Below are 115,343 nucleotides of genomic sequence, written 5' to 3'. Positions count from 1 at the left end.
ATAAACTCAATACCAAACAAGCAGCTTATAGTAAATACCGAGGGCAAGTCGAAACATTAAAAGACATTAGTGGAAAAGCGCAAATGGTTGGGGCGCAAGCATCAGCAGCAGGCGCGACCATCACAGCACCTCTTACAAAATCCGTAAGTGATTTTATGAACTTTGAAGATGCCATGGTGGGCGTGGCAAGACAAGTACAAGGATTAAAAGATAATGCCGGCAACTTCACGCCTGAATTTGACGAATGGAAAAATAAAATTCAAGCCCTATCCACGGAATTGCCACTCACTACCGTCGAAATCGCCAATATGATTGAATCGGCGGCTAGGATGGATATTCCAAAAGACGAATTGGAAGATTTCGTGCGATTAAACACGCAAATGGCAACCGCCTTTGATGCGGCAAACCCTGATGAACTTACTGAAAACTTTGGTAAGGTGAGTAAAAACTGGAATTTATCTATTCAAGCCTCAAAAGAATTGGCTGATTCGATTAACTATCTTGATGATAATGCTATTTCGAAAGGTGATGCCATTATTGGTTTTATGAATCGCCTAGGTGGCATTAGTGCGGTAGCAAAAATTACCGATAAAAATGTTGCCGCACTTGGTTCTACTCTTATGACGTTTGGTTCCGATGAAAGTTCAGCAGCAAATGCGGTCAGCTCTACATTTAGCCGGCTTTCTCGATCGACAACCATGAAGCCGGTAAAAAGAGGGTTAAAGGCATTAGGGCTAGATGCAAGCAAAATTCAAAAAGGTATGGTAAAAGACGCTCAAGGCACATTGATGACCATCATAGCGCGCATAAAAACTATTCCGGAGCATTTACGTTCTGCCGTCTTGACCGATATTGTAGGTGGAAACTATGGCGATGAAATTATAAAACTGGTGAATAAAACCGATGAATGGAAACGTCAAATTGCCTTAGCCAATGACGAATTAGCACAAGGTTCAATGAACCGTGAATTTCAAACACGGATGAAAGCACTTTCATCAACGTGGGGAATTTTTAAAAATCAAATTTTTAACCTGAACTCAACCATTGGCGGAACACTCGCACCAACACTCGATTCACTAATGAAAAAGATTGGCGGGCTGATTGATAAGGGCAATAAATGGATTCAGGCGCATCCGAAACTTGCTAAAAATATTTTATTAGTTGCAGGCGCAATCGGCGGATCGCTCACTGTGTTTGGTGCGCTTGCTTTCGCGTTAAGTTTTGTGCTTTATCCTATCGCACGCTTATTTCTTGGGGTAAGCAAACTCAACATCCTTTTACCGAAATTCGCAGGGCAAATTAGCGGGGTGGGCGGAACGATTGTAAGATGGCTACTTTCGCCACTTAAACTATTGCCTATGCTTCTTTCCCCGGTAGGCATCGCTTTTATGGCAACGGCATTGCTGATCTACAAATACTGGAACCAAGTCAAAGCTTTTTTTGGTGGCTTCTGGGAGGGATTAAAATCAGGTCTTGCTCCGGTAATTGAAAAATTCAAGCCACTAGGCGCATTATTCGGTGTCGTGGTGGAGTGGCTTGAAAAAGCTGTGAAATGGTTCACCGACTTAATTTCACCGGTGCAAAGTACACAGAAAGACCTAGATGCCGCCGCAAGCGCAGGCAAAAAATTTGGTGAATGGCTTGCCGCAGGCATTGATTTAGTCACCAAACCTTTACAATGGCTAATGGATAGCATCCAATGGGTGATAGACCACATGCCGAGTATCGAAAAATTTGCTAAAGAATATGGCAATCGAATGAGCGATACAGCGACTATGGCAGCAAATACAGGTTTTGCAAATGGTGGCTATGTGGGCAATGGCGGCAAATATGAACCAATGGGCATTGTGCACGGTGGTGAATATGTCATGACGAAAGAAACCACCTCCCGTCTTGGCGTGCCGTTGCTTAACGCCTTGAACTACGGTAAAAACGCCTTATTGGCGACAGGATTGAGCATGAGTGTGGCAACTGCTGCGCCAATTCAGGTAGATAACCGACCACCGCTTGCTGCACATCCTGTCGTGGCACAATCCGTTGCACAACCCATGGCGGTGAACATCACCATCAACGCCGCTCCGGGTCAAGATGAACGCACTATCGCCCGCATGGTTGCGCAAGAAATGCAACGCATCCAAAATCAACAACAGGCAAGACAGCGCAGCAGTTTGCGCGACAGAAACTAACAAAAGGGCGAAAGCCCTTTTTTGTTGCACCCAATTCCACACATTTTCATACTCGCACTTTCTCTCCGCATCGCCAAAAATACGGATTATTTAACCCGTAAGGCTACCTATGTCCGCAGAAATTAACCGCCGAATTGATAACCTCATTCGCTTTGGCTTAATTGCCGAAGTGGACCATGCTAATGCCAAAGCGCGGGTAAAGTGCGGTCAAATTCTCACAAGTTTTTTGCCCTTTATTACGTTGCGTGCCGGTACAACAAAAACATGGTCACCACCTACAGTTGGCGAACAATGTGTCATCTTGGCTTCAAGTGGTGAGCTCACCACTGCCTGCATTTTAGTGGGGCTATACACCCAAAACAGCCCAAGTAATTCGCCGGATGTGCATGTCATCGAATTTGCCGATGGCGCGAAAATTGAATACAAACAATCCACCGGTGCCTTGGTTGTTGCAGGCATTAAAACCGCCGCCATTACCGCTGTAAACCAAATTGATATTGATTGCCCAACGGTGAACATCAAAGGCAATGTCAACATCATGGGCGCACTTACCACCGCAGACAACGGCGGTACTAAAGGCAACATCAGCATCAGTGGCAATGTGGAAGTGAAAGGCACTGTCACTGCAAAAGGCGATGTGAAAGCGGGTTTAATCAGCTTGCAGAACCATACTCACCAAGAACAAGGCGACGGTAAATTAACATCGAAGGCAAAATAATGAATAGATTCACCGGTGAAAAAATCACAGACGAAACCGCACATATCAAACAATCCATTGCGGACATACTGCTCACGCCCATCGGCTCGCGCATCCAACGCCGAGACTATGGCAGCCGCATTCCGGAACTGATAGACCGCCCCATGAACCATGCTTTGTTGTTACAACTTGCTGCCGCCTCTGTCATGGCATTAACCAAGTGGGAACCCCGCATTCAAATCAGTAAGTTTCAGCCGCGCATCAGCGAAAACGGCATTGTCTGCACCATCGTGGCTCGTAAGCGAAATAACAATCAAAACGTGAATTTTGATGATTTATTCTTAGGAATTGGTGGAAAACAATGAGTGAATTAATTGATTTAAAAAAACTGCCTGCGCCAAAGGTCGTGCAAGAACTCAGTTATGAAACTTTACTTGCTCAGCGAAAAGCAAAATTTCTGTCATTACAAGAAAATGATGATATACGTCAACATTGGCAGGCTAGATTAGAATTAGAAAGCGAGCCGGTGGTGAAATTGTTAGAAGAAAATGCTTATTTAGAATTATTACTCAGAACACATATTAACGAATCCGCTAAAGCCGTGATGCTTGCTTACGCCACAGGATCAGACTTAGACCAATTAGGGGCATTATTCGGAATTAAGCGATTAATGATTCAAGCAGGAGGTTTAAACGCTCACCCGTCTATTCCCACCCAATATGAAGATGATGAACGTTTTCGCACACGTATTCAAATGTCATTAGAAGGTTTAACTACGGCCGGTAGTCGTGCAAGCTATAAATTTCATGCACTTTCCACCTCTGCAAAAGTAAAAGACATTGATGTAACAAGCCCAACTGCAGGCACGGTGAAAGTCGCTATATTGTCAACAGAAGGGCAAGGAACAGCAGACGGAGATTTAATTAAAGCGGTAAAAGAACAGCTTAATGCCGAGCATATTCGCCCACTGACTGATACAGTGTTAGTCGAGAGTGCAGTGATTTTAACTTATGAAATTCAGGCAACCATTACTCTTTATCCATCGGTACTAGAAAGTGCTGTTATGGATAATGTCAACCAAGCCATTGCAAATTATGTAAATAAACAACACTCACTTGGCATTGATATTACTCGCTCAGGCATTTACGCAGCCTTGCATCAAGAGGGCGTACAGAATGTAAAACTGAATCAACCGCTTGCAGATTTAATCGTTGAATCTCATCAAGCAGCATATTGCACGAAAATTAAAGTCAGTGTAGGCAGCCGAGATGAATAACTATCTACTGCCCACAGGGTCAAGCAAGTTAGAGAAACAATTATCGAATACGTTTTCAGCAATTTCGGAAATTCCTGTACCCATTCGCCTTTTATGGAGCGCTGAACATTGCCCCGTGAATTTATTGGCGTGGCTTGCTTGGTCACTCTCAATTGAAGAATGGGACGACGACTGGAATGAAGAGAATAAACGGCAAGCCATTTTAAATAGCATCCACGTTCATAAGCACAAAGGAACTATTTCAGCAATTCGCCGAGTGATGAAGTCAGTGGGTTATGGCGAAGTGGATATTATCGAAAACCAATCACTTAAAACATGGAATGGTGAACTAAGTTTTGATGGTTCAGACACCTTTGAGCATGAAGAAATGCGCTGGGCAGAATACAAAATTGTTCTGCATCAGCCAATTACCATTGAAGAATCAAAACAAGTGAGACGGATTTTAAATGAAAATGCCCCTGCACGTTGTCATTTGGTCGCATTTAATTTTACAAGGGCTGGTCATCGTTGGGATGGCAACATCAATTTTGACGGAAACTTTACTTTTGGAGAAGTATAAATGGGGAAAATTACTGAGCAACAACAATGGGAAGAAGATATTTATCTCATTGAAAAACAAGATAAGGTGCTAGGCGGAGAGCTCGGCGTAATTAACGTACAAGCTAAACAACTCGCCAACCGAACCAAATATTTAAAAGGTCAAGTGGACACCATCAACCTAGACCGCACAGGCTACGCTCCAAAAGCCAGCCCTGCATTCACTGGCGTCCCTACCGCTCCTACAGCTGTATTGGGCACGAACAACACACAAATCGCCACAACCGCATTTGTAAAAACTGCAATTGCTGCATTGGTGGGTTCTGCGCCAGCAGCATTAGACACATTGGAAGAATTGGCACGAGCATTAGCAGGCGATGCAAACTTAAAAGCGACGTTGCTTGAGGAAATCGGCAAAAAAGCCAATGCCAGCCACACGCACACAATGGCGCAAATTACCGATTTTGCCACTAATCAACTCAATACGGAGGATCTAGATACCGTTGTGAAAACAGGTATTTATGGTCAGGGGGCAAATCGTAATGCGACATTGGCACGCCATTACCCAGAAGAGGGGAAATCAGGCATGCTGATTACCCATAAAGAATCTGGCAATAGCACTCATCAAATTTTTACTGTGTTTGACACAGGGCATCAATATTCCCGCGGGAAAAATGCACAACAACAATGGCTCCCTTGGGTCCGTATTGATGGCATAGATAAAGCCAACGCCATTGATTTTAATGCCTTACATGATTTATTTATTGGTATCCCAATCCCTTATCCGCTCTCTAGCGTCCCAACAGGTTGCTTAGCGATGAACGGACAACGGTTTGATACTCGTCGTTATCCAAAATTAGCACAGAAATATCCGTCAGGGCAGTTGCCTGACTTGCGCGGTGAATTTATTCGTGGCTGGGATAATGGACGTGGTGTGGATGTAGGGCGGGCGTTGTTGTCGGCTCAAGGGGATGCAATTCGGAATATTACAGGTGAAGTGAACACCGATAATGGCTGGTTCTTTAATACGCTTGTAGGCGCATTTTATGATTCGAAAGAGGCATACACCAACCAACAGAAACAAAGAACACGAGCACAAGTAATACCTGCGAATGATACACCTGACCTTAAGAAAGGTTATTTTGGCTTTAATGCTTCTCGTGTTGTGCCAACTGCCAATGAAAACCGCCCACGCAATATCGCCTTCCATTATATTTGCCTTGCTGCTTAGGAGAACACAATGACAGTTATTTTTAACACAGACGGCTTTGCTGAAAATTCAGGCGAAATCACCGTGTATTGCACTGACAACCAAGGTATTTACAGCCACAGCGCAACCGAATATGTGAGCGAAGGCGGTAGCCTTTCCGCAGGCAGTTATTTAGATGCGCCGCCACAACCGAAACAAGGATTTGTCATTGTGCGAGCAGATAACAGTTGGCAATATCAAGCCGACCATCGAGGAACCTATTACAGCAAGGACACAGGCGAAAAAGTAGAACATACCGTACTAGGTGAATTGCCCGAAAATTTAACCGCACTTGCACCACTTGCCGAACCATGCAAATGGAACGGTACAGCATGGGTAAAAGATGAAGCGAAAATTGCTGATAATTTTACAACAACCCAAACTCGTCTTATCGGCAACATCGATGAGCACGCGGCAAAAATCTACAGCACCTGGACTCGATTTGAATTGGAGTACCGTGAGCGCCAAGCAGCGGCGGAAGCCTACAAATCCGCAAATTACGAAGGTGAGTGCAGCCGTTATATCACGGACTTTGCTCAACGTGCCGGGCTAGATAATAAGGCCGCGACAAATCTTATCTTAATGCAAGCTGCGGGGCTTGAGAAACTACTGGTTGAGCTGGCTAACCAGCGCATGCGTAAGTATGAGCTCAAAGCCCCTAATCTTACTCTTGAGCAACTGCAATCAATCCATGATGACATTATCAAGCAAATGGATAACTTGATGGAGGCATATCAAAATGGCTAAGGTTTATTTAGCGATGTACAAACACAAACGTGACTGGTGCAAAGAGCCAGTCAAAGCGATAGCCGACCGCATTACTCGATTTTTCACCAAAGGCAAATATTCTCACTGCGAGATTGCCATTGAGCGCATTGAGTTTGGTAATGGGCATCATTATGAGCATGCGACAGTATATGACTGCTACTCCTCATCGGTGCAAGATGGCGGCGTGCGTTGCAAACAAATTGATGTATCTGATAACACCAAATGGGATTTAATCCCCCTTAATGATATCACCGAAACGCAAATCAAAGCCTATTTTAACCGCACTTTTGGGGGGAAATATGACTGGTGGGGTGCGTTAGGTATCGTGCTTGGCATCAAACAAAAACGCTCAAAATATTTTTGTAGTGAGTGGTGCTTTAATGCGATTTGCGGTAGCGAGAATGGTTGGCGGTTTAGTCCGAATCAGTTGGTTGCAATCTTTCAAAGATAGACGGCGGGTAATTCCGCCGTTTTTATCCGTCCGACTCTACCAAACCGCCCTTTGTTAGTTTAAATACCACAACGCCAAGCGCTACCACTCGTTTTTAAATCCTTACAAAATAGCCCTATCTTTTCAAACCATAGGGCGAAAATATGTCTGAAGAATTCTTGCATGGTGTCAAGGTAACGGAGATTTCCCAAGCCTTACGCACGCTAACCACCTCATCCACGGCTGTCATCGGCTTGGTTGCTACTGCACCTGATGCCGACAATGCTGTGTTCCCGTTAAATAAACCTACCTTACTCACCGGCATCACCTCTGCTGTCATTGCCAAAGCAGGTAAAAAAGGCACGTTATCTCGTGCATTAGATGGCATTGCGGACATTGTGAATTGTAAAGTCGTTGTTATTCGCGTGGAAGAAAGCGAAGACGAAAGCCAAATGAAAGCCAATGTTATCGGCTCCGTGGATAGCGAAGGCAACTACACCGGCTTGAAAGCCTTTTTGGTGTCTGCGTCTGTGTGCGGTGTTAAACCACGCATTTTCTGTGTGCCGAAGTATGATTCACAAGATGTCACCACAGAATTGGTGAGTGTGGCACAAAAACTCAACGGCTTTGTGTATGCCTCTTGCTATGGTTGCAATACCAAAGAACAAGCCGTCACCTATGGTCGCAACTTTTCCCAACGGGAACTCATGCTGATCTTAGGTGATTTCCAATCTTTCAACCCAATCACTAAACAAACCGAAGTGGATTATGCTGTGGTACGCGCCGCTGCAATGCGTGCTTACCAAGACAAAGAATATGGTTGGCATACCTCCATTTCAAACAAAGGGCTAAACGGTGTCACCGGTGTAACGAAGCCACTTTCTTTTGACATTAACGATTCCGCAACGGATGTGAATTATCTCAATGAAAATGGCATCACCTGTTGCGTCAATCACAACGGCTTTAAGTTCTGGGGACTTCGCACCCGTTCCGCTGACAAACTGTACCTCTACGAAAACTACACCCGCACGGCGCAAGTTCTCAAAGATACGATTGCACAATCCTTTGACTGGGCGGTCGATAAAGACATTTCCGTGTTGTTGGTGAAAGAAATCGTGGCGGCAATTAATGCTAAATGGCGCGAATTCACCGCAAAAGGTTATTTAATTGGCGGCAAAGCCTTTGTTAATTCGGAACTGAACACGGCAGCGACATTAAAAGATGCCAAACTGCTCATCTCTTATGATTACTGCCCGGTTCCGCCGCTTGAACAACTTGGATTCAACCAATACATCAGCGATGAATACTTGGTTGACTTCGCCCGCGAAATCGCAAAAGTAGGAGCATAATCCCATGGCTTTACCAAGAAAATTAAAACTCATGAACTTCCTCGGCAACGGCAATTCCTACCGTGGACAAATCAATGAAATCACTCAGCCTAAACTTGCCATGAAACTGGAAGAATACCGTGCAGGCGGTATGTTTGGCCCGGTAAAAGTAAATTTAGGCTTAGAAGGGTTAGAAGTGCAGTTCAAAATGGGCGGCTACATGACCGAATTGGTCAAAGAATTTGGCGGTTCCATTGACGGCACGGCATTACGTTTCGCCGGTTCATATCAACAGGACGACACCGAAGAAGTCACTTCCATCGAATTGGAAATGCGTGGTCGTTTTGGCGAAATCGACAATGGCACCAACAAATCAGGTGACGACACTGAACAAAGCTACACCGTGCCGTTGACCTATTACAAAATCATCGAAAACGGCAAAGACATCATCGAAATTGACTTGCTCAACTCCATCTTTGTTGTCAACGGCGTTGACCGCTTAGCGGAACACCGTAGCGCCATCGGCATTTAATTCACACACCACCGCCCCGTCACAGGGGCATTTTTAAAATCTTCACTTAGCCCCTCTTTATGAAAGAGGGAAATTTTAAAAGGATAAAACGATGAAAAATGAAACCTCAACTATCATCACATTAAGCCAACCCATTAAACGCGGCGACAAAGAAATCACCGAAATCACCGTCAATAAACCCACCGTGCCGGCATTAAAAGGGCTAAAACTCATGGACGTGTTTAGCACCGATGTGGATGCACTGCGTATTTTATTGCCACGAGTCACCCAACCGGTCTTACACCGTGCCGATTTTGACACCATGGAAGTGGCGGATTTCGTGGAACTGGCAGGGGCTGCCGTCGGTTTTTTAGGGAAGAACTCGGAAACGACCGAAGCGGAAGTGACCGAGTAATTCTGATTTCGGCAACCGTGGAAGATGCCATGGCAGACATTGCCATGATTTTCCACTGGCAACCGCAAGCCTTTGAAAATATGACCATAACCGAACTCATGCAATGGCGTGAAAAAGCGAGAGAACGTAGTGAAACAGAAACTGATTGATTACCTATTTAATTTACCACGATACATTGTATGGCGAGGGATAATCATCATCTCGATTATTGTTTGGCTGCTTGTCGTTTTCGGCATTGCTTTTTTATTTTGCTAATTCACCAAGTGCGGTCAGAAATAAACAAATTTTTTGACCGCACTTTTCTTTGAGATACCCAATGAAAGCGACTTTAATTTTCTTTTTTTATTTTTTCGCCATCGTTGCCGTGGCAGGTTTTGCGACGTTTTTAATGTTCCATCATATTGAGGGATGGGGCTGGTTGGTATTTATTGATGCATTACTGATTGCCACAACTGTCAAAGTCAGTGATAAGGATTAGCCTATGTTCCAAAACTTCGCCCTTGCCGCCTTGGGCATGTTTATCTTTGCCCGCCAAACCGTTCCGTTTCAAACCTTAGATCGCCAATCCTCATGGCGACACCCAACCAACTCCGTGGTGGGGGCTATGCCGAAAGCGCAGTTCACCGGCAAAGAAAGCGAAACCGTGACAATTAACGGCAAACTGATCCCTGAAATCACCGGGGGAAGATTTTCCATTAAAGCCCTCGAACTTATGGCGGACAGTGGCGGTGCATTTCCGCTGATTGACGGTGGCACTTTTGAAATCATCGGCTTCTTCGTCATCGAATCGTTGCAAGAAACTCGCTCGGAATTATTCGGCGATGGTGCGCCACGCGCCATTGATTTCACACTTAATCTCAAACGCACCGATGACCCTATGCTAATTGAAATTGCCGACTCGATAGCGGGGATGTTCTAATGTTGGATTTTGAACGCAAAAATCACCGCACACCTGCTTTTAAAGTGGTGATCACCACCAAAGACAAAAAACAGCAAGACATCACGCAAGTGGTATCAAGCCGATTAATCACGTTGTCTTTGACAGATAATCGCGGCTTAGAAGCGGACACACTTGATTTAGAACTCTCCGACCATGACGGCAAACTGGCTTTGCCGCCACGCAATGCCATAATCAGCCTTGCATTGGGGTGGAAAGGAAAACCACTGATTGACAAAGGGCAATATTCAGTGGATGAAGTACAGTTTTCAGGTGGCGCAGGTTCGGCAGATAGATTAACCATCAGAGCAAGAGCGGCGGATTTAAAAGGCTCATTTTCCGAACAAAAAGAACGCTCATTTGATAAGAAAACCTTAGGCGAAATAATTGACACCATCGCCAAAGAAAATCAACTCAAAAGCCAAGTGGAAAAAGAGCTTACAAATCGATTCATCGACCACATCGACCAAACCAATGAGAGCGACATCAATTTACTGATACGCCTTGCGGAAGAACATGGTGCCATGTGTACGGTGAAAAATGGCACGTTGTTATTTATGCCATTAGGCAAAGGCAAAACCGTCACAGGGAAAGATATTCCACTGCGCAAAATTACCCGCAAGAATGGCGACAACTACAATTTTTCTATTGCCGAAAGTGAAAACTACAAAGCCGTGCGAGTGTATTGGCATGATACGACCACGGGCAAACGTGGCGAAATTATCATAGATAAAAATACTAAGATTGTGAAAAAACAGCGTATGACAAAAGGCAGAACGCTAGCAGATGGTACAGTAAAAGGCAGACGATTAACTAAAATAAAATATAACACCATTGAGCAAAAAGCCCCTGTGGAAAGTGACAATGATAAAATTAAAAGCCTTCGTGTTACTTATCCTTCAGAAGCTAGAGCTATCACTGTCGCCAAGTCTGCTTTTGATAGGTTAAAACGTGGCGTGGCAACCTTTAACCTGAATCTTGCCTTTGGCGAACCTGATTTAATACCGGAAACACCCCTAGAACTTTCAGGCTTCAAATCTGAAATTGATGCAACGAATTGGCTCATTACAAGAGTGACACACAATCTTTCAGATGGCGGCTTTACCAGTCAAATTGAATGCGAACTGAAAGTGGAAGATGATGAGGTGGACGTGAAGAAAGTGAAAAAATAAAGCGGTCGATTGACCGCTATTTTTACCAAGATTCCATCTTGAATAATCGCCCAGAATTATCTTTTGCATCATTCAATTCTAAGATAATTTCGTCAGGTTGAACACCTTCATCTGCTAATGTCACAACTTCATCTGATAATAACGTAATAAAGTGTTGAATGCCAAATTGGGAGTATTCGCGGATAACATTTAATAGGTTTCTTTTCGGATTATTATCTAAAGATTCTAAAATACCATCATGATAAATAAATAAAGAATATCCTTGCTCTGCATAATAACGAGCAATAGCCATATCAAATGCAATACACAATAACTTTTTGAACGATGTTCCTTTATCTTTATGATTTTTTATACCTTGATTCTCGAAATAAGCATCAAAATCAATATATCCTTTTGTATTTTGCTCAACCTTAATAATTGCCTGCTCTCCAACGACATCCATAATAATTGAAACAAAATAATCCCGAATTTTGATGAACTGACTATTTGAATCATTTCGCACTTTATATGTTAGGTCTTGTTCAATAGATTGAACCAAATCACCACGTTTCTGTTTTTCTTCAGTTAAAATAGCATTTGCATTAGAGAGATCTTCAATAACGCTTTTTTGCTGTTCTAAAAGAATGAGCTCAGCTCTATTTTTATCTAAGAACGCAGATGTTTGTTTATATTTTTCAAAAATTTCCTTTTCATTAAGAAATGATAATTTTTCACTTCTTTCTTGATTTAGTTCCATCAAGCGAGATTGAATACTTCCTATTCTAGAATTTGTTTTTTCCAAATCATTAGATAAGTATTCATTTCTCTCTTGGTTAATAGCCTGATTAAACCTAATTAGTTGATCAAAATCTTTTTTCAACTGATTAGAAAAAAACACGCCTGCTTCTTTAAAAAGAGAGTCAGCCTCTGTTGTATCAAAAAGAATTTTTGTTGGCTTTAAGGAGCTTTCAAGGCGTTGCTTTCGCCCTTCTAGTTGGTACAACTGAGCATTTAATGAAACAATATTATCATCAATATTATCGACCAATTTTCGGATACTTTCTTTATCTTCGCTTCCAAAATCAAGTTTTGACAATGCAATTTCAGCATTAGAAATTTGTGTTTTAATAAATGCAATTTGTGCCTCGATTTCTGAAAATCCTTTATGATCTATCCGATTAATTTTTTTTCTTAATTTAATTTCTTCATTTAATGCCTTGATTTCATCTTCTTTATTATACAGACGACTCAATAGCTCATCATCAAACCCCAACAAACGAGATAGAAAAGGTTTCCAATCCTTATCTTTTGAACGGCTATTACGACTTAATTTGAATACATCTGTAAAATCAGACTGCGTACGAAGCAAGTAAGCAAAAAATTTACGGTAAGAATACCCTCTTAGAAATTTAAATCCTAATAGACCTTCTAAATAGCTACGAGCCTCCCTAAAACTTAGTTGATAAGCTGACCACTCATCCGGCATTAATCCCTGAAAATCTTGATTGGGGGAAGTATGCTTCTTAAAACTTATTTTTGAAGGATTACGCACAGTTCTACAAATTGTTAAATACTGGGGGATTTCTTCCGTTTTTGAATCATTTAAGTATATTTCAAGGTAAAACTCAAAGTCATTAAGCTTATCTACGGATAATAAAATATGTTTTTGATGCTCGCAAATCAAACAAAAATCAATAATTTGGGCTAATGTAGATTTACCTAGATTATGGGAATGCTTTTTTCCATCATCTAAATATTTCTGTTTACTCATAACTGTTCCAACAACTGCATTGACACCGTTATTGAACATTAAGGTTTTAAAAATATTCTCTTTATTTGAGTAAAGCTTCATTAATCGCATTTTATTTTCCTATATATTCAAAGGAATCATTTGTTGAGTGATACTCAACCAAACCCAATAAATAAAGTAAATTTATTGCCGGCATAAATAAAACATAGTCGCAATCCGTTGCTTTTTTTACAACGGAAAGTAATTCATCAAAAGAGATGTATCTACCTGCCTTTAATGATTTCAACATTAAAGTTGCAGCATACATAACTGATTTGTCAGGATCCGTATATTTATCAGGTTGAATTTTTATCATATCCTACTCTTTGCGACCTATATCACAATTCCAATACATATAATAAACTAACACTCGAACCCTTCTCTCGAAATCTCTACTTCGAGTCTTTTCACTCTCAACAAAAAGAGAAATTAATCTTTCTAACCTCGCATTGATATAATTATCACTATACAGTGATTCAAGTTTTGCTTTAGTATCTAAAACGAGGTCTTTATAGTCTTCCTTTAGCGAGTTATTTTCGGGATTACGCAACACATCATCGATTTGCCTAATGTATGGGTCAAAGTAGTCCATCATTATTTCAGCAAAATCAGGTGAGGCATTGTTCTTCTCGTTCTTTGTAACTAAATCGCAACGTTCCAATAAACTATTATTGTCCTGATTTTGACAACTGGAAACGACTAATGACTTACATCTTTTTATTACATCTGCAATATGGCTGGTTGTCAATAACTCCGCATAAACTTCAATTAAGTGCTCAAGCCCTGCTTCCCTGATAATTTCTGGATAGCTACTAATTAAACGATCAAGATATTCTCTGCCTAATATTGCAATATTTTCATAAGGTAAACCTGTTTGTTGGTGAATAAGATTGATTAGCTCTGGATGAGATTTCCCCGTTTCTTTTCTATTTGTCATTAATAAATAGAAACCGATTTTCTCACTTTTCACCATTTGTTTTAACTTAGGAAGTTCCCCTTCAATAATATCTCTAAAATCTTTAAGTCCTGTCGTGAGGTTTAATTTCTGGGTGTGTTTTGCCTGAATAACAACTATCTTACTTCCTTCTGTTTTCCAAGGTTTGGCTGCACTTGGAAAATTATTTGCTGTTCCGGAAAAGGTGCCATCACGCCCACCATCAGGACCTTTAGAAAATCCAGTTACACCACGACCAAGAATTTTAGCACAACAGGTAACGACAAAAACTTCAAAATCGGCATCATTTGTAATAAGTGAAACAAAGTTCATGTTATCCATCCATTTTTATTAATAATCACATCTAAAATGAGCTAATTCTAAACCTCTACCCACAAATACTCTCACAAGGCACACCATCTCTATCCCTATCCAGTTTCTGCATGCCGCACTCCCTCAAATGGAATTTCGCGTCATCACAGCTATCCATATCTTTGCAGGTGCGTTTGCCGTCGTCACAACTAAACTGCTCCGCATTGGTTTTTTTGCTTTTGGCAAGGGTAGGGGCTGAAATCAAACAAAGTGCGGTTAAAATTAAGAATAGTTTTTTCATTGTTTTATCCTAATAAAAAGCCCACGTTCTCCACGGGGGCTTGTGTGATTATGCAATCACACATAATACGCCAATCATCGGTGACAGGTGGAAATTTTGAATGGTTATGTTTGCGGATTTTCAACCTGTAACTACGTGTTGTAACAAATATCATACAAAGTCGCCAAAGGGAATTTAATGTAATATTATTGCGCTTCTCTCTTACCGTCTTTTTTTAAATAATCTAATTGTACTTTTGTTATTCTCAATAAGTTATCAATCCATTCATTTACATATTTTTTATCGCCAATCACTCTCATAAAGTAATTCTCAAATATAACATTCTGATTTTCGTCCCACTTCTCAGTTGTTCTTCTTCTACTTTCAAAAAATTTTTCCATTTTTATATTCAAATCATTATAACTAAAATCCATTTTTTCTAACGCATCATATAACTCTTTTTGAAATGAGTGACTATAATCAGCTTTATGCATACTCAATTCATCTTTTAAAGCGCGAATACTAACTCTGATATTTTGAATAATTTTATATAACATTTCTATTTTGTATATTTTCTGTTCAGGTTTTGACTCTTCATGATATTCGTACCTATGGAGAGAGTTTTCTTGTATCATAAGTACATAATTTGGATTAGAAAAATAAATAAAGCTGTCATCAATAGCATAATGCCACTGCTCATTATTGAGGGTGATCATAGGTAGCTTATCAAGAGGGAGCTGTTTACCCTTTATCCATTGAACATAAAAGCCATAAGGAAGGTTATTAATCTCAGCAAACTCTTTTATAAGTAATAATTTATCATCAAATAAATTTATGATTTTCTGATAAAAATCAGCATCTTGTTCGGTAGCAATACATTCAGAAAGTGCATAAATATGTGTAGGTTCCGGCATATTAATATCTCCTCCAGCAACAAGATTATGATCACCATAAATTGTAGTTTGCATTTATTAATCCTTATAGGTTATTAAAAACGATAATTTCGCTAATTTAAAACTTTACCTGCTTGTTCTCTTTGCGCCTTTAATCCACAATAACAACTGTCTTACTAAGCCAGGCGGTTGTTGTTCAGCCAGTAAGTCGCGCAAGTGGCAGGCAAATTCGTGCATTGCTTGCAACTCGGTTTCTTTCATTTCTTTAAAATAGTGTGATCCATAACATTTATCGGCATGCGTATTGATCACAAATTCAAGGTGCGCAGAACAATTACGCACAGCAAGAATTTCAGCTACTAATCTGGTGCGCGGGAAAGGGGTATCTTCTTTATGATAGATATTCGTGATGTTAACATCCCGCCCGGCAACCGTATTGTTATCGCCGGTAATATGATTTGACATAGCTTTATCTTTTAACATCGCGCCCTGCGACAATGTTGTGATTGCCTTTTACTGATTGATTAATGATTTTTGAATTATTTTCTTTATTTAATTTAAGAAGTTCATTAATTCCACCTTTAAATGCACCTGAACGTAAACCATACATATACGCGAAAACGTCACTTTTTTGTTCATTATTTAAGCTATGGTAGAGTTCTAACATCATTGCTTGTTGTTCATTAAGGAAGCCAGCAGTTCTTTTCCCTGTAAATAGATATTGGACATCGCCGTTTATCTCGGAAAATTTTTGTAAAAACTTCGCATCGGGTTTCCTTTTACCCAATTCATAATTCGAATAAGTTGTTGGGGTTACGCCACATTTTTCTGCCATTTCAACTTGAGTAAGCATCAATTTGTTGCGTTCATTTTTTAAGCGTTCATTAATAGATTGCAAAAAATCAACATTCATTTATAAAAACCTCTTGAAATCTCAACAAACGTTGAGATATAATGTTTCTACGGTGTAAATCAATGATTGTTACCGATGATAACCAATTTAGGGAGCGTTGTATATGAGTGAAATTCAAGAAAATGCCGCTGAGAAGCGGGTGCGAAAAAAATTAGTGCAGGTGCAAGTAGGGCTTTCCGACGATATTCGCACCGTCTTGCAGGAAAAATGTGCCGAATTGAGACAAACCGAAGCTGCATTAGTGCGGATGTTGGTGATGAAAGGACTACGCGAAATGGGCGCGATTAGTTAATCACGGCGCAGTGGAATCCAAGGCAAGGTGCGATGTTAAAAGATAACGCTATATCAACCCATATTATCGGTGATAACAATACGGTTGCCGGGCGAGATGTGAATATTACGAATGTTGTAGTGAATGTGTCTATTTATCTTCAGCGTAGCATTCCTACAGAATCAACATTGGAAACCGAAGTCAAGCCTAATGATGGATTGTGCAGTGATTCGGAATAGTTAAACAATGGAAACAAACACGAAAGCTATGCTTTTTCAATGTAAACAATTTATTGCACGTTATGTGGCGTGGCTTGCGTTAAAAATGTTGTACCGAGTTTCTCTTGGAAAATCGCAAGCGCCCGCAGCATTTCTTGTGTTGCCTGCGGTGTATAGCGAAGAATCATCTTCGCCTGTGGCGCACCTGAAACAAACTGAAAACATTCCACCGTCATTTCTCCTGTCTCGGCATGGAAAGTGATGTTGAGCGGTGAATCAACTTCAATGGGAATAACCAGTGTTTCGTCAGTCATGGGGGTCTATTTTTTTACTTATGGAGCAATGAATAGCAATGTTATCTATTAAACCTAATCTCAACGACGAGTATCTGTCGTTATTGAATCGGTCAATCTCAGGGCTATTGACACAATATCTTGATGTACCGCAGGACTTAGGCTATTTGCCGTCGGTTGAATCCGAGCCGATAGACTTTGCGCGCTCACTAAGTGATATTTTTTCGCAACTTGAAAAAGTTCAGCTATGGGTTGCTGATAGAGTTTTTTGTTTGAATTCTCTAACAGCTCTAGACAAAGCGACAAAAGAACAAGCCTTGTGGGATTTACCTCCCTGTCCGCTTTCTCTTGTTGAGCTCGCTCAACTTCTTCAGCAAGTAAATGCGCCTGCGCTGGGTGATATTGGTCGATCATATATTCCTGCCTTATTACTTGGTGTAGCGAGTGTGTTGGGGAATTTATTACATAGTTCTATGTATTTAATCGCATTACATAACCGGGCGACAAACCAAACAAATCAACCTATGCCGACCGAAGTAGAAATTTGGCAAAGTTTAAAGGAAGTGATTGCCCGATTTAATAAGTCTTAATTTACGCAAAGTATAACAAAGTAAACAAAAACAACAAAGGAAAGGACATGGCAAAAATAGGAAAAAAACGTGAGCTGAAATCCGAAATTATTGCTTTTCGAGTAACGGCAAGTTTTAAAGCCGCATTGGAAACCGAAGCGGCAAAAAACAAACGCGAATTACAAGATTTTATCCGTTTGAAATTAGAAGAATGCGTCTCCGAATCAATGCCGATTGGGCAGTGATTCGGAATAGTTAAATAGGAAAGGTGGTGTGTATGGCGGTTGAAGTTTTATGTCCTAAGTGCAAAAGAAAAACAAGCACAAGAACATCAAATCAAATTTCACCAACATTAAAAAATGCGATTGTGTATTGTCCGCATTGCTTAAATATGGTGGGCAAAATAACAGTGAATTATGACGAAGTTTATGATTTACATAAATCACTTAACTTAGCCTCTCTGACATGGTCGGAGTTTCCCAATGAAACAAAAGCCAAGAATGTCGATGAACGGCAGATTGATATTTTCGCCGATTGGGATGATTGGCCCAGCGATAAATAAACATCTCTAACTTTTAAATCCAAACCTAATTTTTACCACTTGTCGTTTGATGAAAATCTCACGACAGGATTTTTTCACCCAAAATTTAATGAGTTGAACAATGATTAAACAAAAATACAGCCGCAAAGTGGTAGCACAAAACAAAAGACGTACTTCATTTTTTCAGTTTATGAATGACGTGAAAAAACAATTCGGCTTGCAAACCCGCATTAATGCAAAACAAGTGCAACTGAATACCAACCAAATCATCACCAATGAAGAAATCTTGGCGCGTTTAGACAATTTGGAACGCATTGTGTTGCCTTCGCAAAATCCGCTGCAAAAACAAAACGTGTTCCGCCGTTTTTGGAATTGGACATTGGGTAAATAAACCCTAAGGAGCGTGCGTGATGTATGTATCAGCCACTGAATCCGTTGCCGAGCAATACTGTAAAGCAAATCAAATTGACGTGCCGAATGTAAAAAATTGGGATGACGGTCAGCATTTTTTAGGCAATAGCAAATTCCGTGTAGAACGCGCTTTTGATAATTGCCCGAAATGGTTGAAAACAGAATTGCTTGCTTTGGCAAGGGTTGATACTGCTGATTTGGTCAACGGTCATCATTCCGGCTTAAAACTACATCATTACACCGAGGAAGGGCAAACCAAAATTGCCCGTGCATTTCGCAAAGTGCGATTACTTTCAAGCTTGTTTCCGCAAAACATCCGAGAACGGGAATTCACCCAAATAGACACCAAACCAACCAATACAACCGAGGAAGATTAACCATGCCACACCTTATTGAACTTTCAAAAACCTATCAGCTTGGCGTTACAGATACAGGCTATGTGGTTTATCAGTTGGAACTCGACAGTGACATTAATTTAAAGCGCAACAAAGCCAGTTACTGCAAAACCTTTGAGGGGGTACTTGAATTTTTGATTCGTTGCGAATTGCAAAACGAAAACGTCAACAATTTAGAAGACGTGCAAAAAGTGATTGAAGCCATTAAGGCGGAAATCTCGGAAGCCATCTGCAAAAGCCAATCAGGCATGTATTAATAGGTAAATAAGCCATGATGAACTGGGAGCAACAACGCGACATCAACCTTGCCAAGCGTGAGCAGGCAATGGAAGCAGCGCGTTTGGCAATGGCACAAAGTGCGGTAAAAAATGACCGCACTTTACACAATGCACAGGCAACCTCTGCGCAATTGGAACTATTTGCCGTTGCCCCAGCATCTTTCGATTATGTTGAAAAACTGCTTTCTTCCTTGCCACGCAAACGTCAACGTGAGCATTTCCGCAATGTATGGTTACGAGCGTTTCAATCTGTGGCGGATGACGGGTCTATTTCTTTCCGTGCCGGTAACAAACAGGCCATCTATGCCAACAATTATTTGCGTGAAATTTTAACCACGAGATTGAGAGCCGTTTTTGAACATTATCGAATTTCTGTTTCTTGGTTGTTAAACCGCCAAACCTATTCTGCTGAATTAGCACAACAAAAACAGGTAGAGCCGGAAGGGTTGCATTTCTATTTGTTGGGCGAACGCCAATTGAAAGAAATCGCCTGCAAACTTTCCAACCTGTTCACCAAATTGCAGGCAGATTTTGTTGCCGAGCGAGCAAAAGAGAAAGAACAAGGCTTGATTTCAATGGACGACTTTAACCGCCTTGAATTGGAGCTTTATCAATTGTGCGGCGATACCTGTTGGGGAATTGGTTTCCCTCTGAAAAGCTGGTCGCGTTTTCATGAGACCAATAAGGTTTCTTCGCAAACCATCGAAACAGAATTGCTGAAAATCGTGTGCGATAAGCATTGGTTCCGTACTTTGCGCACAGCGCAAAAACGCTTGATTGAGCATTTGGCGATTGGTTGTGGCGAAGTGTCGGCAAAAGTCAGCCCGTATATTTCTAAAGGTGCGTTCCGTGAATTTAAGGAACAACGCAAATCCAACTTGGAATATTTAAAGCAGATGATCATCGAAAATATTGATGACCCGAATGAGCAAGTTGAGTTGTTGGAAATGTGGTTGCGTTCTTCCGGTAATCCTGCCATTCGCTACAACGAAATGATGAACCGGTTGCGTGGTGTGGACGAATGGGCGGAGGAAAACGGCTATATCTCTTTATTCCTGACCATGACCGCGCCGTCCTCTTTTCATGCAACACACAATAACGGCACCAATAATAAAAAATGGCAGGGGGCAGACCCACGTCAAACCCACGCTTATTTGAATAAAGTGTGGGTGCAGTTGCGGGCCTTGTTTGCCAAGCGTGGCATCGGCTTTTTCGGTATGCGTGGGGTAGAACCGCACCATGATGCAACGCCACACTGGCACTTGCTGTTATATATCAACACCAAAGATAAAGATGAGGTGATTCGTTTATTTAAAAGCAAAGCCCTTGAGTTGGACGGTGATGAATTTGGCGCGAAAAAACACCGCTGCCGGGTAGATGAAATCGACAAAGAAAAAGGGTCTGCTGTGTCCTACATTGCGAAATACATTGCCAAGAATATCTATGCCGGCAAACAAAAAGATGAAGATTCAGACGAAGTGGAAGGCTTGAAACTGGATGAAAACGTGCAACGGGTTCGCGCTTGGGCAAACCTTTGGGGAATTCGTCAATTCCAGTTCTACGGCAATCCGCCGATTTCCGTGTGGCGTGAGCTACGCAAAATGACAAAAGACATGAGCGCAGATGATGACACCATTGACACCGCCCGTGCTGTGGCGGATGTGTCATGTTTTGCCAGTTATTTACAAGTGCAAGGCGGCGCGATGACAAAGCGCACCGACCAACCGCTTTGCATTGACTATGAAGAAACCGAGCCGAATCAATATGGCGAAACCAGAAAAGTGATTGTGGGGGTGAAAAACCGCTTTAGTTTAGCGACAGTGAGAACAAAACTAAAAAATTGGGTTATCAAAAAAGGCGTTATTCATTCAGATAATGCCGATTCGGAGACCACCGAAACAAACAAGGGGCATAGCCCCGCTTGGACTTGTGTCAGTAACTGTAACCGCTCAAAAATTGTTCAAAAGCTAAAAATCCTCATGGAACCCATCGGATTTATGCCATCTGAACAACATTTGAACTATTTATTCAAATACGGGCGGCTACGGTTAAATGACTATCGGTGGATTATTTACGAAAACGACGATGTTTATTTAGAAGAAGTGAAAATTCCGTTGGCTCAAGCTTTGGGTTGGGGCGAGAGTTTGAGGGATTTTTGGGTGAATTCGTTAAAAAGAGGTGAATTGTGAAAGAAAAACCAATAAAGCCAACAATAAAACCTGTTTCAATGAAACATGGGAGAAAAATTATTCAAATTGCTTACGGAGTATCAAATGCTTTTGAACACACCGCAGGTGAAATGGAAACAGAAAGCGGGCTGTTTGCTTTATGTGATGATGGATCTTTGTGGAAGTTGGTTTGTTTTGATTTACCAAGTAGAAAGGGTAACGAATGGGTTAAGCTTGTGGATATTCCTCAAGATTAAGGAAAACACTTAATTTAAGGGTAATTTATGGGATTTTTACATCAAGAAACATTAGAAGATGTGGAACGCGTAAGAAAGCAAAGAGAAAATGAGATAGATGCTAAAAGAAAAGCAGAACTTGCGGCAAATCCTCCTGGCAAATATGTTGTTTTGAGATATTTAAAGGGATTCAAAGAATGGTTTGTGGTTTCAGAATCAAAAGGCGGATTATCAATGCAAGATGCGCAAACTGTTTACCAATATGAACATAATTTCGGCAAAGTGGATATGCGGAATTTATTGATTGTGAAAGTGGAGGATTTATAATGGAACGCTATTTTTCAATTAAAGAGATCGTGCAGACGGGCATTTGTTCAGAAGCGACTGTGAAACGTTGGATTTCAAGTGGTAAGTTAAAGTCTTATAAATTCGGTCGCTCCCGCAAGATTGCGGAAAGCGACTTGAACGAATACATTAAGACTTGTCGGCAATAATTTCTTTGAATAAACCATTCGCACATTTTTCAACATAGTTTGCCCATTCTTGAAACGTCTTTAATCTGTAAGGAAGATATTCTGCCCGATTATAGGCGTTTCTTATTTCATCGGAATTCAAATGACTTAGACAAATTTCGATGACTTCTTTATCTAAGCCGAACTCTAGGCGATTATCATTGCAATAGCTACTGAATAGCGAGCGTATGCCGTGATTTGTCATGGTGCCTTTGTATTTGCCGCCGTCCATTGTTTTAATCACTTCATTCGGTGTTTGGCTGTTGATATGCTTTTCATTTCGCGACTTTGACAAGGTGGATGGGAACAAATATTCCTTGCTTGCGTGCTGCTTGATGTATGAAAGCAAGGTTTCTGCCTGTTTGCTTAATGGCACAAGGTGCAGACGCTCCCCTTTCCCCCCTTTTGAAATTTCCACTTGCCACACTTTACCATTCGGCAAATGCTCATGTTCGATGATGTTAGAATATTTTGCACTGACGGTTTCGCTCGCCCTTGTGGCGTTGAGCAATCCCCACAAAATCGCAAGGCGCACCGTTTGGGATATGTTGGCCCGTGCAAGGCTGATCATAAATTCCGGCAAAGCTTTGTAATGGATTGACGGGTGATGTTTATTTTTGTTCACTGCAGGTAAATCATCGCCAAGATATTTCCATTTGTTGTTTTCCCAATATTCAAAGCGTTCAGCATATTCTGCGATAGACTTTAAAACTAAATAACGCTTTTTCAATTCAGCCGTTGCACCTGATTGGCGATAAGGTTCAAGCACGGATAAGCCGTGTTTTAATGTCAATTCTTTGAAAGGCACGTCACCAATTAAATCAATGGCGGAATTGACACGTCTTTCTGTGTCAATTTTCGTTTTATCGGTGTAATTGCCTTGCTCTTTGCCGATTTTCGCACGATACAACAACCATTCATTCGCAACATGGGCAAATGTACTGCACTGTTCTTTTAGTGCTTCTATAGCTTGTTTTTGCTCGAATTCGTGCGGGTCAATCTTATTGGTTAGGAGTTGGCGGAATTCTTGTGCTTTTTGGCGTGCATCTTTTAACGATACGGTGGGATAAGTGCCGATGGTTTTTTCGGTGCGCTTTAATGTGTAGGGGCGTTTGTAATTAAACACCCACGTTTTCACCCCGTTAGGCTTGACGACAAGTTTCAGCCCTTCCCCATCGAATAAATAATAGATCTTTTCTGCCACTTTGGCGTTGTTTACCTGTGCAATAGTTAGCTGTTTGATGATTTTTGCCATGGTAGGAATTTCATAAAATGGTAGTAAGATTTTGCGCATTGTAAGTTCTTACTTCCATTTTTACTACTAAAAAATGTGATCGTTTGTGAAATTAACTGATCTTTTGAGCAGTACTAAGATACTAAATAAAAACGGTCAAACTATTGAATTTCCAATAAATTTGACCGTTTATGAGCTTTTAAGATCTTGTTAAGTGGTGGAGCTGGGGGGAGTTGAACCCCCGTCCGGAATTCCTCTACCGTTAGTACTACACGTTTAGTCAATCTTTAAGATTCGCTTAACCCTGCGGACAGACACGCGATAATTAAGCTAGTTTGATTCCATTTAATGCTTCGATCCTCAAACGGCGGCGTCCACACGATCTCGTTTAGGTTTGACTCCGCTTGATCCCCGTCTTACGAGCGGAAGCTAGGGAGCGAAGGCTATGAGCAGGTTATTAAGCTGCTAAAGCGTATTGTTCGTCGTTTGCGACTATTTTTTTGCGGTTTATTTACGAGGCCTACCGCACCTCGACGTGCACCTCGGGCTTCGCTAATCCCGTCGAATCCAAGATCAGCCCCAAAAGTAGGCGTAAGGATAGCAAAATATCGCCATAAAATAAAGCGACTCCCTCATTTTCATAGGAATCCACATTGACTTGCCATCTTCATAGCACGCCTTACGATTCTCTCTTATCGGCTTATTTGGGGAGCAGGCTTTCAATTTCCTTTGGAAGGACTTTCGGTGAAGGAATGAGAACTTGCTTATGACGACTTAACTCGCCTTTTTCCAAAACAATCGCACTTTTCGGCACTTTAAATAATTTACTGAGGAATTTCAGCAAATGCGTATTCGCCTGTCCTTCTATCGGCGGTGCCGTGATACAAACCTTCAATTCACCGTTATGCAATCCGACGATTTTATCTTGCGCCGATTTAGGCTGTAGAAAAATCACCAACCGTAAATCATTGCCTATACAGGTTACCGCCATGTTTTCCTCATCTATAATGCGGCAATAGCCCAAAGTTGGCCAAATACGTCATACAACACTTTGTTGGCAAAGAATAAAACGAATACCACGACCATCGGTGAGAAATCAATCATGCCGGTATTCGGCAACAGTTTGCGAATCGGGCGCAATAAAGGCTCACTTAACTGATACAACATATATTGCATGGCGTTAGGCGAACGATTAAACCAACTCATTATCGCACTAATCAATAACACATAAAAAATCGCTTCCCCCACGGCGTGTACCACATTCAGGATGCCAACAATGACATAAGCGACAAGTGAAGCTTCTGCCATATCTAAAAACTGAATCACCGCTAATTTTCCTACGCCCAAAATAAAACAAGCAAGTAATGCGGCAAGATTCACACCTTTCACCGTAGGCGCAAATTTCCCTAAAACATTTAACACGGGCTGCGTTACTTTGACTAACGCCTGAGAAAGCGGATGATAAAAATCCACCTTGGCAATCTGAAACCACGCGCGCAAAACGAAAATAAAACCGTAAATACTGATGACGGTTGACAGTAAAAATTGCATTGTATTCATAATATTTCCTTCATTTTATTTAAATTTATGCCTGCAACCAAAACGTCACCGGCCCCTCATTGACTAGACTGACTTGCATATCCGCTGCAAATCGGCCGCATTCCACTTTCACTTTTTCACCGCACTTTTGTGCAAAATATTCATAAAGTTCGTTTGCTAACGATGGTGTTGCGCCTTTGGAAAAGCTCGGACGAAGCCCTTTTTGTGTATCCGCCACCAACGTAAATTGCGACACCACCAAGACCTCGCCAGCCACTTGTTGTACGTTCAAATTCATCTTGTCATCTGCATCGCTGAAAACACGATAATTCAGGACTTTCTCCGCCAACTTATCTGCCTTTGATCGGTCGTCATCCTTTTCCACGCCTAACAGCACCAGCAGACCTTTGCCAATTTGCCCAACGATTTCACCGTCAACTTCCACTTTTGCACTGGAGACACGCTGAATTAATGCGATCATTTTGTTTCCTCACTTTGTTCCAAATTCATCATTTTTTTCGACCGCACTTCCGCCAACACGGCGGCTAATTGCGCGCCGAACAACACAACCGTCCAGCTTAACTGAATCCACAGCAACATAATTGGCAGGGTGGCCATCGCACCATAAATTAATTGATAAGAGGGAAACGTCATGATGTACCAAGCAAACGCTTGCTTACCCAAGGTGAAAAACACCGCGGCAATCAGCGCACCGGTAGCAGAATGTTTGATACTGACTTTTTTATTCGGCACCACCATGTAAATCATCGTGAAAATAAACCACGTGGATAAAAACGGCACAAAACTCAACAGTTTCAACCCGAAAGAAAAGTTTGACGCGTTCTCAAACATAGTCTTTACATAGGTGCTAGCGGCAATACTGACCCCCACTAACAGCGGACCAAGCGTTAGAATCAACCAATAAATCGCAAAAGACGTAAAAATTGGTCGCGTTTCGGTGTCATGCCAAATGCTATTTAATGTGCGATCGATAGAATTAATCAACATCAGCGCCACGACAATCAAGCTGATAATCCCCACTGCGCTCATTTTTTTGGAATTATTCACAAATTCATCAATATACTGCCCCACCATGTCACTTGCCGATGGCGCAAAATTGGTGAAAATAAACGCTTTCAATGCTCCCGTTACCTCGTTAAACACCGGAAATGCCGAGAAAATAGAAAACACCACCATAATCAACGGCACAATGGCAAGCATGGTGCTGTACGTTAAATAACCGGCGGCTTGGGTTAATTTATTCTGATTAAAACGCTGCCAAAAGATCGTACCAAACGTTTTCCACTCACTCATAAAAAGCCTCCGCAACAATGCTTAAATTTTCTGCCGGAACCGCATACGCAAGGTTGTTTCATCGTCGGCAGCGGCACCGTTGGATCGACAAAATACCAGCGATCGTCAATTTTCACAAAAATCGACCGTTCATGATGCGTCTGCTCCCCTTCCTCACCTTGAAAAACGGCGTGAAATTCCACCGCACTTTGGAGCTTACTCAACGTCTCCGTCTTTAAAATCTGCAAACCAAGCCATTGGGTATTTTCTGCCCAAGTTTGAATGGCTTGTACGTTAAGTAACGCCTGTTGGCTCGGCACGGTAGTGTCCACAATATAAGGCACATTTTTCAGTACATAAGCGGTATAACGGGAACGCATGAGTTGCTCAGCAGTTTCCGGAAATTGCGCATGTGTATGGAAACGCCCACAACAATCCCCGTAAGATTTATTCGATTGACAAGGGCAAGCTGAATCTAAAAGCGCGGTCATATTTAGCTCTGTTTTTCTTGTAATTTCATCAGTTTTGAATTTAACGAACGCTTAAATGCCGGGGCTAATTCTTCAATAGCCAGAGCTTGTTCCAATTCCGCCATGCTCGGTTTATCGGATAATAAACGATTTAAATAACGAATGGTAAATTGCGGATACGGACGCTGTTGCAAAATTATCTCATCGCCCTTGTGAATCTCACCGGTTTCAATTACGCGGACATACCAACCCGTCCAACCTGATTGATGCACAATTTTCTGCGTATTTTCATTTTCGGTATTTTTCGACAACCGTTCGCAAGGTTTCCGCGGTTGAGATACTTCCAATAGCACCGAACCGATTTGAAATCGATCGCCCACGCACACAGAATCTTCATTAAATCCCGATACCACAAAATTTTCGCCATAAATTGCCGTATTATCGTAAGTAAAATTTTCGCCTAACAAGGCATTTAATGCCGGAAAAGACACGTCAGACATAAAAAATAAGGCTTTATCCGGGCCGCCGTGATGCGCTTTTAACCCCACATCATTGCCTTCCGCCCCCAACGCATGAATTTTCACCGACGCGACCGGCTGCTTACGAATCGCACTTTCATATTGCGATCCATCGGCAAAGGTCAATTGTGCAACTTCCCCAATTTTTATGATTAAAACTTCAGCTTTTGACATACCTCACTCCAAATCGCACTAATAAATTAATAAACTAATAAAATGTGGCAGATTATAACGTAAAAACACTGAAATTTTTGACCGCACTGTGTTTTTTAAATATCATGCCTCGCTTAATACGCAGTCAATTAGGAACAACAAAATATGCAATATTTACTCGCCCAAACCAGCCAAAACCAACAACTTGGTATCACCGCGAAAATGGCGAACCGCCACGGTTTAATTGCCGGCGCCACCGGCACAGGGAAAACCGTGACATTACGCAAAATGGCGGAAGCCTTTAGTGACGATGGCGTACCGGTGTTTTTAGTGGATGTGAAAGGTGACCTTTCCGGCTTAGTACAGCCGGGCACGATGCAAGGCAAAATCGCCGAGCGTATCGAACAATTCAATTTAGGCGGCGAAAGCTATTTGAGCGGCTACCCAGTCTCCTTCTGGGATGTGTTCGGTGAAACCGGCATTCCGCTCCGTACCACCATTTCTGAAATGGGGCCATTGTTGCTCTCCCGTTTATTAAATCTTAACGCAACGCAAGAAGGTTTACTCAACCTGGTATTCCGCGTTGCCGATGACAAAGGCTTATTGCTTATCGACCTAAAAGACCTGCGCGCTATGCTGAAATATGTGGCGGAAAATGCCAAAACCTTCCAAGTGGAATATGGCAACGTGTCCGCCGCCAGTGTGGGCGCCATTCAACGTGCCTTATTAACCTTAGAAAACGAAGGTGCGACAAATTTATTCGGCGAGCCTGCACTAAATTTAGATGATTGGTTACAAACCCGTGATGGTCGCGGCGTCATCAATGTGCTTAATTCGGAAAAATTAATTAACTCTCCACGTATGTACAGCGCGTTCTTGCTTTGGTTGATGGCAGAATTGTTTGAACAACTGCCGGAAGTGGGCGATCCCGACAAACCGAAATTCGTCATGTTCTTTGACGAAGCCCATTTGCTGTTTGACGGCGCACCAAGCGTGTTAGTGGATAAAGTGGAACAGGTTGTGCGTTTGATTCGTTCCAAAGGCGTGGGCATTTATTTCGTGACCCAAAACCCGTTGGACTTACCGGATACCGTGCTCGGTCAATTAGGCAACCGCGTACAACACGCCTTGCGCGCCTTTACACCACGCGATCAGAAGGCCGTGAAATCGGCCGCAGAAACCTTCCGTGCTAATCCAAACATAAATGTGGTTGAAACCATTTCAACACTCGGTGTGGGTCAGGCATTAGTGTCATTCTTAGATGAAAAAGGCATGCCGACACCGGTGGAAATTGCTTACATTTTCCCACCGAAAAGCCAACTCGCGCCGATTACTGCCGAACAACGCACCGCTTGGGTAAAAGACGACGATTTATACGCTTTCTATAAAGATTATGTGGATAACGAATCTGCTTTTGAGGTGTTAAACCAACAAGCGGATTTAGCCGCTGTAGCGCAAAAACAAGCGGAACAGGCCAAGCAGGAAGAAGAAAACGGCATTATGGGTAGCCTTAGCCGCATGATTTTCGGCACCAAAAAACGTGGCGAGCAACTGACTGTGACGGAAGAATTGGTCAGCGGCGTAGCAAAAGCCGTTGGCCGCAACATCCGCAGCCAAATCACCAAACAAATTATGCGGGGAATTTTAGGCGCGCTTAAGAAGTAAAATTCCTCCGAAAAATGCACCGCACTTTCCGCACAAGGTAAGGCTAGTGTAAAACAGTGGAGTCTTGTAGAATAACGCTCATATTTTTAGTCAAAAAAATGACCGCACTTAAAACAAAAGTGCGGTCGGTTTTTAAGGTAAATTTTATGCTAAACCCCCTTAAAACCTTATGGTTATCCGCCGGCGTGTTGGCGCTTTCTGCCTGTGGATTTCACTTCCAAAACGGTGAACTGATTCCTCAAGAATTACAAACGTTAAAATTGGAAAGTAGTGATCCTTATAGCGATATGGCGTTATCCATGCGTCGTCAGTTACAGCTCAATAACGTGAATTTAGTGGAAGATAAAACGGATGTCCCGGTATTGCGCTTAAATAAAATTTCGAGCAAAGATCAAGTAGTATCGATTTTCAAACAAGGCCGTGAGGCGGAAAAACAGCTGATTTTAGAAGTGGAAGCCAGCGTGAAATTGCCAAATAAAGACAGTTTCCCAATCACTACCAAAGTTAATCGCACATTTTTTGATAACGCCCGTGCGGCATTGGCAAAATCGGCAGAAAAAGACGTGATTTGGCAAGATATGCGTGAGCAGGCGGCGCGTCAGTTAATTAACAAAATGGTGGCTTTACAGCACCAAATTCATAGCAACAAATGAATCGTATTTTTCCTGAACAGCTTTCTCTCTCGTTAGCGCGTCAGCCCGCAACGCTTTATTTTCTCGTGGGTGAAGATCCGTTATTACTGGCTGAAAGTCAGGATGCGATTCAACAAGCTGCGTTTAAACAAGGATTCGACGAAAAATGGGGGCTGGAAATTAATCCCTCCACTGACTGGAATGCGTTGTTTGAACGTGTGCAATCCATGGGCTTATTTTTCAATAAGCAATGCATTCTCTTAGATTTACCGGAAAATCTGACCGCACTTTTGCAGAAGAATCTGTTGGAATTCGTTTCCTTGTTACACGCTGATGTGTTGCCAATTTTTCGTCTAGCCAAACTGACGAAAGCCACTGAAAATCACGCTTGGTTTATTGCCGCCAATCAATATGCGCCCGAAGCCGTATTGGTGAATTGTCAAACGCCGAATGTAGAACAGTTGCCACGTTGGGTAAGCAATCGGGCAAAAAGTTTAGGTTTAAGCATTGACGAAGAAGCGGTGCAACTGTTGTGCTACAGCTATGAAAATAATTTACTGGCGCTGAAGCAAGCCTTACAATTGTTGGACTTGCTTTATGCCGATCGCAAATTGAGTTTTGCGCGTGTGAATGCGGTGGTAGAGCAGTCTTCTGTCTTTACGCCGTTTCAATGGATTGATGCGATGCTTGCCGGCAAAGGCAACCGCGCCCGCTGCATTTTAATCGGATTAAAAGATGAAGACGTACAGCCAATTATTTTGTTACGCACCTTGCAACGGGATTTGATGACATTGTTAGAGATCAGCAAACCGGAACAACCGGCCAAACTTGATGATCCTTTGCCGACAGCTAAACTACGTGAACACTTTGATCACCTTAAAGTATGGCAAAACCGTCGTCCATTATTTAGCCAAATCATACAACGTTTAACCTATCGTAAACTTTATCTCTTTTTCCAACAACTTGCTGAGATAGAACGCTGCACAAAACAAGAATTTAATGATGACATTTGGCAGCAATTAGAGGCATTATCAGTGAGATTTTGTGCCTAAAATACCTCCAATTAACGCCTTGACGAAGTCACTTTTCAAGCGTAACATTGCGCGCGATTTAGTAACATGAGGACACACACTTTGGACAGTCACAGTCGATACCGAACGGAGTTTTCACTGTAACTATCGCCTTTCTCACTTATCGGCGATGGTTTCGTTGGTAAGTTTTATTTACCTTTCTCTTTTTCGGCATCTTTTCTATCAGACGAAAATTTGCAACTTCTTAATCCTTATCGCTTTCTTTTTGTCGTTGAAAATACGGATAAAAACGACCGCACTTGTATTCGTTTGATTGTTGTTCATTGCGTTGTGCATAGTCCAATCGGGAGTATGACAAAATGATAAATGCCTTTGCCCTTGAAGATGCACGCTTAGTTCGCATCGATGAATCTGCTGAGCCATTAAATACCGCTATTTGGCTTGATTTAATTGAACCAACCATAGAAGAGCGGGAAACCTTACAAGAAAGTTTAGGCCAAAGCTTAGCCTCTTTCTTGGAGTTAGAAGATATCGAAGCATCTGCACGTTTTTTTGAAGATGAAGATGGTTTGCACTTACACTCTTTCTTTTATTGTGAAGATGAAAATGATTATGCTGATTTGGCCAGCGTGGCGTTCACCATTCGTGATGGGCGTTTATTTACCTTGCGCGATCGTGAATTACCGGCATTCCGTTTGTATCGGATGCGTTCCCGCAATCAGCGTTTAATTGAGTGTAACTCCTATGAATTACTGCTCGATTTGTTCGAAACAAAAATTGAGCAATTAGCCGATGTCATTGAAAACGTGTATGCTGATTTGGAGAAATTAAGCCGCGTGATACTCAACGGAACGCAAGGAGAAGCCTTCGATGAAGCCTTAGCAACCTTAACGGAACAAGAAGACACCAGTTCTAAAGTCCGCTTATGTTTGATGGATACACAACGCGCGCTCAGTTTCTTAGTACGCAAAACCCGTTTGCCGGCGAATCAATTAGAACAGGCGCGTGAAATTTTACGAGATATTGAATCTTTGCAACCCCATAATGAATCGCTATTCCAAAAAGTCAACTTTTTACTACAAGCGGCAATGGGTTTTATCAATATTGAGCAGAACCGCATTATCAAAATTTTCTCCGTTGTATCGGTAATTTTCTTACCACCGACATTAGTCGCCTCCAACTACGGTATGAACTTTAACGATATGCCGGAACTTGGGTTTAAATTTGGCTACCCGATGGCTTTGGGATTAATGGCGTTAGCCGCATTTGCACCATACTGGTATTTCAAACGGAAAGGATGGCTGTAATTAAGCGAATACGCAAAAATAAAAATAAAGTAGAGTATTCAACGGTTCCATTGTCTCAATAAAATTAGAAATCAGTGGTAGGCTTAATAATGTTGATGAGATCAGAAAAATTAGACATCGACATAATCTTCTATATTGATCTACCACCGATAATCCATCATTTCCAATATTTCACCAATGTTAAATCACATCATAATAACTTTTAGGAAAAATTATTTATCATTACTACAAATTTCAAAATAAGCTTAAAGGCTATTCGATGAAATAAAAACAATAAACAAATTCTCACTTTCCCCGAAAAATCAAAAACCCCCGACGCTCTCACATCAGGGGTTAATATTAGGCTTGGCGGTGACCTACTCTCACATGGGAACATCCCACACTACCATCGGCATAACAGCGTTTCACTTCTGAGTTCGGTATGGAATCAGGTGGGTCCACCGCATTATCGCCGCCAAAAATCGGTCGATGATATTCTTCTCTTTCTCTCTTATCTCTTTCTTTTTATTTCTCTGTCTTCTTCAAACTAAAACAAGCTGACTCTCCACTTTCTCTTCTTCGTCTCGTCTCTTAACTGTTACCTTCTACTTCGCTCCATGCTCCAGGTCTCCCCAAAACACTTGAGCGTTGTATGGCTAAGCCTCTCGGGCAATTAGTATGCGTTAGCTCAATGTATCACTACACTTACACACCGCACCTATCTACGTCTTAGTCTTAAACAACCCTTACACACTTGATGTGTGGGAGAACTCATCTCTTGGCAAGTTTCGTGCTTAGATGCTTTCAGCACTTATCTCTTCCGCATGTAGCTACCCGGCAATGCGTCTGGCGACACAACCGGAACACCAGTGATGCGTCCACTCCGGTCCTCTCGTACTAGGAGCAGCCCCAATCAATTCTCCAACGCCCACGGCAGATAGGGACCGAACTGTCTCACGACGTTCTAAACCCAGCTCGCGTACCACTTTAAATGGCGAACAGCCATACCCTTGGGACCTACTTCAGCCCCAGGATGTGATGAGCCGACATCGAGGTGCCAAACACCGCCGTCGATATGAACTCTTGGGCGGTATCAGCCTGTTATCCCCGGAGTACCTTTTATCCGTTGAGCGATGGCCCTTCCATGCAGAACCACCGGATCACTATGACCTACTTTCGTACCTGCTCGACTTGTCTGTCTCGCAGTTAAGCTTGCTTATACCATTGCACTAACCTCACGATGTCCGACCGTGATTAGCAAACCTTCGTGCTCCTCCGTTACGCTTTGGGAGGAGACCGCCCCAGTCAAACTACCCACCAGACACTGTCCGAGACCACGTTTCGCAATCTTCGTTAGAACATCAAACGTTAAAGGGTGGTATTTCAAGGACGACTCCATAATCACTGGCGTGACTACTTCAAAGTCTCCCACCTATCCTACACATCAAAATTCAATGTTCAGTGTCAAGCTATAGTAAAGGTTCACGGGGTCTTTCCGTCTAGCCGCGGGTACACCGCATCTTCACGGCGATTTCAATTTCACTGAGTCTCGGGTGGAGACAGCCTGGCCATCATTATGCCATTCGTGCAGGTCGGAACTTACCCGACAAGGAATTTCGCTACCTTAGGACCGTTATAGTTACGGCCGCCGTTTACTGGGGCTTCGATCAGGAGCTTCTCTTTCGATTACACCATCAATTAACCTTCCAGCACCGGGCAGGCATCACACCCTATACGTCCACTTTCGTGTTTGCAGAGTGCTGTGTTTTTAATAAACAGTTGCAGCCAGCTGGTATCTTCGACCGGTTCAACCTTCGCCCGCAAGGGACTACAATCTACGCCGGCGCACCTTCTCCCGAAGTTACGGTGCTATTTTGCCTAGTTCCTTCACCCGAGTTCTCTCAAGCGCCTGAGTATTCTCTACCTGACCACCTGTGTCGGTTTTCAGTACGGTTTAGTAAAGCCTTTCGCTTAGTGGCTTTTCCTGGAAGTGTGGTATCAGTTACTTCAGCTCCGTAGAGCCTCGTCATCATCTCTCAGTGTTAAGGAAGTCCGGATTTGCCTAAACTTCCCACCTACCAACTTAAACGTACATATCCAACAGTACGCTAACCTAACCTGCTCCGTCCCCACATCGCAGCTTTACCAAGTACGGGAATATTAACCCGTTTCCCATCGACTACGCTTTTCAGCCTCGCCTTAGGGGCCGACTCACCCTGCCCCGATTAACGTTGGACAGGAACCCTTGGTCTTCCGGCGAACGGGTTTTTCACCCGTTTTATCGTTACTTATGTCAGCATTCGCACTTGTGATACGTCCAACAGCCCTCTCGAACCATCTTCATCCGCTTACACAACGCTCCCCTACCCAACAGACTTTCGTCTGATGCCGCAGCTTCGGTGCTATATTTGAGCCCCGTTACATCTTCCGCGCAGGCCGACTCGACTAGTGAGCTATTACGCTTTCTTTAAATGATGGCTGCTTCTAAGCCAACATCCTAGCTGTCTAAGCCTTCCCACTTCGTTTCCCACTTAATATAGACTTTGGGACCTTAGCTGGCGGTCTGGGTTGTTTCCCTCTCCACGACGGACGTTAGCACCCGCCGTGTGTCTCCTGAGTATCACTCTTCGGTATTCGTAGTTTGCATCGGGTTGGTAATCCGGGATGGACCCCTAGCCGAAACAGTGCTCTACCCCCGAAGGTGTCCGCTCAAGGCTCTACCTAAATAGATTTCGGGGAGAACCAGCTATCTCCCGGTTTGATTGGCCTTTCACCCCCAGCCACAAGTCATCCGCTAATTTTTCAACATTAGTCGGTTCGGTCCTCCAGTTAGTGTTACCCAACCTTCAACCTGCCCATGGCTAGATCACCGGGTTTCGGGTCTATACCTTGCAACTCAACGCCCAGTTAAGACTCGGTTTCCCTTCGGCTCCCCTATTCGGTTAACCTCGCTACAAAATATAAGTCGCTGACCCATTATACAAAAGGTACGCAGTCACCCTTGCGGGCTCCCACTGCTTGTACGTACAAGGTTTCAGGTTCTATTTCACTCCCCTCACCGGGGTTCTTTTCGCCTTTCCTTCACAGTACTGGTTCACTATCGGTCAATCAGGAGTATTTAGCCTTGGAGGATGGTCCCCCCATCTTCAAACAGGATATCACGTGTCCCGCCCTACTTCTCGTTAGCTTAGTACCACGACCTGGACTTCGAGTACGGGGCTATCACCCTGTGTCGCCAAGCTTCCCAGCTTGTTCCTCTGTCTCTATCGCTATCACTAACAGGCTCTTTCGCTTTCGCTCGCCGCTACTCACAAAATCTCGGTTGATTTCTTTTCCTCGGGGTACTTAGATGTTTCAGTTCTCCCGGTTCGCCTCACTTACCTATGAATTCAGTAAGTGATAGTAGATTCTTCATCTACTGGGTTTCCCCATTCGGACATCTTGGATTAAACGCCTCTTATCGACTCATCCAAGCTTTTCGCAGATTAGCACGTCCTTCTTCGCCTCTGATTGCCAAGGCATCCACCTTGTACGCTTTGTCACTTAGCCATACAACCTCAAGTATTCTTAGGATGAACAATCTGATGAAGATAAAATGGAATTTAAAGTTAAAATTCACTTTACATCATAGATTGATGCTAAAAACACGTTAGGTTTGTCAGCCGTAACAGTTAATTTATTCAGAATCATTGCCTTTTATCAATGACCCTTACTCAGACTTTCTTGAAAGTCTCGTTTTCAGCTTGTTTCCAGTTTGTTAAAGAACAGTTTATTAAGAAGACAAAAAATCATCTTTAAATGGCGTCCCCACGGGGATTCGAACCCCGGTTACCGCCGTGAAAGGGCGATGTCCTAGGCCTCTAGACGATGGGGACAACATGTAAAGATATTCTTCACATCTTGCTTTATTTGTTTATTCTTCTTTTGTTTACAATCATCAGCCAAACTGTGTGGACACTTAAAGTCAATTCTATCTTTGGTAAGGAGGTGATCCAACCGCAGGTTCCCCTACGGTTACCTTGTTACGACTTCACCCCAGTCATGAATCATACCGTGGTAAACGCCCTCCCGAAGGTTAAGCTATCTACTTCTGGTACAACCCACTCCCATGGTGTGACGGGCGGTGTGTACAAGGCCCGGGAACGTATTCACCGCGACATTCTGATTCGCGATTACTAGCGATTCCGACTTCATGGAGTCGAGTTGCAGACTCCAATCCGGACTTAGACGTACTTTCTGAGATTCACTCCACCTCGCGGCTTCGTCACCCTCTGTATACGCCATTGTAGCACGTGTGTAGCCCTACTCGTAAGGGCCATGATGACTTGACGTCATCCCCACCTTCCTCCGGTTTATCACCGGCAGTCTCCTTTGAGTTCCCGACCGAATCGCTGGCAACAAAGGATAAGGGTTGCGCTCGTTGCGGGACTTAACCCAACATTTCACAACACGAGCTGACGACAGCCATGCAGCACCTGTCTCATGGTTCCCGAAGGCACTCCCGTATCTCTACAAGATTCCATGGATGTCAAGAGTAGGTAAGGTTCTTCGCGTTGCATCGAATTAAACCACATGCTCCACCGCTTGTGCGGGCCCCCGTCAATTCATTTGAGTTTTAACCTTGCGGCCGTACTCCCCAGGCGGTCGATTTATCACGTTAGCTACGGGCACCAAGCTTAAAGCTCAATCCCCAAATCGACAGCGTTTACAGCGTGGACTACCAGGGTATCTAATCCTGTTTGCTCCCCACGCTTTCGCACATGAGCGTCAGTACATTCCCAAGGGGCTGCCTTCGCCTTCGGTATTCCTCCACATCTCTACGCATTTCACCGCTACACGTGGAATTCTACCCCTCCCTAAAGTACTCTAGCTACCCAGTCTGAAATGCAATTCCCAGGTTAAGCCCGGGGATTTCACACCTCACTTAAATAGCCGCCTGCGTGCCCTTTACGCCCAGTTATTCCGATTAACGCTCGCACCCTCCGTATTACCGCGGCTGCTGGCACGGAGTTAGCCGGTGCTTCTTCTGTGATTAACGTCAATTTGTTGCGCTATTAACACAACAACCTTCCTCGTCACCGAAAGAACTTTACAACCCGAAGGCCTTCTTCATTCACGCGGCATGGCTGCGTCAGGGTTGCCCCCATTGCGCAATATTCCCCACTGCTGCCTCCCGTAGGAGTCCGGGCCGTGTCTCAGTCCCGGTGTGGCTGGTCATCCTCTCAGACCAGCTAGAGATCGTCGGCTTGGTAGGCCTTTACCCCACCAACTACCTAATCCCACTTGGGCTCATCTCATGGCATGTGGCCTTGCGGTCCCACACTTTCATCTCTCGATTCTACGCGGTATTAGCGACAGTTTCCCGTCGTTATCCCCCTCCATAAGCCAGATTCCCAAGCATTACTCACCCGTCCGCCACTCGTCAGCAAGAAAGCAAGCTTTCTCCTGTTACCGTTCGACTTGCATGTGTTAAGCCTGCCGCCAGCGTTCAATCTGAGCCATGATCAAACTCTTCAATTCAAAAAGTTTAATCGCTCAATACTGCTGACTTAATTAATCATCTATATAAATAAACGAATCTTCGTAGCACTATTCAGTTCAATTTTAAAATTCTTTAATGATAAAAATGAATCTTCAAGTGCCCACACAGTTTGTCTGATTGATTGTTAAAGAACAAAAAACGACGCGCTGCTTAATGCTTTACAACGGCGCGTCGTTGTGGTGGCGTATTATAGGCATTTTTTATCACCACGCAACCCCTTTTTAGCTTTTTTTTCATTTTTTGTTTTGATTGGTTATTTTTTATAAATTTTGACTAATAATCAGACTAGGAATGTCTATAATTGAGTCTAATACGTAGTCTGCCATTTTTTCTCCCTCAGAAGTGATCGGTTTACCAGTTCGCACTAAAACGCGCGTTTTCACCCTAGCTCCCTTCCCGGCAAGCAAATCTTCCACTTTATCTCCAACCATAATAGATTTTGTCGGATCGATATTCAGCTCTTCTATTGCTTGTAGTAACATCCCCGATTTCGGCTTACGGCAGTCACAATCCTGTTTAAATTCGGCAAGTTTTGCCTCCGGATGATGCGGGCAGTAATAGATGCCATCCAAATCAACACCACGATCCGCCAACGACCAATCCATCCACTCCGTCAACTGCAAAAACTGTTCCTCGGTAAAAAGACCTCGTGCAATACCAGATTGATTTGTCACCAGAACCAACAAATAGCCCATCTCTTTCAGTTTTTTTAGCGCCTCAATACTTCCTTCAATAAAATGAAAATGATCAATGTCATGCACATAACCATAGTCAATATTCAACGTTCCGTCTCGATCTAAAAAAACCGCTTTCTTCATCTTTTTGTCCCATTTAAATATAAATTCGTACCGATTATCTTCTTTATTTTTATCTTGTGCAAACCTTCAACTTTTTTGTTCTAAGAGAAAGCAAATAATTATAAGAATGTCATGGATAGAGGTTGACATGGCATTCTAGACGTCTAGAATACAAAAATCTTTTTTTGATAAAAACGAAACCGCAAAAGGGCTTATATGATTAAGCTAAAGAATGTCAGCAAAATTTTCGACGTTTCAGGTAAAAAACTGACCGCACTTGATAATGTTTCCTTGGATATTCCGAAAGGACATATCTGTGGCGTTATCGGCGCATCCGGTGCAGGCAAAAGCACCCTGATTCGTTGCGTCAACCTATTGGAAAAACCCACTGTGGGTTCCGTCATCATTGATGGCAAAGATCTCACTCAACTTAGCGATGCTGAGCTGGTATTGGAACGCCGTAATATCGGCATGATTTTCCAACATTTCAATTTATTGAGCTCCCGCACTGTCTTCGGTAATGTCGCATTGCCTTTAGAACTAGAAGGCACACCGAAAGAAAAAATCGAAGCGAAAGTCAATGAATTACTCTCTTTGGTAGGCTTAAGCGACAAAAAAAATGTATATCCGTCTAATTTATCCGGCGGTCAAAAGCAACGCGTCGCCATTGCACGCGCACTAGCAAGCAATCCCAAAGTGTTATTATGCGACGAAGCGACTAGTGCGCTAGATCCGGCAACCACACACGCCATCTTAAAATTATTAAAAGAAATCAACCGCACTTTAGGGATCACGATTCTCTTAATTACCCACGAAATGGATGTTGTCAAACGCATTTGTGATTTAGTTGCCATCATCGATCACGGCAAACTTGTAGAACAAGGTTCAGTGAGCGACATTTTCTCCAATCCAAAAACAGAATTGGCCCAAGAATTTATTCGCTCTACCTTTAACATTAATCTGCCTGATGAATATCTAGAGAATCTATCACACACGCCAAAACACGCTAAGTCTTACCCGATTATCAAATTCGAGTTTACCGGACGCTCTGTGGATGCCCCATTGTTGTCCCAAGCCTCCAAAAAATTCGGTGTGGAATTAAGCATTTTAACCTCCCAAATTGAATATGCCGGTGGAGTGAAATTCGGTTTCACCGTAGCTGAAGTGGAAGGCGATGAAGATGCTATTACACAAACCAAAATCTATTTAATGGAAAATAACGTACGCGTTGAGGTATTAGGCTATGTGGAATGATTTTTTAACGGAACTTACGCCTCAAATGTGGCAAGCCGTGTGGGTTTCTACCTATGAAACCGTGTATATCAGCTTTGCATCTACCCTGTTAGCCGTGATCATCGGTTTACCTTTTGGTGTAGTAACCTTCCTCACCGGCAAAGGCGAAATTCTTCAAAACGCACGGTTAAATCTCATTTTAAACATTGTGATTAACATTGGACGCTCCATTCCCTTCATTATTTTGTTAATCATTTTGTTACCGTTTACCCGTTTCATTTTGAACACGACGCTGGGTACCACGGCAGCCATTATCCCATTAAGCATTTGCGCCATGCCATTTGTGGCACGTTTAACCGCTAATGCCTTAGTGGAAGTGCCAAAAGGCTTAACAGAAGCTGCAAAAGCGATGGGCGCGACAAACTGGCAAATCATCCGCAAATTCTATTTGCCGGAAGCACTGCCAACCTTAATTAACGGTATCACACTGACCTTAGTTACCCTAGTGGGCTATTCCGCCATGGCAGGCATTGTCGGCGGCGGTGGTTTAGGTAGCCTCGCCATTAACTACGGTGAATACCGCAACATGGTGTACGTTAAATGGGTCGCCACAATTATTATTGTCGTATTCGTCATGATTTCACAAAAACTTGGTGATGATTTCGCAAAACGCGTCGATCATCGTTAATTCACTTAGCATTAACATTAAAAGAGGATCTTTTATGAACTTAAAAAAATTACTCGGCGTAGCAACACTTGCCTCCGTATTTGCATTAACAGCGTGTAACGAAGAGAAAAAACCGGAAGCGACAGCAGAAGCACCGGCAAAAATTAAAGTCGGCGTGATGGCAGGCCCTGAGCACGAAGTGGCTGAAATTGCCGCGAAAGTCGCGAAAGAAAAATATAACTTAGACGTAGAATACGTTCTATTCAACGACTATGCCTTACCAAATACGGCGGTTTCTAAAGGCGATTTAGATGCGAACGCCATGCAACACAAACCGTATTTAGACAAAGATTCCCAAGCGAAAGGTTTAAACAACCTCGTTATCGTGGGCAACACCTTCGTTTATCCGTTAGCGGGTTACTCTAAAAAAATCAAAAGCGTAAATGAGTTACAAGATGGTGCGGTGGTTGCGGTACCAAACGACCCAAGTAACTTGGCACGCGCGTTAATCTTGTTAGAAAAACAAGGATTAATTAAATTAAAAGATCCGACCAACCTGTTCTCCACTTCAATGGATATTGTTGAAAATCCGAAACATTTACAAATCAAAGAAGTGGATACCTCTGTTGCAGCACGTGCGCTAGACGATGTGGATTTAGCCGTTGTGAATAACAACTATGCCGGTCAGGTTGGCTTAAATGCACAAGATCACGGCGTGTTCGTGGAAGATAAAGATTCTCCATATGTGAACATTATCGTGGCACGTACTGACAACAAAGATAGCAAAGCAGTACAAGATTTCGTGAAAGCTTACCAAACACCGGAAGTGGAACAAGAAGCGAAAAAACACTTTAAAGACGGCGTCGTAAAAGGCTGGTAATTTGAAGCCCCTATAAAAACACCGTAAAATGAAACCGCACTTTTAGGCCATAAAAAGCAAAGTGCGGTCATTTTTTTATAGGTTTTTCACGGAGGACATCAGAATAAAAATCCCTTTTTAACCATTGATAAGGATTTTTTATGAGCGCTTTTAGCCGGTCAGGTTTGCGCCTATAATAAATCGTCTATTGTTATACCAATCAGGAACACCATGTTAGATATTGTTTTATACGAACCGGAAATTCCACAAAACACCGGCAATATTATTCGTTTATGTGCCAACACCGGCTTTCGCCTACATTTAATCGAACCTCTAGGATTTACTTGGGACGACAAAAAATTACGACGCTCCGGATTGGATTACCACGAATTTGCCGACATCAAAAAGCACAAAACTTTCGAGGCATTTTTGCAAAGCGAGCAACCGAAGCGTTTGTTTGCCTTAACAACAAAAGGCACGCCTGCGCACAGTGAAGTGAAATTTGAATTGGGCGACTATTTAATGTTCGGCCCGGAAACCCGCGGCATTCCGATGGATATTTTAAACAGCATGCCGGCGGAACAAAAAATCCGTATTCCCATGACTGCCAACAGTCGCAGTATGAATCTTTCCAACTCGGTGGCCGTCACCGTGTATGAAGCGTGGCGCCAGCTGGGATATCAAGGTGCGGTGAATCTTGCTCGATAAGATGAATTAAAAATTGCGCTTGCAAAAGCACGATATTAAATGGGCTAAGTGCATTTCATCCCTGTCACTTAGCCCTTTTCTTTTGGAATTACGCGCCGATTAAACGGGAAAGTGCGGTGTCTTTTCGGTCTAAATAATGGGTCGATTGAATTCGACGAATGGTTCTAGATTTACCTCGAATCAACAACGTTTCCGTGGTGGCTAAATTGCCTTTACGGCGAATGCCTTTTAATAAATCACCATGAGTAATCCCGGTGGCAGCAAACACCAAATTGTCATCACGCACGAGCTGTTCCAGCTGCAGCACCGTATTGACTTGAACCCCCATTTCTTCACAACGACGAATTTCTTCTTGTGCCAATGCCTTATTTTCCGGCGTATCGCCTTTCACCTGATCACGCGGCAATAGACGGGATTGCATATCGCCCCCCAAGGCACGAATCGCAGCCGCTGCCACAACACCTTCCGGCGCACCACCAATGCCATAAACCATGTCAATTTCTGCTTCCGGCAAACAACATAACACCGAAGCCGCCACATCGCCATCAGGAATCGTAAATACGCGCACGCCCAGTTGATGCATTTTTTCAATCACCGTTTCATGACGAGGTTTATCTAAAATCATTACTGTTAAATCAGATAACAATTTACCTAGCTTCGACGCGACACGACGCAAATTTTGTTCAAGTGGCAAATTCAAATCCACAATGCCTTTGGCTTCCGGCCCCACCACCAATTTTTCCATATACATATCCGGCGCTTTCAAAAAGGTATTTTTGCCGCCTGCCGCCAACACGGAAATCGCATTAGACTGCCCCATCGCCGTCATGCGCGTGCCATCAATAGGATCGACCGCAATAGACACTAATTCGCCCATGCCTGAACCTACTTTTTCACCGATATATAACATCGGCGCGTGGTCAATTTCGCCTTCGCCAATCACGATTTCCGCATCCATATGAATCAAATTTAGCATATAACGCATGGCTTTTACGGCAGCATCATCAGCCGAATGTTTATCCCCACGCCCCAACCACGCAAATCCGGCAAGGGCGGCAACTTCGGTTACTCTCGAAAACTCAATGGCTAATGATCTATTCATGGCATAATCCTTAAAAATGAGAAATAAAAATCGGCTTATTCTAGCACCAAGCAAACGTTTGCTATAGCGAAAATCGTAAAAATATGCGTTAATATTGATGTTTACAAATTTGTATTTGCTGGCAAATTTAAAAAACGCACTTATACTTCACTTAAAGATCATACAATTTCTCTCGCTTTTTCAGTATGGCACCATTATTTAGTCGAAAGACCCCACCATGCTCTAAAGGGATTGAAACGTATATCTACTATAGAAAATATTGCAAACAGATAAAATTTCTATAGATTTAGCTTTAAGCACGGAGCAGTACAACTAAACACAAGCTGAAAAGCAAGATGAAGTTAAGAAAAATGATATGACAATTAAACAACCTTTTGAATAGGATGGATTTATGAAAAAAATAGCATTATTTATTATATGTTTTTCATTGGTTGCTTGTGGTGAAAAAGTTGCTCAAAAAAAAGAAGATGATGTAGTTAAACAACCATTTTCTTTAAGTGAAAAACCACAAACGGAAACTACTGAAAGTGACATTAAACAACCATTTTCTTTAAGTAGCGAACCGCAGACTAAATCTAAATAAATCATAAGGGCGATAATTATGAGCAGTGGTATTTTTACGCTAATAAATAACTTTATAGACAGACAAATGCACATTATTTAATGTTTTATCTAGCTGATAAAATTCAAACACCATTAAAAAGCGTTATATGGATGTGTGCTGGATTTGTAATTATTATCGCCTTTATTAAAAATTCAGGTGGAATTTTAACCTTAGTAGTGGAGCGGTTGAGGAATTATCCACGATCGGTAGTGATAGTTTAGTAGGTTTGCTGTTCTTAGACAATCAGTATTTAAGAATGTATAGGTTAGCTAATACTTTACGGGATAAAGGCAATGTATTTACAGGTGCGTAGGTTTTCTCGGAGTTATGTTGGTGTGGAGATTTTTTACTGTTTCTGTATTTTTATTGTTTAAAAATTTACAATGTTTTTGTTATTGGACTTTGCACAAATTTTTTTATTTTTCTTGATGTGTCGAAAGCCCTCGCCCTGTGCCAAAGGGATTCTCCATCAATCACCAAAGTGCGGTGCTTTTTTTAAATAAATTACACCTATCAAATTTCTACGAATGAATCAGCAAGACTAAATTTTTCATTTTTTCTCTTGAAATCCCTCAAAACGATCTTATTTAAATTTGGCGAACAAATGTTCAACAGAACATCCATGGAACGAAGAAGGAAATACTTATGAATATTGAAAAATTTACGACCAAATTCCAACAGGCCATTGCTGAAGCGCAATCTTTGGCGATTGGCAAGGATAATCAATTTATTGAACCGGTACATTTATTGAGTGCCTTGTTAAATCAACAAGACGGCTCAGTGGCGCCGATTCTAACCGCAAGCGGCGTGAACGTTGCCGTGTTGCGTAACGAACTCAACAATGAACTTGCCAAACTTCCGCAAGTCTCCGGCAATGGCGGTGATGTACAACTTTCCCGTCAGTTGCTTAACCTGTTGAATTTATGCGACAAATTAGCGCAACAACGGCAGGATAAATTTATTTCCTCCGAACTCTTTTTACTTGCTGCCTTGGAAGAAAAAGGCGCCGTCAGCGAGATACTGAAAAAGTGCGGTGCGAAAAAAGAACAAATTTTACAAGCCATCGATCATATTCGTGGAGGACAAAACGTGAATGATCAAAATGCGGAAGAAAGCCGCCAAGCCTTAGAAAAATATACTATCGACTTAACTGCCCGCGCGGAAAGCGGGAAATTGGATCCGGTGATTGGGCGTGATGAAGAAATCCGCCGCACCATTCAAGTGTTGCAACGCCGCACCAAAAACAACCCTGTGCTTATCGGTGAACCGGGCGTGGGTAAAACCGCCATTGTGGAAGGTTTGGCACAACGTATTGTGAACGGCGAAGTGCCGGAAGGTTTGAAAAATAAACGTGTGCTTTCCCTTGATATGGGTGCGTTAATCGCCGGGGCAAAATATCGCGGTGAATTTGAAGAACGCTTGAAAGCCGTGTTAAATGAACTCGCCAAAGAAGAAGGCCGTGTCATTTTATTTATTGATGAAATTCACACCATGGTCGGTGCGGGTAAAACCGATGGCGCCATGGATGCGGGCAACTTGTTAAAACCAAGTTTGGCACGCGGTGAATTGCACTGTGTGGGCGCGACTACGTTAGACGAATATCGCCAATACATTGAAAAAGACGCCGCACTTGAACGTCGTTTCCAAAAAGTGTTTGTGGATGAACCGAGCGTGGAAGATACCATTGCTATTTTACGTGGTTTAAAAGAGCGTTATGAAATCCACCACCATGTACAAATTACTGACCCGGCTATTGTGGCGGCGGCAACCTTGTCCCATCGTTACATTTCCGATCGTCAGTTGCCGGATAAAGCCATCGACTTAATCGATGAAGCGGCTTCCAGCATTCGGATGGAAATTGACTCCAAACCACAGCCGTTAGATCGCTTAGATCGCCGTATTATCCAACTCAAATTGGAACAACAGGCGTTACAAAAAGAAGATGACGATGCCAGCCGCAAACGCTTGGAAATGTTAGAAAAAGAATTGGCGGAAAAAGAACGGGAATATGCTGAATTAGAAGAGGTGTGGAAATCCGAAAAAGCGGCGCTTTCCGGTGCGCAACACATTAAAGCGGAATTGGAAAACGCCCGCACCCAAATGGAACAAGCCCGTCGTGCCGGTGATTTGAACAAAATGTCCGAATTGCAATACGGTAAAATTCCGGAATTGGAAAAACAATTAGCGGCAGCAGAAGGTGCGGAAGGAAAAGAAATGAGCCTGTTGCGTTATCGTGTGACTGACGAGGAAATTGCGGAAGTGCTTTCCCGCGCTACCGGCATTCCGGTCTCCAAAATGATGGAAGGCGAAAAAGAAAAACTCTTGCGCATGGAAGAAGAATTGCATAAACGCGTTATCGGGCAAAACGAAGCCGTGGACGCCGTGGCGAACGCCATTCGTCGTAGCCGTGCCGGTCTTTCCGATCCGAATCGTCCGATTGGCTCCTTCTTGTTCTTAGGGCCAACCGGTGTGGGTAAAACCGAATTGTGTAAAACCTTGGCAAAATTCCTATTCGACAGCGAAGATGCCATGGTGCGTATCGACATGTCCGAATTCATGGAAAAACACAGCGTGTCCCGTTTGGTCGGCGCACCTCCGGGTTATGTGGGCTATGAAGAAGGCGGTTATTTGACCGAGGCTGTACGTCGCCGTCCATATTCTGTAATTTTGCTCGACGAAGTGGAAAAAGCACACAATGATGTGTTCAACATCTTGTTGCAAGTGCTGGATGACGGCCGCTTAACCGATGGACAAGGCAGAACCGTGGATTTCCGCAATACGGTAGTGATCATGACCTCTAACTTGGGTTCCGATTTGATTCAAGGTAATCAAACCGAAAGCTACGATGAAATGAAAGCCTTGGTTATGTCCGTGGTGAGCCAACATTTCCGTCCGGAATTTATTAACCGAATTGACGAAACTGTGGTGTTCCATCCGTTGAATAAAGACAACATTCGCGCTATTGCGGAAATTCAGTTAAAACGCTTAATCAACCGCATGGAAAGCCGTGGCTATGTGTTGCACTTTACAGACAGCACCCTCAATTTCATTAGCGAAATCGGTTATGACCCAATTTACGGCGCACGTCCATTAAAACGTGCGATTCAACAAGAAATTGAGAACCCGTTAGCGCAACAAATCCTGTCCGGCAGTTTGTTACCGGAAAAACCGATTAGCGTGGATTACGTTGACGGCAAAATTGTGGCAAAACAATAAGCCCCAAATACGCTAAAAACAAAAGCCATTTAGTGAATGCTAAATGGCTTTTTTGTTATCTTATCAATCTAAAAGTGCGGTCGCTTTTTGATATGTTTTCAACGCAGTTATTCGCTATGTTGCTCAAACCAGCTTTCTAAAATTAAGCAGGCTGAAATGCCGTCCACTTTGCTTTTATTTAAAGCTCGATAACCGCCGCGGCTGAAAATTTCACTACGAGCTTCCGTGGTTGTGAGGCGTTCATCCTGTAATTCCACTGGTAAATTAAAGCGTCCGTTCAAGCGATTGGCAAATTTTTTGGCGCGTAAGGTCAGTTCTTGTTCGGTGCCATCCATATTCAGTGGCAGACCAACGACGATTCGTGCCGGCTGCCATTCTTTGATGACGTTACCGATAGCGTCCCAATCAGGAATGCCGTCTTGAGCTTTAAATGCCGGCAGTGACTGTGCCGTGCCGGTGATGCTTTGACCCACTGCACAGCCAATGCTTTTTGTGCCGAAATCAAAGGCTAAAACTGTAATGCCCATTAACAATGTCCTACTTGACCGACAAAATTATGCGTATCAATGCCAAGCAATTGATTGGCCGCCAACCAGCGCTGATCACATGGCAAATCAAACAAAATTTGTTCCGTCGCCGGCACAACCAGCCAAGAGTCATGGGCGATTTCTTGCTCCAACTGATTAGCTTCCCAACTGGCACAACCTAAAGCAACCAAATATTTCTCCGGTTCTTCAAAGGTGCCAAATGTATCTACCACATCGGCAGACGTTGTTAGCACAAGATTATCATTCACTTTATAACTGTGATTAAATACTTTTGGAACAGGTGTATGCAAAATGAAACCGCGATCAACGTTCACCGGTCCACCGGCAAGCACCAATTTATTGTTATAAGTGCGGTCGGTTACCATCATGAAATTCATTTTTGCACTCAGTTCTGCAATGGTTAAGTCGGTGGGCTGATTAATCACCAATCCCATAGACCCTTTTTCATTATGTTCACAAATATAAATGACTGTCCGATAAAAATAACTGTCCTCTAAATTTGGCATAGCAATGAGCAAATGATCTTGTAAATCCATCATAATGTTTCCCCCAAATCACCAAAACAGACTTGTAACGCGGTTATTGCTGCCATCGCGGCTGTTTCAGTGCGTAATACACGTTTTCCTAATAACACTTCCACAAAACCTTGTTGTTCGGTTTGTGCAATTTCTTGCGCTGATAAGCCACCTTCAGAACCAATTAGTAAGCGCACGCCGGCAGTGGGTATCATTGGCAATGTGCGAATAGAATGTGTTGCTCTCGGATGAAGATTTAATTTCAGTGCGCCATCTTGTTCGGCACACCATTGTTGTAATTTCATTAATGGGCGAATTTCCGGAATTTTATTCCGGCCGCATTGTTCACACGCCGCAATGGCGATTTTTTGCCATTGTTGGATTTTTTTATCCATACGATCACCGTCTAATTTCACGCCGCAACGTTCTGACCACAATGGCGTAATCACGTTCACGCCTAATTCGACGGATTTTTGAATGGTAAATTCCATGCGTTCACCACGCGAAATTACTTGCCCAAGATGAATAAACAATGGACTTTCCCGATCGTCAAATTGCTGGCTTAAAATTTCTACATCGACGCTTTTTTTACTCACCTGCGTAATCATCGCTTGGTATGTCTGGTTACTGCCATCAAAAAGTTCAAGGCGTTCACCGGGCTGCATACGCAAAACACGTCCCACATGGTTGGCACCGTCTTCAGACAAAGTGCAAAAAGTGAGATGATTCAACGATGTAGGATGATAAATTCTAGGTACTCGCATAATAGAACATTAACTAAAAATCATGGTTCTATCATAACAGAAAAGAAGAGGGCAAAGAGAGAAATGAGAAATTAATATTCCCATTTGGTCGGATCAATACCTAACTCACGCATAATCACTTTCGCTTCTTCAGGAATTTCATCGCTGCGCTCTTTGAGCAAATCTTCATCTGTTGGCAAAGGCTGACCAGTAAAGGCGTGCAAAAAAGCTTCACAAAGCAATTCACTGTTTGTTGCGTGGCGTAAATTACGAATTTGGCGACGAGTGCGTTCATTTGTCAAAATTTCAAGCACTTTAATTGGAATGGAAACCGTAATTTTTTTCACTTGTTCGCTTTTTTTGCCATGTTCTGCATAAGGGCTAATGTATTGTCCGTTCCAATTCGCCATAATTGATTCCTGAAATAACCTTAGTAATTGTCTCAATATTCTAATAAAAAAGAATAAAAATAACAATCTAGCCGTGAAGACTGCTAGATTTCCATGGATGCGTCTGCCCTAGACAGACTGACCTCTTCATCAACTCAAAAGTGCGGTCAGTTTTCTCAAGGTTTTTTCTGCTTCATGGCGAATTTTTAAGAAAATTTCTTTTACGGAGGACGACTAACCCCCATGAATTAACAGATAATGCGATTCTTTGCTTTAATAAAATCAATTAAGTCGGTAGAATACCTCTACTTTTTATCCATTTTTTAGAGGAAATCACTATGTCATTAGAAGTTTTAGATCAGTTAGAAAACAAAATTAAACAAGCCGTTGAAACCATTCAACTCCTTCAACTCGAAGTGGATGAATTAAAAGAAAAAAACGGCAGATCACAACAAGAAAACGATGCGTTACGCAGTGAAAACGAACAATTAAGAAGCGAACATCAAAATATTCAAGAACGTTTACGCTCACTTTTAGGCATCACTGACAGTATCTAATGATTCTTTATTAAACCAAGGCTTAGTTAATCTAAGCCTTCTTTTTTGGGAGAAAAAATGCAACCTCACATTTGCTTAATCACCGGCAGCACTTTAGGCGGTGCCGAATATCTTGCCGAACACATAGAAAGCCGATTACAACAACAGGGTTTCAGTACTGAATTGCACCACGGCCCGGCATTAAATGATGTAATCAATGAAAAATTATGGCTAGTGGTGACTTCCACCCATGGCGCAGGAGAATTACCGGATAATCTAAAACCATTATTTGAAGCTCTGGATGCAAGTGATAACGACCTTTCCCACTTAAGATTTGCGGTGATCGGTTTAGGAAATTCTGATTACGATACCTTTTGCTTTGCCGTGGACAAAGTAGAACAAAGTTTGTTGGCAAAAAGTGCGGTCAAAATAACCGATGCTTTACGCATTGATGTCTTAACAGAATCTGATCAAGAACAGTGCGCAGAAGACTGGTTACCTAATTTTACGCATAATATTTAATCAATAAAAAAGCAAACAGCATGTGGATAACTTCATTGATTATTGTTAAAAATCTGTTTTTATGTGATGAATAAATTCTGATGCTAATCAACCTGTGGATAAATAAGGAAGTTATACACAAGAATTAACGGTATCGATCGGGAAGATCTTAACACGTTTGAAAATGATCTATGTCTTTCATTTACAACGTAAAAACGATCTTATTCAACGGTTTTGATGATCCTTATAATAGTAATAATAAAAGATCTCTATATAAAGATCTTATTTTTTATTAGCGAAGATCCTTCTCCCGATCCCGCTTTTTTCTTTCACTGAAACGCATCTTTTAACCACCTAAGATTTTCAGTAAAATAGCGACCAATTTTTTCAAGGATCAACAGATCCGTACCTCATTTAAAATAGAGATCATTCATAATCATGTTTTACACTGAAACCTATGATGTCATCGTGATCGGTGGCGGTCATGCAGGAACAGAAGCCGCATTGGCACCTGCACGTATGGGATTAAAAACCCTATTACTTACTCATAATGTAGATACGCTCGGACAAATGTCTTGCAACCCGGCGATTGGGGGCATTGGCAAAGGGCATTTAGTAAAAGAAGTGGATGCCATGGGCGGATTAATGGCGCATGCCGCCGATAAAGCCGGTATTCAATTTCGTACATTAAACAGCAGTAAAGGCCCGGCCGTACGCGCAACGCGTGCGCAAGCGGATCGTGTGTTATATCGTCAAGCCGTTAGAATCGCCCTTGAAAATCAACCGAATTTAGATATTTTCCAACAAGAAGCCACGGATATTTTGATCGAACAAGATCGTGTAACCGGTGTTACAACGAAAATGGGGCTTACGTTTCATGCAAAATCTGTGATCTTAACCGCCGGCACCTTCTTAGCCGGTAAGATCCATATTGGTTTACAAAATTATGAAGGGGGACGTGCAGGTGATCCGGCTTCGATAACCCTCTCTCATCGTTTAAGAGATCTTGGTTTACGTGTGGATCGCTTAAAAACCGGAACACCACCGCGTATTGATGCACGTACGATCAATTTTGAAGTCTTAGCTAAACAACATGGCGATGCAGTATTGCCGGTGTTCTCTTTTATGGGATCCGTTTCTGATCACCCGCAACAAATTCCTTGTTATATCACCCACACCAATGAAAAAACCCATGAAGTGATCCGTAATAACTTGGATCGTAGCCCGATGTATACCGGTGTCATTGAAGGGATCGGGCCGCGTTATTGTCCATCGATCGAAGATAAAGTAATGCGCTTTGCGGATCGTAATTCGCACCAAATTTATTTAGAGCCGGAAGGCTTGACCAGCAATGAAGTGTATCCGAATGGGATTTCAACCAGTTTACCTTTTGACGTGCAAATAGGTATCGTCAATTCCATGAAAGGGTTGGAAAATGCCCGCATTGTGAAACCGGGTTATGCCATTGAATATGATTATTTTGATCCCCGTGATTTAAAACCCACCTTAGAAACCAAATTCATTCAAGGTTTATTCTTTGCCGGTCAAATTAATGGTACAACCGGTTATGAAGAAGCAGCAGCACAAGGCTTATTGGCTGGGATTAATGCAGGTCTTTATGTACAAGAGAAAGAAGCCTGGTTTCCGCGCCGTGATCAGGCTTACACCGGTGTGTTGGTGGATGACCTTTGTACATTAGGAACAAAAGAACCCTATCGCGTATTTACCTCTCGTGCGGAATACCGTTTGTTATTGCGTGAAGATAATGCCGATATTCGTTTAACGCCAATTGCCCATGAATTAGGGTTAATTGATGACGCACGCTGGGCTCGTTTTAACCAAAAAATGGAAAATATCGAGCAAGAGCGTCAACGCTTACGCAGTATTTGGTTGCATCCACGTTCTGAATACCTAGAAGAAGCCAATAAAGTATTGAATAGTCCATTAGTGCGTGAAGCCAGTGGTGAAGATTTATTACGCCGTCCGGAAATGACTTACGATATTTTGACTTCCTTAACGCCATATCAACCGGCAATGGAAGATAAAGAAGCGGTAGAACAAGTAGAAATCGCCATTAAATATCAAGGCTATATTGAGCATCAACAAGAAGAAATCGAAAAACAAAAACGCCACGAAAATACAGCTATTCCGGCTCACTTTGATTACAGCAAAGTTTCCGGTTTATCTAACGAAGTGCGGGCAAAATTGGAACAACATCGTCCGGTCTCTATCGGACAAGCGAGCCGTATTTCCGGTATTACGCCGGCAGCGATTTCCATCATTCTGGTGAATTTGAAAAAGCAAGGCATGCTAAAACGTGGTGAATAATGACTAATTTAGACATTCAGTTGGCGGATAAGCTAAAAACATTGTTAAAACAGACCGCACTTTCTGTGACAGAACAACAGCAACAACAGTTAGTGAAGCTGGTTTTGCTGTTGAATAAATGGAACAAGGCTTATAACCTAACGTCTGTGCGTGATCCACAGGAAATGGTGGTTAAACATATTTTAGACAGTCTTGTGGTAAGCCCTTATTTACAAGGTGATCGTTTTATTGATGTCGGCACCGGCCCGGGCTTGCCCGGCTTGCCTTTAGCTATCATTAATCCGCAAAAACACTTTGTTTTGTTAGATAGCTTGGGTAAACGGATCAGCTTTATTCGCAATGCGGTACGTGAGTTAGAGCTTACCAATGTTGAAGCAGTGTTGAGCCGCGCGGAAGAATATCAACCCGATCATCAATTTGACGGGGTATTAAGTCGTGCTTTTGCCTCGTTAAAGGAGATGACCGACTGGTGCCATCATTTACCGAAAAAAGAGGGGCATTTTTATGCCTTAAAAGGCCTCTATCACAATGAGGAAGTTCAAGCCTTGGAGGGGAAATTTATGGTTAAAGAGGTGATTAAACTCCATGTTCCTGAGCTTGTAGGTGAACGACATTTAATCATTCTGCATTAAATTTCTAAAAGTGTGATTTATTTAACAGTTTTTCCCTTTTTTTAAGTTGAATCTCTCTGTGCTAAATGTATAATTAGCCAGTTTTTGCATACTAAAAAATAATGTGATGTCTAGGGTTTTAACGCAAGCGAAGCATTGTTACCAAAAATCAATATGGATTGAAATGGGGATTTTACTCATTATCGGTGCGTTAATCTCACTTTGGCAGTGGAAAAGTGCGGTTGATTTCTGTCTTGGATTTTTCTGTGCTTTTCTGCCTTTTTGTGCTTTTGTGTATCTTATTTTTTATCGTAAACAGCATTTATCAACAAAATTGACCGCGCTTTATCGTGGGGAAGCGGTAAAGTTTGCATTAACGATACTATGTATTATTGCTGCGTTTAAAGGATTTCATGTAAGTGAATTCATTTTATTTTTTGCAGGTTTTTTCATGGCATTAGTGTTGAACAATGTCGTTCCATTTTTGCTGAACAGGTCTTAATTTTAAGTTCTATATAAAGGGTCAACTATGTCCGGACAAACAACCTCTGAGTATATCGGCCACCATTTGTCTTTTTTAAAGACCGGTGAGGGTTTTTGGCATATTCATGTCGATACGCTGTTTTTCTCTATCGTATCAGCCATTATTTTCCTTTTCGTTTTTTCACGTGTTGCGAAAAAAGCGACACCGGGCGTACCAAGCAAAATGCAATGTTTGGTCGAAATTTTAGTAGAATGGGTCAATGGTATCGTAAAAGAAAACTTTCATGGCCCACGTAATGTTGTTGCACCGCTAGCATTAACCATTTTTTGTTGGGTATTCATTATGAATGCCATCGACTTAATCCCAGTCGATTTTCTTCCACAATTCGCAGGTTTGTTCGGTATTCACTATTTGAGAGCTGTGCCAACAGCAGATATTAGTGCAACGCTCGGCATGTCAATCTGTGTCTTTTTCTTAATTCTTTTCTATACAGTAAAATCTAAAGGTTTTGGTGGATTGGTTAAGGAATATACTTTACACCCATTTAATCACTGGGCGTTTATTCCGGTTAACTTTATTCTTGAAACCGTTACTTTACTGGCTAAACCAATTTCTCTCGCATTCCGTTTATTCGGTAATATGTATGCAGGGGAATTAATCTTTATTCTCATTGCTGTGATGTATTCTGCCAATATGGCAATTGCGGCATTGGGGATTCCATTACACCTTGTTTGGGCGATTTTCCATATTTTGGTTATTACGCTACAAGCATTCATCTTTATGATGTTGACGGTGGTTTACTTAAGTATCGCTTATAACAAAGCAGATCATTAATTTTATTTTTTTATTAACCGGCTCTAGGGCTAAACTTAACTTCTATTGGAGAACATTATGGAAACTGTAATTACAGCTACAATTATCGGTGCATCAATCCTTCTTGCATTCGCAGCATTAGGTACAGCTATCGGCTTTGCGATTTTAGGCGGTAAATTCTTAGAATCTTCCGCTCGCCAACCTGAGCTTGCTTCTAGCTTGCAAACAAGAATGTTTATCGTTGCAGGTTTATTGGATGCGATTGCGATGATTGCTGTTGGTATTTCTTTACTTTTCATTTTCGCAAACCCATTCATCGGTTTATTACAATAATCACCTTATTTGCTTATCAACGTAAAACAAGCAGATTAAGGAGGACGTTGTGAATCTAAATGCAACATTGATTGGTCAACTGATTGCGTTTGCAATTTTCGTGTGGTTCTGCATGAAATTTGTTTGGCCACCAATTATTAGTGCAATTGAAAAACGTCAAAGCCAAATTGCGAATGCTTTAGCTTCTGCTGAAGCGGCTAAAAAAGAACAAGCAGATACTAAAATGCTTGTTGAAAAGGAAATTTCTGAAGCGAAAATTCAAGCGCAAGAAATTTTAGATTTAGCCAATAAACGTCGCAATGAAGTTTTAGACGAAGTGAAGGCAGAAGCCGAAGAACTTAAAGCGAAAATCATTGAACAAGGCTATGCTGAGGTTGAAGCTGAACGTAAACGTGTTCAAGAAGAATTACGTGTAAAAGTTGCGTCTTTGGCCATTGCAGGTGCTGAAAAAATTGTTGGACGTACTGTGGATGAAGCAGCCAACAATGACATTATTGATAAATTAGTTGCAGAACTATAAGAAGGTTGAGCTTATGTCAGAATTAACTACCATAGCTCGCCCTTATGCTAAAGCAGCGTTTGATTTTGCCGTTGAACAAAGTACATCTGACAAAAGTGCGGTAGAGAAATGGAATGAAATGTTAGGTTTTCTTGCTGAATTAGTGAAAAACGAAACAATGCAAAATTATCTAACAGGTTCTCTTTCTGCACAAAAATTAGCAGATACGGTGATCTCAATTTGTGGTGAACAATTAGATCAATATGGGCAAAACTTAGTTCGGTTAATGGCTGAAAATAAGCGTTTAACTGTTCTTCCGCAAGTTTTTAAAGAATTCCAACATTATGTTGAGGAATATAAAGCTATTGCGGAAGTGAACGTCATATCGGCTCAACCATTAAGCGTCATGCAACAAGAAAGAATTGCAGCCGCAATGGAAAAAAGATTAGCCCAAAAAGTTAAGTTAAATTGCAACGTTGATAGCTCGCTCATTGCCGGTGTTATCATTCGTACAGAGGATTTTGTCATAGACGGCAGTAGTCGCGGACAGCTTGCCCGTTTAGCAAATGAGTTGCAATTATAAGAGGATTAGAAAATGCAACTAAATTCAACTGAAATTAGTGAATTGATTAAAAAACGCATTGCTCAATTTGATGTGGTGAGCGAAGCCCGCAATACAGGAACGATTGTTTCTGTCAGTGATGGGATTATTCGTATCCATGGTTTAAGCGATGTGATGCAAGGCGAAATGATCGCCTTACCGGGCAACCGTTATGCCATGGCACTTAACCTTGAACGCGATTCGGTTGGTGCGGTAGTTATGGGGCCTTATGCCGATCTTGCTGAAGGAATGGAAGTGCAATGTACCGGCCGTATTCTTGAAGTGCCGGTTGGTCGTGGTTTATTAGGTCGTGTTGTAAACACTCTTGGTCAACCAATTGATGGTAAAGGTGAAATTGAAAATGACGGTTTTTCTCCGGTTGAAGTTATCGCGCCGGGTGTAATTGAACGTAAATCCGTTGATCAACCAGTACAAACCGGTTATAAAGCGGTTGACTCCATGGTGCCAATCGGTCGTGGTCAACGTGAATTGATTATCGGTGACCGTCAAACCGGTAAAACAGCATTAGCGATTGATGCCATCATTAACCAACGTAATTCAGGCATTAAATGTATCTATGTGGCAATTGGTCAAAAAGCGTCAACAATTGCTAACGTAGTACGTAAATTAGAAGAACATGGTGCATTAGCTAACACTATCGTGGTTGCGGCATCTGCGTCTGAATCTGCTGCATTACAATATTTAGCACCTTATGCCGGTTGTGCAATGGGTGAATATTTCCGTGATCGTGGTGAAGATGCATTAATCGTTTACGATGATCTTTCTAAACAAGCGGTTGCTTATCGTCAAATTTCCCTATTATTACGTCGTCCACCGGGTCGTGAAGCTTATCCTGGTGATGTATTCTACTTACACTCACGTTTACTTGAACGTGCTTCTCGTGTAAATGAAGAATACGTAGAAAAATTCACCAAAGGTGAAGTAAAAGGAAAAACAGGTTCTTTAACCGCACTTCCGATTATTGAAACTCAAGCGGGTGACGTTTCTGCATTCGTTCCAACCAACGTGATTTCTATTACCGACGGTCAGATTTTCTTAGAGTCTAACTTGTTTAACTCCGGTATCCGTCCAGCGGTAAACCCGGGTATTTCGGTTTCTCGTGTGGGTGGTTCAGCACAAACTAAGGTCATTAAGAAACTTGCCGGTGGTATTCGTACCGCACTTGCGCAATACCGTGAATTAGCGGCATTTGCTCAGTTTGCTTCTGATCTTGATGATGCAACTCGTAAACAACTTTCTCACGGTGAAAAAGTAACCGAATTGTTGAAACAAAAACAATTTTCTCCGCTTTCTGTTGCTGAGCAAGCAGTAGTGTTATTTGCGGTTGAATTTGGTTATTTAGACGATGTTGAGTTATCTAAAATTGCAAGTTTTGAGACCGCACTTTTAGATTATGCAAATCGTAATTATGCCGAGTTTATGCAAGAGCTTACTAAAACCGGTAACTATAATGATGAAATCAAAGATACATTAAAAGGTATTTTGGATAGTTTCAAAGCGAATAGTGCTTGGTAGTAACGGAGAAATAAGATGGCAGGTGCAAAAGAGATAAAAACCAAAATTGCCAGCGTACAAAGTACGCAAAAAATTACTAAGGCAATGGAAATGGTTGCAACCTCGAAAATGCGTAAAACGCAGGACCGTATGGCGGCATCTCGTCCGTATTCTGAAACTATCCGTAGTGTTATCAGCCATGTGTCTAAAGCAAGTATCGGTTATAAACACCCGTTCTTAGTTGAACGGGATGTAAAAAAAGTGGGTGTTTTAGTGATTTCTACCGATCGCGGAATGTGCGGTGGCTTAAACGTGAATTTGTTTAAAACCACACTTAACCAAATTAAAGATTGGAAATCACAAAATGCGACAACTGAGCTTGGCTTGATTGGTTCTAAAGGGATTAGTTTTTTCCGTTCCCTTGGTTTTAAGGTAAAAAGCCAACTTTCCGGTTTGGGCGATAACCCTTCTTTAGAAGAATTAATTGGTGTAGCAAATACCATGTTTGATGCTTATCGTAATGGAGAAATTGATGCGATTTATATTGCATATAATAAGTTCATTAATACGATGTCGCAAAAACCGGTTGTACAGCAATTAGTTCCTCTACCGGAAATAGAAGACGATCACTTAAGCGAAAGACAACAGGCATGGGATTATATTTACGAACCTGATCCAAAAGTGTTATTAGATAGCCTTTTAGTTCGTTATTTAGAATCTCAGGTTTATCAAGCGGTTGTAGATAATTTAGCTTCAGAACAAGCGGCTCGAATGGTAGCGATGAAAGCAGCAACAGATAATGCAGGTAATTTAATTAATGACCTACGGTTGGTGTATAACAAAGCTCGTCAAGCAAGTATCACAAATGAATTAAATGAAATCGTTGCCGGTGCGGCTGCGATTTAATAGAAGAGGAACGGTAATGGCGACAGGTAAAATTGTACAAATCATCGGTGCGGTGATTGACGTCGAATTTCCACAAGATGCAGTACCAAAAGTTTATGATGCATTAAATGTTGAAACAGGTTTGACCCTTGAAGTTCAACAACAATTAGGTGGCGGTGTGGTACGTTGTATCGCATTAGGTGCCTCCGATGGTTTAAAACGTGGTTTGAAAGTAGAAAACACAAATGCTCCAATTCAAGTACCGGTAGGAACGAAAACCCTTGGTCGAATTATGAACGTGTTAGGTGAGCCAATTGACGAACAAGGTCCGATTGGCGAAGAAGAACGTTGGTCTATTCACCGTTCTGCACCAAGCTACGAAGAACAATCAAACAGTACTGAATTATTAGAAACCGGTATTAAAGTGATCGACTTAATTTGCCCATTTGCAAAAGGGGGTAAAGTTGGTTTGTTTGGTGGTGCGGGTGTAGGTAAAACCGTAAACATGATGGAATTAATCCGTAATATCGCGATTGAGCACTCAGGTTACTCCGTATTTGCCGGTGTAGGTGAGCGTACCCGTGAAGGTAACGACTTCTACCACGAAATGAAAGATTCCAACGTATTGGATAAAGTATCTTTGGTTTACGGTCAAATGAATGAGCCACCAGGTAACCGTTTACGTGTTGCGTTAACCGGTTTAACTATGGCGGAAAAATTCCGTGATGAAGGTCGTGATGTATTATTCTTCGTGGATAATATCTATCGTTATACTCTTGCCGGTACTGAGGTATCTGCGCTTTTAGGCCGTATGCCATCAGCGGTAGGTTACCAACCGACCCTTGCTGAGGAAATGGGTGTATTACAAGAGCGTATTACTTCAACTAAAACAGGTTCTATCACGTCCGTACAAGCGGTTTACGTGCCTGCGGATGACTTGACTGACCCATCTCCGGCAACCACCTTTGCGCACTTAGACTCAACCGTTGTATTGAGCCGTCAAATTGCGTCTTTAGGTATTTATCCTGCGGTTGACCCATTAGATTCTACATCTCGTCAATTAGACCCATTAGTTGTTGGTCAAGAGCATTATGATGTTGCTCGTGGCGTACAAGGTATCTTACAACGTTATAAAGAATTGAAAGATATTATTGCGATTCTTGGTATGGATGAATTATCTGAAGAAGATAAATTGGTTGTAGCGCGTGCGCGTAAGATTGAGCGTTTCTTATCACAACCGTTCTTCGTTGCTGAAGTATTTAACGGCACACCAGGTAAATACGTTCCGTTAAAAGAAACCATTCGTGGCTTTAAAGGTATTTTAAACGGCGAATACGATCATGTTCCGGAACAAGCGTTCTACATGGTTGGTTCAATCGACGAAGCGCTAGAAAAAGCCAAAAATATGTAATCACTTCAAGCTGATGCATATCAAACTTGAAGGAGAAAAACATGGCAACATTTAATTTAACAGTCGTAAGTGCAGAACAAAAAATCTTTTCCGGTAATGTGAAAAGTGTTCAAGCAACAGGTATTGAGGGTGAGCTCGGTGTTTTGCCGGGGCACACCCCTTTATTAACCGCGATCAAGCCGGGTATTGTTAAATTTACTTTAGAAAATGATAACGAAGAAGTTATCTATGTTTCCGGTGGTTTTTTAGAAGTTCAACCAACGATTGTGACTGTTCTTGCGGATGTTGCAATTCGTGGTCAAGAGCTTGATAGCGAGCGTATTCTTGCTGCTAAGAAACGTGCGGAAGAAAACATTCATCAACATCACCATGATGCTGATTACGAATTGTTAATGTCTAAACTTTCTAAAGAATTGGCGAAACTTCGTGCTTACGAACTTACTGAGAAGTTAGTGAAATCTAAACGCTAATTTTTACGGCGTGCAATGATTTCATAAAAATTAAGGACTGAATCCCTTGGGATTCAGTCCTTTTTTATTATAGCCAGCCAAAGTCTGGCGATAAAAACCATACGCGATGCGTATGGAGCTAAATAGCTTAAGCGATGAACAGAAAAAAACTTGCGATATAACGAAAACAAGACTGAAAACCGAAACTCAATATATAGGAAGATTATTTCCCCCTCGTAGCGTGCAACTTGTTGCACGAATAATTAACCTCGATGCGTAATTCATACATTTCATGCGTAGCGTGCATTTCGATGCACTATCAAATCATGCGCGAAACGTTTATTTAACCCTTTTGGGTATTCACGATTTCGTGCAACAAGTTGCAGGCTACGATTCACTAATTATGAATTAAAGAGAAAATTAATCAGTCAATTTGATTAAGAATATCTTCTGACAAGGCCGGAGTTGCTTTTTCTTCTTTCTTGTTGGCACGGATGCGATAGTCAATATTTTGGAAATAAGCTTCGCGGAAAGTAACGTAAGGATCTTGAGCCTGATCTAACAATGCTTCTTTATCCATTAAACTTGCACGAGTATCAATCCCTTGAACCGTCCATTTTAATAGACTCCAAGGACCTAATAATGACAACATTGGATACGTGGTATCTGCTAGGTTACCAATATCTTGTCGTGGTGTTGCCGGGCCATAGACAGGAAGCATAATATAAGGGCCGGTTCCTACACCATAGCGACCTAATGTATCGCCGAATCGGGAATTTTCTTCTTTTTTAAGTGGTGCGCTGTAGCTTGCAACATCAATTACGCCACCTAAACCAAAAATACTATTTAACCAAAAACGGTTGAAATGAACCATTGCCAATTTAAATTCACCTTGCACTAAACGGTTAGCAAAGCTTGCTGGTTCATCAAGATTATTGGCAAAGTTAACAATTCCCGTGCGTATTGGGGAAGGGACATATTCTTTCCAGCCTTTAGCAAGAGGTTTTAATACGTAAGGATCAGCAACATGATAGTTAAAATCCCATATTTTACGGTTAAAACCCTCTAAGGCATCTTTACGTTCTCCGGTTTCCGGATCAATGGTTGATGAACAACCCGTGAGTGTTGCCGTGCCTAATAAGAGCGCAATGAATAATTTTTTTGTCTGCATAATTTGTACTCAGGCGAATGAAAAAGTGGGCACATTGTAAACAACTTAGTGAATAACTACAAAAATTTTCTAAAATCCTACCGCACTTGATAAATAAAAGGGCACGACATTTGTCGTACCCTAAATAAAACCAGAAGATTAAAGAATAAAGCGACTTAAATCTTCATTTTCTACCACTTCACCTAATGCCTCACTGACATACGCAGCATCAATGTTCACGGTTTGTCCGTTCATATCGCTGGCATTGAAAGAAATTTTATCCATTAAGCGCTCCATTACCGTATGCAAACGGCGGGCGCCGATGTTTTCGGTTTTTTCGTTGACGCGAAATGCCGCTTCAGCGATTTTCTTAATGGCATCTTGAGTAAATTCAATATTCACCCCTTCCGTTGCCATTAAAGCTTTGTATTGCTCGGTTAAAGAGGCGTTCGGCTCAGTCAGAATACGCTCAAAATCCTCAGCAGTGAGTGCGGAAAGTTCCACACGGATCGGCAGACGACCTTGTAATTCCGGGATTAAATCTGACGGGCGCGCCACTTGGAACGCACCGGAAGCGATAAACAAAATGTGATCAGTTTTCACCATACCGTGTTTGGTGTTCACGGTAGAACCTTCCACCAACGGTAATAAATCGCGTTGCACGCCCTCACGGGAGACATCCGCGCCACTGTATTCGCCTTTTTTACAAATTTTATCGATTTCGTCGATAAACACGATGCCGTTTTGCTCCACCGCATCAATGGCTTTTTGTTTCAGCTCTTCCGGATTCACCAATTTCGCCGCTTCATCGTCAATTAAGGTTTTTAACGCATCCTTAATTTTCATTTTACGTTTTTTGGTTTGGCTGCCGGAAAGGTTCTCAAACATGGATTGTAATTGACTGGTCATGTCTTCCATGCCCGGAGGTGCCATGATTTCCACGCCCATAGGCACACCGGCGACATCGATTTCCACTTCTTTATCGTCCAACAAGCCTTCGCGCAATTTCTTACGGAAAATCTGACGGGTGTTGCTTTGACTATCGCGGTTTTCTACTTCACCCCATTGGTTCTTCGCCGCAGGCAATAAGGCATCTAAAATTCGCTCTTCTGCCGCTTCTTCCGCTTTAGCACGATTTTTGACGATTTCCTGTTGGCGTACCAATTTCATGGCGCTGTCGGTTAAATCTCGAATAATGGAGTCCACTTCTTTGCCCACATAACCGACTTCGGTAAATTTAGTGGCTTCTACTTTAATGAACGGCGCATTGGCTAATTTTGCCAAACGGCGGGCAATTTCCGTTTTCCCCACACCGGTCGGCCCAATCATAAGAATATTTTTCGGGGTCACTTCATGGCGCATTGGCTCTTGCAGCTGCATTCTGCGCCAACGGTTTCTCAGGGCAATAGCCACTGCGCGCTTGGCATCGCTTTGACCGATAATATGTTGATCTAATTCAGAAACTATTTCACGAGGCGTCATTTCAGACATGGTTTATTCCTTATAATTTTTTAATTCGGCAATTCTTCAATAGTGAAATTGGTATTGGTAAACACACAAATTTCACCGGCAATTTTGAGAGATTTTTCTACAATTTCACGCGCCGACAACTCGGTGTTTTCCACTAACGCACGAGCGGCAGATAAGGCATAATTGCCACCGGAACCGATAGCCAAAATCTGATCTTCTTCCGGTTGCACTACATCGCCGATACCGGTAATAATCAGGCTTTCTTTTTCATCCGCCACAATTAGCATCGCTTCCAATTTACGCAACGCACGATCGGTACGCCAATCTTTCGCCAATTCCACCGCACTTTTCAGCAAATGCCCTTGGTGCATTTCTAATTTACGCTCAAAAAGCTCAAACAACGTAAAGGCATCTGCCGTGCCGCCCGCAAAACCCGCCAATACTTTGCCGTTATACAAACGACGCACTTTACGCGCATTGCCTTTCATCACCGTATTGCCAAGGGAAACCTGTCCATCACCGCCCACAACCACTTTGCCGTTGCGACGTACACTTACAATCGTAGTCATAATGTTGTCCTTTATAAAACAGAAATATGCAAACTATATTGAGGTTAATTGAGAGAATTCAAGGGATATGAAAGGAATTTACGCTTTGTTTTTTCATGTCATTTTTATTTCGGCATACAAAAAAATCAGCGCCTAATCCATTAGGACGCTGATTTTGACTAAATAAACAAGCTAACTATTCGATAACTAATTTACTGATTTGTTCACTTTTTATTTATTTAATTTTGCTTTATAAGTCGGATTCATTAAGTTTTCTACGGAAAGGATGTCATCTAATTGTTCTTGGGTTAACAAGCCTTTTTCCAAGACGACTTCACGCACGCCTTTACCGGTTTGCGCACAGATTTTACCCACTAAGTCGCCGTTGTGGTGGCCGATAAATGGGTTTAAGTAAGTGACAATACCGATAGAGTTGTAAACATAGTTTTCGCACGTTTCTTTGTTTACGGTGATGCCATCAACGCATTTATCACGCAAGTTCACGCAAGCGTTGCCTAAAATCTCAATGGATTCAAACATGGCTTGTACAATCACCGGCTCCATCACGTTTAATTGTAATTGACCGGCTTCTGACGCAAAAGTCACAGTGGTGTCGTTACCAATCACTTTGAAGCACACTTGGTTTACCACTTCAGGCACAACCGGGTTCACTTTTGCCGGCATGATAGAAGAACCGGCTTGTAATTCAGGCAAGTTGATTTCTTTAATACCCGCACGCGGGCCGGAAGAGAGTAAACGTAAGTCGTTACAGATTTTTGACAATTTCACGGCAGTGCGTTTTAACGCGCCATGCACGGAAACATAATCACCGCAGTCAGCAGTCGCTTCAATTAAGTTTTCTGCGCCACTGCAAGGTAATCCGGTGACTTGTGATAAATATTTAATCACAGTTGGTACATAACCTTGCGGGGTATTTAAACCGGTACCAATTGCGGTTGCACCCATGTTGACTTTCAGCAAGTGTGCCGCTGCCGCTTTTAAGTGTTTCACTTCTTCTGCCATTAACACTGCAAACGCTTTGAATTCTTGACCAACGGTCATTGGCACCGCATCTTGTAATTGGGTACGTCCCATTTTCAAGACTTTCTCGAATTCTTTCGCTTTATTTTCAAAACCTTGTTGTAAATAAGTGACTTTTTCAAGCAGTTTAACAACACTGTTGTACACAGCGATATGGAAACCGGTAGGGTACGCATCGTTGGTGGATTGGCTGGCGTTTACATGATCCATTGGGTCGAGGTATTTATATTCCCCTTTTTTGTGACCTAAAATTTCTAACGCCAAGTTGGCAATCACTTCATTGGTGTTCATGTTGACAGATGTGCCTGCACCGCCTTGGTAAATATCAGATGGGAATTGATCCAAACATTTGCCGTTTACCAACACTTCATCACAGGCTTTGACGATGGCTTCGGAAATGGCTTTAGGAATAGCGCCCAACTCACCATTTGCCAATGCTGCTGCTTTCTTCACCATCACCATGCCGCGGACAAATTCCGGTACATCAGAAATCGTTACTTTCGAAATGTTAAAATTTTCCACCGCTCTTAAGGTGTGAATACCCCAGTAAGCATCCGCAGGAACTTCACGTTCACCTAACAAATCCACTTCCTTTCTATATTGTGTCATTTGCGTTCTCCTTTATGCTTAACACGTTTGGTTGAATTGTCTAAATTATAGAAAATTCGATTAAAATTAAATTGATCCAAGTCACAGATTTTTATACGCATTTAAGAGTTATTTTTATTTTTCAGATTAGTTTTTCTAACCTGAAAGATGTAGCCATGAATAAAAGTTGCACCGCAGAATAAAGCGGGTAATATGCACATCCAACGTATTTTTAAGGAGCGAAACATGCCGTTTATCATCTTTCTTTTCGCTGTTTTTCTATTTATTTATGTGGAACTGAGTCTACTGGTTTGGCTAGGAAGCCAGTTGGGTATCCTCATGCTCATTTTGTTGTTGATTGGTTCCTCGTTACTGGGCATTGTCATCATACGCGCTCGTGGTTGGTACAGCCTCACGCGGGTGAAACAGCAGCTAACACAAGGCGAATTGCCCACTGATGCACTTTTTGGCTCGCTGCGCTGGCTTATTGCCGGCATCCTTTTTGTTATTCCCGGTTTTGTGACTGACATTCTCGCTTGCGTGCTGTTAAGCCCGCTCGGTCGTTACCTAGTAAATACATTCATTCGTAGCCGATTCGTGTTCTTCCAACAAAACATCTTTAAAACCGACCGCACTTTTTATTCGTCCCAAGGCAATCGCCAGAACGATAGCGAAATTTTTGAGGCGGAATTTGAAAAGGAAGCGGATGAAAATAAACGGTTAAAATAATTTTGCCTTTCCCTTGAAAGCGTAAAAATGATTCCCATATAGAAAAAGCTTTTTTATTAATTTAAGAAATAGAGGAAATTTCAGATGAATATTCGTCCATTACACGACAAAGTGATTTTAAAACGTGAAGACGTGGAAACCAAATCTGCCGGCGGTATCGTATTGACCGGTTCTGCAGCCACCAAATCTACCCGCGCGAAAGTGTTAGCGGTCGGCCCTGGTCGTTTATTAGAAAACGGTAGCATTCACCCAATGCACGTAAAAGTGGGCGACATCGTCATTTTCAGCGACAGCTACGGTGTAAAAACAGAAAAAATTGATGGTGAGGAAGTGCTCATCCTCTCCGAAGGCGATATTTTAGCGATTGTTGAATAAGCAAAAACGCGCTGAAAAACCACCGCACTTTAAACAAAATAGATCATGGTGAGAGCAATCTCACGCAACAAAATAAAAGGAAATTAAATATGGCAGCAAAAGACGTAAAATTCGGTAACGACGCACGCGTGAAAATGTTAAAAGGTGTAAACATTTTAGCTGACGCAGTAAAAGTCACTCTTGGTCCAAAAGGCCGTAACGTAGTATTAGACAAATCGTTCGGCGCACCAACCATTACTAAAGACGGTGTGTCTGTAGCACGCGAAATCGAATTAGAAGATAAATTTGAAAACATGGGTGCACAAATGGTGAAAGAAGTTGCTTCTAAAGCCAATGATGCCGCCGGTGACGGTACAACCACAGCAACGGTTCTAGCACAAGCCATTGTGAACGAAGGCTTAAAAGCCGTAGCGGCAGGCATGAACCCAATGGATTTAAAACGCGGTATCGACAAAGCGGTTACTGCCGTGGTTGCCGAACTTAAATCCCTTTCCAAACCTTGCGAAACCTCTAAAGAAATCGAACAGGTGGGCACCATTTCCGCAAACTCCGACAGTATTGTGGGTCAATTAATCGCACAAGCCATGGAAAAAGTGGGTAAAGAAGGCGTCATCACCGTAGAAGACGGCACCGGCTTAGAAGACGAGTTGGATGTGGTTGAAGGGATGCAATTTGATCGCGGTTACCTTTCCCCATACTTCATCAATAAACCGGAAACTGCGACCGTAGAATTAGATAACCCATTCATTTTATTAGTCGATAAAAAAATCTCTAATATTCGTGAATTATTACCGGTATTAGAAGGCGTTGCAAAAGCAGGTAAACCGTTATTAATTATTGCGGAAGACGTAGAAGGCGAAGCGTTAGCAACATTGGTCGTGAACACCATGCGCGGCATCGTGAAAGTAGCTGCGGTGAAAGCACCGGGCTTTGGCGATCGTCGTAAAGCAATGTTACAAGACATTGCGATTTTAACTGCAGGTACGGTGATTTCCGAAGAAATCGGTATGGAGTTAGAAAAAGCGACTCTTGAAGATCTTGGTCAAGCAAAACGCGTTGTCATCAATAAAGACAATACCACAATCATCGACGGTATCGGCGATGAAGCGCAAATCCAAGGTCGTGTGACTCAAATTCGTCAACAAATCGAAGAATCCACTTCCGACTACGACAAAGAAAAATTACAAGAACGCGTGGCTAAACTCGCCGGCGGTGTTGCGGTGATTAAAGTCGGCGCAGCAACTGAAGTAGAAATGAAAGAGAAAAAAGCGCGTGTTGAAGATGCCTTACACGCTACCCGTGCCGCAGTAGAAGAAGGTGTGGTTGCCGGCGGTGGTGTAGCGTTAATTCGTGCGGCCAGCAAAGTTGCTGATTTACGTGGCGACAACGAAGAACAAAACGTGGGTATTAAACTTGCCCTTCGCGCCATGGAAGCGCCATTACGTCAAATCGTGACGAACGCAGGTGAAGAAGCCTCTGTGGTTGCAAGTGCGGTGAAAAATGGCGAAGGAAACTTTGGTTATAACGCAGGTACCGAGCAATACGGCGATATGATTGCAATGGGTATTTTGGATCCGACTAAAGTGACCCGTTCCGCATTGCAATTTGCCGCTTCTGTCGCCGGCTTAATGATCACCACCGAGTGTATGGTGACCGAATTACCAAAAGATGACAAAGCTGACCTCGGTGCTGCCGGTATGGGCGGCATGGGAGGTATGGGCGGAATGATGTAATTCCTCGGATTCCGTCACATCCAAATAATTCGCACCTTAGTAAGTAACCTTGCTAAGGTGCGTTTTTTATAAGCCTGATTTTTGTGTTCTTACCCACAAATCAGCATATTTTACAAAAGTGGAATGCGCTGAAAGAATCGCCAGTAATAAGCCGGCTTTGCCATCTAAGAATCCCAAGCGAATCACATACATTTTGACAAAACAGCCTACAGCATGGCTGATGCCTTGCCATAATGTCGCTTTTTTACCGGCTTTTTCTCGTTGGTCAGCCCACGCTTTGGCATAGCCTGCGGATTTAACTAGGTAATGGTGGATATTTTGGTAAGTATAATGCAACAAATCCCCTTGTAATTTTTGGATATTGGCGTTTGTTGGCAGCTCTACTTTTTCATGCACCAGTTGATCGCCATAACGGGCAAAATCTTTACGATATAACCGAATAACATAATCCGGATACCAGCCGGAATGACGAATTTTATGACCAAAAATTTCACTTAATCGTGGGATTTTATAGGCGGTATTCGGCGCATCTTGAGCAATAGCTGCTTGAATAGATTGACGTAGCTCTGGGGTTACCCGTTCATCTGCATCGAGCCATAAAACATAGTCGGAGGTGACATACTGTTGTGCTAATTGTCGCTGTTTGCCGAATCCCGGCCAGTCGGTATTTTGGTAGAATTTTGCGCCGTATTGTTCAGCAACCTGTTGGGTCGCATCGGTGCTGCCTGAATCTAAAATCACTATTTCATCCACCCACGCTTTTACCGTGTCCAAACATTGTGCAAGGTGGTGGGCTTCATTTTTAACAATCATTGCAACACTAAGAGTCGGCATCGTTTTTATCCTTTGTGAATGAGTGACAAACGCTTATACTAAACACCTGTTTGTCTTGATTAATTTTGCAATTCTAGCATAAGCCGACACATTTGCTATGTTACGTTTTTTCTATACCTGTTTGATGTATCTTGCTCAGCCGCTACTGTGCCTTTTTATGGTCTTGCGCAGTTTTCGTGCGCCCCACTATCGTAAACGTCTCGCCGAGCGTTATGGCTTCTATGGTAACACGCAATCTCCTTCGCCGAACGGTGTCTTACTTCACGCCGCGTCTGTTGGTGAGGTGATTGCCGCCGTTCCTTTAATTAAGCGGATTCAGCAAGATTATCCGCAACTGGCGATCACAGTGACCACAATGACGCCTACCGGTTCCGAACGGGTAAAAGCGGTTTTTGGCGACAGAGTGACCCATGTGTATTTGCCCTATGATTTGCCGGGTGCTGTGTCCCGTTTTATTGAATTTGTACAACCGCGCGTCGGCATTGTTATCGAAACGGAACTTTGGTTTAACTTGATTCACCAATTTGCACGGCGCAGTATCCCCTTTGTCATTGTGAACGCTCGCTTATCCGCACGTTCTGCCACGCGTTACGGTTGGTTTAAAGAACCGTTAAAACCGCTGTTGAATAACATCACGTTGATTGCCCCGCAAGATGACGTGAGTGGGCAACGTTATGCGCAATTAGGCATTGCACCCGAACGATTGGTCGTAACCGGCAATATCAAATATGACTTGAATGTGAGCGATGAACTCCTTCATCAGATTGCAACATTAAAGGCACAATGGAATACGCAACGGCCTATCTGGATTGCCGCCAGCACACACGAAGGCGAAGATGAAATCATCTTAAAAAGTCACCGCACTTTATTGCGCCAATATCCTGATTTGTTGTTGATTTTGGTGCCGCGCCATCCTGAGCGGTTTAGTTCGGTGGCTCAACTGATTGAACAAGAGGGCTTTGGTTTCATGCGGCGTAGCAGCCACGAAATACCGACAGAAGAAACGCAGGTCTTGCTCGGTGATACCATGGGCGAACTCATGTTGTTATACGGTATGGCAAAGGTAGCGTTGGTTGGTGGCAGCTTGGTGGCGCACGGCGGGCATAATCCCTTAGAACCGCTGGTATTCAAATTGCCGGTGATCAGCGGAAAACATACCTTTAACTTTCCTGAGATTTTCACAAAATTAATTGAACGGCAAGGTGTGTTAATCACGGAAGACACGCCGCAAGCCGTGGCTAAAGCGGTGGCAACCTTTTTGCGGTCGCCTGAGCTTGGCAAACGTTATGGTCAGGCAGGTTATGCCGTGTTAAATGAAAATCGCGGCGCATTACAACGTGTAATGAATTTATTAAAACCTTATTTGAACTAGGATGAAGCAATGACAACGGTAATCTATCCCGGCACATTTGACCCGCTTACGAACGGGCATTTGAATATTATTGAGCGAAGTGCGGTGATTTTTTCAAACGTTTTGGTGGCGGTGGCGGAAAGCCCAAGTAAAAAGCCTTTGTTTACGTTAGACGAACGTGTCGAGTTGGTACGTCAATCGGTGGCGCATTTGTCGAATGTTAAGGTCATTGGGTTTAATAATTTACTTGCGCATACCATCGCGGAGTATGACGTCAAAGCCATTATTCGTGGGGTACGGAGTACGACGGATTTTGAATATGAAGTGCAGTTAGCCCATCTTAACCGACTTCTTACCCATGGCGTGGAAAGCCTGTTTTTCCCTCCGGTGGAACAGTGGTCTTACGTTTCTTCCACCATGATTCGTGAAATTTATTTACACAACGGCGACATGAGTCAACTTGTCCCACCGATGGTGTTAAAGGCGTTGCAAGAGAAACGGAAATAGCTTTATCTTATTCGTGCAACAAGTTGCACGCTACCTTGAGACGGTTGCGTGTATCTTGATGCACGAAATGAAACCTCATTGAATTTGAACGCATAAGCTAAAAACACGCCCCAAAACTACCGCACTTTATTAAGAGAGTGATCGGTCTTATTCGTGCAACAAGTTGCATGCTACCTTGAGACGGTTGCGTGCATCTAGATGCATGAAATAGAACCCCATTGAATTTGAACGCATACGCCAAAAATACGCGCTAAAACCACCGCACTTTTTAAGGGAATGATTTGTTTGTCCAACAAGTTGTATGTGATGTCGGTTTTGCATATTGAAATGCGCCAGCTCTGGTTTGGTGTTCTGGCGCATTAATGAGGGTTATGTGATTGGGCTACGCTTAAAGTGCGGTGGATTTTTCCGATGTTTCTTCCGAGGATAAGGTGGCTACCGACATGGCGGATTTCAACCCTTCTTCGCGTAATTTCTGTGCCGTCTCGTTATCTCCCACTTGTTCGAAGACGTAAGAGGCCATGTGAATGTCATTAGGATCTAATTGATCTTTATGGGCAATCAGTTCTTTAAACACTTCACTGGCATGAGTAAAATCGTTGTTGCGCACATACAAATACCCCAATGCGCGTTGGGCGCAGCATTGTATTGACGGGCTGGCGGTTTTTAGCCACTTGGTAACAATTTTTACTAATTTGCTGTTATCTTCTGGTTGTAAGCGGCTAATTTGTTTAAATAATGGTTGCATTAGCGGACTGTCGGTCTCTAATTTTTTCGCCAATTCCAACGTTAATTCATAGGCAGATTCATGATCATTGCCATCAATCAAACGGCGAATCACACCTAATTTCACATAGGCATCTTGGCGGCGTTGGCGCGGTTGTTCATTCCACCATGCCAGCAAACCATCTACGCCTTCTTCGTTAATTTTTTCATCTAACAAGCCGTCTTCTACTTGGTGTTGGAGTTGTTCGAGCTCAGCATTGGTATAGAGACCGGATTTTTCCACCTGTTCAAGAATATTATCCAAGGCTTGGTAAGCATTTGATTTTAAATAAATATCTACGGCTAATTTCAAGACTTCTTTATTGCGACCTGCCATGACCAATAGGCTATCTACGGAACTGCGCGCGGCAGGTAATTTGTTTTGTTGTAATAAAATGCGGGTGCGGGCAATTTCGAGAATCAGGCTGTCGGTGCCGGCAATTTCCGTCGCTTGAATCAAATAACGGTTGGCGCTGAATTCATCGCCACGTTGTTGAGCCGCTTCAGCCGCTTTAATGAAATTTAACACCGGCTCGTCAGAATGTTTGGCGTTTTTGCCGATGAGTTTTTCCGCTTTGGAATAATCGCCTTCATCCATACGCATTAACCCTTCCAAGGTTTGTTTTTGCGCTTTGACGCGTTTACGGCGGGAAAACCAACTGTAAGTGTTATTACTTAAACGGCAAAAACGGCTGATTGCCGCTTCAATGCTATAGACCACCGCCAGTGAAATCACAAAGAAAATCACCAATGTGGTAAGAGACATTTCAACAATGTTGTCGGCGGTTTCAATACGGACATAACCTTGTTTGCCGGATAAATACGGACCGGCAAGCAATCCGGCTAATAATAGCAACATTAAAAATAGTGATCTTATCATGGTCTATTTCTCCTGTTGTTCAGGTTGATTCGGGGCGGTGCTTGTATCCGCGCCATTTCCTTGCTCTGCAGGGCTTGTGGCATGGTTTTCTGTCGCTTTGGCATTTTCCGGATCGAAATCTTTGTCAGCGGAAAGCGTGATTTTTTGCACTTCTTGCGGTTGTTTATTCAGTAATTTATCCAAGGCATTTAAGCTGCTAAGCTGGGTCGGTACATCCACGTAAATGGATTGTTCTGCCAATTCATCCAGTTTTTTGAGGAAGTTTTGTGCCACTTCCGTGCTGGTATCAAAATAGGTACGAACCCAAGAAGCCACCGTTTCTAAAGATTGTTTATATAAATCATCTTGTTGACGTGGCACGGCTAAAATCGCAATTTGTAAGCGTAAGCGAATGTTTTCACGCAAATAAATGTCTTGATTTGGTGCTAATAAGGCTTTGTTATCCGCTTTTTTGGGCGTGATGCGAATAAAATGATTTAAAAAACTGACCGCACTTTTTTCAGCGTTGGATTTCCAATCTTCCAAAGAATCGGTGAGTTTGTCCGTGTTTGGATCTTCATCAAAATTCACATTCAATACGTTCAACTCATCCACGTCATTTGCCAATTGAGACAATTCCTGCATGATAGCGTTTTGATCCACGTTGTTGAGGGATAACAGTTTCTTCAAATCTGCATTAATTGCGCTACGAACAGTGGCGACTTGCGGCATTGCCACTTTGGACAAGGTCTCGCCAGCCACTTTTAATAGCGATACGCTGGTGTCCACATCGTTATCCAACACCAATTTACGCAAGGCATTATTTAATAAAAAATCTGCTTCGGTCAGCAACCAATCGTTCGGTTGTTCCGCTTTGCTTTGATTGGTCAAACGCTGGACTTGTTGTTGCAACGCAGATAACTGTTGTTCTTTGGCGGCTAATTCTTGATTCAAGGCACTGATTTGGTCGCTCGCCACTTGAGAAAACTCGGCTAACTTCGCCAACTGAGTTTTTTCTGCTTCAAAGCTTGGGAGATTGACGGGTTCAGCCGTCTTTTTTTGCTGAAGTTGCGTTTGAAGTGCGGTCAGTTTTTGTTGCATTTCGTCAACCTGTTGCTGCCCGAAATAATAACCGCTACCGCCCAAGCCAAGGGCAATCAAAATCGCTAATACGCTCAACGCAGAACCGTTTTTCTTCACAATAACGGTTTCGTGTGGAGTGGACGCGGAAGACTGTCTATTTTCGTTCTCTTTATGTTGCATGGTTGCTTGTTTATCCTCTACCTTGGGGTCAACGTGTTCATTTTCTGTGGTGTCTTGTTTTGCTAAATCAAGATCCTTATTCACATCAATTTCGTGTTCAATTTCTGCATGATTTTCCAGATGATTCGATTTCTTGTTAGCCATATTGATTACCTATAAAAGAGACATGTTGCGTTAACGACATTGTAATAAGGTTTGTAATAATGTTTGATTATCCGCACGAGGTGAAACAATCACATTCTGCCAGCCCAATGCCTGCGCCAAATGGGAAATTCGCTCACTGACGGTAATGAGTTGACAACTTTTTAGCCAATTATGTTCATTTCGTGGGACAAAATCCAGCAGTTGCGTCAGAATTTCCCCGCTGGTCGCCACAATGGTTTGAATACCGGCACGCTTACACAGACTGGTTTGCTCCACATTATTATAAACAAGCGGTTCTCTTCGGTAACATTCAACAATCTCAACGTTAGCACCGCGTTGTTGCACTTGTTCTGAGAGGAGTTCGCGTCCGCCATTACCGCGCAAAATCAAAACGGTTTTACCTTGTAAATTTTGCATTGCAGGAAGTTGTAATACGCCTTCGCTGTTTTCTTGGCTTGTCGGATAATGCACAGCCGTAGCGGTTGTGGCGGCAAAATACTGTGCGGTGCCTTGCCCTACGGTGAAATAGTGCAAATCATCGCGCCATGCAAAACCGGTATCTTTTAAGGCTTTGTCGGCAAAATCTACCGCACTTTTGGAGACGATAAAGACATAATCATCCGCTTTTAATTTGGCAAATTTATTCGGTAACTCATTGAGTTCTGCACCGGCTTCAATGGTAAATAAAGGCAAATGAATGGCGACGATTCCGGCTTTTGCCAGCATCTCCACGAGTTGTTGCCCACGTTCATCAGGGCGAGTTACCAAAACAGCCATTGTGCCCCCACGATTTATGAATAAATTGCTTGCAAAATTTTGTCAGCGCCTTGCGCTAAAAGCTGTTCGGCAATTTGTACGCCTAAAACTTCGGCATTTTCCACCGCACTTTTACCTTCCGCGCGAATAATGCGACTGCCGTCAATGTCGCCCACTAAGGCTCTTAAATACAACTGCCCTTGTTGTAATACGGCATAACCGCCAATCGGCACTTGGCAACCGCCTTGTAAATGATTATTCATGGCGCGCTCTGCCCGTACACAATACGTGGTTTCCGCATCCGCTAACGGTGCTAATAAGGCCTGCACTTGTATATCATCGGTACGGCATTCAATGCCGACAGCACCTTGTCCGGCCGCCGGTAAGGATTGTTCAACGTCAATAAAAGATGCGATACGATCTGCTAAGCCCAAACGAATGAGGCCGGCAGAAGCTAAAATAATGGCATCATAATCGCCGTTATCTAATTTGCTTAAACGTGTTCCTACATTGCCACGCAAGGAGAGAATATCTAAATCAGGGCGCAGGGCTTTTAATTGGCATTGGCGACGTAAACTTGATGTCCCGACCACCGCACCTTGCGGCAACTCTGCAAAAGTGCGGTAAGAATGAGACACAAAGGCATCACGCGGATCTTCGCGTTGGCAAATCACGGCTAATCCCAAGCCTTCGGGAAATTGCATCGGCACATCTTTCATGGAATGCACGGCAATATCCGCCTCTTTATTCAACAAGGCATTTTCTAATTCTTTAACAAACAAGCCTTTGCCACCGATTTTCGCCAGTGGTGAATCTAAAATCACATCGCCTTTAGTTACCATTGGCACTAATTCAATGGTTAAATCGGGATATAACTGTTGCAGACGGTCTTTCACATAATTTGCCTGCCATAACGCCAACGGGCTTTGGCGAGTCGCAATTTTTAAGGTTTTTTCAAGCATAATAACAACATATTGATCAGGTCTAATGAGGGATTATCCTATCACTGTTAACTTCAAAAGTCAGTGTTCATTTAATTTTTTTGCTTTCCGTCAATACTGGTGATAGAGTAGCCACCAGCGAAGCATGACCGTCGTAAAAAACAGGATATTACTTGAAGTTTGATCTCGATAAAGCTAAACAACGTGTGGACGATTTAGATAGGTTGCGTATCCAGCGGGCTTTATCCGACACGCCTGAATCCTTTCAACAGGTTTTCAAACTTATCCCGTTATTGCTTCATTTCAATCATGCCGATTTGCCGGGCTATGTTCCCGATGCGCCCACCGGCATTGCCCATTTTTCCCCAACGCCATTCCAACAGGAATATCTTGCGCATACGCTGACAGATGAAAGCGTGAAAAACTTCCTCAAAAAACACCGCACTTTTGAATCGGAAGCCATTCTTGGCGTCTATGTGATGGGCAGCATCGCCTCTATTGCCCAAACGCCACAATCTGATTTAGATATTTGGCTGTGTCATCGAGAAGATTTGAGTCCATCAGCACGTGAACTTTTACAGCAAAAAGTCGAGCGTATTCAACAATGGGCAAAGCGTGTTCACGTAGAAATGAATTTCTATTTAATGGATCAAAGACGGTTTCGGTGTTTTCGTTATGTTGAGCCAATGACTGCCGAGAATTGCGGTTCGGCACAATATATGTTGTTGCTGGATGAATTTTACCGTTCAGCCATACGCCTTGCCGGAAAACCGTTATTGTGGCTGCATTTGCTGATTGAAAATGAAGCGGATTACGAGGCAGAAATCGAACGCTTAACGCAAACGCAGCAATTGGATTTAAATGATTGGGTGGATTTCGGGGGGTTAGGCACCTTGTCCGCCAATGAGTATTTTGGTGCGACCTTATGGCAGCTGTATAAAGGGATTGATTACCCTTATAAATCGTTGCTGAAAATTTTGTTGTTAGAAACCTATTCTTGGCGTTATCCAAACACGTATTTGATTTCTCGTGAATTTAAACACGCCTTATTAACCGGTGAATTGAACGTTGCTCATCAATTTGATCCTTATTTGGCGATGCTGCAACGGGTAACTGCTTATTTGACCGAACGAAAAGAATATAAACGGCTGGATTTTGTACGTTGTTGCTTTTATATCAAAGTGCATGAGAACGAAGCAGAGGTAAATAAAAGTAACTGGCGATTGGATGCGTTACTTAAGCTGACGCAACAATGGGGCTGGCATTGTGGGCAAGTGGAATTATTAAACCAGCGCCAACAATGGAAAATTAAGCAAGCCGAAAAAATGCATAATGACCTGATTAAGTTTTTAATGTTGAGTTATCGTAACTTAGTGAAGTTTGCCCGCAAACATCAGGTCAATGTCAGCATTATGCCGCAAGATATGAGCATATTAACCCGTAAACTTTACACGACGTTTGAAGAATTGCCGGGCAAAGTGACCTTGCTGAATCCACAGTTTGCTGTGGATTTATCGGAACGCTATCTAACGTTTATTGAAGTGCGTAATAACCGTCAGTTTAAGGATGGTTGGTATATGATTAACCAGACGCCGGACATTCACGGTTTTTGTCGTCCGCGTTATACAGAATATAGCCAAAGCCTGAATAAATTAGTGGCGTGGGCGTATTTCAATCGTTTGCTTACGGCAAATACCGAGCTCTTTGTTGCCAGTAAAAATGTCGAGCTTAACACGTTGCGCCAGTTTGTGACGGATTTGCGATTGACATTTCCTATCGACAACGCCTCTGCCAGCAATTCCGACCTGAGCCACCCTTGTGAGATTCGTAGTCTTGCGGTCATTATTAATTTGACCCAAGATCCGACCGCACATTTAACCGACATCAAGTCAAGTATTCAATCGAGCGACTTATTTAGTTTCGGCGCGAACGAAGAAAGTTTAGTCGGCAGCATTGATCTCACGTATCGCAACGTTTGGAACGAAGTGCGGACGTTGCATTTTGAAGGGCCGAATGCTATTTTGTTGGCGTTAAAAGTGCTTTCCAACAAAATTTATCGCGGTGCGCCGTTGCCCAAGTCGGTGCAGGTGTTTTGTTACAGTCGGTATTATCGCCGCGCCTTACGCCGCATTGTGACGACTCTGATTAATAAATGCATTAGCATTCAAGTCGGTGCATCCCAACCACCGAAAAATAATTTATTGCGCGTGGCAGGGAAAAACTGGCAGTTTTTCTTTGAAGAGCGCGGCATTAGTTTGCAAGAAATTCATAATGCGAAACTCACTAAAACCAGTCAAATTGACACCGCTCTTAGCTACAAAGTCAATCCGACTTATCCTGCCGTGGTGAAACATCATAAATACCCACGTGAAATTGACGCCTTTGCCAGTGAAGGGTTCTTGCAATTCTTTTTTGAAGATAATCCGAACGGGAGTTTCAATGTGTACATCTTAGATGAGCTCAATCGCATTGAGATTTATCGTAACTGTGATGGCACAAAAGAGAAAAAAATTCACGAAATTAACCGAATTTATCAAGCGTCAGGGTTGGATGAAAATAACAATCCGTATAAAATCGTGCAACGTGATTTCAATTATCCACAATTTTACCAGCTATTAACGACAAAAGACGGGATGACTATTGTGCCGTTTCATAGTCGCCTAGCCTTATCTTAAGGGGGTCACATGACTGATAAATTAAAAGTATTAATTATTGACGATCATCCGTTAATGCGTCGAGGCATCAAACAACTTGTTGAATTGGAAGAGGGTTTTGAAGTCGTCGGTGGTGCAGGGAACGGCAGCGAAGGCATTAGCTTGGCATTACAAACGTCACCGGATCTCATCATTTTAGATCTGAATATGAAAGGGTTGTCCGGTTTGGATACGCTAAAAGCGTTAAGATCGGAAGGCGTGGATGCCCGTATTGTGATCTTAACCGTATCTGATGCGAGAAGTGATATTTTCACCTTAATTGATGCCGGTGCGGATGGCTATTTACTCAAAGACACCGAGCCGGATACCCTGCTTTCTCAGCTTAAACGCATTGCGCAAGGGGAAGTGATTTTAAGTGATTCCATTAAAGATTTACTGATTGAACGCCAATCTTCTCAAGAGCCGATTTATTCTTTAACGGATCGTGAAATGGATGTGTTGCGTTTAATTGCCACCGGACTTTCCAACAAACAAATTGCCGGACAATTATTTATTTCGGAAGAAACCGTTAAAGTACATATCCGCAATTTGTTGCGTAAATTGAACGTGCATTCGCGCGTTGCTGCCACGGTGTTATATTTTAAACATCAAAACGGATAATGTTTTTCCTTTCTGCAATAGCCGGTTTCTTCCGGCTATTTTTTTCTGTTTTTTTCACTGTTACCGAGTTCCGGAAATTTTTTAAAAATTCACCGCACTTTACATTGCAGGGCTATGGTCTAAACGGTACACTACAAGCCTTTAATTTTGGGGTAAGTATGAAGCAACTGAGTAGCAATATCACGACATGGCGCCTGTGTGCGCTTCTTTCTTTCGGCTTGTTTGGATCTACCGTTGCTTGGGCGGAAAATCCGGTGGAATTACGCATTGAAGGCGTTAAAAATCATGCCTTGGATGAAAATATTCGACTTCACCTCAATGCTGTTGAGAAATATGATACAACGGATATTGCACGCTATCAGGATGTGGTCAGCGCTGCGATTGATAAGGGATTGCGCGCCTTAGGTTATTATGATTCGACGATTCAGTTTAAACTGAAACCCCGTGAAGGCAAAACCCCTTTGCTCATTGCGCACGTATCGCCGGGAGCGCCGGTGAAACTTGCCGGAACGGAGGTCATGATTCGCGGTGATGCCGAGCAGGATCCGTTTTTTCTCAAGCTAAAGACGCAACTGCCGAAAATTGGCACGGTGTTGAATCATGAAGTGTATGAGGACTATAAAAGCCAACTACAACAACTGGCGCTCACCCGTGGTTATTTTGATGCAGCATTTGAGACTTCCCGTTTGGAAGTCATGAAATCCACCCATGAGGCATGGTGGAAACTCGCCTTTAATAGCCAAAAACGTTACCGCTATGGAAAAATTAACTTTCTGCACGCCCAAATTCGTGAAGAATTTTTACGCAATATGCTCAATGTTAAGTCTGGCGAAGACTATTTATTGAGTGATCTTTCCACGCTGAATAATAACTATTCTTCCACCAGTTGGTTTAGCTCCGTGTTATTGCAACCGCACCTCAAAGAGAAGACAAAAACGGTGGATTTAGATGTGCTACTTTACCCGCGTAAGAAAAACATTATGAGCGTCGGGATAGGCTATTCCACCGATGTTGGACCTCGTTTACAATGGAGTTGGACCAAACCTTGGATTAATGATCGCGGGCACAGTATTCGCAGCAATCTGTATCTTTCTTCTCCGAAACAAACCCTTGAATTAACCTATAAACAGCCATTGTTAAAAAATCCGCTGAATTATTACTATGAATATTCGGCAGGTTTTGAGCGTGAAAATAAAAACGACACTCAAACCACCGCCACGACGGTTGCCGCCTTGCGTTATTGGAATCACCCGACCGGCTGGCAATATTCGCTCGGTTTGCGGATGCGCCATGATTCCTTTACCCAAGCGGATATTTCCGACAGCACGCTATTACTCTATCCAACAGCCTCCTTAAGCCGTACCCGTTTACGCGGTGGGGCTTTTCCTGATTGGGGTGATTCGCAACGCATTACGACAGATTTCGGACGTAAACTGTGGCTATCGGATGTGAATTTCTGGAAAATTCAAGGCTCTACCGCGTGGATTCGCACCTATGCGCAAAATCACCGTTTTCTGACCCGTTTGGATGTGGGCATATTGAATACTGCCAATATTCACCGCCTTCCTCCTGCCTTACGTTTTTTTGCCGGTGGCGATCGTAGTGTACGTGGTTACGGATACAAAAAAATCTCACCGAAAGATCGCAACGGCAAACTTATCGGCGGTTCACGCTTGCTGACCGGTACGCTGGAATATCAATATCAGGTTTATCCGAATTGGTGGTTGGCGACCTTTGTGGATAGCGGATTGGCAGCCAATACGTTTGATCCGGACGAATTACGCTATGGCACCGGCGTTGGCGTGCGATGGGCATCGCCTGTGGGCGCGATTAAATTCGATATTGCTACACCGGTACATGACAAAGACAACAGCAAAAATATTCAATTTTATATTGGGCTTGGCGCCGAAATCTAAACAGTCGAACGGATACCATAATGACAGAACACAAGGAACAAGCGCCTGAAGCGCCTAAACCCCAAAAACAGAAAAAATCCCTTTGGTGTCGCATTGGATGCGTATCAAGTGCGGTCATTTTTTTGCCTGTTTTTACGCTGCTCGGGCTACTCGCGACACAAGGCGGACAGCATAAACTCATCCAATGGACAGATGCCTTGCTTGATGAACTTTCGATTGAACAGGTCGAAGGGAATTTGAGCGAAGGGCTGGTGCTAAAAAACCTCAGATTCCAAACAGCCGGTGTCGATACGCAAGTGGCGGAAGCCCGCTTGCAACTACAATTAAGTTGTTTATGGCGGGCAGATATTTGCATTGACGACATTCGCTTGCAAAAGCCTTCCATTCAAATTGACACCGCGTTATTGCCACCTTCGGAAGATAAACCGGACACCGACAGCGCACCCATGAAGCGTATTCAACTGCCTATCGGCATAGACATTCATCAGGTTGCCATTCATGATCTGAGCCTCATCATTGATCAGCAGAAAATAACATTGGGCACTTTTCAAACGGCGGCATCTCTCAATCATGCAAGCGGTTTAACATTAGCGCCCACAACCATTCAGGATTTTGCCTTTATCCATAAAATCGGCGATACCTCGGAAGATGAGCCACAGCCACAAGCCGCGCCTAATAACCCGATTGATTGGGCGGCGTTAGAACAAACGCTTAGTCAACCGCTTCTCGCTGATTTAGGGCAGCAAATCGAACTGCCTTTTGATATGCATATTCAAGGCATTCACGGCACAAACTGGCAATACCAAGCCATTAACACAAAAGGCGAAAGTGAATTTGCGATTCAAGTCAGTGCTGCCGATTTGTTGGCGGATGCCACCGGTGATAACGTGCAATTACAAACATTGTCGGTGAAAAGCTCACTTGGCGAAGTGCAAGCCAAGGGGCAAATCCAGCTGCAAGCAGATTTTCCGCTCCAACTGAATATCAACGCCGATTTAAACACCTTAAAACAGAAAGAGACGGTGCTGTTGCCGGCAACGAAAGCGAATTTAACGCTGTCAGGAATGCTAAAAAAACAGACCGCACTTTTGTTGCAAACACAAGGTGCATTAGATGCTGAGCTTAGCGCAGAAACTCAGCTGACCGCGCCGAAAACACCGTTAAATATCAAATTAGCCGTAGCTCGAGGTCAATATCCTTTTGACGGCAATGATCCGTTAAGCATAAAAGACGTTAATTTAACGATTAACGGCGATATATTGACCTCTCAAATTGAGTTAAAAGGCGCTGTCAACGGCATGGGCATTCCTGCCAATAGTCTTGATTTACAGGCAGTCGGCCATTTATCCAACATTGAAATACACCACTTAAAACTTAACGCCTTAGAGGGTTCAGCCGAACTGAAAGGCGATGTGAATTGGCGTGATGGGGTGGAATGGGATAGCCATTTGCAGTTAGCCAAAATGAATCTTGGTCGTTATTTATCTGCGTTTCCTGCGGTGTTATCGGGCGAGTTAAGCTCACAAGGTCAGGTTAATCAAAAAGGTTGGCAAGTGGCGGTGCCGCAAGTGGATATTCAAGGCACCTTGGCACAACATTCTCTTGCGTTACAGGGCGGTTTAACGGCTGGCGACCAACAGGGGGTAACGATTCCGCAGTTGGTGTTGACTTATGGGGAAAATAAGATCCATGCGCAAGGCTCGATGGGGAAACAATCGGATTTCACCTTAAACATTAACGCACCGAATTTGCGTGGGTTATGGGCGGATTTATCTGCAGGGGTTGCCGGTCACATAAAATTAAACGGCGATGTGATGCGTCCGCAGGTGGATGTGGATCTCACAGCGAACCACGTGGCTTTTCAGCAAATGCATTTAAATCAAGCGATGATAAAAGGTCAAATTAACGGCGAAGAACGCGTAAAAGGCGAACTGGATATTCACCTTAACGGTTTTCATTATAACGATATTAGTATTAACCAGCTGAAACTTGCTGCCTCGGGCGATGAGCAAAAACACGTGCTGCACCTGACTTCTGATGGCAAGCCGGTGGCGGCAAACCTGAATTTAACCGGCAATTTCGACCGCACTTTACAGCGTTGGCAAGGCACGTTAAGCCAAGCCATGATTAAATCGGAATTTGGTAATATCCAAACCAACCAAAACGTGGCGATAACCTTTGATAATAAAACGGCGGAAACGACAATTTCCGCCCATTGTTGGATGCACAGCAACACGGATCTTTGCTTTCCACAGACGTTCAAGGTAGGGGCGAATGGCGATGTGCCGTTTGAGATTAAACGTTTTGACCTCGCGTTAGTGAATAAAATCTTGACGCAGGAGATGCTCACCGGTCATCTTTCCGGCAAGGGGCGCGTGGCTTGGTTTAGTGATAAACCGATGTTGGCGGAACTGCAAGTGAAAGGCAATCATCTTTCCCTGACGCAAAAGTTGGAGAATCGCACACTCAAATTGGATTTTCCGCAAATCAGCCTCAACGGAAATTTAGCCAATAATAATTTGGCGCTTAAATCGGAAGTGAACATTCACAATCAAGGCAAAATCAGCACCGATTTAACCTTACAAGATATTGCTAACGCACGTAAACTTGGTGGAACTTTTCATATTCACAACTTAAATTTAAGTCTTGCCAATCAATTGTTAGCCAGCGATGAAAAGGTTGATGGCGAACTCAAGGCGAATCTGACATTAGGCGGTAACCTGAATGCGCCAACCTTAAATGGACGCGTGAATTTAGATAAACTCACCGCCAAAATGCGTTCTTTGCCGTTTGATATTAAAGAAGGTGAACTGGCATTACACTTTAACGGAACGCAATCCACGCTCAAAGGTCATCTACAAACGGCAGAGAGTCGTCTTCATCTTAGCGGTGATGCCAACTGGAAAAATATCAACGATTGGCGCACTCATTTACGCGCACAAGCGGATCAATTTAAAGTGAATATTCCGTCTATGGCGAGCTTAAAAATCAGCCCGGATGTGGAAATCCGCGCCTCACCGAAATTATTGACCTTGTCCGGTAATGTGGATATTCCATGGGCGAGAATTGCGATTGAGTCCTTGCCGGACAGCGCTGTAGAAGTGAGTGCCGATGAGGTTATTTTAGATGGAAAAGCTGCAAAGGACTTGCCAAAAACGATCCCATCGGAAACACGAGGCGGGATGGAAATCCGATCAGATCTTAAAATTAAAATCGGTGATGATGTCCGTTTAAATGCTTACGGATTGAATACGAATTTGCACGGTTTACTCTCCGTGAAGCAAGAACGCGGCAATTTGGGATTGTATGGCGAAGTGAATTTGAAAAACGGGCGCTATGCCTCTTTTGGTCAAGATTTATTGATTCGCAAAGGATTAATCAGTTTCGTGGGACAGCCGTCGCAACCGTCTTTAAACATTGAAGCCATTCGCAATCCTGAAGCCATGGAAGACAGCCATGTGACCGCCGGGGTGAAAGTCACCGGTATCGCTAGCGCACCAAGTGTGACGATTTTCGCTGAGCCGGGCATGCCACAAGATCAGGCGCTTTCTTATATTTTAACCGGTCGTTCATTAGAAAACAGCAGTGATTCGACATCCAGCGGTTCTGTCGGTGCCGCTTTGTTAGGCATGGGATTGGCAAAAACAGGCAAGGTGGTCGGCGGTATCGGAAAAGCATTTGGGATCAATGACTTGAATCTTGGTACGCAAGGTGTAGGTGACAGTTCAAAAGTGGTGGTAAGCGGCAGCATCACGCCACGATTGCAAGTAAAATACGGCGTTGGACTATTTGACGGCTTAGCTGAAGTGACATTGCGTTATCGCTTGTTACCACAACTTTATGTACAATCCGTGTCAGGCGTCAATCAGGCCTTTGACTTCCTCTATCAATTTGAATTTTAGCCAATAACGATATGAATAACGAAAACTTACTGAGCAAAGCCGGTGAACTGCACGCACGACGAGGCGAGGTGCGCGAAATCGCCGCCATCGATCTCGGTTCCAACAGCTTTCATATGATCGTTGCCCGCATTGTCAACGGCACATTGCAAGTGTTATCGCGATTGAAACAAAAAGTACAATTAGCGGAAGGCTTGGATGAAAATCAAGTGTTAAGCCAAGCGGCGATTGAACGCGGGGTAAATTGCTTGGCATTGTTTGCCGAACGTTTGCAAGGCTTTCCGGCGGAGAATGTCAGTGTGGTTGGCACTTACACGCTACGTCGTGCTATTAATAACGAGGAATTTTTACGTCAAGCCGCCACCGTTTTTCCTTATCCGATTAACATCATCAGCGGCAAAACCGAAGCTAAAACCATTTATGCCGGTGTTTGCCACACTCAACCGGAAATGGGGCGAAAATTTGTCATTGATATTGGTGGTGGTTCCACCGAGATGATTATTGGCGATAATTTTACCCCTTTAATTTATGAAAGCCGCCACATGGGCTGTGTCAGTTTTGCCAAAAAATTCTTCCCGAATGGCGAAATTTCTGAAGAAAATTTCCGTTTAGCCAAACAAAGTGCGGTGAATAAAATCGAAGATTTGGCATGGGAATATCGCAACTTGGGTTGGCAGTCGGTGCTGGGTTCATCGGGGACGATTAAAACCGTGCATCAAGTAATCAGTGAAAATATCGATCCGGACGGTATTATCACCGCAGAACGGTTGGATCACCTTATTCAGCAAACCTTGCTGTTTTCTCACTTTGAACAACTGAAATTTCATGGCTTAAACCCTGATCGTGCCGATGTGTTTGTGCCTGGCTTGGCGATTTTAAAAGCGATATTTGAGAATTTCAAAATTGAAAAAATGCGTTATTCCGACGGTGCACTGCGTGAAGGCGTGATGTATAGCCTAGAAAAGAATTTTCAGGTCAATAACATTCGTGAGCGCACCGCGTTAGGCTTAGCGGAACAATTTAATATTGATCAAGCGCAGGCGGAGCGGGTGTATCAAACAGCGGCATTGTTATTCGGGCAATATGCATGCTGGCAAAATCCGGAACTGATTGACGACATGCAAGATGTTCTGTTTTGGGCGGCACGCTTGCATGAGGTGGGCATTGTGATCAATCACAAGAACCTGCAAAAACACTCTGCGTATATTTTATATAACACCGAATTACCGGGTTACGACAACGAACAGCATCGTCTTCTCTCCACCTTGGTACGTTACCATATGGGGAATTTTAAATTGCCGGAAATGTTCAAATTCTCCCGTTATCATGAAAAAGATGTGTTGGCGTTAATTCGGATCTTACGCTTGGCGATTATTCTTAATCGTTCCCGCCAAGCCACAGAAAAGACGGAAGAAATCACCTTAAAAATCGACCGCACTTTGCATCATTGGACGTTGCAATTTTCAGCGGATTACTTGCAACATAACCCATTAATCAAAAACGAACTGCTGCTTGAACATCGCTTTTTGCAAGGATTAGGGTTTGGTTTGACAATCTTCAATTCACACTAATTTGATTACCGATCCCGAAAACAGACCGAATGCGGAAGCGTGCATATCGGTCTGTTTTGTATGAAGGCATTTTTCTGCTTAACGTCTTCCACCTGAAAGAGCAGGACAAAACCTAAAAATCTGCTATACTGCCCGCCGAGTTTTTACTCAATTCTTTTCTGAAAATTAACCACTCGCTATGATTAGCTTTGGAGGACAATAAATTGAAAAATTTGTTTGCAAAAACGCTTAAATCCCTCGGCTTGACGCTGACTCTCCTTTCCACCACCGCCTTTGCGCAAGAAAAACTGTACGTTTATAACTGGACCGATTACGTCCCTTCCAGTCTCGTTGCTGAATTTACCAAAGAAACCGGTATTGAAGTGATTTATTCCACCTTTGAAAGCAACGAAGAAATGTATGCCAAACTCAAACTGATTTCCGATAACGCCGGTTATGACTTGGTGTTTCCGTCAAGCTATTATGTGAACAAAATGGCAAAAGACGGCATGTTGCAAAAGCTCGATCACAGTAAGTTAAGCAATTTCAAACAAATTCCGGACAATTTATTGCATAAAGACTTCGATCCGAACAACGAGTATTCCTTGCCTTATGTTTACGGCTTAACGGGATTAGCGGTGAATTCCGAAGATATTGACCCAAGCAAAATCACCAGCTGGGCAGATTTATGGAATCCGGAATATAAAGGCAAAGTATTGCTGACCAGTGATGCGCGCGAAGTGTTTCATATTGCGTTGTTGTTAGACGGCAAGTCTCCAAATACCACGAATGAAGAGGACATCAAAGCCGCTTATGAACGTTTGGTGAAACTTCTGCCAAATGTGGCGGTGTTTAACTCCGACTCACCGGAAGTGCCTTATGTGCAAGGCGAAGTGGCATTAGGCATGATTTGGAACGGTTCCGCTTATTTAGCGCATAAAGAGAACGACAAAATTGCCTTTGTTTATCCGAAAGAGGGTGCGATTTTCTGGATGGATAATTATGCCATTCCAAAAAGCGCAAAAAATGTCGAAAACGCTTATAAATTCATCGACTTCCTATTGCGTCCGGAAAACGCCAAAGTGGTGTTAGAACGATTGGGCTATTCCATGCCAAATAATGGTGTGAAAGCTTTGTTGACACCGGCTATGGCAGAAAACCCAACCTTATTCCCACCGGCTGAGGAAGTGGAAAAAGGCATTATCCAAAGCGATGTGGGCGAAGCTGTCGATATTTATGAAAAATATTGGAGCAAATTAAAAACCCACTAATCCTTTCCCACCAAGTGCGGTCAAAATTCACGGTAAATTTTGACCGCACTTTTTTCTTATAGCCAGCCAAAGTTTGGCTATCTGTTGCATGAATAATTAACCTCAATGCGCAATTCATGATTTCGTACGTAGCGTGCATCTTGATGCACGAATGATGAACCTCGATGCGTAATTCATGATTTCATGCGTAGCGTGCAACTTGTTGCACGAATGATGAACCTCAATGCGTAATTCATGATTTCATGTGTAGCGTGCATCTTGATGCACGAAGGATTAAACCTTAATACGTAATTCATGATTTCGCGCGTAGCGTGCAACTTGTTGCACGAATGATTAATCTCAATGCGTAATTCATGATTTCATGCGTAGCGTGCATCTTGATGCACGACCAAGCCACGCACGGAACGTTATTTAATCCTTTCAGGCATTTACGATTTCGTGCAACAAGTTGCACGCTACGATTCTGTGCCGGTATTGGCACCGAACACGTTGCCCAACCGCAAGGAGAAGCACGGATTTTTGTGATTGAAAAGGCGGGAAGTATTTGAAAATAAAAAGTGCGGTTGGTATAAAACATTTTTAAAATCAACCGCACTTTCTTGATTATCTTGCCAATAGTTTTTCATAAATCGCCCAATCTACCTCTTTAAACACATTAAACACCACCTTCATTTTCGGATTTTTGTCCAAAAATGCTCGCACGGTTTCTACCGCAATTTCTGTTGCTAATTGATTTGGAAAACGAAATTCGCCTGCGCTAATACAACAAAATGCGACAGAGTTTAGATCGTTTATTTTGGCGAGTTCTAAGCAAGAACGGTAGCAATCGGCAAGCAAAGTGCGGTCAGTTTCATTGACGTTTTCGTAGATAATTGGTCCGACGGTGTGTAACACAAATTTAGATGGTAAATTAAACGCCGGCGTGATTTTTGCCTTGCCTGTAGCTTCTAATTTGTCTTGTGCATTAATTAATTCAAAACATGATCTGTACCCCAACAGTTGGACTAAACAACCAACTAACTAAGGTGCAGATTTTTTATGACCAAATACAATTTTCTTTTCAAACAACAAGTCATCGAATTTTATCTTCAAAATGGTAAAAATCGTTCACTTACCCGCAGGCATTTTCAACTTGCCGAAACAACATCAGAATATTGGGTTAACCAATTTAATCATAGTAGAATCAATAGGTTAACAGCGCTGGATAAGAAGTGAAATTACTCACCTGAATTTAAACTTAACGTGGTACAAGCTGTAACAAGGCTTGAAGGCACAAAAATCATTTTGCATTCTAACCAAGGATGGCAGTATCAAATGGTCGGTTATCAGGCGATTTTACGAGAGAATGGCATTCAACAGAGTATGTCAAGGAAGGAAAATTGTTTAGATAATAGTGTGATGGAAAGCTTCTTTGGACGATTAAAAACGGAATGTTATTACGGTAAATGATTTGAGACGTTCTAACAACTGGAAAAAACGATTCATGAGTACATTCATTATTACAACCATGAGCGCATTCAGGGGAAACTAAAAGGGCTGAGCTCTGTGAATTACAGAACTCAGTCCTTGAACTAAATCAGTCTAACTTTTAGGGTCAGATCATTTTACGGAGCTTTTTTATTGTGTGCTTTAAGCCATTTTTGCATTTGTTCAATTTCCGCTTGTTGTGCGTTAATAATATTCTCAGCAAGCTTACGCATCTCAGGATCTTTTCCGTATTTTAATTCAACTTCCGCCATTTTTACTGCGCCAATATGGTGTGGCAACATACCTGCTGCAAAAGCAACATCAGGATCTTTATATTGCGCAGCTGCCATCATGTCTTGATGCATTTGATTCATACCTTGCATTAATTCTTGTTGCATTGCAGAATCTGTCGACATTGGCATATTCATGTGTGCTTGATGCGGTTGTTCATTAGCTTGGGCATAAATTGAAACTGCAGCAGCGCTAAGTGTGATAAAAGTCATAAGTTTTTTCATGTTTTTCTCCTATGTGATAACTGAATGAGCACGAATCATAAACTTTGACCTAAGGTTAAAGTCAATATTTATTCCGAAAATTTTTGGTGAGGTGCTAAAATAAGACAATATTTGATATGAGGGACAGAATCATGAAGCAAAAGGCCGATTAAAAACGGAATATTATTACGGTAAACTATTTGAGACGTTCAAACAACTGGAAAAACAATCCTCGAGTACATTCACTATTACAACCATGAGCGTATTCAGGGGAAACTAAAAGGACTCAGCCCTGTGAATTACAGAACTCAGTCCTTGAACTAAGTCAGTCTAACTTTTTTGGGGGCAGATCATTCTCCTTATTTTTATTACTCCCCGAATAAACAAACGCCATTTAAAAAGGTGCGATAATAACCGCACCTTGTTTTAGTCAAATGTTATTAGTGGGATAAAGCTTGTTTCACTGCTATATCCAATCCTGCTGTTGGGCGACCAAGCAATTTCTCAAGGGTTTTGTCTTCTGAGAATAATGCACCGTTTGACGCATCTACATCCCATTGTGCAATTAAGCCTGCAAAGCCCGCGTCTAAACCGGCTTGTACAAGCGCAGCAGCGTAATCTTCTGCCGGAATATCCACGTAAGGGATTTCTTTGCCGGTTTGTTTGCTGATTTCTGCGGCAAGGTCGGCTAATGTCCAGCTGGTTGATCCGGCAAGCTCGTAAGTTTGGTTTTCATGGCCTTCACCCAGTGCGATATTGACTGCAGCTTCAGCAAGTTCTGCACGAAGTACAGAGGAAATTTTGCCGTTTTTTGCTGAACCGTAGAAAGCATTATTTTCCAACGCCGCCGGGATGGACGCAGTATAGTTCTCTGTATACCAACCATTGCGTAAAATGGTGTAAGTGATACCGGAGGCTTTTAAGGCGGCTTCGGTTTCAACGTATTCACCGGCAAGGGATTTCACCGTATTGTCGTTGGTGGCGCCGAGTAAGCTGATGTAAATGATGTGTTTCACGCCTGCTTTTTTCGCGGCCTCAATTACGTTGTTATGTTGTACAAAACGCTGACCGATTTCATTACTTGACACCAAAATTAACGTATCCACGCCTTGTAACGCTTCTACTTGCCCTTCTGTTTTTGAATAATCAAATTTACGGGCTTCTACACCGGAAATTTTTTCCGGAGAACGCACAAGTGCGATGACGTTTGCGTGTTTTGCTTTTAATAAATTTAACGCGATTGTGCCGAAGTGACCTGTTGCACCGGTAATTGCGATAGTTTTCGTTGTCATGATGTTTTCCTTCTCGTTAAGTTGAAATGATGTTTGAACATTTGCTTGTTCGCTTGATGTGACGTATTATATTTCAAAACTTACTTTTGAGAAGTACTTACATAAACGTAAGTTTTGAGATTTTTTGAAAATAATTTTTAATTAATTGATTTTTAAGGAATTAAAAATGGAAAAGTTTTTTGAGCGTGGCAATGTGTTAGCCTCTGCCTGTCCTTCCCGGCAAATTTTGCAGCATTTAACCAGCCGTTGGGGGGCATTGGTGTTAGTGAGTTTGCATTCCGGCACCAAGCGTTTTAGTGAACTTCGCCGTGCGATTGATGGTGTGAGTGAACGTATGTTGACAAAAACCTTGCAGGAGTTGGAAGCGGACGGCATGTTAATTCGCAAATCCTACAACACGGTGCCGCCACAAGTGGATTACACCTTGACGGAATTTGGCGCGCAGGCGTCCAATAAAATGTTTGAGTTGGTGGATTGGTTGGAAATGAATTTAGGGAATATTTTAGCAAGTCAGCAGAATACCGTTTCACAGTAGGCATGTTTAAACTGTCTGTCGAAAAATTGACAATAGGGAGAGCCTATTCTCTAGGCTCTCCCTATTTTATATCGGATTAGGGCTTATAAATAATTTCTACGCCTTCTTCGTCTTCCTCCGACCAGTCATCCCAGTCGTCATCGTCTTCATCATCAAAATCGGCATTTTCCAATTGCGCTTGATGATACTCTTCCCACTTGAATTTCACTTCTTCGTTTTCAACTGCTACGACTTCTGTTTCACGTGGGTTAGCTTCCAAGAAGTCCATAATATCACGGCAAAGCTGTGGCACGTTTTTGCCGGTAGCGGCAGAAATCAAATAATAATCCTCTTCCCAACAGAGCTGTTCGGCGATCGCTTCTGCGCGTTCATGGGCTTCTTCATCGCTCATGGTATCGATTTTATTGAAGACTAACCAACGCGGTTTTTCTGCTAAGGATTCGCTGTATTGAAACAATTCCGATTCGATAATCGCCACGTTGTCCGCCGGATCGGATTCATCGATTGGGTGAATATCTACCAAGTGAATTAATACACGGCAACGTTCCAAATGTTTTAGGAAACGGATGCCTAAGCCTGCGCCTTCGGAGGCGCCTTCAATTAAGCCCGGAATATCGGCTACCACGAAGCTGCGGTTGTCGTCCACTTTCACCACGCCTAAACTTGGCACCAAGGTAGTGAACGGGTAATCCGCGACTTTCGGTTTGGCAGCGGAAACGGCACGGATAAAGGTGGATTTACCGGCATTAGGTAAACCCAGCATACCCACATCCGCAAGCAACATAAGCTCTAATAATAAATCGCGTTTTTCCCCGGGTGTGCCCATGGTTTTTTGACGCGGCGCACGGTTGATAGAGGATTTAAAACGCGTGTTACCAAGCCCATGATAACCGCCTTTGGCAACCAATAATCGCATACCGTTTTGGGTTAAATCGCCAATGACCTCTTGGGTGTCGTTATCAATGGCGCGCGTCCCCACCGGCACGCGTAACGTAATGTCTTTGCCGCGGTGTCCGGTACAATTTGCACTACGACCGTTTTCGCCGCGTTCGGCAGCAAAACGTTTTTCAAAGCGGTAGTCAATTAAGGTATTTAAATTTTCGTCAGCAATTAAATAGACATCGCCGCCATCGCCGCCATCGCCACCGTCTGGCCCACCTTTCGGGATATATTTTTCACGACGGAAACTGGCACAACCATTGCCTCCGTCACCGGCTTCGACACGAATCAAAGCTTCATCAATAAATTTCATATTTTTCCTATGGGTTCATGGGTTATCGATTGATTTAAGTCGGGCTATTCTATCAGAATCCGCCGTAGAAGTTTGCACAATAACGCCGTAGAACAAAAAAATCGCCTAAAAAGTCAGTGGAAAATTTGATTAGTGCTGCTTGGTTAGCGTGGTTTTCCCTTATAATGTGCCGTATTTTTCATTGAACGGCTTGATGTCCTCGCGCCATGGTTTGGAAGAGGCGCGCCACATTGCCCTCTTCAATTTGCCGCCCTAAAGTGCGGTCGTTTTTTCGATTATTTTTATGGAATAACAATGACAATTTCAATCCAACAACAAATTGACGATCTCAGAAAAAACCTGCGTTATCACGAATATCAATATCATGTGTTAGACGATCCGCAGATTCCCGACAGCGAGTACGATCGCCTTTTTCATCAGCTCAAAGCTTTAGAACAACAACATCCCGAACTGATCACCGCCGATTCGCCGACCCAACGCGTAGGCGCGCGGCCTTTGTCAGAATTTGCGCAAATTAAACATGAACTTCCGATGCTCTCATTGGATAATGCCTTTTCTGATGAGGAATTTCTGGCGTTCGTGAAACGTATTCAAGATCGTTTAGGACTTGTGCCAGAACCATTGACATTTTGTTGCGAACCTAAATTGGACGGATTGGCGGTCAGTATTTTGTATGTGAATGGTGTGCTGACCCAAGCAGCAACGCGCGGCGATGGCACAACAGGTGAAGACATCACACAAAACATTCGAACCATTCGCAACATTCCGTTGCAGCTACTCACGGATAATCCGCCAGCACGCTTAGAAGTGCGTGGTGAGGTGTTTATGCCGCACGAGGGGTTCGAGCGCCTAAATGAACGCGCCTTGGAACAAGGAGAAAAAACCTTTGCTAACCCGCGTAATGCGGCAGCAGGTTCCTTACGCCAATTGGATCCGAAAATCACTAGCCAACGTCCATTAATGCTTAATGCGTACAGCATTGGCATTGCCGAAGGCGTAGATTTGCCGCCAACACACTATGAACGCCTACAATGGTTGAAATCCGTCGGTGTGCCGGTAAATAGCGAGATCCGTTTATGTAATGGCGTTGAAAACGTTTTAAATTTCTACCGCACTATGATGGAAAAACGCAGTGCCTTGGGTTATGACATTGACGGCACGGTATTAAAAGTCAATGACATTGAATTGCAACAAAGACTGGGCTTTATTTCCAAAGCACCACGTTGGGCAATTGCTTACAAGTTCCCTGCCCAAGAAGAACTCACCGTATTAAATGACGTGGAATTCCAAGTCGGTCGAACCGGTGCCATCACGCCTGTGGCTAAACTACAACCGGTATTCGTTGCCGGTGTAACAGTAAGTAACGCAACCTTACATAACGGCGACGAGATCGAGCGTCTCAACATTGCTATCGGCGATACGGTGATTATTCGTCGCGCCGGCGATGTGATTCCACAAATTATTGGCATCGTACACGATCGCCGCCCGGCCAACGCGCGCCAAATTGTCTTTCCAACGCACTGTCCTGTATGCGATTCCTTAATCGTACGCATTGAAGGCGAAGCGGTGGCACGTTGCACCGGCGGGTTATTCTGCGCGGCACAACGCAAAGAAGCGCTAAAACATTTCGTCTCACGCAAAGCCATGGACATTGACGGTGTAGGTGCCAAACTGATTGAGCAACTGGTGGATCGCGAATTGGTTCATACCCCGGCAGATTTGTTCAAGTTGGATTTAACCACGCTCACCCGCTTAGAACGTATGGGGCCAAAATCGGCTGAAAATGCGTTAGCCAGCTTAGAAAAAGCCAAACACACGACCCTCGCCCGTTTTATCTTTGCGTTGGGTATTCGTGATGTGGGTGAAGCCACGGCATTAAATCTGGCAAACCATTTCAAAACCTTAGAAGCCTTACAAAATGCCGATTTAGAACAGCTGCAACAAGTGCCTGATGTGGGCGAAGTCGTGGCAAATCGCATTTTTGTATTCTGGCGTGAAGAACATAATGTTGCGGTGGTGAATGACCTCATCGCCCAGGGCGTACATTGGGAAACTGTTGAAGTACAGGAAGTGAAAGAAAATCCGTTCAAAGACAAAACCGTGGTACTCACCGGCACCCTTTCCCAAATGGGACGCAACGATGCCAAAGCGCTATTACAACAACTCGGCGCCAAAGTCAGTGGCAGTGTTTCGGTAAAAACCGACTATGTTATCGCCGGTGAAGCGGCAGGTTCCAAACTCAGCAAAGCAGCAGAATTAGGCGTGCAGGTGTTGAGTGAGGAGGAGTTTCTAGCATGGATTGGTGCATAGGTAAGCGAATGCAAAACGACCGACTTTTAATCAGAAGTCGGTCGTTTATGCAATAACATGAAGAAAATGAAATCATGCCAAAGGCATTATTTAACGGATTTTTGCACCGCACTTTTGCGATATGCCCAAAGCATAATGGCAATGCCCCCCACAATCATAGGTACGCAAAGTAACTGCCCGCGCGTGATCACATTGAGGAAAAGTTCTACATCCGGTTCGCGCACATATTCAACGATAAAACGGAAAAAACCGTAGCCGATAAGGAATAACCCAGCCACAGAACCTGTCGGACGTGGTTTGCGAATAAACCCATTGAGAATCAAGAATAACACTAAACCTTCCAACACAGCTTCATATAACTGAGACGGATGGCGCGGCAAGAGCAGCGGATCCGTTGGGAAAATCATCGCCCAAGGCACATCAGTTTGACGCCCCCATAATTCAAGGTTAATGAAATTACCAATACGCCCCATACCTAGCCCGAACGGAATTAAGGGTGCCATAAAATCAGCCGTTGCCCAAAAGCGGCGTTTTTGAATTTTAGAGGTGATAATCATGGCGATAATCACACCGATTAAACCGCCATGGAAAGACATTCCCCCTTCCCAAACGCGGAATAAATACAGCGGATCCTGTAAAAAACGATCAAGATTATAAAAGAAAACATCGCCGATTCGTCCGCCGAAGAAAATCCCCATAAAGCTGTTAAATAGCAAAGAGTCCACTTGATCTACCGTCCAACCGCTGTTTGGCTGTTTGGCACGACGTACGCCAAGCCAGCGGGCGAAAATAAAACCAAGTAAATACATTAAACCGTACCAGCGCAGGCCAATTGGACCAAATTCAAAAATCGCCGGGTCGAAATGGGGTAAAACCAAATAGTCTGAATTCATAACGTTCCTTATTTCAATAACATATTAATCGCCACCACAATTAAGAAGGCGGCAAATCCTTTCTTCAAGGTCGACACCGGTAATCGGTTGGTCATATTGGCACCGAGTTTGGAGGTAAAAAATGAGGTGACGGTAATGCCTAACACGGCAGGAAGGTACACAAAACCGAGGGAATAATTCGGCATACCCGGTGTTCCCCAACCGCTCAGCATAAAGCTTAACATACCGGCGATGCCCATTAACATGCCACAAAATGCGGAGGTGCCGATGGCTTTTTTAATGTCCACATTGCGTGAATTTAAAAACGGCACGATAAATCCGCCACCGCCGATACCGGCAACGCTTGATATCATACCGATTAAAGCACCACCGATAATTGAGGATAACGGCGTGATTTTTTTATTCGGATCGAGATTTTTCGGTTTAATGGACAGAATCATCTTAATCGCCAAATAGGTGACTAAGCAGGCAAATAACTTACCGGAAATTTCAGGTGGCAATTTACTGATGTATTGCCCGGAAATAAATGCGCTAATCATTAACGCGGGTGCAAAATATTTCAACGTTGACCAAACCACATTACCAAGTTTATGGTGTCGTTGTGCGGAAGAAAACGCGGTAACCACGATGGTGGCAAAAGATGTGCCAAGTGCGGTGGACATGAGCAATGAATCCGGCACGCCCACAATTGGTAGTAAATATACCATCATCGGCACAATCACCATACCACCGCCAATACCAAAAAGCCCTGACAAGAAGCCGGCAACACAACCGGCAAGCAAGCAAAAGAAAAAGAAGGTTAACATACTTATCCTCTATATTTATGCGGCGCACGTTTGGATGGTTTGGAATAATGTTGCTTGTGAGAAGAGAAAGCAGGTTTCTTATCGCCGAATGTTGCGGTTTCAGTTTGCGACAAAGTTTTACTGTTTTCCTCAAATAACACCGCCGCAAACTCTTTCATGGCTTTACGATAAACCTCTTTTTTAAAAGACACCACTTGACGCACCGGATACCAAAAACTCACCCAACGCCACCCGTCAAATTCGGGCGTTTTACTGCACTGCATATTGATATTCTTGGTATCAGTCACCAACTGCAATAAAAACCAACGTTGTTTCTGTCCGATGCACATGGGCTTGGAATCGTGACGCAATAAACGCTTCGGTAATTTATAACGTAACCACTGTTTAGAGGCGTATAGCACACGCACATCTTTAGGCGTTAGCCCGACTTCTTCAAATAATTCCCGAAACATCGCCTGTTCAGGCGTTTCGTTATCATTAATGCCCCCTTGCGGAAATTGCCAAGAGTTCTGTCCATATCTTTTCGCCCACAGCACTTGCCCTTTGTTATTACAAATCACAATGCCTACATTCGGACGGTAGCCATCGAAATCGATCACTATCGTATCCCTTAAATTGTTCTATTTTTCACGCTAAATAACAGCGAATTGTTTCATAAACTGCCACACAGTACAACTTTATTCTGTATTTTTATGTTGCGCTGATACGGCATCGTTGTGAGCTCGATTGAATGAATCATCTTAGTGCACAATTAGAGAGTCAAATTGATGAGTTGAAAAAGCTTCAACAAGCTGTGATTGCCTATGAGCAAGCACAAAGGCAACAGCTTTATGCCGGGAAGATTACCGATCTCAAGGCATTTGGAAAAATGTTAAATGATAAACGGAAATCACTTGGTATTGAGCTAAGTATGTTGGAGTTACAAACCGGCGTGTCTATTTCTACGCTAAATCGCCTATTTCAAGATCCAAGTCAAATTCGATTTACCACCGTTTTTCTTGTTGCTCAAACATTGGGAGTTTCGCTATGCGCAATTTAGTCCGCTCGTGAGGGGGAAAATATTGGATTAAGTAAGAATGTGATTATTCAAAAATTCATTCCTGAAATTACACAAGAAAGAGAGAAGGTCGAGCGGATTTATTCGCAATCATTTATGCCACAGTCACATATCGATTGTGTCTTGAAAAATTATCGTAAACGTTTAGCGTTACTTAACGTATTAAATGAGCCTGAATTATAGCATTTAAAGTCAATTTTGATCGCACTTTGAGTGGGAGAATAAAGGCACATTTTAGAAACCAAATGTGCCTTATTGTGATTGGATTAGAATGTGATGTTAAGGTTTGTCCAGAAACGACGACCATCTTCTACCGTCCAGCTTCCGCCGTTGGTATCTACGCGTTCACCAATTTCATTACCAATATTTAATACCGCAAAGTTAAGGGAGACATTTGGATTAACCTTATAGGTTGTGCCTAAATCCACCGTGGTATATCCGCCGCGGGTACGGTAGGCATTTCGGTTGTCCCCATTACGCGGATTTGCCCAAATTTGTTTGCCTTTATAAGCCACGCGAGTATAGGCGCTTAAGCGATCATTTACGATCCAATTTAGTTTTCCGCTAGCGGAATGCTTAGGTGTGTTATCCAATGGCAATCCTCTTAAACTTACGCCCGAAGCTGAAATGTCTTCATCCGATTTACGTTTTGAATGCTGGTATGTATAAGACAAATCTACGTTCCAGTGTTCGTCAAACGGAATATGGGAACTCACTTCAACCCCCTTAATATTGGCGCGACCAACATTGCTATATTTATAAAGTTTAGCACCAGTAATAGGATCCGGATTGCCGGTGTAATGGCTGGTCAGTTTGTTTTTAAACTCTGTATTAAACAAGGTTACTGTGGCATTGGCACCGCTATCGTGATTGTAAACAACACTCACCTCTTCATTGACGCTGGTTTCCGGTTTTAAGTTTGGATTACCGTAAATGACACCGGCGCCCGCTTCTGTCGCAGTAACATAGCTTTCGCTCAATTCACGAATACTTGGTGCACGGAAAGCTTTCGCGATCCCCCCTTTTACACTGAAGTTATCATCAATATGGTAAACCGCATAGGCTCTTGGGTTCCAATGCGTACCAAACTTCTGGTGATGATCCAAGCGTGTTCCTAGGGTTAATAGGAATTTATCGGTGAAATTAATTTCATCTTCAAGGAAAAATGCATACTGGTGAACGTTATTTTTCGTATTTTTATAAATAGGCACTGAGCGTGTTTGCGTTTTTCCATTCACTGTTCTTGTCATTCGATTGACTTTGGTAACGGAATCATCTTCCAATTTGGCATTTTGATGCTGACCACCAAATACGAAGAAATGGTTTGCCACAGGTAACATGAATTTCGCATCAAATACGGTGTTTGTGATTTCCGGTTTACGAGAATCTACCACGCCATTTGTGCTTACTTCACGTTTGGCTTTTTCTTGATATAAACTCAATTCGGAACTCATCACATCCCAATCGGCTTGATGGGTTAAAGACCAGTGATTTCTGATGGCGTGCGTAGCTCCCGGTTGATTGTGTGCAATACTGGCACCACGTGTTGTGGTTAACGCTAAGGATTTTCCCGGTGTTTCCTGTTTTTCGAGTAAGTGGCGACCACCTTCTAAGATAAAGGTTTGTTTATCAGTTGGTGTAAAGGAAAGTTTAGCATTGATATTTCGGTTTTTATTACGATTAGAACCGCCGATGATATTATCTTCAGGGTGATAGTCTGCTCCGCCGTAAACTTGCAGCCCTAGCTTATCTTGAACTAATGGACCTGAAACAAAGAAATTACCATGATGCCCGTTACCAAAAGTGCTTTTATCATGTGCGGTAAAGCCGACAGAGGCAGATCCTGTCCATTCTTTGGTAACATTTTTAGTAATAATGTTGACAACGCCGCCCATGGCATCAGAACCATATAGAGAGGACATCGGCCCACGCACCACTTCAATGCGCTCAATTGCATTTACCGGCGGGATAAATGCACCTTCAAAACCGCCGTTACCATTTGGGCGGGATTCACGGGTATTTTGACGACGACCATCAACCATGATTAATGTGTAATCAGCGGGTAAACCACGGATAGAAATATCTGATTTATTCACATTACTCCCGCTGACATTTACGCCCGGAATATCTTGTAACGCCTCTTCTAAACGATTGGATGGGTGTTGTTTAAGCTGTTCTTGATTCACAATGCTGATGCTGGCAGGTGCATCTTTTAAATCTTGAGAAGTACCGGCGGCGGTGACAACGATAGGTGCTAATGCCTCAGTATTTGTTTCCTCTGCGAATGTTTGGGTCGAGAAAACAGAAAAAAGAGCTAAACTAATAGGAGAAAGTTTAATGCATGATTTCATAAAGGTCCTTTTTAATATTAAGAATGATTCTTTTTCATGATACAGAAAAATCTTGACCTTTTGAAGTGCGCGATATTTCGGTTGAATTATTTTTTTGATGAAGTATTATTTGCGCCCTGCAATTTTTGCAGAATCACATATTCACTGGGTTCCCTAACCCCAATTTAAACTAAAAAGGTAACACAAAATGACACAGGCATTTTCGATCTTCAACGATCGCCAAAAACGTCGAGCGCTTGTTCTGCTCAGTTTCTTTCATATTTTTATCATTGCTGCCAGCAACTACTTAGTCCAAATTCCTTTTGAAATTCATGTGCCATTAACCCTGTTTGGTGCACAGGAAGATTTCATGTTTCACAGCACATGGGGATCACTCACGTTCCCGTTTATCTTCTTAGCAACCGATTTGACCGTGCGGGTATTTGGTGCAAAAGAAGCGCGTTGGATTATTTTTATTGTCATGATTCCTGCGTTAATTATCAGTTATTTAGTTTCTACACTCTTTTCAGAAAGCCAATATCAAGGATTTTCTGCGTTAAGTGAATTTAACGTCTTCGTCTTTCGTATTGCGGTAGCCAGTTTCTGTGCTTATGTCTTTGGGCAGTTGCTGGATGTTGTGGTCTTTAACCGACTCCGTCAACTGAAAACGTGGTGGATTGCACCGACTAGCTCTATGGTATTTGGCTCAATGGCAGATACCTATTTGTTCTTCGCGATAGCTTTTTATGCCAGTAGCGATCCGTTTATGGCGGAACACTGGGTCGAAATCGGTTTTGTCGATTATTTATTCAAACTCTTTATTGGTGTTCTATTGTTCGTACCGGCCTATGGCATTGTTCTCAATATGATTTTACGCAAAATGCAATCATTGATGGATGCAATGGGTAGCAATGAGGATGCGCTTAATACAAAAAAGACCATATCTTGCGCCTCTGATCAGTGCTAATTACTTTGCCGAGCGATGTTCTTGTATTGCCATCTCTTGTTTTGCAGTGGGAACTTTTTATAGCTAACTGAGGAATTAGTTGTTATAATTTCGCGCCTTATCAACAAGATTCCTTATTTTACGTTATTACGATGGATTAAATTTATGGCATTAGACATAGAAAAAAAGAAACATACGCCTGAGGCTCCTGAAGAAAAGTCTAAAGGATTAAATACTTTTTTATGGTTGTTGACAGTTGTGATCATTGCTGCAACAGCTCTCGGTAATATTTATTTCGAGGATCAATATTCCACGCCGATCCGTGTTGTTGCTGTTGTTGTATTGCTACTGATTGCTTTAGGGATAGCGGCAATGACTAACCAAGGACGAAAAGCACTTGGTTTCTTCCAAGATGCTCGCACTGAATTACGTCGCATTGTTTGGCCAAGCCGCCCGGAAGCAACGCAAACCACTTTCATTGTTGTGGGTGTAACTGTGTTTGTGTCTTTAATTCTCTGGGGCTTAGATTCAATTATCGTGAGTATCATTACCTTCTTAACTGACTGGAGATTCTAAAATGACCGAAACCGCAAGTAAAAAACGTTGGTATGTGTTACAGGCCTTCTCTGGTTTTGAAGCGCGTGTTGCGACCACATTGCGTGAATATATCAAACTTCACAATATGGAAGATCAATTCGGTGAAGTGTTAGTGCCGACAGAAGAAGTCGTGGAAAATGTGGCAGGTAAACGTCGCAAAAGTGAACGTAAATATTTCCCGGGTTATGTGTTAGTACAAATGGAAATGAACGATGATACTTGGCACTTGGTGCGTAGCGTGCCACGTGTGATGGGTTTCATTGGTGGTACACCGGATAAACCGGCACCAATTAGCAATCGCGAAGCGGATATTATTCTAAATCGCTTAGAGCAAAATAGCGATAAACCAAAACCAAGAACGACTTTCCAACCGGGCGAGGAAGTCCGCGTCACTGAAGGACCATTTATGGATTTCAACGGTACAGTCGAAGAAATCGACTACGAAAAAGGCCGCTTGAAAGTCTCTGTATCTATCTTTGGCCGTGCGACACCGGTTGAGCTTGAATTTGGTCAAGTGGAAAAGAATAGCTAGTTAAAAATGTTCAAAAATTTGACCGCACTTTAAATCAACTAGGATAAAGTGCGGTGACTTTCTCAAGTATTTTACTTGAAAAACCGGTTGCCTTTGATTAGAATGCAACCCTTTTTATCAACAGGGGAGCTAGTAATAGCGTTATCACCCATTTAGAGGAAACTAAAATGGCAAAAAAAGTCCAAGCCTACGTTAAGTTGCAAGTTGCAGCGGGTATGGCAAACCCATCACCACCAGTTGGTCCGGCATTAGGTCAACAAGGTGTGAACATTATGGAATTCTGTAAAGCATTCAACGCGCGTACTGAGAGCTTAGAAAAAGGTTTACCAATTCCGGTTGTTATTACTGTCTATGCAGACCGTTCATTTACGTTCGTTACAAAAACCCCACCGGCAGCAGTTTTATTGAAAAAAGCAGCAGGTATCAAATCTGGTTCTGGTAAACCAAATAAAGATAAAGTGGGTAAAGTCACTTTAGATCAAGTTCGTCAAATCGCTGAAACGAAAGCAGCAGATATGACTGGTGCGACGATCGAAACCAAAATGAAATCAATTGCTGGTACTGCTCGCTCAATGGGCTTAGTGGTGGAGGAATAATACGATGGCTAAATTGACTAAAAAAATGAAAGCAATCAAAGCTGGCGTAGATTCTACTAAAGCATATGAAATCAACGAAGCAATCGCGTTATTAAAACAATTCGCAACAGCCAAGTTCGTTGAAAGTGTTGATGTTGCAGTAAACTTAGGTATTGATCCTCGTAAATCTGACCAAAACGTTCGTGGTGCAACTGTGTTACCACATGGTACAGGTCGTGAAGTTCGCGTGGCTGTATTCACCCAAGGTGCGAACGCAGAAGCAGCTAAAGCAGCGGGCGCTGATTTAGTCGGTATGGAAGACTTAGCAGAGCAAGTTAAAAAAGGCGAAATGAACTTTGACGTTGTAATCGCTTCTCCTGATGCAATGCGTGTTGTTGGTCAATTAGGTCAAGTATTAGGCCCACGTGGTTTAATGCCAAACCCGAAAGTGGGTACTGTGACACCAAACGTTGCTGATGCTGTTAAAAATGCGAAATCCGGTCAGGTTCGTTACCGTAATGATAAAAACGGTATCATTCACACCACTATCGGTAAAGCAAACTTCTCTGAAGCACAATTAAAAGAAAACCTTCAAGCGTTGTTAGCCGCTTTAACTAAAGCAAAACCTGCAACTTCTAAAGGTATCTTCATTAAGAAAGTCAGTCTTTCTACGACAATGGGTGCTGGTGTAGCTATCGATCAAGTTTCACTGTAATTCATCAAAGTACAATGAAATATGACCGCACTTTTATGAGTGCGGTTATTTTTTCTGGTGTTTATCATTGTTGAGTGGTGATTTTTTGTCATCGAGCATTTACAAACGATATTTCGACCGTTATAATCTTTGACCTTTTTAGACCGTAGTTTATTTGCGGTTTAGTATTTCTGGTTGGTGCTTGACCTCATTCAAGCCCCGTCCAAGACCGTAGGGGAGCAATCTTAATTATCCTACGTAGATGGTGAACAGAATAAGAATTTTCTTGCTTCTGTGCACCGAATTCGTCCTAATAGTCGTTTTATTAGGTATTTAAATTCCGAGCAATCGGAGTGTATTCAGGAGCTAAAAGCCAATGGCATTAAATCTTCAAGACAAACAAGCAATTGTTGCCGAAGTAAATGAAGCAGCCAAAGGTGCCCTTTCTGCTGTGATCGCGGATTCCCGTGGTGTTACAGTAGACAAAATGACCGAATTGCGTAAATCTGCACGCGAAGCCGGTGTTTCTATGCGCGTTGTTCGTAATACTTTATTACGTCGTGCGGTAGAAGGCACTGAATTCGAATGTTTGAAAGACACATTTACCGGTCCAACACTTATCGCATTCTCTACTGAACATCCAGGTGCTGCAGCACGTTTGTTCAAAGAATTTGCAAAAGCAAACGATAAGTTTGAACTTAAAGGTGCAGCCTTTGAAGGTAAGATCCAAGATGTTGAATTCTTAGCAACATTACCGACTTACGACGAAGCAATTGCACGTTTAATGGGCACAATGAAAGAAGCTGCGGCAGGCAAACTTGTTCGCACTTTTGCGGCATTACGCGACAAATTACAAGAAGCGGCTTAATCAAGCGTTTCTTCATCCAATTAACTTTATTTACTTTAGGAATTGATTGTTATGTCATTAACTAACGAACAAATCATTGAAGCGATTGCTTCTAAATCTGTAACTGAAATCGTTGAATTAATCACAGCGATGGAAGAAAAATTCGGTGTTTCCGCAGCGGCAGCAGTAGCAGCAGCGCCAGCAGGTGGTGCAGCAGCAGCGGCAGAAGAAAAAACTGAATTCGACGTAGTTCTTGCTGAAGCGGGTGCTAACAAAGTAGCAGTAATCAAAGCAGTACGTGGTGCAACCGGTTTAGGCTTAAAAGAAGCTAAAGACTTAGTTGAATCTGCACCGGCTGTATTGAAAGAAGGCATCGCTAAAGCAGAAGCAGAAGCACTTAAGAAAGAATTAGAAGAAGCTGGCGCGAAAGTAGAAATCAAATAATTTTGATTTTATTTTGTCCTGTTTCTCAGGCTAAATGGCTGGTGGGTGACCATCAGCCATTTTGTGCTATCAAAAACAGAAGTAAATTTGCCGTTTAATTACTTTTGTTTCCTCAGATTAAATTCAGCATTTTAATTTGAGTCACCCACTCAAGAAGTAAGGTTCATAGTGCGGTCATCTAAAACGGTATCTAATATGTTATCACCAATTTTTGCCCAAATTATTGTGTGTTGATTGTGGGTCACTGAACAGCAAACAGAGGAACCCTATGGTTTACTCCTATACCGAGAAAAAACGAATTCGTAAAGACTTCGGCAAACGTCCGCAAGTTTTAAATATTCCTTATTTATTAACAATCCAGCTTGATTCTTTTGAGAAATTTATTCAACGAGATCCGGATGGTCAGCAAGGCTTAGAGGCCGCTTTCCGTTCAGTATTCCCTATTGTCAGTACCAATGGAAATACCGAATTACAATATGTTAGCTATCAATTAGGCGAGCCGGTATTTGATGTGCGTGAATGTCAAATCCGTGGCACCACCTATGCAGCACCATTACGCGTGAAATTACGCTTAGTAAGTTATGACAAAGACGCTGCACCGGGTACGATCAAAGATATTAAAGAACAAGAAGTTTACATGGGGGAAATCCCCTTAATGACCGATAACGGTACTTTTGTGATTAACGGTACCGAGCGTGTTATCGTGTCTCAATTACACCGTAGTCCGGGTGTATTCTTTGATAGTGACAAAGGTAAAACGCACTCTTCAGGTAAAGTGCTATATAACGCACGTATTATTCCTTACCGTGGTTCATGGTTGGATTTTGAGTTTGATCCAAAAGATAACTTATATGCGCGTATTGACCGTCGTCGTAAATTACCGGCAACCATTATCTTGCGTGCGTTAGGTTACACCACTGAACAAATCCTAGATCTTTTCTTTGATAAAGTTGTCTTCGAAATTAAAGATAATAAATTGCTGATGAATCTAATGCCTGAACGTTTACGTGGTGAAACGGCAGCATTTGATATTGAAGCTAATGGCAAAGTGTATGTTGAACGTGGTCGTCGCATCACTGCACGTCATATTAAAGCTTTAGAAAAAGACAACATCACACAAGTTGAAGTGCCGACTGAATATATTGTTGGCAAAGTTGCAGCAAAAGATTATGTGGATCTTGAAACCGGTGAATTGGTTTGCCCTGCCAATATGGAGCTTTCCCTTGAGTTATTGGCTAAATTGGCACAAGCCGGTTATACACAAATTGAGACTTTGTTTACGAATGATCTTGATTATGGTCCGTATATTTCTGAAACCTTACGTGTTGACCCTTCTTATGATCGTTTGAGTGCGCTAGTCGAAATCTATCGCATGATGCGTCCGGGCGAGCCACCGACAAAAGAAGCGGCTGAAGCGTTATTTGAGAATTTATTCTTCTCTTCCGACCGTTATGATTTATCTGCGGTAGGTCGTATGAAATTCAATCGCTCTTTAGGCATTGAAGAAACTACCGGTAGTGGCACATTAAGTAACGAAGATATCGTTAATGTCATGAAGAAATTGATCGAAATTCGTAACGGTCGTGGTGAAGTGGATGATATCGACCACTTGGGTAACCGTCGTATTCGTTCAGTGGGTGAAATGGCAGAGAACCAATTCCGTATCGGTTTAGTGCGTGTTGAACGCGCGGTGAAAGAGCGCTTGTCTTTAGGTGATCTGGAAGCGGTTACACCACAAGATTTAATTAATGCGAAACCGATTTCTGCTGCAGTGAAAGAATTCTTTGGTTCATCTCAATTATCTCAATTTATGGACCAAAACAACCCGTTATCAGAAGTTACACACAAACGTCGTATTTCTGCATTGGGTCCGGGCGGTTTAACTCGTGAACGTGCCGGTTTTGAGGTGCGTGACGTACATGCAACTCACTATGGTCGTGTGTGTCCGATTGAAACCCCTGAAGGTCCGAACATCGGTTTGATTAACTCGCTTTCTGTTTATGCACGTACCAACGACTACGGTTTCTTAGAAACACCATATCGTAAAGTCGTCAATGGCCAAGTGACTGAAGAAATTGAATACCTTTCTGCGATTGAAGAAGGTAAATACGTTATCGCACAGGCGAACTCAAATCTTGATGAAGAGTTCCGTTTCACCGATGCGTTTGTTACCTGTCGTGGTGAACATGGTGAATCAGGTCTTTATAAACCTGAAGAAATTCACTATATGGACGTTTCTACCCAACAAGTGGTTTCTGTGGCGGCAGCTTTGATTCCATTCTTAGAGCATGACGATGCGAACCGTGCCTTGATGGGTGCGAACATGCAACGTCAAGCAGTACCAACATTACGCGCAGACAAACCATTGGTCGGTACTGGTATTGAGAAAGCGGTAGCGCTTGACTCCGGTGTTGCGGTTGTTGCAAAACGCGGTGGTACGATTCAATACGTGGACGCTTCCCGTATCGTGGTGAAAGTCAATGAAGACGAAACCGTTGCGGGCGAAGCCGGTATTGATATTTATAACTTAATCAAATATACCCGTTCTAACCAAAACACCTGTATTAACCAAATTCCTTGTGTGGAATTAGGTGAGCCGGTTGAGCGTGGTGAAATTTTGGCGGATGGTCCTTCTACCGATTTAGGTGAGTTAGCACTCGGTCAAAATATTCGCGTGGCGTTCATGCCGTGGAACGGTTATAACTTCGAAGACTCCATGTTAGTTTCCGAACGTGTGGTACAACAAGATCGTTTCACTACTATTCACATTCAAGAGCTTTCTTGTGTGGCGCGTGATACCAAATTAGGTGTGGAAGAAATTACCGCAGATATTCCTAACGTCGGTGAAGCTGCATTAAGCAAATTGGACGAATCCGGTATCGTGTATATCGGTGCAGAAGTGAAGGGCGGCGATATTCTGGTCGGTAAAGTGACACCAAAAGGTGAAACCCAATTAACCCCGGAAGAAAAATTATTACGCGCGATCTTCGGTGAAAAAGCGTCTGATGTGAAAGACTCTTCTTTACGCGTACCAAACAGCGTTTCCGGTACCGTTATCGACGTACAAGTGTTTACCCGCGATGGCGTAGAAAAAGACAAACGTGCGTTAGAAATCGAAGAAATGCAGTTAAAACAAGCGAAAAAAGACTTGAGCGAAGAGTTTGAGATCTTGGAAGCCGGCTTGTTTATGCGTGTCCGCAACCTATTGTTATCCGGTGGTTTCGATGCGAAATCCTTAGATAAATTAGACCGCACTAAATGGTTGGAACAAACCTTAGATAACGAGGAAAAACAACACCAATTAGAGCAATTAGCGGAACAACACGAAGAATTACGCAAAGAATTTGAACGTAAATTAGAAGTTCAACGCAACAAGATTATCCAAGGCGACGATTTGGCACCGGGCGTGTTAAAAGTCGTTAAAGTGTACTTGGCAGTGAAACGTCAAATTCAACCGGGTGATAAAATGGCGGGTCGTCACGGTAATAAAGGGGTTATCTCAAAAATTAACCCTGTGGAAGACATGCCATACGATGAAAACGGTCAACCTGTTGAAATCGTATTGAACCCGCTGGGCGTTCCGTCCCGTATGAATATCGGTCAAATCTTAGAAACTCACTTAGGTTTGGCGGCAAAAGGTATCGGTGATCAAATTAACGCGATGATTAAACAACAACAATCTATCGCGAAATTGCGTGAATACATGCAAAAAGCCTATGACCTTGGCGGCGGTTCACAAAAAGTGGATCTCAGCACCTTTACTGACGAAGAAGTGATGCGTTTAGCGCAAAACTTGCGTAAAGGCTTGCCGATTGCGACACCGGTATTCGACGGTGCCCATGAAAAAGAAATTAAAGGCTTATTAGAGCTTGGTGGTTTACCGACTTCCGGTCAAATTACCCTTTATGATGGTCGTACAGGTGAGAAATTCGAGCGTCCGGTAACAGTAGGTTACATGTATATGCTCAAATTGAACCACTTGGTTGATGACAAAATGCACGCGCGTTCAACCGGTTCTTATAGTCTTGTTACTCAACAACCGTTGGGTGGTAAGGCGCAATTCGGTGGTCAACGTTTCGGTGAGATGGAGGTATGGGCACTTGAAGCTTATGGTGCGGCTTATACCTTACAAGAAATGTTAACTGTGAAATCCGATGATGTGAACGGTCGTACGAAGATGTATAAAAACATCGTCAGCGGCAACCAACAAATGGATCCGGGCACACCGGAATCTTTCAACGTAATCATGAAAGAAATCCGTTCACTTGGTATCAACATCGACTTGGACGAAGAATAAGTCAGGGTATTGACCCCTATTGAGCCCAAGTGCGGTCGATTTTAAAAACGTTTTGAAAAACGACCGCACTTGAATAAGTTTAACTCCGACAGGAGCAAATCTGTGAAAGACTTAGTTAAGTTTTTAAAAGCACAATCAAAAACCGCTGAAGATTTTGATGTGATTAAAATCGGTTTAGCCTCACCTGACATGATCCGTTCTTGGTCATACGGTGAAGTTAAAAAACCTGAAACAATCAACTATCGTACCTTTAAACCGGAACGTGACGGTCTTTTCTGTGCCCGTATTTTCGGACCGGTAAAAGATTACGAATGTTTGTGCGGTAAGTACAAACGCTTAAAACACCGCGGTGTGATTTGTGAAAAATGTGGCGTTGAAGTCACCCAAACCAAAGTTCGTCGTGAACGTATGGGGCATATCGAATTGGCTTCACCGGTAGCGCACATTTGGTTCTTAAAATCCCTGCCGTCCCGTATCGGTTTATTGTTAGACATGCCGTTGCGTGATATTGAACGCGTGCTTTATTTTGAATCTTACATTGTGATCGAACCGGGTATGACCGATCTTGAGCGAGGTCAGTTGTTAACCGAAGAACAATATCTTGATGCCGAAGACCGTTGGCAAGATGAATTCGAAGCCAAAATGGGGGCGGAAGCTATTCAAGCCTTATTGCGCGGTATCGATTTGGAAGCGGAATGCGAAAATTTACGCGAAGAATTACAAGAAACCAATTCCGAAACCAAACGTAAGAAAATCACTAAACGCTTAAAATTATTAGAAGCCTTCTTACAATCCGGCAACAAACCGGAATGGATGGTGATGACCGTATTACCGGTACTTCCACCGGATTTACGTCCGTTAGTGCCGTTAGATGGCGGTCGTTTTGCGACTTCCGACTTGAATGATTTATATCGTCGTGTCATCAACCGTAACAACCGTTTAAAACGTCTATTAGATTTAATCGCACCGGATATTATCGTGCGTAACGAAAAACGGATGTTACAAGAATCTGTTGATGCGTTGTTAGATAACGGTCGTCGCGGTCGTGCAATTACAGGTTCTAACCGTCGTCCGTTAAAATCATTGGCGGATATGATCAAAGGTAAACAAGGGCGTTTCCGTCAAAACTTGTTGGGTAAACGTGTTGACTACTCTGGTCGTTCTGTAATTACCGTAGGTCCATACTTGCACTTACATCAATGCGGTTTGCCGAAGAAAATGGCATTGGAATTATTCCGTCCGTTTATCTATGCAAAATTAGAAAGCCGTGGTTATGCAACCACGATTAAAGCCGCGAAGAAAATGGTGGAGCGTGAAGACGCGATTGTTTGGGATATCTTGGCTGAAGTTATCCGCGAACACCCAATTTTGTTAAACCGTGCGCCAACATTGCACCGTTTGGGTATTCAAGCCTTTGAACCGATCTTAATCGAAGGTAAAGCGATTCAGTTACATCCACTTGTTTGTGCGGCGTTTAATGCGGACTTCGACGGTGACCAAATGGCGGTACACGTACCGTTAACGTTGGAAGCGCAATTAGAAGCGCGTGCGTTAATGATGTCCACCAACAACATTCTTTCTCCGGCAAACGGCGATCCGATTATCGTTCCATCACAAGACGTGGTGTTGGGTCTTTACTACATGACCCGTGAAAAAGTGAACGGTAAAGGTGAAGGCATGTTATTGCAAGACCCACGCGAAGCAGAAAAAGCCTATCGTACCGGTCAAGCAGAATTACATTCTCGTGTGAAAGTTCGTATTACCGAGTATGTGAAAAACGAAGCCGGTGAGTTTGAATCAAAAACCACATTAACAGATACGACTATCGGTCGTGCCATTTTATGGATGATCGCGCCGAAAGGAATGCCGTTTAGCTTGTTTAACCAAACCCTTGGCAAAAAGGCGATTTCTAAGTTAATTAACGAAAGCTATCGTCGTTTAGGCTTGAAAGCCAGTGTGATGTTTGCTGACCAAATCATGTACACCGGTTTTGCTTATGCGGCACGTTCCGGTTCTTCCGTTGGTATTGACGATATGGTGATTCCGGCGAAGAAATACGAAATTATTTCTGCCGCGGAAGAAGAAGTGGCTGAAATTCAGGAACAATTCCAATCCGGTCTTGTGACTGCAGGCGAACGCTATAACAAAGTGATCGATATTTGGGCGGCAGCCAACGAACGTGTTGCTAAAGCCATGATGGAAAACCTTTCTACGGAAGAAGTCATTAACCGTGAAGGTAAACCGGAAAAACAAGCGTCCTTCAACAGCATTTTTATGATGGCGGATTCCGGTGCGCGTGGTTCTGCAGCACAGATTCGTCAGTTAGCGGGTATGCGTGGCTTGATGGCACGTCCGGACGGTTCCATTATCGAAACGCCAATTACCGCGAACTTCCGTGAAGGTTTGAACGTTTTACAATACTTTATTTCTACCCACGGTGCGCGTAAAGGTTTGGCGGATACTGCGTTGAAAACAGCGAACTCCGGTTACTTAACCCGTCGTTTGGTTGACGTCGCACAAGACCTCGTTATCGTAGAAGATGACTGTGGTACACACGAAGGTATCGTGATGACCCCGTTAATTGAGGGGGGCGATGAAAAAGTGCCTCTACGCGAACAAGTTTTAGGTCGTGTTGCGGCAGAAGACATCTTAAAACCAGGTACAGAAGAAGTATTAATTCCACGCAATACCTTATTAGATGAAAAATTGTGTGACGTATTAGACGAAAATTCTGTGGACAGCGTGAAGGTACGTTCTGTTGTAACCTGTAATACCGACTTTGGTGTGTGTGCGAAATGTTACGGTCGTGATTTAGCGCGCGGTCACTTGATTAACCAAGGTGAAGCCGTGGGCGTTATTGCGGCACAATCTATCGGTGAGCCGGGTACACAGTTAACCATGCGTACGTTCCACATTGGTGGTGCGGCATCTGCAGCAGCCAAAGAGTCTAGCGTACAAGTGAAAAACAACGGTACATTGCGTTTAGCCAATGCGAAATTCGTTACAAATAACGAAGGTAAATTGGTGCTAACCTCTCGTAATACCGAATTAACCGTTGTGGATACCTTCGGTCGTACCAAAGAGCACTATAAAGTGCCTTACGGTGCGATTCTAAACAAAGGCGATCACCAAGAGGTGAATGCCGGTGAAACTATCGCCAACTGGGATCCGCATACTATGCCGGTTATCTCTGAAGTGAGCGGTTTTGTAAAATTCGTAGATATCGTGGATGGTTTAACTGTTACCCGTCAAACCGACGAATTAACCGGTCTTTCTTCTATCGTGGTGCAAGACGTGGGTGAGCGTGCAACAGCAGGTAAAGACTTGCGTCCGGCAATCAAACTGGTAGATGACAAAGGCAACGATGTTGTTGTTCCGGGTACTGACGTAGTGGCGCAATACTTCTTACCAAGTAAAGCTATCGTGACCTTAGATGACGGCGCAGAAGTGCATATCGGTGATCCGTTAGCGCGTATTCCGCAAGAATCCGTGGGAACGAAAGATATTACCGGTGGTCTTCCACGCGTGGCAGACTTGTTTGAAGCGCGTAAGCCGAAAGAGCCTGCGATTTTGGCGGAAATCTCCGGTATCGTGTCCTTCGGTAAAGAAACCAAAGGTAAACGCCGCTTGTTGATTACTCCGGCAGAAGGTGAAGTGTACGAAGAAATGATTCCAAAATGGCGTCAATTGAACGTATTCGAAGGTGAAATGGTTGAACGCGGTGATTTAATCTCCGATGGTGCGGAAACACCACATGACATCTTACGTTTACGCGGTGTACACGCGGTAACCGAATATATCGTGAATGAAGTCCAAGAAGTTTACCGCTTACAAGGGGTAAAAATTAACGATAAACACATCGAAGTGATCGTACGCCAAATGTTGCGTAAAGCGATTGTTACCAAAGCTTACGACTCCGAATTCCTTGAAGGGGAACAAGTGGAAGTGGCACGCGTGAAAATCGTTAACCGTAAACGTGAAGCGGAAGGCAAACCGCCGGTGGAATTTGAACGCGAATTATTGGGTATTACCAAAGCGTCCTTGGCCACCGAGTCCTTCATCTCTGCGGCCTCCTTCCAAGAAACCACTCGTGTGTTAACGGAAGCTGCAGTGGCAGGTAAACGCGATGAATTACGCGGCTTGAAAGAAAACGTCATCGTAGGTCGTTTGATCCCGGCGGGTACCGGTTTTGCGTATCACCAAAATCGTCATAAAAACGCGTCAGTTATCGCAGATGAAGAGGTGCCGGTAAGACTATCGGCGATGGATGAAGAAGAGATCGCTTCTGAATTCGTCATGACCTCTGAGGATGCCGAGGCCAGTTTAGCTGAAATGTTAAATATGGTAGAAGAAGACGATCACGCAGAATAATATTTCTGCAAGAAGAAACCCGAGCTAAGTCTCGGGTTTTTTTATGGGGATCATTCGCTAAATGAACAAATACCTTTTATAATGACCGCACTTTTTTCTTCTCGGAACCACAAAGTGCGGTAGAAAATGGACGTATTTTCTGCGTATTGCAACAGGTGTTAAAAATGAAACTAATTGAGCCTGACAAACAGGGCTTTTGGCTCTTTACGCAAGCGTCATCGATTCATTGGGTGGATGGCAAACTTCCTTTTGGTCGTGCTGATGAGTTAGGATTAACCGGACTTCACGCCATGCGTATTGGCGAGTGGGCAGGACAACCACTGTATTTGGTGGAATCCCAAACGGATGATGGGCGTGCGTATTTTTCCTTGCGTGATCAGCTATCATTGCCGTTGGAACAATTTAATTTGCTCAGCCGTGGTGTGGAGCTCAATCATTTTTACCAAACGCATCAATTTTGCGGCAAGTGCGGTGGAAAAACGGAACAAATGTCGGATGAATGGGCAGTACAATGCCAAGCTTGCGGCTTTCGGACTTATCCTGTCATTTGCCCATCAATTATTGTTGCCGTTCGGCGTGGTTCACAAATTTTGTTAGCCAATCATAGTCGCCATAAAGGCGGTATGTACACAACGCTGGCAGGCTTTGTGGAAGTGGGGGAAACCTTTGAGGAAGCCGTGCGGCGAGAAGTTTACGAAGAAACCCATATTCATGTGCAAAATTTGCGCTACTTTGGTAGCCAACCTTGGGCATTTCCCAATTCGCAAATGGTCGGGTTTTTAGCCGATTACGCCGGCGGTGAGATTCAAATTCAGCCGGAAGAAATTCATGACGCGCAATGGTTTGCTTATGACCAGCCGTTGCCTGAGCTGCCACCCCATGGCACGATTGCGCGCAAACTTATTGAAGCGACACTGGCATTGTGTCAACAACATCATAATAACGAGAGATTTTATGACCACATTAAAAAATGACCGCTATTTAAGAGCCCTTTTACGTCAACCTGTGGATATGACGCCGATTTGGATGATGCGCCAAGCCGGGCGGTATTTGCCGGAATACAAAGCCACTCGTGCGCAAGCCGGTGATTTTATGTCCTTGTGTCGCAATGCAGATTTAGCCTGTGAAGTGACATTACAACCGTTGCGCCGTTATGCATTAGATGCGGCAATTTTATTTTCCGATATTTTAACGATTCCCGATGCCATGGGGCTTGGCTTAAGTTTTGGCGCCGGTGAAGGGCCGAAATTTGAACGGGTTATTGACAGCAAAAGTGCGGTGGAAAATTTACCTATTCCGGATCCGGAGCAGGAGCTGCAATATGTGATGAATGCGGTGCGCACGATTCGCCGTGAACTCAATGGTGAAGTGCCTCTTATCGGCTTTTCCGGGAGTCCGTGGACATTGGCTACTTACATGGTGGAAGGCGGTTCTTCTAAAGCCTTTACGAAAATTAAAAAAATGCTGTATAGCGAACCGCACTTATTACACGCCTTGTTAGATAAACTGGCAGACAGTGTAATTCTTTACTTAAATGCGCAAATTAAAGCCGGTGCGCAGGCGGTTATGGTGTTTGATACGTGGGGCGGCGTGTTGGCGCATCGTGAGTATCCGGAGTTTTCTTTGCGTTATATGCACAAAATCGTGGACGGTTTGATTCGTGAACATGAAGGACGCCGTGTGCCGGTTACCTTATTTACCAAAGGTGGCGGATTGTGGTTAGAAGCCATGGCTGACACAGGCTGTGATGCCGTGGGATTAGATTGGACGGTGGATATTGCGGAGGCACGTCGTCGCGTTGGGCATAAAGTGGCATTGCAAGGCAACATGGATCCGAGTGTACTCTATGCGCCAGCCGGTCGAATTGAAGAGGAAGTGCGGTCGATTTTGGCGGCGTTTGGTGAAGGGAGCGGCCATGTATTTAACCTTGGGCATGGCATTCATCAGGACGTGCCGGAAGAAAGCCCGAAAGTGTTGGTGGATGCGGTACACCAGCTATCCAAGCCTTATCATCTCTAAAGTGCGGTAAAAATAATATGCGAAATCCGATTCATAAACGTTTAGAAAATCTCGCCACTTGGCAGCATTTAACTTTTATGGCGTGCCTATGCGAACGAATGTATCCCAACTACCATTTATTCTGCCAAATCATAGAACAGCCACAAAACGCTAAGGTGTATCACAATATTTTGAATTTAGTGTGGGAATATTTAACGGTTAAAGAGGTCAACATTAATTTTGAAAATCAGTTAGAAAAACTGGAAAACATTATTCCGGATGTGAATGACTATGATTTTTACGGTGTTGTGCCGGCATTAGATGCTTGTGAAGGGCTAGCGGAAGTGTTGCATACCATCATTGCCGGCGCGTCATTGGAGCAAGCGGTGAAAGT

General features: G+C 42.9%; 115 protein-coding genes, 1 tRNA gene, 3 rRNA genes, 1 other RNA gene and 4 pseudogenes (2 of these 124 running past the window's edge). 81 read left to right on the top strand and 43 right to left on the bottom strand.

The window, feature by feature from the left end; all coding sequences use genetic code 11:
• The 15 genes from J5X96_RS01445 to J5X96_RS01370 all read left to right on the top strand — a co-directional run.
• Positions 1–2,186: the 3' portion of a phage tail tape measure protein gene (locus J5X96_RS01445; RefSeq protein ID WP_209363880.1), read on the top strand. The gene continues 619 nt to the left of window position 1, outside the view; only the last 2,186 of its 2,805 coding nucleotides appear in the window; the start codon falls outside the window, past its left edge; its stop codon occupies positions 2,184–2,186.
• Between the two features lie 109 nt (positions 2,187–2,295).
• Positions 2,296–2,904, top strand: a complete 609-nt coding sequence (locus J5X96_RS01440) for a phage baseplate assembly protein V (RefSeq protein ID WP_209363878.1) — start codon at positions 2,296–2,298, stop codon at positions 2,902–2,904.
• Positions 2,904–3,248: a GPW/gp25 family protein gene (locus J5X96_RS01435; RefSeq protein WP_209363876.1), complete on the top strand. Its 345-nt coding sequence runs from the start codon at positions 2,904–2,906 to the stop codon at positions 3,246–3,248. Before J5X96_RS01440 ends, J5X96_RS01435 begins: the two co-directional genes overlap by 1 nt.
• Complete coding sequence (locus J5X96_RS01430) at positions 3,245–4,159, top strand: baseplate J/gp47 family protein (protein WP_209363874.1); 915 nt, start codon at positions 3,245–3,247, stop codon at positions 4,157–4,159. The genes J5X96_RS01435 and J5X96_RS01430 overlap by 4 nt, the downstream gene beginning before the upstream one ends.
• Positions 4,152–4,718 carry a phage tail protein I gene (locus J5X96_RS01425; protein ID WP_209363872.1) on the top strand — a complete coding sequence of 189 codons (567 nt, stop codon included), beginning with the start codon at positions 4,152–4,154 and terminating at the stop codon, positions 4,716–4,718. Before J5X96_RS01430 ends, J5X96_RS01425 begins: the two co-directional genes overlap by 8 nt.
• Positions 4,719–5,927 (top strand): tail fiber protein, encoded by a 1,209-nt coding sequence (locus J5X96_RS09705; protein ID WP_245193473.1) that lies wholly within the window; start codon positions 4,719–4,721, stop codon positions 5,925–5,927.
• Positions 5,928–5,936: 9 nt separating this feature from the next.
• Positions 5,937–6,692, top strand: coding sequence for a hypothetical protein (locus J5X96_RS01410; RefSeq protein WP_209363870.1), 756 nt, complete (start codon positions 5,937–5,939; stop codon positions 6,690–6,692).
• The gene (locus tag J5X96_RS01405; protein WP_209363868.1) at positions 6,685–7,164 is read left to right on the top strand and encodes an enoyl-CoA hydratase; all 480 of its coding nucleotides are present in this window, start codon (positions 6,685–6,687) and stop codon (positions 7,162–7,164) included. The genes J5X96_RS01410 and J5X96_RS01405 overlap by 8 nt, the downstream gene beginning before the upstream one ends.
• 143 nt (positions 7,165–7,307) lie before the next feature.
• On the top strand, positions 7,308–8,492 hold the full coding sequence (locus J5X96_RS01400; RefSeq protein WP_209363866.1) for a phage tail sheath subtilisin-like domain-containing protein: 1,185 nt from the start codon (positions 7,308–7,310) through the stop codon (positions 8,490–8,492).
• Positions 8,493–8,496: 4 nt separating this feature from the next.
• Complete coding sequence (locus J5X96_RS01395; RefSeq protein WP_205768907.1) at positions 8,497–9,003, top strand: phage major tail tube protein; 507 nt, start codon at positions 8,497–8,499, stop codon at positions 9,001–9,003.
• Positions 9,004–9,094: 91 nt separating this feature from the next.
• The gene (locus tag J5X96_RS01390) at positions 9,095–9,397 is read left to right on the top strand and encodes a phage tail assembly protein (protein ID WP_209363856.1); all 303 of its coding nucleotides are present in this window, start codon (positions 9,095–9,097) and stop codon (positions 9,395–9,397) included.
• Positions 9,398–9,399: 2 nt separating this feature from the next.
• Positions 9,400–9,546, top strand: a complete 147-nt coding sequence (locus J5X96_RS01385) for a GpE family phage tail protein (RefSeq protein WP_209364733.1) — start codon at positions 9,400–9,402, stop codon at positions 9,544–9,546.
• A gap of 167 nt (positions 9,547–9,713) precedes the next feature.
• Positions 9,714–9,875: a hypothetical protein gene (locus tag J5X96_RS01380; protein ID WP_209363854.1), complete on the top strand. Its 162-nt coding sequence runs from the start codon at positions 9,714–9,716 to the stop codon at positions 9,873–9,875.
• Positions 9,876–9,878: 3 nt separating this feature from the next.
• Entirely contained in the window at positions 9,879–10,316 is a 438-nt protein-coding gene (locus tag J5X96_RS01375) for a phage tail protein (protein ID WP_209363853.1), read from the top strand.
• Positions 10,316–11,506, top strand: coding sequence for a phage late control D family protein (locus tag J5X96_RS01370; protein ID WP_209363851.1), 1,191 nt, complete (start codon positions 10,316–10,318; stop codon positions 11,504–11,506). The genes J5X96_RS01375 and J5X96_RS01370 overlap by 1 nt, the downstream gene beginning before the upstream one ends.
• Positions 11,507–11,528: 22 nt before the next feature.
• Here the strand turns inward: J5X96_RS01370 and J5X96_RS01365 are convergent, their stop codons facing one another.
• The 7 genes from J5X96_RS01365 to J5X96_RS01335 form a co-directional block, all read right to left on the bottom strand.
• Positions 11,529–13,346 carry a DUF2326 domain-containing protein gene (locus J5X96_RS01365; RefSeq protein ID WP_209363849.1) on the bottom strand — a complete coding sequence of 606 codons (1,818 nt, stop codon included), beginning with the start codon at positions 13,344–13,346 and terminating at the stop codon, positions 11,529–11,531.
• A 1-nt stretch (position 13,347) separates the two neighbouring features.
• Positions 13,348–13,590 (bottom strand): ABC-three component system middle component 8, encoded by a 243-nt coding sequence (locus J5X96_RS01360; protein WP_239494241.1) that lies wholly within the window; start codon positions 13,588–13,590, stop codon positions 13,348–13,350.
• Positions 13,591–13,593: 3 nt separating this feature from the next.
• Positions 13,594–14,550: an ABC-three component system protein gene (locus tag J5X96_RS01355; protein WP_209363847.1), complete on the bottom strand. Its 957-nt coding sequence runs from the start codon at positions 14,548–14,550 to the stop codon at positions 13,594–13,596.
• Positions 14,551–14,596: 46 nt separating this feature from the next.
• Positions 14,597–14,821, bottom strand: a complete 225-nt coding sequence (locus J5X96_RS01350) for an excalibur calcium-binding domain-containing protein (protein WP_209363845.1) — start codon at positions 14,819–14,821, stop codon at positions 14,597–14,599.
• 185 nt (positions 14,822–15,006) lie between these two features.
• Complete coding sequence (locus J5X96_RS01345; RefSeq protein WP_209363844.1) at positions 15,007–15,768, bottom strand: hypothetical protein; 762 nt, start codon at positions 15,766–15,768, stop codon at positions 15,007–15,009.
• 51 nt (positions 15,769–15,819) lie between these two features.
• On the bottom strand, positions 15,820–16,158 hold the full coding sequence (locus J5X96_RS01340; protein WP_209363842.1) for a hypothetical protein: 339 nt from the start codon (positions 16,156–16,158) through the stop codon (positions 15,820–15,822).
• Positions 16,159–16,162: 4 nt separating this feature from the next.
• Positions 16,163–16,606: a helix-turn-helix domain-containing protein gene (locus J5X96_RS01335; RefSeq protein ID WP_209363840.1), complete on the bottom strand. Its 444-nt coding sequence runs from the start codon at positions 16,604–16,606 to the stop codon at positions 16,163–16,165.
• A 103-nt stretch (positions 16,607–16,709) separates the two neighbouring features.
• Here J5X96_RS01335 and J5X96_RS01330 point away from each other — a divergent pair, with 103 nt between their 5' ends.
• Both J5X96_RS01330 and J5X96_RS01325 read left to right on the top strand, forming a co-directional pair.
• Positions 16,710–16,898, top strand: coding sequence for a hypothetical protein (locus tag J5X96_RS01330; RefSeq protein ID WP_209363838.1), 189 nt, complete (start codon positions 16,710–16,712; stop codon positions 16,896–16,898).
• Between the two features lie 32 nt (positions 16,899–16,930).
• Positions 16,931–17,116: a hypothetical protein gene (locus tag J5X96_RS01325; protein WP_209363836.1), complete on the top strand. Its 186-nt coding sequence runs from the start codon at positions 16,931–16,933 to the stop codon at positions 17,114–17,116.
• Between the two features lie 50 nt (positions 17,117–17,166).
• On the opposite strand, the gene J5X96_RS01320 is transcribed toward J5X96_RS01325, so the two are convergent.
• Positions 17,167–17,409: a hypothetical protein gene (locus J5X96_RS01320; protein WP_209363835.1), complete on the bottom strand. Its 243-nt coding sequence runs from the start codon at positions 17,407–17,409 to the stop codon at positions 17,167–17,169.
• A 38-nt stretch (positions 17,410–17,447) separates the two neighbouring features.
• Between J5X96_RS01320 and J5X96_RS01315 the strand changes: the two genes are divergently transcribed.
• The 10 genes from J5X96_RS01315 (at position 17,448) to J5X96_RS01270 (ending at position 22,480) form a co-directional block, all read left to right on the top strand.
• Positions 17,448–17,978 carry a hypothetical protein gene (locus tag J5X96_RS01315; protein ID WP_209363833.1) on the top strand — a complete coding sequence of 177 codons (531 nt, stop codon included), beginning with the start codon at positions 17,448–17,450 and terminating at the stop codon, positions 17,976–17,978.
• Between the two features lie 47 nt (positions 17,979–18,025).
• The gene (locus J5X96_RS01310) at positions 18,026–18,202 is read left to right on the top strand and encodes a hypothetical protein (protein WP_209363831.1); all 177 of its coding nucleotides are present in this window, start codon (positions 18,026–18,028) and stop codon (positions 18,200–18,202) included.
• Positions 18,203–18,234: 32 nt separating this feature from the next.
• Positions 18,235–18,519: a hypothetical protein gene (locus tag J5X96_RS01305; protein ID WP_209363829.1), complete on the top strand. Its 285-nt coding sequence runs from the start codon at positions 18,235–18,237 to the stop codon at positions 18,517–18,519.
• A gap of 100 nt (positions 18,520–18,619) precedes the next feature.
• Entirely contained in the window at positions 18,620–18,889 is a 270-nt protein-coding gene (locus tag J5X96_RS01300) for a hypothetical protein (RefSeq protein ID WP_245193472.1), read from the top strand.
• 19 nt (positions 18,890–18,908) lie between these two features.
• On the top strand, positions 18,909–19,286 hold the full coding sequence (locus J5X96_RS01295; RefSeq protein ID WP_209364729.1) for a hypothetical protein: 378 nt from the start codon (positions 18,909–18,911) through the stop codon (positions 19,284–19,286).
• A 2-nt stretch (positions 19,287–19,288) separates the two neighbouring features.
• Positions 19,289–19,561 (top strand): hypothetical protein, encoded by a 273-nt coding sequence (locus tag J5X96_RS01290; RefSeq protein ID WP_245193471.1) that lies wholly within the window; start codon positions 19,289–19,291, stop codon positions 19,559–19,561.
• Positions 19,562–19,575: 14 nt separating this feature from the next.
• On the top strand, positions 19,576–21,771 hold the full coding sequence (locus tag J5X96_RS01285) for a replication endonuclease (RefSeq protein WP_209363827.1): 2,196 nt from the start codon (positions 19,576–19,578) through the stop codon (positions 21,769–21,771).
• A complete protein-coding gene (locus tag J5X96_RS01280; protein WP_209363826.1) occupies positions 21,768–22,007 on the top strand; it encodes a hypothetical protein in 240 nt (79 codons plus the stop codon). Before J5X96_RS01285 ends, J5X96_RS01280 begins: the two co-directional genes overlap by 4 nt.
• Positions 22,008–22,034: 27 nt before the next feature.
• A complete protein-coding gene (locus tag J5X96_RS01275; RefSeq protein WP_209363824.1) occupies positions 22,035–22,313 on the top strand; it encodes a hypothetical protein in 279 nt (92 codons plus the stop codon).
• Entirely contained in the window at positions 22,313–22,480 is a 168-nt protein-coding gene (locus J5X96_RS01270; RefSeq protein ID WP_049367448.1) for a helix-turn-helix domain-containing protein, read from the top strand. The genes J5X96_RS01275 and J5X96_RS01270 overlap by 1 nt, the downstream gene beginning before the upstream one ends.
• On the opposite strand, the gene J5X96_RS01265 is transcribed toward J5X96_RS01270, so the two are convergent.
• The 8 genes from J5X96_RS01265 to J5X96_RS01230 form a co-directional block, all read right to left on the bottom strand.
• The gene (locus J5X96_RS01265) at positions 22,461–23,792 is read right to left on the bottom strand and encodes an integrase arm-type DNA-binding domain-containing protein (protein ID WP_209363822.1); all 1,332 of its coding nucleotides are present in this window, start codon (positions 23,790–23,792) and stop codon (positions 22,461–22,463) included. The genes J5X96_RS01270 and J5X96_RS01265 overlap by 20 nt on opposite strands.
• 155 nt (positions 23,793–23,947) lie before the next feature.
• Positions 23,948–24,313: a transfer-messenger RNA gene (gene ssrA, locus J5X96_RS01260) on the bottom strand.
• Positions 24,314–24,432: 119 nt separating this feature from the next.
• On the bottom strand, positions 24,433–24,723 hold the full coding sequence (locus tag J5X96_RS01255) for a DUF167 family protein (protein ID WP_209363820.1): 291 nt from the start codon (positions 24,721–24,723) through the stop codon (positions 24,433–24,435).
• Between the two features lie 11 nt (positions 24,724–24,734).
• On the bottom strand, positions 24,735–25,292 hold the full coding sequence (locus J5X96_RS01250) for a YggT family protein (RefSeq protein WP_209363818.1): 558 nt from the start codon (positions 25,290–25,292) through the stop codon (positions 24,735–24,737).
• A gap of 25 nt (positions 25,293–25,317) precedes the next feature.
• Positions 25,318–25,752 (bottom strand): D-aminoacyl-tRNA deacylase, encoded by a 435-nt coding sequence (dtd, locus tag J5X96_RS01245; protein ID WP_209363817.1) that lies wholly within the window; start codon positions 25,750–25,752, stop codon positions 25,318–25,320.
• Positions 25,749–26,585 (bottom strand): virulence factor BrkB family protein, encoded by an 837-nt coding sequence (locus J5X96_RS01240; protein WP_209363815.1) that lies wholly within the window; start codon positions 26,583–26,585, stop codon positions 25,749–25,751. The genes dtd and J5X96_RS01240 overlap by 4 nt, the downstream gene beginning before the upstream one ends.
• Entirely contained in the window at positions 26,582–27,055 is a 474-nt protein-coding gene (locus tag J5X96_RS01235) for a YchJ family protein (RefSeq protein WP_209363813.1), read from the bottom strand. The genes J5X96_RS01240 and J5X96_RS01235 overlap by 4 nt, the downstream gene beginning before the upstream one ends.
• A 2-nt stretch (positions 27,056–27,057) precedes the next feature.
• Positions 27,058–27,726, bottom strand: a complete 669-nt coding sequence (locus J5X96_RS01230) for an MOSC domain-containing protein (RefSeq protein WP_209363811.1) — start codon at positions 27,724–27,726, stop codon at positions 27,058–27,060.
• 144 nt (positions 27,727–27,870) lie between these two features.
• On the opposite strand from J5X96_RS01230, the gene J5X96_RS01225 reads away from it, so the two are divergent.
• The 4 genes from J5X96_RS01225 to corA all read left to right on the top strand — a co-directional run bounded on the left by J5X96_RS01225 (position 27,871) and on the right by corA (position 32,340).
• Positions 27,871–29,370, top strand: a complete 1,500-nt coding sequence (locus J5X96_RS01225; RefSeq protein ID WP_209363809.1) for a helicase HerA-like C-terminal domain-containing protein — start codon at positions 27,871–27,873, stop codon at positions 29,368–29,370.
• A gap of 146 nt (positions 29,371–29,516) precedes the next feature.
• Positions 29,517–30,023 carry an LPS assembly lipoprotein LptE gene (gene lptE, locus J5X96_RS01220; RefSeq protein ID WP_209363807.1) on the top strand — a complete coding sequence of 169 codons (507 nt, stop codon included), beginning with the start codon at positions 29,517–29,519 and terminating at the stop codon, positions 30,021–30,023.
• Complete coding sequence (holA, locus tag J5X96_RS01215) at positions 30,020–31,054, top strand: DNA polymerase III subunit delta (protein ID WP_209363805.1); 1,035 nt, start codon at positions 30,020–30,022, stop codon at positions 31,052–31,054. Before lptE ends, holA begins: the two co-directional genes overlap by 4 nt.
• A gap of 338 nt (positions 31,055–31,392) precedes the next feature.
• Positions 31,393–32,340 (top strand): magnesium/cobalt transporter CorA, encoded by a 948-nt coding sequence (gene corA / locus J5X96_RS01210; protein WP_021616961.1) that lies wholly within the window; start codon positions 31,393–31,395, stop codon positions 32,338–32,340.
• 343 nt (positions 32,341–32,683) lie between these two features.
• On the opposite strand, the gene rrf is transcribed toward corA, so the two are convergent.
• The 5 genes from rrf to gmhB form a co-directional block, all read right to left on the bottom strand.
• Positions 32,684–32,799: ribosomal RNA gene (gene rrf / locus J5X96_RS01205) — 5S ribosomal RNA — on the bottom strand.
• A 172-nt stretch (positions 32,800–32,971) separates the two neighbouring features.
• A 23S ribosomal RNA gene (locus J5X96_RS01200) occupies positions 32,972–35,868 on the bottom strand.
• A gap of 250 nt (positions 35,869–36,118) precedes the next feature.
• Positions 36,119–36,194: transfer RNA gene (locus tag J5X96_RS01195), tRNA-Glu, on the bottom strand.
• 105 nt (positions 36,195–36,299) lie between these two features.
• A 16S ribosomal RNA gene (locus tag J5X96_RS01190) occupies positions 36,300–37,839 on the bottom strand.
• Together the 16S, 23S and 5S rRNA genes with 1 tRNA gene alongside form the textbook arrangement of a ribosomal RNA operon.
• Before the next feature lie 282 nt (positions 37,840–38,121).
• On the bottom strand, positions 38,122–38,679 hold the full coding sequence (gene gmhB, locus J5X96_RS01185) for a D-glycero-beta-D-manno-heptose 1,7-bisphosphate 7-phosphatase (protein ID WP_209363803.1): 558 nt from the start codon (positions 38,677–38,679) through the stop codon (positions 38,122–38,124).
• Between the two features lie 195 nt (positions 38,680–38,874).
• On the opposite strand from gmhB, the gene metN reads away from it, so the two are divergent.
• The 4 genes from metN to trmL all read left to right on the top strand — a co-directional run bounded on the left by metN (position 38,875) and on the right by trmL (position 42,125).
• Positions 38,875–39,912, top strand: coding sequence for a methionine ABC transporter ATP-binding protein MetN (gene metN, locus J5X96_RS01180; RefSeq protein ID WP_209363801.1), 1,038 nt, complete (start codon positions 38,875–38,877; stop codon positions 39,910–39,912).
• On the top strand, positions 39,902–40,579 hold the full coding sequence (locus tag J5X96_RS01175; RefSeq protein ID WP_021616150.1) for a methionine ABC transporter permease: 678 nt from the start codon (positions 39,902–39,904) through the stop codon (positions 40,577–40,579). Before metN ends, J5X96_RS01175 begins: the two co-directional genes overlap by 11 nt.
• A 34-nt stretch (positions 40,580–40,613) precedes the next feature.
• The gene (locus J5X96_RS01170; protein WP_209363800.1) at positions 40,614–41,438 is read left to right on the top strand and encodes a MetQ/NlpA family lipoprotein; all 825 of its coding nucleotides are present in this window, start codon (positions 40,614–40,616) and stop codon (positions 41,436–41,438) included.
• Positions 41,439–41,648: 210 nt separating this feature from the next.
• Positions 41,649–42,125: a tRNA (uridine(34)/cytosine(34)/5-carboxymethylaminomethyluridine(34)-2'-O)-methyltransferase TrmL gene (trmL, locus tag J5X96_RS01165; RefSeq protein WP_209363798.1), complete on the top strand. Its 477-nt coding sequence runs from the start codon at positions 41,649–41,651 to the stop codon at positions 42,123–42,125.
• An 88-nt stretch (positions 42,126–42,213) separates the two neighbouring features.
• Here the strand turns inward: trmL and glpX are convergent, their stop codons facing one another.
• The gene (glpX, locus tag J5X96_RS01160) at positions 42,214–43,227 is read right to left on the bottom strand and encodes a class II fructose-bisphosphatase (RefSeq protein ID WP_209363796.1); all 1,014 of its coding nucleotides are present in this window, start codon (positions 43,225–43,227) and stop codon (positions 42,214–42,216) included.
• A gap of 391 nt (positions 43,228–43,618) precedes the next feature.
• Here glpX and J5X96_RS01155 point away from each other — a divergent pair, with 391 nt between their 5' ends.
• Both J5X96_RS01155 and clpB read left to right on the top strand, forming a co-directional pair.
• Positions 43,619–43,810, top strand: coding sequence for a hypothetical protein (locus J5X96_RS01155; RefSeq protein ID WP_209363794.1), 192 nt, complete (start codon positions 43,619–43,621; stop codon positions 43,808–43,810).
• A gap of 666 nt (positions 43,811–44,476) precedes the next feature.
• Entirely contained in the window at positions 44,477–47,047 is a 2,571-nt protein-coding gene (clpB, locus tag J5X96_RS01150) for an ATP-dependent chaperone ClpB (RefSeq protein WP_209363792.1), read from the top strand.
• Positions 47,048–47,154: 107 nt separating this feature from the next.
• Here the strand turns inward: clpB and ruvX are convergent, their stop codons facing one another.
• The 4 genes from ruvX to metJ all read right to left on the bottom strand — a co-directional run bounded on the left by ruvX (position 47,155) and on the right by metJ (position 49,263).
• Entirely contained in the window at positions 47,155–47,574 is a 420-nt protein-coding gene (gene ruvX, locus J5X96_RS01145) for a Holliday junction resolvase RuvX (RefSeq protein WP_209363790.1), read from the bottom strand.
• Positions 47,574–48,134 carry a YqgE/AlgH family protein gene (locus J5X96_RS01140; protein ID WP_209363789.1) on the bottom strand — a complete coding sequence of 187 codons (561 nt, stop codon included), beginning with the start codon at positions 48,132–48,134 and terminating at the stop codon, positions 47,574–47,576. The genes ruvX and J5X96_RS01140 overlap by 1 nt, the downstream gene beginning before the upstream one ends.
• Positions 48,131–48,874 (bottom strand): 16S rRNA (uracil(1498)-N(3))-methyltransferase, encoded by a 744-nt coding sequence (gene rsmE / locus J5X96_RS01135; protein WP_209363787.1) that lies wholly within the window; start codon positions 48,872–48,874, stop codon positions 48,131–48,133. The genes J5X96_RS01140 and rsmE overlap by 4 nt, the downstream gene beginning before the upstream one ends.
• A gap of 71 nt (positions 48,875–48,945) precedes the next feature.
• The gene (gene metJ / locus J5X96_RS01130) at positions 48,946–49,263 is read right to left on the bottom strand and encodes a met regulon transcriptional regulator MetJ (protein WP_209363785.1); all 318 of its coding nucleotides are present in this window, start codon (positions 49,261–49,263) and stop codon (positions 48,946–48,948) included.
• A gap of 317 nt (positions 49,264–49,580) precedes the next feature.
• Here metJ and zapB point away from each other — a divergent pair, with 317 nt between their 5' ends.
• The 13 genes from zapB to J5X96_RS01065 all read left to right on the top strand — a co-directional run bounded on the left by zapB (position 49,581) and on the right by J5X96_RS01065 (position 60,229).
• Positions 49,581–49,799: a cell division protein ZapB gene (gene zapB / locus J5X96_RS01125; protein WP_021616118.1), complete on the top strand. Its 219-nt coding sequence runs from the start codon at positions 49,581–49,583 to the stop codon at positions 49,797–49,799.
• Between the two features lie 57 nt (positions 49,800–49,856).
• The gene (gene mioC, locus J5X96_RS01120; RefSeq protein WP_209363783.1) at positions 49,857–50,300 is read left to right on the top strand and encodes an FMN-binding protein MioC; all 444 of its coding nucleotides are present in this window, start codon (positions 49,857–49,859) and stop codon (positions 50,298–50,300) included.
• A 417-nt stretch (positions 50,301–50,717) separates the two neighbouring features.
• Entirely contained in the window at positions 50,718–52,607 is a 1,890-nt protein-coding gene (gene mnmG / locus J5X96_RS01115; protein ID WP_209363781.1) for a tRNA uridine-5-carboxymethylaminomethyl(34) synthesis enzyme MnmG, read from the top strand.
• Positions 52,607–53,239, top strand: coding sequence for a 16S rRNA (guanine(527)-N(7))-methyltransferase RsmG (gene rsmG / locus J5X96_RS01110; protein ID WP_209363780.1), 633 nt, complete (start codon positions 52,607–52,609; stop codon positions 53,237–53,239). Before mnmG ends, rsmG begins: the two co-directional genes overlap by 1 nt.
• A gap of 106 nt (positions 53,240–53,345) precedes the next feature.
• The gene (locus tag J5X96_RS01105) at positions 53,346–53,720 is read left to right on the top strand and encodes an ATP synthase subunit I (protein ID WP_209363778.1); all 375 of its coding nucleotides are present in this window, start codon (positions 53,346–53,348) and stop codon (positions 53,718–53,720) included.
• Positions 53,721–53,747: 27 nt separating this feature from the next.
• Positions 53,748–54,536, top strand: a complete 789-nt coding sequence (gene atpB, locus J5X96_RS01100) for a F0F1 ATP synthase subunit A (RefSeq protein ID WP_021616113.1) — start codon at positions 53,748–53,750, stop codon at positions 54,534–54,536.
• A gap of 57 nt (positions 54,537–54,593) precedes the next feature.
• Entirely contained in the window at positions 54,594–54,848 is a 255-nt protein-coding gene (gene atpE / locus J5X96_RS01095) for a F0F1 ATP synthase subunit C (RefSeq protein WP_021616112.1), read from the top strand.
• Positions 54,849–54,897: 49 nt separating this feature from the next.
• Entirely contained in the window at positions 54,898–55,368 is a 471-nt protein-coding gene (gene atpF / locus J5X96_RS01090) for a F0F1 ATP synthase subunit B (protein ID WP_021616111.1), read from the top strand.
• 13 nt (positions 55,369–55,381) lie between these two features.
• Complete coding sequence (gene atpH, locus J5X96_RS01085; protein ID WP_033002533.1) at positions 55,382–55,930, top strand: F0F1 ATP synthase subunit delta; 549 nt, start codon at positions 55,382–55,384, stop codon at positions 55,928–55,930.
• Positions 55,931–55,942: 12 nt separating this feature from the next.
• Positions 55,943–57,484, top strand: coding sequence for a F0F1 ATP synthase subunit alpha (atpA, locus tag J5X96_RS01080; RefSeq protein WP_021616109.1), 1,542 nt, complete (start codon positions 55,943–55,945; stop codon positions 57,482–57,484).
• A gap of 15 nt (positions 57,485–57,499) precedes the next feature.
• Positions 57,500–58,369 (top strand): F0F1 ATP synthase subunit gamma, encoded by an 870-nt coding sequence (atpG, locus tag J5X96_RS01075; protein WP_209363776.1) that lies wholly within the window; start codon positions 57,500–57,502, stop codon positions 58,367–58,369.
• 16 nt (positions 58,370–58,385) lie between these two features.
• A complete protein-coding gene (gene atpD, locus J5X96_RS01070) occupies positions 58,386–59,759 on the top strand; it encodes a F0F1 ATP synthase subunit beta (protein WP_209363774.1) in 1,374 nt (457 codons plus the stop codon).
• 41 nt (positions 59,760–59,800) lie between these two features.
• Positions 59,801–60,229 (top strand): F0F1 ATP synthase subunit epsilon, encoded by a 429-nt coding sequence (locus J5X96_RS01065; protein ID WP_006719889.1) that lies wholly within the window; start codon positions 59,801–59,803, stop codon positions 60,227–60,229.
• Between the two features lie 403 nt (positions 60,230–60,632).
• On the opposite strand, the gene J5X96_RS01060 is transcribed toward J5X96_RS01065, so the two are convergent.
• The 4 genes from J5X96_RS01060 to aspA all read right to left on the bottom strand — a co-directional run bounded on the left by J5X96_RS01060 (position 60,633) and on the right by aspA (position 65,026).
• On the bottom strand, positions 60,633–61,379 hold the full coding sequence (locus J5X96_RS01060; protein ID WP_209363772.1) for an MlaA family lipoprotein: 747 nt from the start codon (positions 61,377–61,379) through the stop codon (positions 60,633–60,635).
• 138 nt (positions 61,380–61,517) lie between these two features.
• A complete protein-coding gene (gene hslU / locus J5X96_RS01055; protein WP_209363770.1) occupies positions 61,518–62,849 on the bottom strand; it encodes an HslU--HslV peptidase ATPase subunit in 1,332 nt (443 codons plus the stop codon).
• Positions 62,850–62,869: 20 nt separating this feature from the next.
• Positions 62,870–63,397 carry an ATP-dependent protease subunit HslV gene (gene hslV, locus J5X96_RS01050; RefSeq protein WP_005704683.1) on the bottom strand — a complete coding sequence of 176 codons (528 nt, stop codon included), beginning with the start codon at positions 63,395–63,397 and terminating at the stop codon, positions 62,870–62,872.
• Positions 63,398–63,607: 210 nt separating this feature from the next.
• Positions 63,608–65,026 (bottom strand): aspartate ammonia-lyase, encoded by a 1,419-nt coding sequence (aspA, locus tag J5X96_RS01045; RefSeq protein ID WP_209363768.1) that lies wholly within the window; start codon positions 65,024–65,026, stop codon positions 63,608–63,610.
• Between the two features lie 225 nt (positions 65,027–65,251).
• Between aspA and J5X96_RS01040 the strand changes: the two genes are divergently transcribed.
• From J5X96_RS01040 to groL, 3 genes are all read left to right on the top strand, one after another.
• The gene (locus J5X96_RS01040; protein ID WP_209363767.1) at positions 65,252–65,734 is read left to right on the top strand and encodes an FxsA family protein; all 483 of its coding nucleotides are present in this window, start codon (positions 65,252–65,254) and stop codon (positions 65,732–65,734) included.
• An 84-nt stretch (positions 65,735–65,818) separates the two neighbouring features.
• A complete protein-coding gene (locus J5X96_RS01035) occupies positions 65,819–66,109 on the top strand; it encodes a co-chaperone GroES (RefSeq protein ID WP_209363765.1) in 291 nt (96 codons plus the stop codon).
• 89 nt (positions 66,110–66,198) lie between these two features.
• Positions 66,199–67,842, top strand: coding sequence for a chaperonin GroEL (gene groL, locus J5X96_RS01030; RefSeq protein ID WP_209363763.1), 1,644 nt, complete (start codon positions 66,199–66,201; stop codon positions 67,840–67,842).
• 66 nt (positions 67,843–67,908) lie between these two features.
• Here groL and J5X96_RS01025 read toward each other — a convergent pair whose 3' ends face one another.
• Positions 67,909–68,676 carry a glycosyltransferase family 2 protein gene (locus J5X96_RS01025; protein WP_209363761.1) on the bottom strand — a complete coding sequence of 256 codons (768 nt, stop codon included), beginning with the start codon at positions 68,674–68,676 and terminating at the stop codon, positions 67,909–67,911.
• Positions 68,677–68,773: 97 nt separating this feature from the next.
• On the opposite strand from J5X96_RS01025, the gene waaA reads away from it, so the two are divergent.
• Both waaA and coaD read left to right on the top strand, forming a co-directional pair.
• Positions 68,774–70,048, top strand: a complete 1,275-nt coding sequence (gene waaA / locus J5X96_RS01020) for a lipid IV(A) 3-deoxy-D-manno-octulosonic acid transferase (RefSeq protein WP_209363760.1) — start codon at positions 68,774–68,776, stop codon at positions 70,046–70,048.
• A gap of 9 nt (positions 70,049–70,057) precedes the next feature.
• Entirely contained in the window at positions 70,058–70,534 is a 477-nt protein-coding gene (gene coaD / locus J5X96_RS01015) for a pantetheine-phosphate adenylyltransferase (RefSeq protein ID WP_209363753.1), read from the top strand.
• Positions 70,535–70,922: 388 nt separating this feature from the next.
• On the opposite strand, the gene J5X96_RS01010 is transcribed toward coaD, so the two are convergent.
• Genes J5X96_RS01010 through hemC form a run of 4 tightly spaced genes read right to left on the bottom strand, consistent with a single transcriptional unit; the run spans position 70,923 to position 75,283 of the window.
• Positions 70,923–72,179: a heme biosynthesis protein HemY gene (locus J5X96_RS01010; protein ID WP_209363751.1), complete on the bottom strand. Its 1,257-nt coding sequence runs from the start codon at positions 72,177–72,179 to the stop codon at positions 70,923–70,925.
• A gap of 3 nt (positions 72,180–72,182) precedes the next feature.
• Positions 72,183–73,565, bottom strand: a complete 1,383-nt coding sequence (locus tag J5X96_RS01005) for a uroporphyrinogen-III C-methyltransferase (RefSeq protein WP_209363749.1) — start codon at positions 73,563–73,565, stop codon at positions 72,183–72,185.
• Between the two features lie 30 nt (positions 73,566–73,595).
• Complete coding sequence (locus tag J5X96_RS01000) at positions 73,596–74,342, bottom strand: uroporphyrinogen-III synthase (protein WP_209363747.1); 747 nt, start codon at positions 74,340–74,342, stop codon at positions 73,596–73,598.
• Positions 74,343–74,356: 14 nt separating this feature from the next.
• Entirely contained in the window at positions 74,357–75,283 is a 927-nt protein-coding gene (gene hemC, locus J5X96_RS00995; RefSeq protein ID WP_209363745.1) for a hydroxymethylbilane synthase, read from the bottom strand.
• A 152-nt stretch (positions 75,284–75,435) separates the two neighbouring features.
• Here hemC and J5X96_RS00990 point away from each other — a divergent pair, with 152 nt between their 5' ends.
• The 7 genes and pseudogenes from J5X96_RS00990 to J5X96_RS09700 all read left to right on the top strand — a co-directional run.
• Complete coding sequence (locus J5X96_RS00990; RefSeq protein WP_209363743.1) at positions 75,436–77,937, top strand: class I adenylate cyclase; 2,502 nt, start codon at positions 75,436–75,438, stop codon at positions 77,935–77,937.
• 9 nt (positions 77,938–77,946) lie between these two features.
• The gene (gene narL, locus J5X96_RS00985) at positions 77,947–78,576 is read left to right on the top strand and encodes a two-component system response regulator NarL (protein ID WP_021616089.1); all 630 of its coding nucleotides are present in this window, start codon (positions 77,947–77,949) and stop codon (positions 78,574–78,576) included.
• A 158-nt stretch (positions 78,577–78,734) separates the two neighbouring features.
• A complete protein-coding gene (locus J5X96_RS00980; RefSeq protein ID WP_371812527.1) occupies positions 78,735–80,492 on the top strand; it encodes an autotransporter assembly complex family protein in 1,758 nt (585 codons plus the stop codon).
• A gap of 20 nt (positions 80,493–80,512) precedes the next feature.
• Positions 80,513–84,394: a translocation/assembly module TamB domain-containing protein gene (locus J5X96_RS00975; RefSeq protein ID WP_209363733.1), complete on the top strand. Its 3,882-nt coding sequence runs from the start codon at positions 80,513–80,515 to the stop codon at positions 84,392–84,394.
• Between the two features lie 11 nt (positions 84,395–84,405).
• Positions 84,406–85,962, top strand: coding sequence for an exopolyphosphatase (gene ppx, locus J5X96_RS00970; protein WP_209363731.1), 1,557 nt, complete (start codon positions 84,406–84,408; stop codon positions 85,960–85,962).
• A gap of 203 nt (positions 85,963–86,165) precedes the next feature.
• Positions 86,166–87,212: an extracellular solute-binding protein gene (locus J5X96_RS00965; protein WP_209363722.1), complete on the top strand. Its 1,047-nt coding sequence runs from the start codon at positions 86,166–86,168 to the stop codon at positions 87,210–87,212.
• 461 nt (positions 87,213–87,673) lie between these two features.
• Positions 87,674–87,760, top strand: a pseudogene (locus tag J5X96_RS09700) (cupin); the annotation flags it as partial.
• Positions 87,761–87,815: 55 nt separating this feature from the next.
• On the opposite strand, the gene J5X96_RS00960 reads toward J5X96_RS09700, so the two are convergent.
• Entirely contained in the window at positions 87,816–88,208 is a 393-nt protein-coding gene (locus tag J5X96_RS00960; RefSeq protein WP_209363720.1) for a macro domain-containing protein, read from the bottom strand.
• Between the two features lie 42 nt (positions 88,209–88,250).
• Between J5X96_RS00960 and J5X96_RS09825 the strand changes: the two genes are divergently transcribed.
• Both J5X96_RS09825 and J5X96_RS09695 read left to right on the top strand, forming a co-directional pair.
• The gene (locus J5X96_RS09825) at positions 88,251–88,427 is read left to right on the top strand and encodes a helix-turn-helix domain-containing protein (RefSeq protein WP_048750583.1); all 177 of its coding nucleotides are present in this window, start codon (positions 88,251–88,253) and stop codon (positions 88,425–88,427) included.
• A 33-nt stretch (positions 88,428–88,460) separates the two neighbouring features.
• A pseudogene (locus tag J5X96_RS09695) lies at positions 88,461–88,787 on the top strand (transposase); the annotation flags it as partial.
• 29 nt (positions 88,788–88,816) lie between these two features.
• Here J5X96_RS09695 and J5X96_RS00950 read toward each other — a convergent pair.
• Positions 88,817–89,194 (bottom strand): DUF305 domain-containing protein, encoded by a 378-nt coding sequence (locus J5X96_RS00950; RefSeq protein ID WP_048750582.1) that lies wholly within the window; start codon positions 89,192–89,194, stop codon positions 88,817–88,819.
• 142 nt (positions 89,195–89,336) lie between these two features.
• Between J5X96_RS00950 and J5X96_RS00945 the strand changes: the two are divergent.
• A pseudogene (locus J5X96_RS00945) lies at positions 89,337–89,497 on the top strand (IS3 family transposase); the annotation flags it as partial.
• A gap of 116 nt (positions 89,498–89,613) precedes the next feature.
• On the opposite strand, the gene J5X96_RS00940 reads toward J5X96_RS00945, so the two are convergent.
• The gene (locus J5X96_RS00940) at positions 89,614–90,465 is read right to left on the bottom strand and encodes an SDR family oxidoreductase (RefSeq protein ID WP_209363718.1); all 852 of its coding nucleotides are present in this window, start codon (positions 90,463–90,465) and stop codon (positions 89,614–89,616) included.
• Between the two features lie 166 nt (positions 90,466–90,631).
• Here J5X96_RS00940 and J5X96_RS00935 point away from each other — a divergent pair, with 166 nt between their 5' ends.
• Positions 90,632–91,000, top strand: a complete 369-nt coding sequence (locus J5X96_RS00935; RefSeq protein ID WP_209363716.1) for a helix-turn-helix domain-containing protein — start codon at positions 90,632–90,634, stop codon at positions 90,998–91,000.
• A gap of 76 nt (positions 91,001–91,076) precedes the next feature.
• On the opposite strand, the gene cgtA is transcribed toward J5X96_RS00935, so the two are convergent.
• Positions 91,077–92,252: an Obg family GTPase CgtA gene (gene cgtA, locus J5X96_RS00930; protein WP_209363714.1), complete on the bottom strand. Its 1,176-nt coding sequence runs from the start codon at positions 92,250–92,252 to the stop codon at positions 91,077–91,079.
• A gap of 294 nt (positions 92,253–92,546) precedes the next feature.
• Here cgtA and ligA point away from each other — a divergent pair, with 294 nt between their 5' ends.
• A complete protein-coding gene (gene ligA / locus J5X96_RS00925) occupies positions 92,547–94,562 on the top strand; it encodes an NAD-dependent DNA ligase LigA (RefSeq protein WP_209363712.1) in 2,016 nt (671 codons plus the stop codon).
• Positions 94,563–94,648: 86 nt separating this feature from the next.
• Here ligA and lgt read toward each other — a convergent pair whose 3' ends face one another.
• From lgt to rppH, 3 genes are read right to left on the bottom strand one after another with little or no spacing between them, the layout of a single operon-like run.
• Complete coding sequence (lgt, locus tag J5X96_RS00920; RefSeq protein WP_021616074.1) at positions 94,649–95,455, bottom strand: prolipoprotein diacylglyceryl transferase; 807 nt, start codon at positions 95,453–95,455, stop codon at positions 94,649–94,651.
• Positions 95,456–95,463: 8 nt separating this feature from the next.
• On the bottom strand, positions 95,464–96,261 hold the full coding sequence (locus tag J5X96_RS00915) for a sulfite exporter TauE/SafE family protein (protein WP_209363710.1): 798 nt from the start codon (positions 96,259–96,261) through the stop codon (positions 95,464–95,466).
• Between the two features lie 2 nt (positions 96,262–96,263).
• Positions 96,264–96,860, bottom strand: a complete 597-nt coding sequence (gene rppH / locus J5X96_RS00910) for an RNA pyrophosphohydrolase (RefSeq protein ID WP_209363708.1) — start codon at positions 96,858–96,860, stop codon at positions 96,264–96,266.
• Positions 96,861–96,991: 131 nt separating this feature from the next.
• Between rppH and J5X96_RS00905 the strand changes: the two genes are divergently transcribed.
• Together J5X96_RS00905 and J5X96_RS00900 are read left to right on the top strand one after the other, a co-directional pair.
• On the top strand, positions 96,992–97,300 hold the full coding sequence (locus J5X96_RS00905) for a helix-turn-helix transcriptional regulator (protein WP_209363706.1): 309 nt from the start codon (positions 96,992–96,994) through the stop codon (positions 97,298–97,300).
• 12 nt (positions 97,301–97,312) lie between these two features.
• Positions 97,313–97,501 (top strand): annotated as a pseudogene (locus tag J5X96_RS00900) (type II toxin-antitoxin system HipA family toxin); the annotation flags it as partial.
• Positions 97,502–97,584: 83 nt separating this feature from the next.
• Here the strand turns inward: J5X96_RS00900 and J5X96_RS00895 are convergent.
• The gene (locus J5X96_RS00895; RefSeq protein ID WP_209363704.1) at positions 97,585–99,669 is read right to left on the bottom strand and encodes a TonB-dependent receptor domain-containing protein; all 2,085 of its coding nucleotides are present in this window, start codon (positions 99,667–99,669) and stop codon (positions 97,585–97,587) included.
• Between the two features lie 187 nt (positions 99,670–99,856).
• Here J5X96_RS00895 and J5X96_RS00890 point away from each other — a divergent pair, with 187 nt between their 5' ends.
• From J5X96_RS00890 to J5X96_RS00835, 12 genes are all read left to right on the top strand, one after another.
• On the top strand, positions 99,857–100,615 hold the full coding sequence (locus tag J5X96_RS00890) for a 7-cyano-7-deazaguanine/7-aminomethyl-7-deazaguanine transporter (protein ID WP_245193470.1): 759 nt from the start codon (positions 99,857–99,859) through the stop codon (positions 100,613–100,615).
• Positions 100,616–100,759: 144 nt separating this feature from the next.
• Complete coding sequence (secE, locus tag J5X96_RS00885; RefSeq protein ID WP_209363702.1) at positions 100,760–101,170, top strand: preprotein translocase subunit SecE; 411 nt, start codon at positions 100,760–100,762, stop codon at positions 101,168–101,170.
• A 1-nt stretch (position 101,171) separates the two neighbouring features.
• A complete protein-coding gene (gene nusG / locus J5X96_RS00880; protein WP_209363700.1) occupies positions 101,172–101,723 on the top strand; it encodes a transcription termination/antitermination protein NusG in 552 nt (183 codons plus the stop codon).
• Positions 101,724–101,890: 167 nt separating this feature from the next.
• The gene (gene rplK, locus J5X96_RS00875; RefSeq protein WP_005630840.1) at positions 101,891–102,319 is read left to right on the top strand and encodes a 50S ribosomal protein L11; all 429 of its coding nucleotides are present in this window, start codon (positions 101,891–101,893) and stop codon (positions 102,317–102,319) included.
• Positions 102,320–102,323: 4 nt separating this feature from the next.
• On the top strand, positions 102,324–103,013 hold the full coding sequence (gene rplA / locus J5X96_RS00870; RefSeq protein ID WP_209363699.1) for a 50S ribosomal protein L1: 690 nt from the start codon (positions 102,324–102,326) through the stop codon (positions 103,011–103,013).
• Positions 103,014–103,368: 355 nt separating this feature from the next.
• The gene (rplJ, locus tag J5X96_RS00865) at positions 103,369–103,860 is read left to right on the top strand and encodes a 50S ribosomal protein L10 (RefSeq protein ID WP_005703558.1); all 492 of its coding nucleotides are present in this window, start codon (positions 103,369–103,371) and stop codon (positions 103,858–103,860) included.
• 51 nt (positions 103,861–103,911) lie between these two features.
• Entirely contained in the window at positions 103,912–104,283 is a 372-nt protein-coding gene (gene rplL / locus J5X96_RS00860) for a 50S ribosomal protein L7/L12 (protein WP_005702046.1), read from the top strand.
• A 268-nt stretch (positions 104,284–104,551) separates the two neighbouring features.
• Positions 104,552–108,580 (top strand): DNA-directed RNA polymerase subunit beta, encoded by a 4,029-nt coding sequence (rpoB, locus tag J5X96_RS00855; RefSeq protein ID WP_209363697.1) that lies wholly within the window; start codon positions 104,552–104,554, stop codon positions 108,578–108,580.
• Positions 108,581–108,682: 102 nt separating this feature from the next.
• Positions 108,683–112,951, top strand: coding sequence for a DNA-directed RNA polymerase subunit beta' (gene rpoC / locus J5X96_RS00850; RefSeq protein WP_209363695.1), 4,269 nt, complete (start codon positions 108,683–108,685; stop codon positions 112,949–112,951).
• Between the two features lie 164 nt (positions 112,952–113,115).
• A complete protein-coding gene (nudC, locus tag J5X96_RS00845; protein ID WP_209363693.1) occupies positions 113,116–113,925 on the top strand; it encodes an NAD(+) diphosphatase in 810 nt (269 codons plus the stop codon).
• Positions 113,906–114,970 carry a uroporphyrinogen decarboxylase gene (gene hemE / locus J5X96_RS00840; protein ID WP_209363692.1) on the top strand — a complete coding sequence of 355 codons (1,065 nt, stop codon included), beginning with the start codon at positions 113,906–113,908 and terminating at the stop codon, positions 114,968–114,970. The genes nudC and hemE overlap by 20 nt, the downstream gene beginning before the upstream one ends.
• Positions 114,971–114,987: 17 nt before the next feature.
• Positions 114,988–115,343, top strand: partial view of a YjaG family protein gene (locus J5X96_RS00835; RefSeq protein ID WP_209363690.1) — the 5' portion only. Its footprint extends 235 nt past the window's final position; the window shows 356 of its 591 coding nt (coding positions 1–356); it begins with the start codon at positions 114,988–114,990; its stop codon lies off the right edge, out of view.

This window comes from Aggregatibacter sp. 2125159857 (assembly GCF_017798005.1).
Lineage (GTDB): Bacteria > Pseudomonadota > Gammaproteobacteria > Enterobacterales > Pasteurellaceae > Aggregatibacter.
Note: the sequence above shows the minus strand (reverse complement) of the source record. Positions and strands in the feature narration are given on the sequence as shown.

What these genes read in the sequence shown, in the direction of transcription:
- J5X96_RS01440 (WP_209363878.1), top strand. Translation starts at nt 2,296, where the DNA reads ATGTCCGCAGAAATTAACCGCCGAATTGATAACCTCATTCGCTTTGGC.
- J5X96_RS01435 (WP_209363876.1), top strand. Translation starts at nt 2,904, where the DNA reads ATGAATAGATTCACCGGTGAAAAAATCACAGACGAAACCGCACATATC.
- J5X96_RS01430 (WP_209363874.1), top strand. Translation starts at nt 3,245, where the DNA reads ATGAGTGAATTAATTGATTTAAAAAAACTGCCTGCGCCAAAGGTCGTG.
- J5X96_RS01425 (WP_209363872.1), top strand. Translation starts at nt 4,152, where the DNA reads ATGAATAACTATCTACTGCCCACAGGGTCAAGCAAGTTAGAGAAACAA.
- J5X96_RS09705 (WP_245193473.1), top strand. Translation starts at nt 4,719, where the DNA reads ATGGGGAAAATTACTGAGCAACAACAATGGGAAGAAGATATTTATCTC.
- J5X96_RS01410 (WP_209363870.1), top strand. Translation starts at nt 5,937, where the DNA reads ATGACAGTTATTTTTAACACAGACGGCTTTGCTGAAAATTCAGGCGAA.
- J5X96_RS01405 (WP_209363868.1), top strand. Translation starts at nt 6,685, where the DNA reads ATGGCTAAGGTTTATTTAGCGATGTACAAACACAAACGTGACTGGTGC.
- J5X96_RS01400 (WP_209363866.1), top strand. Translation starts at nt 7,308, where the DNA reads ATGTCTGAAGAATTCTTGCATGGTGTCAAGGTAACGGAGATTTCCCAA.
- J5X96_RS01395 (WP_205768907.1), top strand. Translation starts at nt 8,497, where the DNA reads ATGGCTTTACCAAGAAAATTAAAACTCATGAACTTCCTCGGCAACGGC.
- J5X96_RS01390 (WP_209363856.1), top strand. Translation starts at nt 9,095, where the DNA reads ATGAAAAATGAAACCTCAACTATCATCACATTAAGCCAACCCATTAAA.
- J5X96_RS01380 (WP_209363854.1), top strand. Translation starts at nt 9,714, where the DNA reads ATGAAAGCGACTTTAATTTTCTTTTTTTATTTTTTCGCCATCGTTGCC.
- J5X96_RS01375 (WP_209363853.1), top strand. Translation starts at nt 9,879, where the DNA reads ATGTTCCAAAACTTCGCCCTTGCCGCCTTGGGCATGTTTATCTTTGCC.
- J5X96_RS01370 (WP_209363851.1), top strand. Translation starts at nt 10,316, where the DNA reads ATGTTGGATTTTGAACGCAAAAATCACCGCACACCTGCTTTTAAAGTG.
- J5X96_RS01365 (WP_209363849.1), bottom strand. Translation starts at nt 13,346, where the DNA reads ATGCGATTAATGAAGCTTTACTCAAATAAAGAGAATATTTTTAAAACC.
- J5X96_RS01360 (WP_239494241.1), bottom strand. Translation starts at nt 13,590, where the DNA reads ATGATAAAAATTCAACCTGATAAATATACGGATCCTGACAAATCAGTT.
- J5X96_RS01355 (WP_209363847.1), bottom strand. Translation starts at nt 14,550, where the DNA reads ATGGATAACATGAACTTTGTTTCACTTATTACAAATGATGCCGATTTT.
- J5X96_RS01350 (WP_209363845.1), bottom strand. Translation starts at nt 14,821, where the DNA reads ATGAAAAAACTATTCTTAATTTTAACCGCACTTTGTTTGATTTCAGCC.
- J5X96_RS01345 (WP_209363844.1), bottom strand. Translation starts at nt 15,768, where the DNA reads ATGCAAACTACAATTTATGGTGATCATAATCTTGTTGCTGGAGGAGAT.
- J5X96_RS01340 (WP_209363842.1), bottom strand. Translation starts at nt 16,158, where the DNA reads ATGTCAAATCATATTACCGGCGATAACAATACGGTTGCCGGGCGGGAT.
- J5X96_RS01335 (WP_209363840.1), bottom strand. Translation starts at nt 16,606, where the DNA reads ATGAATGTTGATTTTTTGCAATCTATTAATGAACGCTTAAAAAATGAA.
- J5X96_RS01330 (WP_209363838.1), top strand. Translation starts at nt 16,710, where the DNA reads ATGAGTGAAATTCAAGAAAATGCCGCTGAGAAGCGGGTGCGAAAAAAA.
- J5X96_RS01325 (WP_209363836.1), top strand. Translation starts at nt 16,931, where the DNA reads ATGTTAAAAGATAACGCTATATCAACCCATATTATCGGTGATAACAAT.
- J5X96_RS01320 (WP_209363835.1), bottom strand. Translation starts at nt 17,409, where the DNA reads ATGACTGACGAAACACTGGTTATTCCCATTGAAGTTGATTCACCGCTC.
- J5X96_RS01315 (WP_209363833.1), top strand. Translation starts at nt 17,448, where the DNA reads ATGTTATCTATTAAACCTAATCTCAACGACGAGTATCTGTCGTTATTG.
- J5X96_RS01310 (WP_209363831.1), top strand. Translation starts at nt 18,026, where the DNA reads ATGGCAAAAATAGGAAAAAAACGTGAGCTGAAATCCGAAATTATTGCT.
- J5X96_RS01305 (WP_209363829.1), top strand. Translation starts at nt 18,235, where the DNA reads ATGGCGGTTGAAGTTTTATGTCCTAAGTGCAAAAGAAAAACAAGCACA.
- J5X96_RS01300 (WP_245193472.1), top strand. Translation starts at nt 18,620, where the DNA reads ATGATTAAACAAAAATACAGCCGCAAAGTGGTAGCACAAAACAAAAGA.
- J5X96_RS01295 (WP_209364729.1), top strand. Translation starts at nt 18,909, where the DNA reads ATGTATGTATCAGCCACTGAATCCGTTGCCGAGCAATACTGTAAAGCA.
- J5X96_RS01290 (WP_245193471.1), top strand. Translation starts at nt 19,289, where the DNA reads ATGCCACACCTTATTGAACTTTCAAAAACCTATCAGCTTGGCGTTACA.
- J5X96_RS01285 (WP_209363827.1), top strand. Translation starts at nt 19,576, where the DNA reads ATGATGAACTGGGAGCAACAACGCGACATCAACCTTGCCAAGCGTGAG.
- J5X96_RS01275 (WP_209363824.1), top strand. Translation starts at nt 22,035, where the DNA reads ATGGGATTTTTACATCAAGAAACATTAGAAGATGTGGAACGCGTAAGA.
- J5X96_RS01270 (WP_049367448.1), top strand. Translation starts at nt 22,313, where the DNA reads ATGGAACGCTATTTTTCAATTAAAGAGATCGTGCAGACGGGCATTTGT.
- J5X96_RS01265 (WP_209363822.1), bottom strand. Translation starts at nt 23,792, where the DNA reads ATGCGCAAAATCTTACTACCATTTTATGAAATTCCTACCATGGCAAAA.
- J5X96_RS01255 (WP_209363820.1), bottom strand. Translation starts at nt 24,723, where the DNA reads ATGGCGGTAACCTGTATAGGCAATGATTTACGGTTGGTGATTTTTCTA.
- J5X96_RS01250 (WP_209363818.1), bottom strand. Translation starts at nt 25,292, where the DNA reads ATGAATACAATGCAATTTTTACTGTCAACCGTCATCAGTATTTACGGT.
- dtd (WP_209363817.1), bottom strand. Translation starts at nt 25,752, where the DNA reads ATGATCGCATTAATTCAGCGTGTCTCCAGTGCAAAAGTGGAAGTTGAC.
- J5X96_RS01240 (WP_209363815.1), bottom strand. Translation starts at nt 26,585, where the DNA reads ATGAGTGAGTGGAAAACGTTTGGTACGATCTTTTGGCAGCGTTTTAAT.
- J5X96_RS01235 (WP_209363813.1), bottom strand. Translation starts at nt 27,055, where the DNA reads ATGACCGCGCTTTTAGATTCAGCTTGCCCTTGTCAATCGAATAAATCT.
- J5X96_RS01230 (WP_209363811.1), bottom strand. Translation starts at nt 27,726, where the DNA reads ATGTCAAAAGCTGAAGTTTTAATCATAAAAATTGGGGAAGTTGCACAA.
- J5X96_RS01225 (WP_209363809.1), top strand. Translation starts at nt 27,871, where the DNA reads ATGCAATATTTACTCGCCCAAACCAGCCAAAACCAACAACTTGGTATC.
- lptE (WP_209363807.1), top strand. Translation starts at nt 29,517, where the DNA reads ATGCTAAACCCCCTTAAAACCTTATGGTTATCCGCCGGCGTGTTGGCG.
- holA (WP_209363805.1), top strand. Translation starts at nt 30,020, where the DNA reads ATGAATCGTATTTTTCCTGAACAGCTTTCTCTCTCGTTAGCGCGTCAG.
- corA (WP_021616961.1), top strand. Translation starts at nt 31,393, where the DNA reads ATGATAAATGCCTTTGCCCTTGAAGATGCACGCTTAGTTCGCATCGAT.
- gmhB (WP_209363803.1), bottom strand. Translation starts at nt 38,679, where the DNA reads ATGAAGAAAGCGGTTTTTTTAGATCGAGACGGAACGTTGAATATTGAC.
- metN (WP_209363801.1), top strand. Translation starts at nt 38,875, where the DNA reads ATGATTAAGCTAAAGAATGTCAGCAAAATTTTCGACGTTTCAGGTAAA.
- J5X96_RS01175 (WP_021616150.1), top strand. Translation starts at nt 39,902, where the DNA reads ATGTGGAATGATTTTTTAACGGAACTTACGCCTCAAATGTGGCAAGCC.
- J5X96_RS01170 (WP_209363800.1), top strand. Translation starts at nt 40,614, where the DNA reads ATGAACTTAAAAAAATTACTCGGCGTAGCAACACTTGCCTCCGTATTT.
- trmL (WP_209363798.1), top strand. Translation starts at nt 41,649, where the DNA reads ATGTTAGATATTGTTTTATACGAACCGGAAATTCCACAAAACACCGGC.
- glpX (WP_209363796.1), bottom strand. Translation starts at nt 43,227, where the DNA reads ATGAATAGATCATTAGCCATTGAGTTTTCGAGAGTAACCGAAGTTGCC.
- J5X96_RS01155 (WP_209363794.1), top strand. Translation starts at nt 43,619, where the DNA reads ATGAAAAAAATAGCATTATTTATTATATGTTTTTCATTGGTTGCTTGT.
- clpB (WP_209363792.1), top strand. Translation starts at nt 44,477, where the DNA reads ATGAATATTGAAAAATTTACGACCAAATTCCAACAGGCCATTGCTGAA.
- ruvX (WP_209363790.1), bottom strand. Translation starts at nt 47,574, where the DNA reads ATGGGCATTACAGTTTTAGCCTTTGATTTCGGCACAAAAAGCATTGGC.
- J5X96_RS01140 (WP_209363789.1), bottom strand. Translation starts at nt 48,134, where the DNA reads ATGATGGATTTACAAGATCATTTGCTCATTGCTATGCCAAATTTAGAG.
- rsmE (WP_209363787.1), bottom strand. Translation starts at nt 48,874, where the DNA reads ATGCGAGTACCTAGAATTTATCATCCTACATCGTTGAATCATCTCACT.
- metJ (WP_209363785.1), bottom strand. Translation starts at nt 49,263, where the DNA reads ATGGCGAATTGGAACGGACAATACATTAGCCCTTATGCAGAACATGGC.
- zapB (WP_021616118.1), top strand. Translation starts at nt 49,581, where the DNA reads ATGTCATTAGAAGTTTTAGATCAGTTAGAAAACAAAATTAAACAAGCC.
- mioC (WP_209363783.1), top strand. Translation starts at nt 49,857, where the DNA reads ATGCAACCTCACATTTGCTTAATCACCGGCAGCACTTTAGGCGGTGCC.
- mnmG (WP_209363781.1), top strand. Translation starts at nt 50,718, where the DNA reads ATGTTTTACACTGAAACCTATGATGTCATCGTGATCGGTGGCGGTCAT.
- rsmG (WP_209363780.1), top strand. Translation starts at nt 52,607, where the DNA reads ATGACTAATTTAGACATTCAGTTGGCGGATAAGCTAAAAACATTGTTA.
- J5X96_RS01105 (WP_209363778.1), top strand. Translation starts at nt 53,346, where the DNA reads ATGTCTAGGGTTTTAACGCAAGCGAAGCATTGTTACCAAAAATCAATA.
- atpB (WP_021616113.1), top strand. Translation starts at nt 53,748, where the DNA reads ATGTCCGGACAAACAACCTCTGAGTATATCGGCCACCATTTGTCTTTT.
- atpE (WP_021616112.1), top strand. Translation starts at nt 54,594, where the DNA reads ATGGAAACTGTAATTACAGCTACAATTATCGGTGCATCAATCCTTCTT.
- atpH (WP_033002533.1), top strand. Translation starts at nt 55,382, where the DNA reads ATGTCAGAATTAACTACCATAGCTCGCCCTTATGCTAAAGCAGCGTTT.
- atpA (WP_021616109.1), top strand. Translation starts at nt 55,943, where the DNA reads ATGCAACTAAATTCAACTGAAATTAGTGAATTGATTAAAAAACGCATT.
- atpG (WP_209363776.1), top strand. Translation starts at nt 57,500, where the DNA reads ATGGCAGGTGCAAAAGAGATAAAAACCAAAATTGCCAGCGTACAAAGT.
- atpD (WP_209363774.1), top strand. Translation starts at nt 58,386, where the DNA reads ATGGCGACAGGTAAAATTGTACAAATCATCGGTGCGGTGATTGACGTC.
- J5X96_RS01065 (WP_006719889.1), top strand. Translation starts at nt 59,801, where the DNA reads ATGGCAACATTTAATTTAACAGTCGTAAGTGCAGAACAAAAAATCTTT.
- J5X96_RS01060 (WP_209363772.1), bottom strand. Translation starts at nt 61,379, where the DNA reads ATGCAGACAAAAAAATTATTCATTGCGCTCTTATTAGGCACGGCAACA.
- hslU (WP_209363770.1), bottom strand. Translation starts at nt 62,849, where the DNA reads ATGTCTGAAATGACGCCTCGTGAAATAGTTTCTGAATTAGATCAACAT.
- hslV (WP_005704683.1), bottom strand. Translation starts at nt 63,397, where the DNA reads ATGACTACGATTGTAAGTGTACGTCGCAACGGCAAAGTGGTTGTGGGC.
- aspA (WP_209363768.1), bottom strand. Translation starts at nt 65,026, where the DNA reads ATGACACAATATAGAAAGGAAGTGGATTTGTTAGGTGAACGTGAAGTT.
- J5X96_RS01040 (WP_209363767.1), top strand. Translation starts at nt 65,252, where the DNA reads ATGCCGTTTATCATCTTTCTTTTCGCTGTTTTTCTATTTATTTATGTG.
- J5X96_RS01035 (WP_209363765.1), top strand. Translation starts at nt 65,819, where the DNA reads ATGAATATTCGTCCATTACACGACAAAGTGATTTTAAAACGTGAAGAC.
- groL (WP_209363763.1), top strand. Translation starts at nt 66,199, where the DNA reads ATGGCAGCAAAAGACGTAAAATTCGGTAACGACGCACGCGTGAAAATG.
- J5X96_RS01025 (WP_209363761.1), bottom strand. Translation starts at nt 68,676, where the DNA reads ATGCCGACTCTTAGTGTTGCAATGATTGTTAAAAATGAAGCCCACCAC.
- waaA (WP_209363760.1), top strand. Translation starts at nt 68,774, where the DNA reads ATGTTACGTTTTTTCTATACCTGTTTGATGTATCTTGCTCAGCCGCTA.
- coaD (WP_209363753.1), top strand. Translation starts at nt 70,058, where the DNA reads ATGACAACGGTAATCTATCCCGGCACATTTGACCCGCTTACGAACGGG.
- J5X96_RS01010 (WP_209363751.1), bottom strand. Translation starts at nt 72,179, where the DNA reads ATGATAAGATCACTATTTTTAATGTTGCTATTATTAGCCGGATTGCTT.
- J5X96_RS01005 (WP_209363749.1), bottom strand. Translation starts at nt 73,565, where the DNA reads ATGGCTAACAAGAAATCGAATCATCTGGAAAATCATGCAGAAATTGAA.
- J5X96_RS01000 (WP_209363747.1), bottom strand. Translation starts at nt 74,342, where the DNA reads ATGGCTGTTTTGGTAACTCGCCCTGATGAACGTGGGCAACAACTCGTG.
- hemC (WP_209363745.1), bottom strand. Translation starts at nt 75,283, where the DNA reads ATGCTTGAAAAAACCTTAAAAATTGCGACTCGCCAAAGCCCGTTGGCG.
- narL (WP_021616089.1), top strand. Translation starts at nt 77,947, where the DNA reads ATGACTGATAAATTAAAAGTATTAATTATTGACGATCATCCGTTAATG.
- J5X96_RS00980 (WP_371812527.1), top strand. Translation starts at nt 78,735, where the DNA reads ATGAAGCAACTGAGTAGCAATATCACGACATGGCGCCTGTGTGCGCTT.
- J5X96_RS00975 (WP_209363733.1), top strand. Translation starts at nt 80,513, where the DNA reads ATGACAGAACACAAGGAACAAGCGCCTGAAGCGCCTAAACCCCAAAAA.
- ppx (WP_209363731.1), top strand. Translation starts at nt 84,406, where the DNA reads ATGAATAACGAAAACTTACTGAGCAAAGCCGGTGAACTGCACGCACGA.
- J5X96_RS09825 (WP_048750583.1), top strand. Translation starts at nt 88,251, where the DNA reads ATGACCAAATACAATTTTCTTTTCAAACAACAAGTCATCGAATTTTAT.
- J5X96_RS00950 (WP_048750582.1), bottom strand. Translation starts at nt 89,194, where the DNA reads ATGAAAAAACTTATGACTTTTATCACACTTAGCGCTGCTGCAGTTTCA.
- J5X96_RS00940 (WP_209363718.1), bottom strand. Translation starts at nt 90,465, where the DNA reads ATGACAACGAAAACTATCGCAATTACCGGTGCAACAGGTCACTTCGGC.
- J5X96_RS00935 (WP_209363716.1), top strand. Translation starts at nt 90,632, where the DNA reads ATGGAAAAGTTTTTTGAGCGTGGCAATGTGTTAGCCTCTGCCTGTCCT.
- cgtA (WP_209363714.1), bottom strand. Translation starts at nt 92,252, where the DNA reads ATGAAATTTATTGATGAAGCTTTGATTCGTGTCGAAGCCGGTGACGGA.
- ligA (WP_209363712.1), top strand. Translation starts at nt 92,547, where the DNA reads ATGACAATTTCAATCCAACAACAAATTGACGATCTCAGAAAAAACCTG.
- lgt (WP_021616074.1), bottom strand. Translation starts at nt 95,455, where the DNA reads ATGAATTCAGACTATTTGGTTTTACCCCATTTCGACCCGGCGATTTTT.
- J5X96_RS00915 (WP_209363710.1), bottom strand. Translation starts at nt 96,261, where the DNA reads ATGTTAACCTTCTTTTTCTTTTGCTTGCTTGCCGGTTGTGTTGCCGGC.
- J5X96_RS00905 (WP_209363706.1), top strand. Translation starts at nt 96,992, where the DNA reads ATGAATCATCTTAGTGCACAATTAGAGAGTCAAATTGATGAGTTGAAA.
- J5X96_RS00895 (WP_209363704.1), bottom strand. Translation starts at nt 99,669, where the DNA reads ATGAAATCATGCATTAAACTTTCTCCTATTAGTTTAGCTCTTTTTTCT.
- J5X96_RS00890 (WP_245193470.1), top strand. Translation starts at nt 99,857, where the DNA reads ATGACACAGGCATTTTCGATCTTCAACGATCGCCAAAAACGTCGAGCG.
- secE (WP_209363702.1), top strand. Translation starts at nt 100,760, where the DNA reads ATGGCATTAGACATAGAAAAAAAGAAACATACGCCTGAGGCTCCTGAA.
- nusG (WP_209363700.1), top strand. Translation starts at nt 101,172, where the DNA reads ATGACCGAAACCGCAAGTAAAAAACGTTGGTATGTGTTACAGGCCTTC.
- rplK (WP_005630840.1), top strand. Translation starts at nt 101,891, where the DNA reads ATGGCAAAAAAAGTCCAAGCCTACGTTAAGTTGCAAGTTGCAGCGGGT.
- rplA (WP_209363699.1), top strand. Translation starts at nt 102,324, where the DNA reads ATGGCTAAATTGACTAAAAAAATGAAAGCAATCAAAGCTGGCGTAGAT.
- rplJ (WP_005703558.1), top strand. Translation starts at nt 103,369, where the DNA reads ATGGCATTAAATCTTCAAGACAAACAAGCAATTGTTGCCGAAGTAAAT.
- rplL (WP_005702046.1), top strand. Translation starts at nt 103,912, where the DNA reads ATGTCATTAACTAACGAACAAATCATTGAAGCGATTGCTTCTAAATCT.
- rpoB (WP_209363697.1), top strand. Translation starts at nt 104,552, where the DNA reads ATGGTTTACTCCTATACCGAGAAAAAACGAATTCGTAAAGACTTCGGC.
- nudC (WP_209363693.1), top strand. Translation starts at nt 113,116, where the DNA reads ATGAAACTAATTGAGCCTGACAAACAGGGCTTTTGGCTCTTTACGCAA.
- hemE (WP_209363692.1), top strand. Translation starts at nt 113,906, where the DNA reads ATGACCACATTAAAAAATGACCGCTATTTAAGAGCCCTTTTACGTCAA.